This window comes from Candidatus Pacearchaeota archaeon (assembly GCA_035404185.1).
In the GTDB taxonomy this organism is placed as follows: Bacteria; Patescibacteriota; Minisyncoccia; order Minisyncoccales; family Minisyncoccaceae; genus UBA2211.
In genome coordinates this window covers 1-115,343 of record DAONGN010000001.1, presented here as the reverse complement: position 1 = coordinate 115,343, position 115,343 = coordinate 1, and the positions used below count along the sequence as shown (strand labels likewise).

Genomic DNA, 115,343 nt, shown 5'->3' with positions numbered 1-115,343 from the left:
GTTAGACGCGGAGGATTAATTGCTATTAAATTAAAGCCAGATGATGTGTTGTGTAATGTTAAGAAAATTGCTGATGGCGATGAAATAATTTTAGCTACTAAGAATGGCCAATCTATTCGTTTTGCCGAAAAAGAAGTTAGGCAAATGGGAAGGCCAGCCTCGGGCATTAGGGGGATAAGATTAAAGAAGGGAGATGAAGTTATCGGAATGGAGGTTGTTAAAAAAGAAAGATTGAAAGAAAAAGATTATGTTTTGGTTTTAACAGATAATGGATTTGGAAAAAGAACTTTAGTTTCTGAGTACAAGACTCAGGGACGTGGTGGTTCTGGTGTTAAAATAGCTCATATCACAACTAAAACTGGACAATTAGCAAAGATTGAAGTAATTGCTGGACAGGAAGATTTAATAGTTATTTCTCAAAAGGGACAAGTCATTAGAACTAAAATTTCAAGTATTCCTAAGTTAGGAAGAGATACTCAAGGAGTTAAAATAATGAAGATGAAGTTAGGAGATAAAGTAGCTTCAGCAGCCTGCGTGATTGAAGAAGTTGAGGTTGAATAATTTACATTTATTAAATTATCTTATACAATATTCTTATATGAACGAAGGGTTCTTAAATCCACAACAAATTATTAAGAATATTTCTCTTAGAGAGGATATGGTTGCCTGTGACTTTGGTTGCGGATCTGGTGGATGGGTAATACCATTAGCCAAAGAATTAAAATCAGGAATGGTTTATGCAGTAGATATTCTAGATACTGCTATTTCGGCTTTAAATGGAAAGATATCTTCCGAAAAGATTTTCAATATCAAGCCAGTGATTGGAGATATAGAAAAAGGAATAAAGATGCCCGACGAATATTTTGATTTAATTTTAATGACTAATCTTTTATTTCAGATAGGAGATAAAGAAAAAGTTTTAGAAGAAGGAAAAAGGTTATTAAAAAATAATGGAATGATATTGATTGTTGATTGGGAAAAGGATGCCCCCATAGGTTCAAAAGAGGGGAGAGTTTCAATTGAAGAAATTAAAGAATTAGCAAGAGAAGTTGGATTAAGTTCAGAAAAAGAATTTAAAGCTGGTAGCTTTCATTGGGGTTTAATCTTAAGAAAAATATGAAAAAAATACTTTTAATTATTTTTATTTCTTTCTTTATCATTCCTTTATTTGTTTTTGCAACTGATTATTCTTTAACGTGTGCTGATGTCGGTGGAACGAAAGGAACATTCGGTTGGTGTTATTGTTCAGACAATAAAACAATAAATCCATCTGCAGGCATTAAATGTAATGGTGATCCTGTTGGTGGCACAGGTACTGGTACAGACACTGGAGGAACAGGCACAAATACAGGAGGAACTGGTTCCAATACTGGAGGAACAGGCACAAATACAGGAGGAACTGGTAGTTCTACTGGAGGGATAACAAATCCGATTAGTGCAGAAACTTTTGGTGATCTTATTAGTATGGTAGTTAAATGGATTTTAGATATGGCAATGGTTTTAGCTCCATTAGTTATAGTCTATGGAGGTCTTACGTATATGACGGCAGCTGGTGACACAAGTAAGGTTAATCAGGCAAAGCAGATTATACTTTATGCTGCCATAGGATTAATATTGGCACTTTTAGCTTGGTCTCTTATAGATATTTTAAAGGGATTAGTGGTAAAATAATAATAGTGTGTTATCTTTATTGGCAATTTTAAAGATTTAGTGGTAAAATAATTTTAAATTAAAATTAATTAATAAATATGAAAAAACAACACCTTGCTGCCTCCATTGTTTTGATGGGAGCGATGTTTATTCCATTTCTTGCTTCTGCTGATGCAGTAACAGATACTATATCAAATATTACAAATTGGATTATAACCATTTCTGCGGGATTAGCAGTATTAATGTATGTTATAGCGGGATTTTTATGGATGAGTGATGGCGGAAGCGCAGAAAGAGCAAAGATGGCTAAAAGTATTATAGGCTCGACAACAATTGGATTAATTGTTATATTATTGGCTGCTGCAATAGCAAGCGTGGTTAGTGGTTTTGTAAATCCAATAGAAAAGTAAACAATTCAAAGGTCGGATAAAAAATAAAAATACGATTATGAAGAAAAAAATATTAGCCTTAATGATGTGCGCGGTAGTAGCGGTTTCTTTTATGGGAATAAGCTCTGTGTCTGCTGCAGGAACTTTGGATGCTTGCACTATTGAGAATACTAATAGGCTTCCTGTAGACTTAGGATGTACGGAGGTTTGTAATTATAGTAGTAACGGTAATTGCGGAATGTGTTGTTTATTGAATGGAGTATACAGGATTACAGATTGGGTTTTTGTCCTTTTGATGGCCGTATCTTCTTTGATGATTATTTGGGGAGCTGTATTATTCACTACTTCTCAGGGAAATACTGATAGTGTAACAAAAGCAAGACAGCTTATACTTTTTGCTGCAGTTGGTATTGCTGTGGCTCTATTATCAAGAGCTATTCCTTCAGCGGTAAAAATGATTATTGGAGTTTAGTTTTTATGACAACTTATTGACACCCGCCTTGTTTTTGATATACACAGAAGGTGGGTGTTTTATTTGCCGAGGTGGCGGAACTGGCAGACGCGTATGCCTTAGGAGCATATGCCGCAAGGTGTGAGGGTTCAAATCCCTCCCTCGGCACACTTATATATAAAATCCACCTTTGTTAGGTGGTTTTTATTATTCTTCAATTGATATTTTTTTGCTTTTTGCTCTTTCTATTTTTTGCATTCTTACGGTTAGTATTCCTTCTTTTACTTTAGCATCTATTCGGCTCGTATCTATTTCTCTTGGGAGTATTATTTCTTTTGAAAATGGTCCCCAGTAGCATTCCTTGAGGAAGTATCTTTGTCCCTTGTCTTTACTTGGATTATCTCTTTCTCCCTTAATAATTAAAATATCATTTTCAAGAGAAATATCTATTTCTTCTGTTTTAATTCCAGCAATAGCTGATTGAATAATTAATTCTTTTTCTGTTTCATAAACATCAACGACTAATTGTCCATTTGGTCCATCCCAATTCTTTTTTTCTTCTATTTGTTGTTCGTCTTTTTTCTTTGCCATATTTTATATTTTACAAACACCTTTTAATTTTTTAATTTCTTTTAGACAGATTGATAGAATTAAGAAAAGTACATATACAATTGCTAGGGCATAGAGTGAAGATGAGTATCCCATTTCAGACATTGTTTCTTTCATTATAGATGATTCTAAGAAAAAGTTAAAGAAGGCATGGGCACTAATTGCAATTGCAAAACCTAGAGCGATAAGAATATGGCGGAATTTTAAATTATGGAAGGCTAAAACTAAAAATAATCCTATCGTTCCCGAAGCCAAAGCATGAAGAAGTGTTGCACCGATGAATCTGGTAAAAGAAAGAATAAGAGGATCGTTGAGTATTAAGAATTTTTGAGTGCAGAAAAATAATGCATTTTCAGCAGTAGCAAATCCTAAGGCTCCGATAATCATATATAGTGGAATATCAATTGGTTCATCAACATGAGAGCTATTTAATATTGAATATCTAACTGCTACATATTTAAATATTTCTTCAGTTAAACCAACAACAAATAATCCTTTGATAATATAATAAGCTTTATATGATAGATTTAGTGTTGATAATTCATTTAAAAGCCATAACTCAATTAAGGCAATTGGAATAGCGGCAATTGCTCCACAGAAGAAAACTTTTAGAATTTGTTTTTTAGGTTCGGGAAGATTGTCTTTTCTAAGAAAGAAAAGTAACCAGATAATTCCCGGAAGGATAGCGAACGATAAATTTATTAAAATATTATTATCCATTTATTTTTAAATTAGAATTAGGTTTTATTTTTTGCCAAGATGTTTTTTTTGCGTTAGAAGAAAACAGCGCAGTTAAAGCAATCATTGAAGCATTGTCCCCAGAGAATCTAGGCAGGGGAGAGACAAAATTTAATCTTTTTATTTTACATTGCTTTTTAAATTCTTTTACAAGCTCCTTATTGGCGGAAACGCCTCCACCAAGAAGAACGGTTTTTGTTTTTAATTCTTCAGCAGCTTTCATGGTTTTAAAAACCAAGACATCAATTATAGATCTTTCTATTTGATAGCATATTTCCGCAATATAATCTTTTGATTTTTTTTCTTCGTTCGTTTTTTTTTTAAAATCATAAAGAACAGCAGTTTTTAAACCAGAAAAACTAAAGTCAAAATTTTTATCATGTATCATCGGACGGGGTAGATAAATATTGAATTTCTTTTCTTTGAATTTTTTTGCTTCTTTAGCGATACTTGGTCCCCCAGGATATCCTAATCCTAATATTCTGGCGGTTTTATCAAAACATTCTCCAGCAGCATCATCTCTAGTCTCTCCCACAAGTTTATATTTTCCTATATCCTCAACATTAATAATTTGTGTGTTTCCTCCTGAAACGACCAAGGCAGTTGCCGGGAATCCAATTTTTTCAATTGGAGCAAGCCAATTAGCAATAATATGTCCTTCGAGGTGGTTGACTGAGATAAGAGGGGCGTCCCAATAAAAAGATAAAGCTCTTGCAAAATTAATTCCAGTATAGAGACATGGTTCAAGCCCAGGGCCATTAGTAACAGTAATTTTATTTATTTCAGGAATTTCGTATTCTTTTAAAAATTCTTTAATATCATTAAAGATGTCTTGATTTCTTTCGAGAATTTTTTGTACCTTTAATAATTTTTTAGCATTAATTGGTTTTTTAGTCTTTTTTAATAGTCCCGATTTTTTTAAAGATTTGATTAAAAGGGGAGTAAGACTTTTTTGATGTTCTCTTTTGGCAACAGCAGGAAATACTCCTCCGTAAGGAGCGTGAATTTTTGTTTGAGAGGAGACATAATCAGAAAGTATCTCAAAATCATTGAAAACAGGCTGTTTTTTCTTTAGAGCAGAGGCAGTGGTTTTAATGATGCTTATTGCTGTGTCATCACAGCTTGTTTCAATAGCAAGGATAATCATATTTGACATTATTTGGTCTATTGTTTAAATTGTAAACGAAAAAAGACATTTTCGCAAACACGGTTGACGAAAAACATTTTTAAGCTTATATTATAACTATACTTTTAACAATTATGAACAATAAAAACATAGTAATTTCTTTAATTTCGATATTAGCCTTAGCCTTAGTTGCTGGGATTTTTTGTTACCCAAATGGATACAATCAATTAGTTGATAATATTAATTCAAAATATAATTTGAAGATATGGCACTTTCCTCAAACCGAATTTAAATTAGGCTTAGATTTAAAGGGAGGAGTTCATTTAGAATATCAAGCTGATTTAAGTCAGATTGGAGATCAGGATAAATCTGCTGTTATGGAAGGCTTAAGAGATGTGATTGAAAGAAGGGTTAATATTTTTGGAGTGACTGAACCCATTGTTCAGGTTTATGGAACAGACAGGATTGCAGTTGATTTACCAGGAGTAGAATCAGTTGACGATGCTATCGCTTGGATTGGAGAAACTCCTTTGCTAGAATTTTGGGAACAAAGACCTCAGGCAGATATAGACAAAATTAATGCTAAGATAGCAGAAATAAAAGGATTGACCACTCTTGAAGAAATACAGAAAGTTGCTGATTGGCAAGTAGCTTTTGAAAATCCTTATCAAAAAACAGAATTAACAGGAAAATATTTAAAGAAAGCTACTTTAAATTTTGATCAAACAACTTATGCTCCTATTATTCAATTAAAGTTTGATGATGCAGGTGCGAAATTATTTGAAGCTATTACAGAGAGAAATGTTGGTAAAACATTGGCTATAACATTGGATGGAGCATCAATTGTTGACACTAATGGAGATGGAAAGATAGATAGCTCAGATCTATATGCTCCGAGGGTAGAAAACAAGATTAGCGGAGGAGAGGCAATCATTACTGGACAGACAGATATAAAGGCAGCTAAAACGTTAGTTCAGAGATTGAATCAGGGAGCTTTGCCAGTTCCGCTAGGAAGTCCTATTGTTCAGAAAAAGATTGGACCAACATTGGGAGAGATTTCTTTAAATAAATCAGTTCAAGCAGGAATTTATAGTATAATTGGTATTATTATTTTCTTAATATTATTTTACCGTTTACCAGGATTAATCGCTTCGGTTGCTCTAATTGTTTATTGTTTAATAATTTTAGCTTTAATTAAATTAATTCCAGTGACATTAACTTTGGCTGGTATTGGTGGTTTAATTTTGTCTATCGGTATGGCGGTTGATGCTAATATTTTGATTTTTTCAAGAATGAAAGAAGAATTAAAAGCAGGAAAAGATGTTATGAGTAGTATCGTTGAAGGATGTAATCGTGCTTGGCCGTCAATTAGAGATGGGCATTTTACAGCTTTAATTGTTATGATAATTCTTTATTTCTTAGGAACAAGCTTTATTAAAGCTTTTGCTTTTGCATTAATTTTGGGCCTTTTATTGAATCTATTTTCTTCAATGGTTGTTTCAAGAATATTCTTAGAGTTCGTTGCTTTGGGAAAAGTAGGAAAGATTAAATTGTTATGGAAATAAAAATATGAATTTTTTAAAATATTCAAAATTATATTTTACGGTTGCAATAGTTGCTATTATTCTAAGTATTTATGCATTATTTGCTTTTGGTTTAAAGGTGGGTATAGACTTTGAAGGAGGAAGTTTGCTTCAGTTAGATTATAAAAATTCTAGACCAGAAATGTCAGTAATTCAAAACGCTTTAAGTGGAATTGAGGAAACTAAAAATGTTCAAATTCAGCCGATGGGAAACACTGGAATTGCTTTAAAGATTAGTCAAAAGGATGTTTCTCAAAATGTTTACAATAATATCATTTCTAAGATTAAGGAAACAGGGGAGATAGACGATAAGTCAATTAGTAGTGAAACGATCAGTCCTCTTATCGGAAAGGAATTAAAAAATAAAACGATAATAGCTGCTACAGTCGCTTTAATTGCAATGTTATTCTATATCGCAATTGCTTTTAAAAATGTTTCAAAACCAATCACTTCATTTCAATATGGCTTGTCTTCTACTCTTATGCTTTTCCATGATATTATTATTCCTTTAGGAGTTTTAGCATTATTGGGTCATTTTTATGAAGCTCAACTAACCATTCCTGTTATTACAGCCCTATTAACTATTGTTGGAAGTTGTATTAATAATACTGTGGTTGTTTTTGATAGAATTAGAGAAAATCTTACAAAAGACAGAAAATCTTCTTATGAGGATATTGTTAACAAAAGCTTAAATGAGACATTTGCTAGATGTATGAATACATCGTTAGCTATAATGATTGCTTTGTGTGTTTTATATTACTTTTTGGGCAACGAAGAGAGCTTAAAATATTTTACGATATTGATGGGAGTGGGAGTCATAGCAGGTACTTTTTCTTCAACATTTTTGGCAAGCCCAGTCTTAGTTTTTTGGAACAATTTAAAACAAAAGAAGGCAGGTAAGTAGGTTATTGACAGTTTTAATATTAAATGTTATAAGTTAAATACTATGGAATTTGACTATAAAAAAATAGCACAAAATATACTGAAAAACCTTCCAGATAGAACAAGAACTGTTATTTCTCGTAGATTTTCGTTAGGTAAATCTGGAAAACCAGAAACCTTAGAAGCCATTGGTAAAAGTTATAATATCACTAGAGAAAGAGTAAGACAGATTGAAGTTGATGGAATAAAAAGAGCCAAAAAGATTTTAAATAATTCCGAAGTTAAAGACGAATTCAAAAAAATTAAACTTATTTTTGAAAAAAAGATAGATGCTTGTGGGGGAGTTAAAAAAGAAGAAAAGTTATTAGAAGAGATTGGCTCAAATGAGAGCAAGAACTGTATTTTGTTTTTACTTTCTTTGGCTGATAGTCTTATTAAAGAAAAGGAAGATGATAATTTTTATTCTTTTTGGACAACTAATAAAGATTTGATTTTTTCAGCCAAAAAAATTGCATCTGATTTTGTTAATCAATTAAGAGAAGCTGGTGATCCTAAAACAATAAAAGCAGCTTATTTGGATTATAAAGAAAAGGGAGGAAAAGTCAGCGAAGAAGCTTTTTGTTCATATTTAGAAATATCAAAAAATATTTTAAAAACAATAGACGGAAATAAGATTGGATTAAAATCATGGCCAGAAGTAAATCCAAGAACAGTAAAAGACAAGATTAAATTAATTTTAAAGCAGAGCGAAAAACCATTACATTTTAAAGAGATTGCAGATATGATTTTTGGATTAAACGAATCATTAGTTGGTAGATCTAATAGAGCTAAAAAATTACATCCTCAAACAGTGCATAACGAATTGATTAGAAATCAAGATTTTGTTTTGGTTGGGAGGGGATATTACGCTTTGAAAGATTGGGGATATAATCCTGGACAAGTCAAAGATGTTATTTATCAAGTTTTAAATAGTTCAGAACAAGCCCTACCTAAAGAAGCAATAGTTCAATCTGTTTTACAGCAAAGGATGGTAAAAGAATCAACAATTCTTCTTAATTTACAAAATAAAAAATTCTTTACTAGAGACGAAGAAGGAAAATACAAGATTCGCGAAGCATAAGGTTAAAATTAATTAATGCCAGCAGAAATATCGTTTACAATTGAAGCATTTTCCACTTTCTGGAAAATCATTTTTCCTTATCTTTTGGCACTAAAGGCTTTAATATTTCAATTTTGGTGGACGGTTGTTCCATTTTATTTGTTTAATAAATTAAAATTTACCTATAGTTTATATATAAGCGATAGGTGGTTTGGCGATAAAACAAGAAAGCCTGTAGTTTTAGAGATTAGAATACCTCAAGATATTATTAGGCCACTAAGGGCCATGGAAAACGTTTTTACTTCTATTTGGGGTTCTTATGATCCTCCTAAAGATTGGAGAGCTGAACATTTCGAAGGGAAAAGAATATTAGGATTTTCTTTTGAAATAGCAGGAATTGACGGCGTTCCACATATGTATATTAGGCTTCCTTCAAGCAATAGGAAATTAATTGAGTCGTCTATATATGCTCAATATCCAGAGGTGGAAATTGTAGAGGTTCCAGATTATACCAAACAGGTTCCTGCAGATATTCCTAATCAAGACTGGGATATGTGGGGAACAGATTTTGAATTGATAAAATCAGATGTTTATCCGATTAAAACATATGAGCAATTTTTCGAAGAAAAACCAGATGTTAATAAAGAAGAAAAAAGAATTGATCCATTAGCTTCTTTATTTGAAGTGATATCGAGAATGTCAAAGGGGGAACAAATTTGGATACAAATATTTGCTCAACCAAGAGGTCCAAAAGAAACAACTCTTTTTGATAGGGCAAGAAAAGAAGTCGACAAATTAGTTAAGAGGTCAGAAAAACCAGCAAAGAGAACATTATTGGCTGATTTTTTCTACCTTTTAATACACGGAGAAATACCTACAGAAGAAAAAAAAGAAGAAACTGTTTTACCGCCAGAAATGAAATTAACTGCTGGAGAAAGAGATATTGTTACGGCGATTGAAAGAAAGAAATCAAAGAATTGTTTTCTTTGTTTTATTAAATATGTTTACGTTGCTGAAAGAAAAGTTTTCTTTAGTGGAGCAAAAGGATTTGGAGTGAGTTTTTTTGCTCAATTTGGAACTCAGAATTTAAACAATATGAAACCGTGGGGAATGACGACGACTAAAATTCAGTCACCAGACATTTTTACTGCTAGAAGGCTGTACTTAAGAAAAAGAGACTTAATTGAGAATTATAGAACAAGAGATCCAGCTTTTGATCCTTTTAGCGTAGAGGGAGCAACATATTTTTTGAATAGCGAAGAATTGGCCACTCTTTGGCATTTCCCAGGTATTGCTGTGCCGACTACGGCATTAAAGAGAGTAGAAATGAAGAAAGGAGCACCTCCTTCGACATTACCAATAGAATAATATTATGGATAAACAAGAAATTATATTTTTTGGTCAAACGACCTTTAGAGGAGAAAGAAAAAGATTCGGGATTAAAACAGACGATCGAAGGCGTCATATATATGTTGTTGGAAAAACCGGTATGGGTAAGACCGAGCTTTTGAAAAATATGGTCATTCAAGATATTAAAAATGGTAACGGTGTTGGATTTGTTGATCCTCATGGAGAAGCAGCTGAAGAAATTCTTAAGTTTGTTCCTGAAGACAGAATAAAAGATGTAGTTTATTTTAATCCAGCTGATGTTGAAAATCCAGTAGCCTTTAATATCATGGAAGATGTTGATGTCGAATACAGACACCTAATTGCTGGAGGTATGATGGGTGTTTTTAAGAAAATTTGGCCTGATGTTTGGTCTTCGAGAATGGAATACATTTTAAACAACGCTATTCTAGCCTTACTTGAAACTCCTGGTTCAACTTTATTGGGTATTAATAGATTATTGGCTGATCCAGAGTGGAGAAATGAAATATTGGAAAATGTTAAAGATTCAGTGGTTAAAGCTTTCTGGGTTAAGGAATTTGCGCGATATAGTCAGAGATACGAAATAGAAGCGACGGCTGCTATTCAAAATAAAATCGGACAATTTATTTCTTCTCCTTTAATTAGAAATATTATTGGACAAGAAAAATCAACAATAGATATCAGAAAGATAATGGATGAGAAAAAAATCCTAATTATGAATCTTTCTAAGGGAAGAGTAGGGGAGGATTCTTCGAGATTATTGGGAGCTCTTTTAGTAACCAAACTTCAATTGGCTGCAATGTCGAGAGTAGATATTCCAGAGAAAGATAGAAACGATTTCATTTTATACATTGATGAATTCCAAAACTTTTCAACAGATTCTTTTGCTAGTATTTTGTCAGAAGCCAGAAAGTATAGATTATCTTTAGTTTTGGCTCACCAATATATTAATCAAATGGAAGAAAAGGTTAGAGATGCTGTTTTTGGAAACGTAGGAACGATGATTACATTTAGGGTTGGAGCTGAAGATGGAGAATTTTTAGAAAAAGAATTTTCTCCCGAATTTTATACTCACGATTTAGTAAATCTTCCTAAGCAAAACATCTATGTTAAATTAATGATAGATGGATTAACTTCTAGGCCTTTTTCTGCGGAAACTCTTGCTCCGGCCGTTTCTGATTATGATTTTGAAAAAGAGATTATAGAATTTTCAAGAAATAAATATGGAACAGATAGAAAAATAGTTGAGGAGAAAATTTCTAAATATGCTGGTGTAGAGAACATGCCAAAAATGGAAGTTAAAATAACTAATAGAACCTCTACTTCGGAATTGTTTGATGCTGAGTGCGGGAAATGTGGAAAGAAAGTTAAGGTTCCCTTTAAGCCAGATGGAAAACGTCCAGTATATTGTAAATCTTGTTTGGGAAAAAATGGTACTAGCAATACTCATGAAGAAAAACCAAAGAGTAATTTCGAAAAGTTACCATTTATAAGTCTTGAGGAAACCGCTAAGGAATTTATTCCAACTAAGAAAGAAAAAAGGGTAGAGAGAACAGTCAAATCAGAACCAGTTGACATGAATAAGCCAAGAAAGAAGATTGATATTCAAGGATTGCGAGAGGTGATAAAAGAAGCGAAAAAAGAGAAAATTGAAGAGAAAAAAGAATCTAAAGAAACAGGAATTATTAACCCTGGAGAGGTTATCAAATTTTAAATCCAGAAGCTTGTCTTTTTGTCTTCTTTTTGATATATATAATCTATCTTTGGCCCTATCGTCTAACGGTTAGGACACCAGATTTTCAATCTGGTAATCAGGGTTCGATTCCCTGTAGGGTCACAATGGAAGAAAAATACTATCTAAAAATAGGAAGAGCGGCAGACTTGAAAGATAAGAAGGAGAGAAGTTTGTATCGTTTCTTGGAAATGTTCACCGGACTTTTAAGCCTTTCATTATTATTTTTGTCGGTTTTACTTTCTTACAAGCTTCCCGTATTGGTAGCTTTTTTTATCATTCTTTTTGACATTTACTGGCTTTTAAGAACTATCTATTTTGCTTTCTATTTAAAGGCTGGATATTCTCAAATGAAAAAGAATGAAGAAGAAGATTGGATCAAAAAGCTCGAATTATTGGGAATTCCTAAGAATGGAATCAATATTTCATCATGGAAAAATATTTATCATTTAGTAGTTTTACCAATGTATCAAGAGTCGTTTGAAATCGTTGAATCTACTTTTAAATGTCTTTTAAATACAGACTATCCAAAAGAAAGAATTATAATCGTTTTAGCTTGCGAAGAGGCGGATAAAGATAATGCTAGAGAGATTGCTTCAAAGATAAGAGAAAAATATGGTGATATTTTTTATAAATTGTTAATCACTTGTCACCCCATGGGTTTAGCTGGAGAATTGGCGGGTCATGGAGCAAACGATGCTTGGGCAACGCAAAAAGCTAAAGAGTTGATTATTGATCCATTGAGCATTCCTTACGAAAATATTATTGTTTCTTCTTTTGATATTGATGCTTGTGTTTACCCTAAATATTTTAGTTGTTTAACTTATTATTATTTAACGGTTGATAAACCACTAAGAACTAGCTATCAGCCAATTCCACTATATTTAAATAATGTTTGGCAATCTCCTCCGCTATCTAGGGTATTTTCTTTTTCCTCAACTTTTTGGCACACCATGAATCAAGAGAGACCAGAAAAGTTAATTACTTTTTCTTCTCATTCGATGCCCTTCAAGGCTTTAAATGATGTTGGCTTTAAACAAAAAAATGTTGTGTCTGATGATTCAAGAATATTTTGGCAATGTTTTTTTGAATACGATGGAGATTATAAGGTTCAACCAATGTATTATCCTATTTCTATGGATGCCAATTGCGCCGAAACATTTTTAAAAACATTAAAGAATGTTTATAAACAGCAAAAGAGATGGGCTTATGGTGTGGGGGAGGTTCCTTTCTTTATTTTCGCTTCTTTGAAAGATAAAAAGATTTCTTTTAGGAAAAAGTTTGAAATGGGGTTTGAGTTGGTTGAAGGACATGTTTCTTGGGCGATTTCCTCAATTTTAATATTTGCTTTAGGATGGTTGCCGTTGTATTTAGGAGGAAATGAATTTGCTCAATCGTTGGTGTCGTATAATTTACCCAAAATTACTAGTGTGATTTTAACTATAACTATGTCGAGTTTGATTATTAGTATTTGGGTAAGTATGTTATTGCTTCCGCCCAAACCAGTCAATTATGGACGCTTTAAGTATATTTTAATGGCTTTAGAATGGATTTTAATACCTTTCGTGATGATATTTTTTAGTGCATTGCCAGCCCTACATGCTCAGATGCATTGGCTGTTTGGTAGGTATATGGGATTCTGGGTAACACCAAAAGTAAGAAAATAACGTATTGACAATTAATTAAAAATGCAATACAATATAATTATATGATTATTAAAAATAACGAACAGATTCAAGTTCGCATTGATTCTAAGACTAAAAATGAGGCCAAAAAGATTTTAGATAGCCTAGGTATGGATATGAGTTCAGCTATTAAGATTTTTTTCCACCAAGTAATAAACGCGAAAACTTTTCCTTGCGAATTAAGAGGGGAGAACGGATTTACTTTACGAAACGCTGAAGTTTTGCGTGAATCGATTGCGAGTGCAAAAAATAGTAATAAATCTTTTAATAAAGGTTTAGATCTTATCAATGATGCACTAGAAGATTGATTTATGTTTATTTTAAAATATTCCAGTCGATTCAAGAAAGATCTAAAACTTTATAAACACAATAAAGCTGTCCTTGTTGAATTGGAGAAAGTTTTAGACAGCTTAATTAAGGGAGAAGAATTATCACCTAAAAATGCTAATCATCGCTTGACTGGAGAATTTAAAGATTGTTTCGAGTGTCATATAAAGCCGAACATCCTCCTTATCTATAAAATAGAAAAATCAGAAATAACTATTTTATTATTAAGAATTGGTTCACACTCAGAACTTTTTTAACGATAATACAAGAAGAGAGCTAAATGTCTTGGCTTTTTATTTTATTCCAAATGAACCTTTTCCTCAAAAGCCTCTAACCTTCTTTTTAAGAGAGGGTTTTTTTCTATTTGAGGAAATGCTTCTTCCGCTGCTTCTCTCGCTCTCTTTATGCTGTTTAGGTCCTTCAGAGCGGACATAGCGAAGTCAGGCAGTCCCCATTGTCTTACGCCAAAAAAGTCTCCAGGACCTCTTAATTTTAGATCCATTTCTGAAAGTTTAAATCCGTTATCATATTTAATCATTGCTTCTAATCTTTCTCTTGTTTTTTTACTTTTCGAATCAGTAAAAAGTAAGCAATATGATTGTTGATTTCCTCTTCCGACTCGACCCCTGAATTGATGTAATTGAGCTAAGCCAAATCTATCGCTGCCTTCAATCATCATGACGGTAGCATTAGGAATATCAATTCCTACTTCTATTACCGAAGTAGAAACAAGAATATCATATTTTTTACTTCTGAAGTCTTTCATTGTTTTATCCTTTTCTTTACTAGTCATTTTTCCGTGAAGCATGGCTAATTTAGATTCAGGAAAAACATCACGAGAAAGATAATTATATTCTTTTTTAACGGTTTTGATTTCCTCTTCCTCTTTTTCTGATTCTATTCTTGGACAGACAACAAAAACTTGTCCTCCTTTAGATATTTCTTTTTTAATAAATTCGTATTTTTTAATTCTTTGTTTTTCAGAAACAATTTCAGTAATAATTTTTTTTCTATTTTTAGGCATTTCATCGATAATTGATAAATCTAAATCTCCCCAAACAGTCAACGCTAGAGTTCGGGGAATGGGGGTAGCGGTCATAGAAAGTAAGTGGGGAATTTTGTTATCGTATTTTTTAGAAAGAGCCGCTCTTTGTTTGACTCCAAAACGGTGCTGTTCGTCAACAATTACTAATCCCAAATTTTTGAATTTTACCTTTTGTTCTTCTTTTTTCTTTTTGCTGCTAACAATTAAAGCTTGAGTTCCAATCAAAATATCAATATCTCCATTTTCAACTTTTTCTAATAGTTTATTTCTCGATATTTCAATAGTATCAGAGTGGAGCTTTTTTGAATAATATTTATCTTCTTTTCCAGTTAGCAATCCAACGTTTAAATTAAAATTTTTAAGCATTTGGAAAAAAGTTTTAAAGTGTTGTTTCACTAGTATCTCGGTTGGAGCCATTAAAACAACTTGAGTTTTTGCTTTGACGGCATTGATTGAAGCTAAAGCAGCAACGGCAGTTTTTCCTGAGCCAACATCTCCCTGCAACAATCTATTCATTGGGTTTGGATTTTCCATATCTTTCAATATTTCATTCAGGGTTTTCTTTTGGGCCTTAGTTAGTTCAAAAGGAAGAGAGGCTTTAACTCTTTCTATTAGTTCTTTATTTATTGGAATTGCTTGAGATTCTTCCTTTTTTATTTCTAACTTTTTTCTTAAATTAAAAAGAGAAATGAAGAATATTTGTTCAAAAGAAAACCTTTCCTCAGCTTTTTTTGCTAGCTCAAGAGAATCAGGAAAATGAATTTGCTCTAAGGCTTTTTTTAATGGAAGAAGTTCGTATTTTTTTAATATTTCTTCAGGCAAAGTTTCAGGAACTTTGTTTTTAATATTTTCAATAATTGGTTTAAGAATATATCTTAAATATTTTGAAGAAACATTTTGCGATTCAATATAAACAGACATTATTCTTCCCAAATGAACAGTTTCTTTTAAAGATATTTTTTCATAAATAGGGGAGGAGAGCTGGATAGTTCTATTTTGAAAAGAAAGTTTCCCGGCTAGAATAATTTCATCTCCAACCTTTAATATTTTTCCTATATATGGCTGGTTAAACCAGACAGCTTCTATTGCTCCAGTATCATCTTGAATTAAAGCAGTTGTGATAATCATTCTTTTAACCCAAGTTTTGTTTTGCTCAAGAGAAATGATTTTTCCTTGGACGCAAGCTTTTTCATTTATCTTAATATCTTTTATCTTAGATATCTTAGAGAAGTCTTTGTATTCTCGCGGAAAATAGTAAATTAAATCAGCCAAAGTTTTAATGCCCATGGCTTTAAGTCTTTTGCCGTAAACTGTTCCGACGCGAGGAATTTCTTCTATTTTGGTTGAGAAATTCATATACGGGATTATTCAATTATATGCTTAAACATTTTTAATAAAAAATGAACGGTTGGCGCATGAAATGTGGCATATATGATTCTAAACGATCGCATGGGCAAAAGGAAAAGTGGTTAAAGAAGGAATGAATTCTTATTCCTCTTTGCTTTCCGTCACCGAATTTATTATTACCGAAAATGATGCACCACTAAACCTTTGCAACTGTAAAATATTTTCGTCTAACTTTCTCCATCACAATACTGATTCCCATTGAAGCAAGACCAGCAACAAAGAGTGTGATTGGCCAGCCAACTTCGTTTTGGAAATATTCTCCACCGATTGAAAAAATGTAAATTATTAAGAACAATGTCCCAACGAGAAGATATTGTCGTGCAAGTTTTGGAATACTTCCAAAGATAAATCCTAAGCTAGACAATAAAAGCAAAGTTTCGTAAATTGGTTTTTTGCCATCAAGCCCAAGATAAAATATCGCACCAAGAACGAAAAACGGCCCCACGAGATTAAAGAATTCTTTATATTTCGGTGCCTCTTCAAGTTGAATGTTTTTTAACTTTTCAACAATATATGCAAACACAAGATAAATTAAACCGACAACAATATTTGACCAACCTATAATATTATGATCGTTAATTGTCATATTTCCAGTAAAATCTTTTAATAGAGTACCATTAATAGCGAGTCGGAAAAGTGAGAAGAAAACAATTCCTGCTCCAATAAAATACGGGGCTTCGCAATATTTTTTGAAATTGATTTTTTCATAAAAAATACCAAGGAGAAAATATGCCACTCCGAAGAAGAAGAGCAGATAAGCTAGATGTTCCTTGTTATAAGAAAATGTTTCTCCAAATAGTCTAATGAAAGAAAGAACGAGAACTGAAGCCCCAATGGTATAAGAATAATTTCCTTCATCTTTTCTTTCATTTTTATCATAAAATAAACTTAGTAATAAGTATACTGTTCCGGGAATAAGAAATAGCCAAGCTATTGCGGGTTTTTCAAAAAAGTTTTCAATACCAATGAGTCCGAGGAAGAAATAATAAACAAAAAGACCTGCGGCCTGATAAAGAAAGGCCCAGATGGGAAAACGGAAAATAAAACTGGAAACAAGATATAAAATAAAAGACAAAAATGAAATAGTTAGATTGAAGTTATTGCTAAATGGTTTGGGGAATATTTCCAATTCTTTAAAGATAATTGACAGAAAGAAAGGGAAAAGCAATGAACCAACAACCAAAAATACAATACTTTGTTTCTTGTGTTCATTACTAAAGAACATAGGCGAGCCAACTCCATAACAAATTAATATTGGAAGGAGAATTGCAAAAATACGCGCCATCGAACCCCATTGCGACCAATTAATACCGATATAAATTGTCCCTGCAAGAACAACAATTAGTCCACCGAGATACAGTAAAATCTGTGAGGCTGATAAACTTTTTAATTCAATGTTCCATTCAGAATTTTTCGGTGGAGCAGGTGGTACGACTAGCTTGATTGATTTCTGCTGTATAATTTCTTGAGCCTTCAATAACGCCTCGTTTATTTCAGTTTGGTTCCACCCCTGCATAGCAAGAGCCGAGTTTATTTGCTCGACCGAATATCCTCCCTCAAGCGATCTTTGAACATAGTCTATAATTTGTTTATTGACCATATAATTTTGTTTACTATTTTAATTTATTAAATTATCTTAAGAGATACTAAGGGTTTTCGCAATTTTCTCAAAATTTTTGATATAATCGATACCTCTATTGCAGGAGTATGATTAAAGTATGTCTATTTCTATTATGTAGTGGTGCCCTCGAGAGGATTCGAACCTCTATCGCAAGCTCCGCAAGCTGGTATTCTATCCATTGAACTACGGGGGCGTATTTCTATACTATACAAAAAAGAGATTAAAAACAAGCGATAATAAAAAAGAAAACATTACTATTTTAGTAATGTTTATTTTCTTTTAAATAATTTTGGAAGGGAATAAAGAGCGGACTAGGTAATTCATTCCATTTGAACCAACCCCATTTTTCGCATCTTTCAGGTTCCATTATTTTTGGCTCTCCTGAGTTGCAATCGGCCCTAACAAAACAGGTGATATAATGTTTGTTTTCTTCTTTCATTATGTCGTTAGTAAAGGTATCTTTTCTAATATTATTAACAATTAGTCCAGTTTCTTCTATTACTTCTCTTTTAGCACAATCTTCAATCGTTTCATTGAATTCCAAATGTCCACCAGGAAAAGCCCATGAGCCGTTTCCATGAGAGCCTTTTCTCTTGCCTAAAAGAATTTTATTATCTCTTTCAATAATAATGGCAACGCCTACTTTTGGTCTTTGTGTTTCCATTTTAATGATTTTATAACTGGAGGAGGGAGAGGGATTCGAACCCTCGGTAGGTTTCCCCACAATAGTTTTCAAGACTATCCCATTCAACCGCTCTGGCATCCCTCCGTGATAGGGAAATAATATATAAAAAGGAGTTAATTGTCAATTTATTATCCTCTGTGAAAACCTAGATCAGCGGGGTTGCTTCCTCCAGAAATATGTTCTATTTTTCCACCTTCTTTTTCAAAAGCATATCTTAATTTTTTGACTTCATTGCTTAGGGAAATAGTTTCTTCGGGCATTTCTTTTTTGATGTATCCTTTTGACCAATAATCAATTATTAGCTTGCTGTCCCCGAAGACGTTTTTAATGTTTTTCTTTAAGGCTATTTCTAAAGCGTATTTACAAGCTAATAATTCTCCAAAGTTATTGGTGACATTATCAACAATCAAGTGATTGCCTTTTTCATCAATATCCTTCTTTTTCATGACAATATTTAATAAACTATTTCCATTTTCATCGGTAACGCTAGTTTCAACTCCCTTGCCAGCTCCGGTCCCTGCATCAAAATATATTCCTTTTATTGAGGCAGTATTTTTTGTTTTATAGTCAGCGCCTAAATCAAGCCATCTTTCTGCCTGGTCTTTAGTCTCAAATCCTTTGTATTTAGCATTTTCCATTCCCGAAACAATTTTCTGGCATTCCGGCCAATTATCAGTGATGCCATGTTTTCCGTTTAGAGAATAGGCGTAATATTTTTTCTTGCTCATATTATTTTGATTTTTTGATAAACTTAAATGCAACCGGAATTAGAGATATTAAAATGATTAAAATGACGATGATTGAGAAGTTCGCTTTGATCTGGGGGGTATTGCCTAAAAAGTATCCTAATAGGGTAAAAAGCAGAACCCAGGCTAATCCTCCAGTTGCATTGTAAGCGATAAATTTCTTGTAGTCCATTTTTCCTAAGCCAGCGACAAATGGAGCGAAAGTTCTGACGATAGGAACAAAGCGGGCAAGGAAGATAGTTGTGCCTCCGTATTTATTATAAAAGTCTTGAGTTTCAATCAAATATTTTTGATTCATTCTATTGGATATTTTTTCGCCAAAATATTTTCCAATAAAATAATTTGTGGTGTCTCCCAAAAAGGCGGCTAAGAATAGTACTACAATCAAGAAACAGATATTTAATGAGCTAATGGCTGAAATTGCTCCAGCAGCAAAGAGTAAGGAATCGCCAGGCAGGAAAGGCATGAAGACTAATCCGGTTTCAATAAAAATAGTGGCGAATAATAAAATATACGAGAGGGCTCCGTAGACATTAACAATGTCGGTTAAATAAGTGTCTATATGAAGAATGATATTGATTAAATCCATGATCGATTATGTTGCTTATTTTATTAAATTTTTTATTTATTTTCATTAAATGCTTTTCCTAATTCCGGAATAATTTTTTGACAATCTCCTTTCAGCATAAAATCTTCATCTCCTAGATAGGGAGGTTGGCTTAAATTGACCGCAATAATTTTTCCATTCGGATTGTTTTCTTTGTACCAGCCAAGGAAGCCTCTGTCATCATAACTTAAACCAACCGTAATTACTGCATCAATATCTTTTAACCATTCTGGCTGGATATTTTCTTTCAGCCAAGGGCCCGTTAGATGAATCGCTTTTACACCTGTTTTTTCTTGTAAATGGTCAACATTTTCAGTAATAATTTGTGAATTTAATTTTTGAGCAAGCTTGCCAAGTGATTGATGGGTAGGCGTCGGGGGCTTTTCAACAGTGGCTTTTGTAAATTCTTCCCATGATTCAATTACGCTCTGGGGGTTAGTAACAGCTTTTTTAAGTAAGTCGTCTATTTTTTCTGACATTTCAATTCCTAGTGTTTCGTGCAATTGATTCATGCTATGGACCCCGCTTGCCATTGAAATACCTGCACCAGTATAAAATAGGACTTTTTTATTTTTTAAGATATCAACTAGCCTTACTAATTTAATTTCTTTCGGTTCAGGTAGCATTATTTCTCTAATTTCAGATCTAATTTTTTCTATATTTTCTTTTGAGAATTGATCAAAAAGATCGTGAATTGTTTCGTTGTCTTGTTCGCGAAAAGTTTCGAAAGTCTGCTCGACCATTTGTGAAGCTTTTTCGGGTTTAAATTTTAAAATTTTTGTCAAAATATCGCCCATAACTTGTTTATGTTCGTCATTGGAAAAAAAATCATTAATCATGTCTCTTCCAAAATCTCTAGGCAGGGCAACACGATATTTTTTGTTTTTATTTGGGTCGAGCTCTTTCGTTTCTTCTTTTGGCTCCGGTATCTTACCGTATTTCAAAACATAAACCGTTTTTTCATTTTTGCCCCATCCTCTCGTTTCTTTTGTAAATTTTTCTTTTTCTTCGTCGCTTAATTCATCTGGCAATGAATCAAAATACTCAATCCTAAAAAATGGCTGATCGTCTTCGTTGCCAAGATAATATCGTCTGGTGTCAGAAGAAAAAGAGAAACTCATTTCGCCCTCTTGTTTTATTTCTTTTTCAGGTGAAGCTAATTCAGGGCCTTCGAGTAAAAGGTTCTTCGGTTCTTTTTCTTGATATTCTGGATAAAACATTTTTTCACCTTCCATAAGTTTAATTTAATAAGTTATCGTAGAGTTTAATATTGTATGCGTATGAGTGGGGGAGATAGCCCTTTTTAGTTCTGTAGAATGCCGTTTTTATATTTCTAACTCTCTATAAATTTTATCAAATTGCTTAACTAATTGATAATCATCAAGCTTGGTAAAGTTATCGTTGTATTTTTGCGGATTCGCAGTTTTTAATAACTGTCGCGCTTTCTCAAAAAAACTTTTTATTTCATTTTCTGATAGTTTTTGGGGGTCAATCATATACTCATAATTTCTTAACATCGATTGACTGCCTATTATATATTTTAACTCTGCCGCATCTTCTGGTTTTGTTGTTGGCGAAAAATCTATAAACAATTTAGGCAAAACTTCTCTCATGCGTATCCTAAATTTTGGACTGTCTTTTAATAATTTACTAAAACCATTGTCGAGTTTTATTTCTTCAAAAGCCATTCTTTGCAAATCATCGTTTTTAAAAATTAAGGCATCAGCATGATAATTTGAAAGTTGTTTATCTTTTAAATAATTTTTGAAAATATTTATAAAATCTAATTCGGGATTGTTTTGCGAAATTTTATAAATAGTTTCAATCTCTAATTTGTCTGCACTATCAGCGATCCTTAAATATTCTTGTCCGACAGCTTCGACAAGCGGCCTTGGTAATTCTTGTGGCACTCCTTGGAGCGCCATTAATTTTAATGCTCTTGTTGTAAAAAATTGTTTTTCTTCTTCTGGACTTACAAGGCCACCTATATTGCTCGGCTTTTCCATTTTGAGCATATAAAACGACAGAATGTGTTTTAACTGTTCCTCTTTATTAGGCGTGCTTTCTTTAAGTTCTTGTCCGACCGCATTTATGATTGGTTCCATGCGTGTAAGTGTGTAGTCCAATTTTTCGACCTTCTTAGTTTCTAAATTCCGCTTTGCCCAGGTTGCATCAACAATAACTGCGTTTGCCGCTCCTTCTTTTGAAATTGTTACAAACGTATTCCAAGCGTGACTGGTTTTGTTCAAATCAAAGATATTTTTCTTTTCTCGTTTAGGAGCAAAAATTTCTGTACTATTTTCATATGTGCAATAGGTGTTACGAAGCTGGCTAAAGTTTGTTTGATTATTTTTTAGCGCTTCAAAAACAGCCTTTACCGAACTAGCAAAATTTCTGCATACTCCATTACCTTCCCAATCATAATCATTTCTTCTCAATAAGCCCTCTCTTAAAAGTTGTAAAGCAGTGTTTTGGTCGGCTTTTGTTTTTTCAGGTTTTGTGCCTACTTTCTGTTCTTTTATATCACTCCATTTATATTTTGTTAGGTCAATTACAATTTGTGTCGTCAATTCGATTGCTTGTTTTGGAGTGAGACTATCCAAACTTTCGATACTTAATTGTTTGACCATTTCTGCCCCATCCTTTTCAAGATATGAAGAAATAAAAGAGTATAATTTTCTTTCCCAGTCTTTTTCTTTAACTGTTTCTTGGTAGGTCGAAGCTCCGGGTTCTATGCCTGCAAGCTTTTCTTTGCTTAGTAAGTATTTTTCAATTGATTTGGGAATTTTTTGAGTTTTTTCTGAAGGGGCAATTTGCGGATTAAAAGAGTCGAGGTCGGAAAAAGAGATTTTTTCATTTTGGTACGTCTGAATTTCAAGGAGCGGTTTTTGAGTTAATCTTTCCTCATTCTCTCTTTGTTGTAAAAAATAATCTTTGGCTTGTTGCCAGGCTTCGAAATCTTTCTGCGTTGTACCGACGTAATAGCCAGTTTTTGAATCAATAAGTCCGGGAAGTATAACGCGAAATTTTCCGTCTTGCGTCTCGTCAATTTTATAAAAATATTTTGTAAAAGTTTTTTCGAGAGACGCTCTTTCAAAATATAATTTTTCTTTTTCTCGCGCTCGATCTGCGGCTTGCTCAGCTTCTTCTTTAGTTTCAAAACGTTGTTTACTTGTTCCAATTATTACTTCGAGTTTTTTATCAAAAAGCCCAGGTATAGTTACTTCAAAACCACCATCAACCTCATTAACATCATATAAACCCGGCCCTCCCTTTTTTTCATGTTTTGAGGTTTTTTGAATGAATTCTGAAGCAGACGGAGTTTCTTGTTTAGGTTCCGGTGTTTTTGTTTCCTCTGTCGGTATAGGTTGATTAAATTGTTTTTCAAAGCCTTCCATAAAAGTTTACTAATAAATCATCAAATTTAGCTCCCGATTTTATAAAAAATGGAAATTGGCGGAGAGGGAGGGATTCGAACCCTCGAGTCGCTTTCGCAACTAACACCTTAGCAGGGTGCCCCATTCGACCACTCTGGCACCTCTCCAATATGTTGTCATAATATACAAAATAGTAGTATTGGTCAACCCAATTATATTTCCCTTGCAACGCTTAAACCCCAGACCTCTTTAACTCCGTTTTCTTTTAAAACCTTAGCACATTCATTCATTGTTGTGCCTGTAGTATACACATCGTCTAAGAGAAGAATAGTTTTATTTTCAATCTCTTTTTTATTAGTAATGGCGAAACAGTTTTTAATATTTTCAATCCTTTGACTTTTATTTAATTCCATCTGTGGTTTTGTTTCTTTTGTTTTAATAAGACTTGTTGATAGTTTAATCCTAGTTGATTCAGAAATTAGTTTGGCAATTTCTTCTGATTGATTAAAACCTCTTTTTCTTTTCTTTTTAATATGCATAGGGACGGGAATAATGACAAAACTGTTGTCAATTTGACAATCAATAGTTTTAAGGTGGCTTAAAATAAGAAAGGCGAGGGGAATACTTAAATCTTTTATATACCCATACTTTAATTTATGAATAGCATCTTTAACGATTTTATTGTCAAAAGACGTGGCCGACATTATTTTATCAAGATTTTTGTTTTTACAATTTTCGCATTTATTTCTTTTTTCCATTTTTTCACACAAACAATATTCAAAGGGATTGATCGAAATTAAAGAAAGACAATCTTCACAAAGATATTGTCCTTCTCTTCCACAGCTAATACACTTTTTAGGGAAAATTATGTCCCAAATTGCTTTTAGGTATTCCATTGTTTTTTTAAAAATGGTATTATGTGATTATAGCATTTGTCAACTAATTTAAAAATGCTATAATATTTTTAATATGTTTTTTGCAAAAGGAAAAAAGCAGAATAGTTTGGGTATTGATATTGGAACAAAAGTTATTAGAGCGGTTGAAATATCAGAAAATAAGGGAAAAATAACTCTAGAAAATTATGGAGAGGTTAATTTAGATGTTGCTTGCAAGCAATTTTTTAGATCTTTTGACAGGAAAAATTTAAATCCAGCAGTCAATAATATTGCAATAGCTATAGCAGGAATAATAGAGGAGACTGGAATAAAAACCAAGAAAGTTGTCTTTTCTTTGCCAGACTTTGCAACATTTTTTACAACATTTGAATTGCCACCGATGTCTAAAAAAGAAATAACTAATGCTATTGGCTTTGAAGCAAGAAAATATATTCCCTTACCATTATCAGAGTTAGTCTTGGATTGGCAGTTAATGAATAAAGAATCTTTAAAACAAAGAAATAGAGTTTTAGTAATGGCCGTGCCTAAAATTATCGTTGAACAGTATAAAACTATTGCCGAAAAAGCTGGATTAGAGCTGGTTGCTCTTGAAGCCGAAGCCATGGCCTTAAAGAGGGCAGTAATCAAGGAGAGCGATCCCCCTACTTGCTTATTAGAAATGGGATTTCAAAGTACTAATATTAATATAGTTGATGAGGGATTTATGAAAATGAGTTCCAGTTTTGATGTGGCTGGTAAAGATTTAACTTATAGTCTTTCTGAAACTTTAAATATTCCAGCTGGAGAAGCAGAAATGATAAAAAAAGGAGAAGGATTAACTGATTCTGGAGATACAAAAATTTCTCATATTCTAATACCGATTCTATCTATTGTATCTGAAAAAACCAAAACATTGATTAAAGAATTTGAAATAAAAGAAGGGAAAACAGTAGAGAAAGTTATTTTAGCCGGAGGAACTTCAATGTTACCAGGAGTAAAAGATTATTTTGATAAAATTTTTAGACAGAACGAATCTTCAAATTTGGTTGTTGAAATAGCTGAACCGTTTAAAAATATTATTTATCCGTCAGCTTTAGATAAAAAAATTAAAGAAATTAATTCGAATTATGCTATTGCGCTAGGGGAAGCCTTGAGAAAATTTGAATAAGCAAGTATAATATATAAAAGAATTAAAAAATAATTATGGCAATTGAAATAACGCCAGAAAAAAAAGAAGCAGACTTCAAAGAAAACCTTATTTTGGTTTTTTCAATTATTGTTTTTTTGATGTCCTTAAGTGTTTATTTTTATTTTAATAATATTATTCTTAGCCAAAAAAAAGCTGAATTAGTTAAATCTAACAATGAATACACTACTCTTGCTGGAAGTGATATTAGAGCTAAAGAAGAGCAATTAAAGTTGGCTGGTAAATATATTGGAGACTTTAAAACTCTTTTTGAAAATAATCCTAAAATTTCTGGTTTTTTTGCTTCTTTCCAAGGATGGACTCACCCAAAGGTAGTTTTTTCTGGATTTATTTTTGATGTTACTTCTAGAAAAATTACCATGTCTGGTTCAACAGATGGTTTCCAAAACGTTATACAACAGATAGCCATTATGAAGGTAGAACCAACCATTGAAAGTTATCAAATTTCAAATGTTAATTTGGCAGAAAATGGTTTAGTCAAATTTAATTTAGAATTAGTTATAAAGCCTGAGGTTTTAAAATAATATGGATATTAAAAAAAGAAAAAACATAAAAGTACTAATATCAGTTATTATTTTTATTTCAGCTATTGGTATCGCATATTTTTTAGCTTTTTCTAAATGGCAAGAGATTAATAGTGTTGATAGCCAGATAAAACAAATGGAAGCCTTAATCAGTGCGAAGAAAAGTTATTATGCCAATATTGATTCTAAGATAGAGGCTCTTAATAGTGCTGGATGGGATCAAAAGAAAGATAGCATTGCAATTAATTTTGATTCGTCTTTATTTTTTACCCCTAAAATTAATAATTTTTTTAGAACCATAGTTGCATCAAGTGGAATGAGTTTAGACGGAATGACAAGTTCTCTTCCAGAAGGAACAAGTAGTCAGTCACAAGCAAAAACTACGACTGAGAGTGGAGCTAAAACTAGCAAAGTCGTTGGGACCACACAAACATCAGTTCAACAAAATAGCGATGTTTTACAAGGATCAATTAGAAAAACAGCAGTTAATTTAAATGTTTCAGGAACTTATAATAATTTTAAAAATTTATTATCTTTATTTGAAGGTCAGACGAGAATAGTTACTATAAAAAGCATTGCTGTCTCTTCAGCGACTACACAAGAAAAATCAAAAGGCAAAGTTGTAGCTAATAATTATAATTTTAGCATAATATTAGATGTTTATTCTTATTAATTTATAATCATGGAAGAATCAATAAATCAAAAAAATAAAAGTGCTTTAGAAAAAATAGCTCCCTATATTTTAGTAGTTGGAGTAATTATCCTTGGCTATTTTGCTTTTTTAAAATTTAAAGTCGTTTCAACTGATACAAATGTTTTGCCAGTCGCAAACACGGGAAATGTTCAGATTGATGTTGATACAAATTTTTTAACATCAAATGCTTTTACAGAATTAAAATTCATTCCTGATTCAAATGTTTTTAATGAGGTCACAGGAGATATTCCCAAGGGAAGAGATGATCCCTTCGCTCCCATTAAATAAAATTTAATATGATTTATTTACAAAAATTACTAGAAAAGAAAATAATAACCAAAGAGCAAGGAGATGAATTGCAAAATGAATTCAAGAATTTTAAAGGGAGCGAGGAAGAATTCATAATTTCTAAAAAATTGCTCAGGGAAAATGATTTTAATAAAATCAAGGCAGAAACATTTAATATGCCTTTTTTTGAGAACGCCGAAGTGTTAGAAGTTCCTAATAATGTTCTATCAATGATTCCCGAAGAATCAGCCCGATTTTACAAAATAGTTCCATTAACTCTTCAGGGAAATGTTTTAGAAGTTGGAGTGGTAAATCCAGACGATATAAAAGCCAAAGAAGCACTTAATTTTTTAGCTAGGCAAAATAAAATAACTTATAAGACATATCTTATTAGCGCTAATTCTTTTGAAGTTTTTTTAAAACAATATAGAAATATTAGAGAGGAAGTAGGTAAGGCCTTGAGTGCTCTTGAGACAGAACTGGGAGGGGAGGATGATAGTATTGAGCTTTTTTCAGCCGACTCTAAGCCGAAAGCAGAAAGACTTTCTGAAGACGCCCCGATTATTAAAATGGTAGCTGTTATTTTAAGGCATGCTGTTGATGGAAATGCTTCTGATATTCATATTGAGCCGGAAGAAAATCAGCTAAGGATACGTTTTAGAATGGATGGAAGCTTGTATTCTTCTTTATTTTTACCAATTCATACTCATCCTTCAATAGTAGCAAGAATTAAAATAGTTTCTAATTTAAGAATTGATGAAACGAGAGTTCCTCAAGATGGAAGATTTTCAGCGAAAATAGACAATAAAGATATTGATTTCAGAGTTTCAACTTTTCCAACTAAGCTTGGGGAAAAAGTTGTAATTAGGGTCCTTGATTCTTCTGAAGGATTAAAAACTTATGAAGAAATAGGAGTTTTGGGATATAATTTAAAAACATTAAGAGAAGCTATTATTAAACCTTTTGGATTAATATTATCAACTGGACCAACTGGTTCTGGTAAAACAACAACACTATATTCTATCCTTCAAGAATTAAACAAGCCAGAAGTTAATGTGGTTACTCTTGAAGACCCAATTGAGTATTTTGTAAAAGGAGTTAATCAATCACAAATCAGACCAGATATTGGATATGACTTTAGTCAAGGATTGAGATCGGTAGTTAGACAAGATCCAGATATTATTATGGTTGGTGAAATCAGAGATGAAGAGTCAGCTTCTTTGGTTACTCATGCTGCTTTGACTGGTCACGTTGTCTTGTCAACCTTACACACTAATAATGCTGTTGGAGCAATTCCTAGATTGATTGATATGAAAATCAAACCTTTTCTTTTACCAGCAACACTAAACATTGTAATAGGCCAAAGACTAGGACATCGTTTATGTCCATATTGTAAAGAAAAGGTAAGACCGAACAAGGAAGTAGAAAAAATGATAATGAAGGAAATATCCCAAATGCCCGAAACTACTAAAAGTTTTTTTACGGCTCCCAACCCAATATATATTTATAAACCAAAAGGGTGTTCTAAATGTAATAATAAAGGAGAAAAAGGAAGAATTGGTATTTTTGAAGTATTAAAGATGACTCCTGAGTTAGAGAGGGCTATTCTTGAAGATCCGTCTGAGCAAAATATTATAAAAGAGGCTAAAAGACAAGGAATGATAACGATGAGACAGGATGCAATGATTAAAGCTCTTCAAGGATTAATATCTGTTGAAGAAGTATTTAGAACAACAGAAGAACAGCAAGAACCAATTCAAGAACAAATTTAAAATGGAATATCAAACATATCTTAAGCAGCTTTTAGAAGCGACCATAAAGAATAATGCTTCGGACCTTCATATTTCAGAGGGCCATCCTCCTGTATTAAGAATAAATAGAGAATTGATTTGTTTAAAGGGGGATTGCCTAACTGCTGAAGATGCCAAAGGAATTTCTTTTGCCTTAATGAACGAAGAACAAATTGAAAGCTTTGAAAAGAATAAAGAAATAGATTTTTCTTATGATTTTGAAGGAAGAGCAAGATTTAGAGTTAATATATTTTATCAAATAGGAACAGTCAGCGCTGCTTTAAGGCTTGTTCCAGAAAATATTAGAACACTAGAAGAATTAAATCTTCCTACTAGACTTCATCAGTTTTGTGAATATACTCAAGGTTTTATTTTAGTCGTTGGACCATCAAGTCATGGTAAAAGTACAACTCTTGCTGCATTGGTTGATGAGATAAATCATACTCGAGCTAATCATATTATAACCATTGAAGATCCGATTGAATATATTTTTAAGGACGATAAGTCAATAATTAATCAGAGAGAATTACATTTAGATACATTATCTTTTGCTCAAGCATTAAAATCAACATTTAGAGAAGACCCCGATGTTATTATGGTGGGAGAAATGAGAGATCCTGAAACAATGGCAACCGCAATTACCGCGGCTGAAACTGGACATTTAGTTTTTGCGACTCTACATACCAATTCTGCTGCTCAAACTATTCATAGGATAGTAGATAACTTCAATGGAGATCAACAATCGCAAATTAGAGCGCAATTAGCCAGTTCCTTGGTTGGAATAATTTCACAAAGGCTAGTTCCTTCAACTGATGGAAGAGTTGTTCCAGCTTGTGAAATAATGCTGAATACTCCCGCAATTTCTAATTTAATAAGAGACAATAAGATATATGAAATACCGTTGGTCATAGAAACATCTTCTGAGTCGGGAATGGTTTCTATGAACAGATCATTATCTGAATTAATTAGAAAAGGATTGGTGACGGTAGAGAATGCTTCTAAATTTTCAAGCAATCTAAGAGAATTAAGAAAATTAATATGAAATATCTTTATCAAGCAAAAGATATAAAAGGAGTAAATAATTCTGGAGTAATAGAGGCTACCTCAAAAGAGGCAGCTTTAGAGGTTTTAAATAATAATGGCCTTTTTCCCATAGAAATTAAAGGAGAAGATGAAAAAAATAAAGACGTATTAAACAAGAAGATTAGTATTAAATTATTTTCCGGGACTTCAATGAAAGACGTGGCCATGTTTTCAAGACAACTTGCAATTATGATTGATTCAAATGTCCCTCCAGCAGAAGCTATTGATGCTTTGGGTGATCAAACAAGGAATCAAGATTTCAAAGAAAAAATATATATTATTGCTAATGATGTTAGGAGCGGTACTCAAATGTCAAAGGCTTTTGGCAAATTTCCTCAAATCTTTTCTCCTTTTTATATCAACATGATGAAATCAGCAGAAGTTTCTGGAAACCTTCCCAGTATTTTGAATAAAGTAGCTGATCACCTAGAAAGTGAATATGCTATTCGTTCTAAAATGATAGGAGCGGCGACTTACCCAATGGTAGTTATGGTTATTTTTGTTTTGATTTTTATAGTTTTAATGATTTTTGTTATTCCTGGATTAGTTAAGGTTTTAATTGAATCGGGACAAGAGCTTCCCATAGCAACAAAAATAATTATAGCCATTTCTGATTTCTTTGTTAAGTTTTGGTATCTAGCTATAGGAGGAATAATAGGAATAGCAGCTTTCTTTGTCTATTATCCTAAAACAATAAAAGGAAAAGATGTTTTTGATAAAATTGCTATAAAAATTCCTATTTTTGGACCATTTTTAAAGAATCTTTTCTTGACACGTTTTGCAGAAAATTTTTCTACTCTTATTTCTGCTGGTCTTCCTATTAACGAGGCTTTAGAGGTGGTAGCAAATTTAATAGGGAATAATATATACAGAGATACAATTCTTAAAACAAGAGACAGAGTTGTTAAAGGAGAAAGTATAAGTATGGTTTTGGGTCAATATAACGAAGTTATCTCTCCTTTATTCGTACAAATGGTATCAGTTGGAGAAAAAACAGGAAGATTAGACTCTTCTCTCGCTAACGTAGTTAGGTTTTATAAGAGAGAGACAGATATTTTTGTTGATTCTTTATCAAGCATTATTGAGCCGATATTAATTATTGGTTTAGCGTTAATGGTTGGATTTTTAGTTGCTGCTGTCTTGTTGCCGATATACCAGATCAGTACGACTGTTCCAAAATAAACTCATTGACAATAAAGTGATTATTTAATAAAATTAAAATATAAAAAGAAAAAAGGTCGGATATTAACTATTTTTAAAAATATGCAAAAAACAAAAGGTTTTACTTTAATTGAGTTATTGGTCGTTATTGCTATTATTGGTATTTTATCTGGTCTTATTATCGTTTCTATGTCTGGTGCGCAAAACTCTGCTAAAGACGCTAGAATCAAATCAGCTATGGATCAATTTAGATCAACAGCAGAGATTTATAAGATGAACAATAACGGCAGTTATGGTAGTAATGTAGCCGTTAGCATAACAACCGATTCTTGTACCGCAAATCAAGTTGCTACTTCCATTCTTGGAACTGCTAGCAATCCTGATGGTGTTACTCTATGTGACGATATCCAACTTCAAGGATCTGGAACATTATTAGTAAATGCGACCTCAACAGCATGGTGCATGCAAAAGGAGTTATTGGGAGGTGCAATATGGTGTATTGATAGTGCTGGAAATGTTGGATCAACGAATGTTGGATGTTCAACAAGTCAAGATTGTCTGTAATTTAAATATTTTGTGACATCCCCCCTGGGGGATGTTTTCTTTTATTTAAATATGTTAATATTTACTTATGATAGAATTAATTCTAATTTTCATTCTTGGATTAATAATTGGCAGTTTTCTTAATTGTGTTATTTGGAGGCTATACAAAGAAGAAAGCTTTATCGTCGGTAGATCATATTGTCCTCATTGTCATCATGGTTTAGGATTATGGGATTTGTTCCCAGTCTTAAGCTTTGTTTTTTTAAGGGGGAAGTGCAGGTATTGTAAAAGGAAAATCTCTCTTCAATATCCTTTAATTGAATTAATAACAGCTATTATTTTTTCTTTAGTATTTATTTATCTTGGTTCAATATTTTCTCTGCAATTAATTTTTTGGTTGATAATAATGGCTTTTCTAATAGTCATTTTTGTTTTCGATTTAAAGTATTTTATTATCCCCGATGAAGTTGTTTATCCAGCTATTTTTTTATCAATTATCTGGTTATTATATTCATTTTTTAATGGAATGATTAGTAGTCATGAAATAATTTTGACGATAGCTTCATCTCTTGGTGCAGCGTTATTTTTCTTTTTGATATGGTTTTTTTCGAAAGGAATGGCGATGGGGTTTGGAGACGTTAAGTTAGCTTTATTAATAGGTCTTCTTTTAGGTTTTCCTAATACCATTGTTGCACTCTTTTTAGGTTTTCTTTTGGGTGCTATAATAGGTTCAGTGGCAGTATTTTTGAAAAGGAAGGGATTTGGGTCAGAAGTCCCGTTTGCACCATTCCTTGTAGTAGGAACGATAATTAGTTTTTTCTTTGGGAATAACATTATTAATTGGTATTTTTCTTTAATGGTATAATTATGAAAAAAGTTAAAGGTTTTACGTTAATTGAAGTACTAGTTATAATATCGATTATAACTGTGATGACAGTTGCACTTTTTTCAAATTATGGAAAAAATAATGAAATGTTTGCATTAGAAAGATCAGCCCAGAAGCTTGCACAGGACATAAGAAGAGCTCAAGACATGGCAATGGCAGGCTCTATAGGAACAGGAGGGACTTCTACTTACGGATATGGATTATATTTTGATAAATTAAATAGTCCCAATAGTTATATTATTTATGAAGAAAAGGATGATGATGTAAATATGGCTTATGATGGGGAATCAATAGATTACACCAAAGAGTCAATCAGTCTTGAAAATGGAATTAAAATTTGTACACTCGTAGATACAGCGCCTCCTTCTGTAGATGTTCTTAGTGTTTCTTTTGAGCCCCCAAATCCTTTAACTTATATCGATGGAGTTCCTTCTGGCAAGACAGCAATAATTACTCTTTGTATAACAAGCGATGTTTCTAAGACTAGGACTATAACAATTAACAACGCAGGGATGGTTCAGGTTACCAAATAATTACATGAATAATATTTTTAAAAAAGAAAAAGGTTTTACTTTATTAGAAATGCTTATTTCTATTCTGATTGTGACAATAGGAGTTTTGGGCATTTATCAGGCGGTTTATAAATATAATAAAAAAACTCAAATAGAAAGGGAGAGTTTTATTGCTGCTTATCTTTGCCAAGAAGGAATAGAGATTGTAAAGAACATAAGAGATAGTAATTGGGTTGCAGAAGCAGCTTGGAATAGCGGTCTAGAGACATGTATTGATACTGTTGGCTGTGAGGCTGATTATAGTTTAGAAGGCGTAGGAGCTTTAACTCTTTGGTCTTCACCAGGAAGAAGCTTATATATAGATGGTTCTACGGGATTTTATAAATATGGCAATAATACAGGCGATATTGAAACGCCGTACGCAAGGAAAATAGAAATTTTATCACAAGGAACTGATGAATTAGATATTACAGTTACTGTTTATTGGAAAACAAATTCAATGGTAGTAAAAGAAAATTTATATAATTGGAAATGATAAATAATAATCAAAAGACAAAAGGCTTTACTTTAATTGAGATGTTAGTCTCTATCCTTATTTTTGGTTTTATTTCGGTCCTTTTGGTAAATATTTTTACTTCTGTTTTAGATACTCAAACAAGAATTTTACAAAATCAGGGGTTATTAAATCAATCAAGCTATGCCTTGGAGTATATGTCAAAAGCAATAAGAATGGCAGAGAAAGATTCGGATGGAAGTTGTATTGGTGCGGAGAATGCAGGAGAGAACTATGCAACGGGAACAGATTCTATATCTTTTTTAACATATGATACTAAAACATTGACTTATAAATGTCTTAAATTTTTACTTGATAACGGTGCAATAGAAGAAATTAGATCAACGGATGAGAATCCTGGCACAACAGCGGTGCCAATAACATCTTCTTCGGTTAGCGTTGATGATTTAACTTTTAATGTATCAGGAGATGGTAGTGCAGAAGATATGAATCAACCAAGAATAACAATTATGATTAAGATGAAAGCACTTCCTTTAGCGATGTATTCACCAGTTTTAATCGTACAGACAACCATTTCTCAAAGGAAATTAAATATTTAACATGATAAATAATAATCAAAAAGGGGTCTCAGTTTATATAACAGTAATTATAATGTCGGTTCTTTTAACCATTACTTTGGGATTATCTAGTATTATTATTGGAGGGGCAAAGATGGTAGAGGGTTTAGATGGTTCAGTTAAAGCATTTCATGCGGCTGATACAGGAATAGAGGAAGCATTGTATAATATCAGAATTCTCGGCAGTTGTGATAGCTTTACAAATAATTTTGATACCGATTATTATTATACCGTCATCATTAATCCATCAACAAATTGTGTTGCGTCAGGAACCAGTATAAAATCTACAGGAACATACAATACGATAAACAGAAAGATAGAAGCTGCTTTTTAATATGAATAAAGATGAAGCTAAAAAAAGAATAGAAAAACTGAGAGATTTAATTAATCATCACCGCTATCTTTATCACGTTCTAAATAAAGAAGAGATATCGGAATCAGTACTAGATTCCTTGAAAAAGGAACTTTTTGACTTAGAACAAAATTTTCCCGAATTTGTAACTGTCGATTCTCCGACTCAGAGAGTGGGTGGAAAACCAATAGGTGCTTTTAAAAAATTTGAACATCAGGAAATGATGCGGTCATTGAATGACGCCTTTTCAAGAGAAGATATGGATAATTGGGAAAATAGAAATAAAAAACTTCTTCACGGAGAAAAGATTGAATATTATTGCGAACCAAAACTTGATGGATTGGCTATAGAATTGATTTACGACAAAGGAATATTAAAAATTGGTGCAACAAGGGGAGACGGAAAGATTGGAGAGGATGTTACTCAAAACATAAAAACAATTGAAGCAATTCCGCTTAAACTAAGAGAAGAAAAGGATATTGTAGAGGATTTAAAAAAAGAAAAGTTACCATTTAAAAAATTAACTCATATTGTTGTTAGGGGGGAGGCGATAATAACAAAAAAGGAATTTGAAAAAACAAATAAAGAAAGAGGAAAAAATGGCTTGCCTCTTTACGCCAATCCAAGAAATTTAGCAGCTGGTTCTTTACGCCAACTTGATTCAAAAATTACATCTGAGAGAAATCTCGATGCAGATGTTTACGATTTAGTAACTGATTTTGGTCAAAAGACACATGAAGAAGAACATAAAATATTAAAAATATTAGGATTTAAAACAAATAATAAGTACAATAGACTGTGTAAGAATATGAATGAGGTTTTTGATTTCTATGCTTATTGGCAAAAAAATAGAGAAAAGCTTCCATATGAGATAGACGGCCTAGTAATATCAATAAATAATAATGAAGTTTTTGATAAATTAGGGGTGGCTGGCAAGGCTCCTCGTGGAGCAATTGCTTTAAAATTTCCTCTGAAGCAGTCAACAACAATAGTTGAAGATATTAAAATTCAAGTCGGAAGAACCGGAGCAATGACACCAGTTGCGATTTTAAAACCAGTAGAGATTAATGGAGTTACTGTTAGTAGGGCAACACTACACAATGATAAAGAAATAGAAAGATTAGGGCTGAAGATTGGAGATACAGTAGTTGTTGGCAGAGCTGGGGACGTTATTCCAGAAGTAATTAAAGTTTTTCCTGAATTAAGAACAGGAAAAGAAAATAATTTTGAAATGCCTACAAATTGTCCATCATGCGAAACAAAATTAGTTAAGCCTGAAAATGAAATCGTTTGGAGATGTCCTAATCATAATTGTTTTAGTAGAAAGATAGGATGGTTTAAGCATTTTGTTTCTCGTTCGGCATTCAGTATCGATGGTTTGGGGCCAAAAATAATTGAGAAATTTATAGAAGAAGGCTTGTTGTCTGACCCTTCAGATTTATTTGAATTGAAAGAAGGTGACATTCTTCCTCTAGAAAGATTTGCTGATAAATCAGCAAAAAAAATAGTTTTAAATATTCAAAACAAAAAAGAAGTTTCTTTTTCTCGTTTTATTTATTCTTTAGGAATAAGAAATGTAGGACTAAAAACATCTTTTGACTTAGCACTTTCTTTTAAATCAATTGAGAAGATAGAAAATGCTTCAATTAAAGAATTAGAAAGCATTTCTGATGTTGGACCAGTAGTTGCTCAATCGATATATGATTGGTTTCACCTAAAAGAGAACAAAGAATTTTTAAAGAAATTAAAAGATAGGGGAGTTAAATATTTTATTGAAAAAAGAGAGGGAAAATTATTGGCAAAAAAATTTGTTATAACAGGAACTTTAGAAAAAATGAGTAGAGATGTTGCCAAAGAAAAGATAGTTCTTTTAGGAGGAGAGGTTTCTGATTCAATTTCTAAGAATATTGATTATTTAGTTTCTGGAGTTAATCCAGGCTCCAAATACGAAAAAGCAAAAAAGTTAGGGGTTAAAATATTAAAAGAAGAAGAGTTTTTAAAGATGATAATTTGATATGCCTTTTTTGAGCCACATTAAAAGAATGGATTGGACGTTAATTGTTGCCAGTTCTTTATTAGCGATAATAGGGATGGTTTCAATATATAGCTCTTCATCGTCAGGAGATTTTTCTAATTTATACAAGCAAATTGGTTTTTTTGTTTTTAGTTTAGTTTGTATGTTTTTAGTTAGTTTTATAGACAACAGAACAATTAGGGAAAATTCATCAATAATCCTTACCTTATATTTTTTGTGTATATTAGCTTTAATTGGTGTATTCTTTTTTGCTCCAGAGATTAGAGGAATTAAGTCTTGGTACAAGATAGGGATATTCTCTTTTGATCCGATTGAACCGACTAAAATAGTTTTAGTTTTGATTTTGGCTAAATATTTTTCTAAAAGGCACGTTGAATTATATAGAATAAGACACATTATTCTCTCTGGTATTTATGCTTTTATTCCTGCTGTTTTAATATTTTTGCATCCAGAGTTTGGGTCAGTGATGATTGTGATTTCTATTTGGATAGGAATCCTTTTAGTTTCTGGAATAAGAGTGAAAGACTTTCTTCTATTATGTTTAGCTTTTGTATTGATTTTTGCTGGTATTTGGTCTTTTATGCTCAAAGATTATCAAAGAGAAAGAGTTTTTAATTTTATTGCCCCTCAAGATGATCCGCTTGGTGGTGGTTGGAATCAGAATCAAGCGAAGATAAGTATTGGTTCTGGGGGATTGTTTGGAAAGGGAATAGGCAATGGTTCGCAAACTCAATATGGTTTTTTACCTGAGCCGCAGACAGATTTTATTTTTTCTTCAATAGGAGAAGAATTAGGACTTTTGGGAACTACAGTTATTTTTGCTTTATTCGGATTAATGTATTGGAGGATATTAAAAATTGCTCTTGATGCCCGTTCTAATTTTACTAGACTTTTTGCTACTGGTCTTGCTTTATCAATTTTTATTCAAATGGCAATTAATATTGGAATGAATGTAGGATTCTTGCCAGTCATTGGAATTCCTTTACCTATGGTTAGTTATGGGGGTAGTAATTTGTTGTTTACTTTTATCGCTTTGGGTATTTTACAGAACATGAAGATTAATGAGTCTTGAGTATTGATTGGGGAATATATCTAATAAAAAACAACAGCTATTGACAATTATTTCATTTGTGATAGGATATATTTAATTTGCAAAATAATTACTAGGTATTTTGATTTCATCACACATTTTTCAGTAATTAATTGTTTTCTTTAACCCTACAAAAAAATAATAAATCAGGGTATTTTTTGTTTGAATATCGAAATTTTTAGTCTTTAAGTTAAGCACACATAATTAAAATTATGAAAATCAAAACCAAAAGCTTTGCTAAAAGTAAAATATCCTATCCCTTGCCTAGCTTAATCTTTATGCAACAGGAGAGTGGTAGACAATTTTGGGAAGAGGAGTTAAAAGACCTTTTCGCTGAGGTGTCTCCCATTAAAGACTATACTGGCAAAGAATATGAATTACACTTTTTAGACTATAAATTGGGTAAGCCTAATTACGCATCTGGTTTTGATGCAAGAGAAAATAATGATTCATTTGTTGCTCCTTTAAGAGTTATTGTTAAGCTAAACAATTTAAAAACCAAAAGAAGCCAAGAACAAGAGATATTCTTTGGTAATTTTCCTTTATTAACTGAAAAAGGAACCTTTATTTTAAACGGAGTTGAAAGGGTTGTTATTTCTCAATTGATTCGTTCTCCGGGAGTTTTCTTTCCTTTAAATATCAATAAAGGAAGAAGATGTTTTGCCGCAAAAATTATTCCTAATCGTGGAAGCTGGCTTGAATTTGAAACTGAGGCAACAGGAGTTTTATCAGTAAAAATAGACAGAAAGAGAAAAGTTCCCGCAACAACACTATTAAAGGCTTTGGGTGGATTTAATGATGACGACATTAAGGGTATGTTCGTCGGTTTTGATAATGGAGAAACAGCTTTTATTGAAGAAACCTTAAAGAAAGATCCGTCTCACAATCAAGAAGAGGCATTATTGGAAATATACCAAAGACTAAGAAGTGGAGAGATGGTTAATCCAGACGCAGCTAGAGAATTGATATTCAATATGTTCTTTAATTTTGAAAGATACGATTTATCAAAGGTAGGCAGATGGAAGATGTGGTCAAGAATGCCAGGACTAAAGCCAAAGAAAGAAAAAGAAATTACAAAAGAAGACAGAGTTTTATCTGTTAATGATTTAATTGCAGTAATGAAAGAGATTATTAGAATGAATAATGATGAAACAGCTGTGGCTGACATGATTGATCATTTGGGGAATAGAAGAGTAAGAACTATCTCTGAATTATTGTCTAATAAATTAAGAGTTGGCATCTCTAGAATGGCTAGGATTATTAAAGATAGAATGTCGACCTTAGATTTTGAGAATTTAAGTCCGACTCAATTGATAAACCCAAGACCATTCTCAGCGCAAGTAACTCAATTCTTTACTGCGAGTCAATTCTCTCAATTCATGGATAATACCAATCCTCTTTCAGAATTAGAACACAAAAGAAGATTAACTGCTACTGGTCCTGGAGGTTTAACTAGAGAAAGGGCTGGTTTTGATGTTAGAGATGTACAACCTTCTCATTATGGAAGAATCTGTCCGATTCAGACCCCCGAGGGTCCGAATGTAGGTTTGGTTACTCATTTATCTCTATACGCTAGATTAAATCCATATGGCTTCTTGGATACTCCTTATTATAAAGTTACAAATGAAAGAGTTACTAATGAAGTTTATTACATGGATGCTAATGAGGAAGAAAGATATAACATTGCTTCAGCTAGCGTGGCATTAGATGAGAAGGGAAATATCGTGAAAGATAGAGTTGAAGCCAGAATCAAAGGAGAGACTGGAGAGATTGAAAAAGAAAAAATTGACTATATTGATGTTTCTCCGCAGCAATTTATTTCCATGGCTACTGGTTTAATTCCTTTTTTACAGAACGATGATGCCAATAGAGCTCAGATGGGTTCAAACATGCAAAGACAAGCCGTTCCCTTGGTTAATCCAGAGGCTCCTTTAGTTGGAACAGGTTTGGAAGCTATGGCTGCTAGAGATTCGGGACAGTTAATTATGGCTGAAGAAGCTGGAAAAGTTGTTAAAGTTGACGCAACTGTTGTTGAAGTTAAAGGAACAACTTCGGGAAAAGTTAAAACTTATCCAGTTAGGATTTTTGATAGAACAAACCAATATTCATGTTTCCATCAGACTCCTGTAATTAACAAAGGAGACATAGTTAAAAAGGGAGATGTTTTAATCGAAGGAGGTTCAATTAATAAAGAAAGATTAGCTTTGGGAAGAAACTTGTTAGTATCATTTATTTCTTGGAGAGGAAATACATTTGAAGATGCTATTGTTTTATCAGACAGACTAGTAAAAGAAGATGTTTTTACTTCTGTTCATATTGAAGATTTTTTTTGCGATGTCAGAGAAACTAAACTTGGACCTGAATTGACTACTTCCGATATTCCTAACGTTGGAGAAGATAGATTAAAAGATTTAGATGAAGATGGAGTTGTCAGAATTGGAGCCGAAGTTGGACCAAATGATATTTTAGTTGGAAAGATTTCTCCCAAAGGTGAAGCTGATTTATCAGCGGAAGAAAGATTATTGAGAGCCATCTTCGGAGAAAAAGCTAAAGAAGTTAAAGATACTTCAATGAGGCTAGAACATGGAAAGAGGGGAAGAGTAACTGATGTTAAAGTTTTTGACAGAAGCGAGGGTTACACATTAGAACCAGGAGTTATTAAAAGAATCAGGGTAAGAATTTCTGAAGTAAGAAAGATTCAAGTGGGAGATAAGTTAGCCGGAAGACATGGAAACAAAGGTATTATTGCGAAGATTCTTCCTGCCGAAGAAATGCCTTTCTTAGAAGACGGAACGACGGTTGATATTATTTTAAATCCATTATCAGTTGCTTCGAGAATGAACTTGGGACAAATTCTTGAGACCCATCTTGGATTAGCTGTTAAGAAATTAGGATATTTAGCAGAGACGCCAGCATTATCAGGAGCAAATGAAGCTGATATCAAGGCTGAATTAAAAGAAGCTGGATATTCTTCTGATGGAAAATTAAGATTGGTTGATCCTGAAACTGGAGAATTTTTCCCAGAGAAAATTACGGTTGGATATATTTATATGATTAAATTGGCGCACATGGTTGAAGACAAGATTCACATGCGTTCAATTGGACCATACTCATTAATTACTCAACAGCCCTTAGGAGGTAAAGCCCAGTTTGGAGGACAAAGATTTGGTGAGATGGAAGTATGGGCTCTTGAAGGATACGGTGCCGCATATGCTCTTCAAGAAATGTTGACCATTAAATCAGATGACGTTGCTGGTCGTGCCGCCACCTATGAATCAATATTAAAAGGGGAGAAGATTAAGAATCCAAGTATCCCTGCATCATTCAATCTATTATTAGCAGAGTTTAAAGCCCTTTCCTTGAATCCAATCATCAAGGGGAAGACTGAGGAAGAAGACTAAATTAAAAATACAAAAATATGTTTGTCTCTAATTTAGAATCAATAAAAATAAAGTTGGCTTCTCCTCAAGAGATATTGAATTGGTCTCACGGAGAGGTGACTAAGCCAGAAACTATCAATTATAGAACACAAAGACCAGAAAAAGATGGCTTGTTCTGTGAGAAGATTTTTGGACCGACTAAAGACTATGAATGTTATTGCGGAAAGTATAAAAGAGTGAGATATAAGGGAATTATCTGTGACAGATGTGGAGTTGAAGTTACCAAGTCGTCAGTAAGAAGAGAAAGAATGGGTCACATTAAATTGGCTACTCCCGTTTCCCATATCTGGTTTTTAAAAGGAGTTCCTTCAAGAATAGGAATGGTTTTAGGCATTCCTTTGCACAAAGTTGAAGAAGTTGTTTACTTTGTTTCGTATGTTATTACTAAAGTTGATGAAAATTTGAAAGAAGGGGTTTTAGCTGAGATTGAAGATGAGTTCAAAGTAAAAAGCAAAGAGATAAAGAAGAATACGGAAAACGAAAAGCAGCAATCTTTAGCCTTAGAAGAATTAAAGAAAGCTAAAGATAAAGCTAAACAGGAAGTAATGTCAATTAAACCCTTAGAGGTTTTAACTGAGCTTGATTATCACAGATTGTCTTTGAAGTATGGTGAAATATTTGAGGCGGGAACAGGAGCGGAAACATTAAAAGAACTTTTCATGAAAGTTGACATTGATAAATCAATTGAAAAAGTTAAAGAATTGATTGAAGAAAAGAAATCAACCGAAGAAAAGAAAATCATTTTAAGAAGGTTGAAGATGTTTAAAGACATGAAACATGCTGGAGTAAGACCTGAATGGATGTTTATTGATGTTCTTCCAGTTTTGCCTCCAGACTTAAGACCAATGGTTCAATTAGATGGAGGAAGATATGCTTCTTCTGATTTGAACGATTTGTATAGAAGAGTTATCAATAGAAACAATAGATTGAAATATTTATTAGAAATTAACGCTCCCGATGTTATCGTTAGAAATGAAAAAAGAATGCTTCAGGAAGCAGTCGATGCTTTGATTGATAATAAGATGCGTAAGAGTACTACAACTCAAGCTTCAACAGGAGGCAGAAGATTGTTAAAGAGTTTGGCTGACATGCTACAAGGAAAGCAGGGAAGATTCAGACAGAACCTACTTGGAAAAAGAGTTGATTATTCAGGCAGAAGCGTAATTGTTGTCGGTGCTAATTTAAATCTTGATCAATGTGGTGTTCCAAAGAAGATGGCATTGGAATTGTTCAAGCCTTTTGTAATTAAAAAAATATTAGAAAAAGAATTAGCTTTTAATGTTAGAGGTGCCTCAAGATTAATTGAAGAAGAAACTGAAGAAGTATGGGCATCCCTAGAAGAGGTAGTTAAAGAAAAATTAGTCTTATTAAACAGAGCTCCAACCTTACACAGACTTGGTGTCCAGGCTTTCCATCCAATATTAATTGAAGGAGAAGCTATTAGATTGCATCCTTTGGTTTGTACGGCTTTTAATGCTGACTTTGACGGAGATCAAATGGCTATTCACGTTCCATTGTCTGATGAAGCTCAACAAGAAGCTAGAGAAAGAATGCTTTCCAGTGTTAACTTATTAAAGCCTTCAACTGGAGATCCAATCATGATTCCAACTAAGGATATGATTTTAGGTTGTTATTACCTAACTAAGATTGTTCCTGGACTTTCTGGAGAAGGTAAGTTCTTCAGTTCTAAAGATGACGCTTTGATCGCTTACAATCTAAAGATGATTGACTTGAGAGCTTTAGTTAAAGTTAGAATGAACGAAGAGTTTGTTGAAACCAGTGTTGGCAGAATTATTTTTAACGAAGTTTTACCAGAAGGTTTTGAATACCAGAACGATATGATGGATTCAAAGACGGTTAAGAAAATGATTAACAAGATTATTGATATCTACGGCAATGAGGCAGTTAAGACTTTGGATAAAATTAAAGCTTTGGGATTTAAGTTTGCAACCAGATCAGGTATTACTTGGGGAATGGATGATTTGACAGTTCCAGTAGAAAAACCTGCCTTAATTGTTGAAGCAGAAAAGAAAATTAAAGAGGTTGAAAAGTATTATGAAAAAGGTTTATTGTCACGTGACGAGAAATCAAACCAGGTTATTGAAATTTGGAAAAAGGTAAAAAACGAAATTGAAAAATTGGTTCCTAAGGCTATTTCTTCAAGTAGTCCAGTATTCAACATCGTTGATTCAGGTTCTAGAGGTTCTTGGTCTCAACCAGTGCAAATGGCTGGTATGAAAGGTTTGGTTGCTAACCCAGCTGGAAAGATTATTGAGTTGGCGATTAAAAATTCTTTCAAAGAAGGTTTCGATGTTTTGGAATACTTTATTTCTACTCACGGTGCCAGAAAAGGTACTGCTGACACTGCTCTTAGAACCTCGACTTCAGGATATTTAACCAGAAGACTTGTTGATGTTGCCCATGATGTAATTATTAACGAAGAAGATTGTGGAGATAAAGAGGGAATAATAGCCTACAAAAAAGATGCTAATGAAATTAACCAAGATTTTGTTCATAAAATATTTGGCAGAATTTCTTTAGAAAAAATTGAAGATCCTGAAACAAAAGAAGTTATTCTTAAATCTGGACAAGCAATTGATTTAAAAACTGCTCAAAAGATTAAAGAAATGAAAAATATTGAAAGCTTGAAAGTTAGATCTCCCTTATCTTGTAAATGTGTTCGCGGAATTTGTCAGAAATGTTATGGACTCGATTTAGGCTGGAAAGGATTGATTAAAATGGGCGAGGCAGTGGGAGTAGTTGCTGCTCAAGCTATTGGTGAGCCAGGAACTCAATTAACAATGAGAACTTTCCATACTGGAGGTGTGGCTGGTGAAGCAGATATTACTCGTGGTTTACCGAGAATTGAAGAAATATTTGAGAAGAGGCCACCCAAAGGAGAAGCTGAGATGATTATTAAGGATGGAAAAGTTACTGAGGTTGATGACAAAAAAGGAATCATTAAGGTTATGGTTTTAAAGGATGAAAAGAAAAAAGAGGAAGAAGAAATAGAATATAGGATTTCTCCCAATATAGAAATATTAGTAAAAGCCGGAGATGACGTTAAGAAAGGAGACGCAATATGTGCTGGTTCTCTTGATTTAAAGAAGTTATTAAAACTTCTTGGAGTTAAGGTTGTTCAAGATTATATCATTAAAGAAATTCAGAAAGTATATGTTTCTCAGGGTGTATCAATTAACGACAAGCACGTTGAATTAATTGTTAGACAAATGTTCTCAAGGGTAAAAATTAAAGATTCTGGAGATAGTCGTTTTAGTTCAGATGAAATTATTTCTAGGGCAAGAATGATTGAGGAGAATGAAGCCTTAGAAAAAGAAGGCAAAAAACCGATTAAAGCAGATGATTTACTTTTGGGAATTTCAAAGGTTGCGTTAAACACAGATAGTTTCTTATCAGCCGCTTCTTTTCAGGAAACTTCAAGAGTCTTGATTGAATCAGCATTAAGAGGAGAAGAAGATAAACTAAAAGGATTAAAAGAAAATGTTATCATTGGTAAGCTTGTTCCAATTGGAACTGGTTTAAGGTATAATAAAGAGGATAAGTAATAATACTTTTCTCATACCATGAAAAAGAAAAAGGGAAGAGCTCGAAATAAAGTAATTAATTCTAAAAAAAGAATCGAAGAAAAAAGAGAAATTAAATCAATACCTCGTTTTTCTTTACCAGAAAAAACAAAAAGATATTTATTTTCATCTTTATCTTTTCTTCTGGCTGTTATCTTCCTATTTTCTTTTTCAGGAAAAGCAGGAGCTATTGGAAATTCATTAAAAAACATCTTTGATACCTTGATTGGAAATGTAATTTACATTATTCCAATTATTTCTATTATTTTCGGAATAGTTTTATTGAAAGATGATGAATCTTTTAAAGAAAATAAAAACTCTTTAATTGTTTCAACTGTTTTGCTTATTTTAAGTTTGAGCGGAATTTTTTCTTTATTAGAACTTAAAAATAACCCTGATATAGTTAAGGAATTTATTTGGGATCACGTCGGACAAGGAGGTTGGATTGGCTATGCGGTTTCTTGGCCATTACTAAGGGGCTTTGACTATATTGTTACTTTTGCTTTATTTATTATTGTTTTAATTGTTTCTTTGTGGATCATTATTCAGCCGTTTAGAAGAGCGATTGAGGAGTACGAAGATGAAGAAGATGATGAAGAAATTAAAGTTGAAATTAAAAAAGATAAAAAATTACCAACTGTTTTAGAAAGAATTATTCAAAAGAAACCAGAAGAAGCAAAACCACCGGTTGAAAAGAAAGAAGAAAAGAATTTAAAGACATTTGAACAGAAAAAGCAAGAAAATAAAGAATATAAATATCCTCCGCTTGATTTGTTATCTAAAAAAGGAGGCGCTCCTGAGGGCGGGGACATTACCTATAATTCGTCGGTCATCAAAAGAACTTTACAGACATTCGGTATTCCTGTTGAGATGTCAGAAATTAATATTGGACCAACTGTTACTCAATACACATTAAAACCAGCCGAGGGAATCAAGCTTTCTAAGATCACAACCTTACAGAATGATTTAGCTTTGGCTTTAGCTAGTCCAACGATTCGTATCGAGGCTCCTATTCCAGGAAGATCTTTAGTCGGAATCGAAATAGGAAACAAAAAGAGGGCAGTTGTGGGCTTGCGTGAAATATTAGACACAGACGAGTTTAAAGCTTCTGCTGCACCCCTTTTAATGGCTTTGGGAAAGGATGTAAAGGGCATACCATCATTTGCTGACTTAGCGGAAATGCCTCATTTATTAGTTGGAGGAACTACTGGTTCTGGTAAAACTATTTGTTTGAATTCTATTATTTTAAGCTTATTATATAGAAACAGTCCTGAGGAAATGAAATTAGTTTTAGTTGACCCAAAGAGAGTAGAATTTCCAGTTTATGCTAATCTTGAGCATTTATTGTGTCCCGTTATTTATGATGCCACTCAAACTCTAGTTGCCCTAAAATGGTTAGTCGGTGAAATGGAAAGAAGATTTACTGTTTTAGCCGCGGGACACAGTAGAGATATTGGTTCATATAATGAGAAACAGGAAAAGAAAGGAGAACCTAAACTTCCTTACATTGTGTTGGTTATTGATGAGTTAGCTGATTTGATGAGCGTTAAGGGAAAAGAGATAGAATCATATGTGGTGAGATTGGCTCAAATGTCTCGTGCCACAGGAATACATTTAATTTTAGCCACTCAAAGACCGTCCGTCGAAGTTATTACTGGTTTAATTAAGGCTAATATTACTTCAAGAATTGCTTTAAAAGTTGGTTCTTTGATTGATTCAAGAACTATTCTTGATGCTTCAGGAGCGGAAAAACTTCTAGGAAGGGGAGATATGTTATTGTTATCTAAAGAATATTCAAAACCGAAAAGAGTTCAGAGTCCATATATTTCCGAGTTGGAAATTAAAAAAGTTGTTAATTGGATAACAGATTCTAATGTAGAGGTTAAGGAAAAAACAGAAGAGGAGGGAGAGTCTGGATTTATCGAAACAGAAGTTGAGAAAGAGGAGAATTCATTAATGGGAGAATTAACTAGAGTAGCCGAGACTCCCGAGGCCCAAATGGATTCATTTTATTCAAAAGAAGATCCAATGTATGAAGAAGCGAAAAGAACAGTTATTCAAGCTCGCAAAGCTTCTACCTCATTATTGCAAAGAAGGTTAGGGGTTGGATATGCTAGAGCAGCAAGACTAATGGACATCTTAGAAGAACGAGGAATAGTTGGACCGCAAGAAGGAGCTAAGCCGAGAGATGTTTACGTCGCTGATGAATCTGTTGACACTAATAATGAGCAAGAACTTTGATTCTTGCTTTTTATTTGATACAATATATTTACGAAAAATAATTTAAATATATGGCAAGAAAAAAAATAGAAGAAAAAGAAAAAATAAATTTAGCTGAAGCGATATCAGAAATTAAAGAGAAATTTGGAGAAGGAGCGATAATGAAATTGAAAGATGCGCAAAAAGCCAATGTTGATGTTGTGCCAACCGGTTCTCTTTCAATTGACTTAGCTTTAGGTGTGATGGGTGTTCCTCGAGGAAGAATTATTGAGATATATGGAGGGGAAAGTACTGGCAAAACAACATTGTCTTTAAGTATTTTAGCTGAAGCTCAGAAGCTGGGCGGAGTATGTGCCTTTATAGACGCTGAGCATGCTTTAGACCCCGATTACGCTAAAAGAATAGGAGTTAATACTGACGATCTTTTAATCTCTCAGCCAGACTCAGCAGAACAGGGATTACAGATTGTCGAGAGCCTAGTTAGGTCTGGAGAGGTGGATGTAATAGTTATTGATTCCGTAGCAGCTTTGGTTCCCAAGGCAGAAGTAGCTGGGGAGATGGGAGAAATGCAGATTGGGTTACAAGCTAGATTAATGTCTCAAGCTTTAAGAAAATTGTCGGGAATTGTTTCTAAAACAAAAACAATAATTGTTTTCCTAAATCAAACTAGAATGAAGATTGGAATTTTATTTGGTAATCCAGAAACCACTCCCGGTGGTTTGGCTTTAAAGTTTTACAGTTCGGTTAGAATTGAATTAAGAAGAATAGCTCAAATCAAAGTGGGGGAGAACATTGTTGGTAATAGGGTGAAAGCCAAAATTGTTAAAAATAAAGTAGCAGCTCCATTCAAGACAGCCGAATTCGATATTTATTACAATGAAGGAATTTCTAGGATGTCTGAAGCAATAAATTTGGGAGTAAAGGAAGAGCTGATTAAGAAATCGGGAGCAAGTTTACAATATGGAGAAATAAAGCTAGGAGTAGGATTAGAAAAAGCTAAAGAGTTCTTAAAAGAAAATCCAAAGATTTTAAAAGATCTTCAAAAAGAAATTATTGCTAAGAGTAATTAAAAACAGCCCCTAGTTAGGGCTGTTTTTTATTTTGCTACAAAGGGCATCAATGCCATTATTCTTGCTCTCTTAATGGCGGTAGTTAATTCCCTTTGATGTTTAGCGCAAGCGCCAGTTTTATCTTTAGGTTTAATCTTTCCTGACTTAGAAACATATCTTGAAAGAGTTTCTGTATCGTGGAAATTGATTTCTTGTAAGTTTTTTTTGCAGAAATAACAATACATATCTTTTCTTAATTTAGTATATTAAAAGGGGATATCCTTGACGTCGATTTCGTCTCCGTCTTCAATTATTGGAATATCTTCATCTTCAGTTTGTTTTTTGGGAGCAGAGAAGCTTTTAGCTGGATCGCTACTACCTCCTTGCATTCTTGGACCCATTTGCATCCCTTCGCCGATAATTTCAGTGGTGTATCTTTTGACTCCATTTTTATCTTCCCAGCTTCTATTTTGTATTCTTCCTTCAATTAAAACAAGAGATCCTTTAGTTAGAAACTGTGAAGCGATTTCAGCTAGTTTTTGCCAGAGAACAATACGGTGAAATTGTGATTCTTCCTGTTTTTGTCCATCTTTACCTTTCCAAGTTCTATTGGTAGCGAGAGAGAAAGTGCAAACGCTTTGCCCAGAAGAAGTAGTTTTCATTTCAATGTCTGTAGCTATTCTTCCTATTAGAAACACTTTATTTAGATTCATATTTTTGCTAATTTATTATATTTAGCTTTAAGTGTTTATTCTCCTAGCATTTCATTCAGCTTTTTATCGATTTCTTCAAGCTGAACTTTTTGCTTTTTAGGTTTTTCTTCTACCCCAGTTTCTTCTGTCGGAACAATCTCTTCAATTTTTTCTTCTTTATGAGGTCTTGTCCTTTGAGGTTTGGCCGGAGCTTCTGTTTTTTTAGTATCTTTCTTGATGATTAAGAAACGGATAATTTCTTTTTCTTCTTTCAATAGTTTTTCTATTGAATCAAGCATTTCTTTTTTGTTTTGAATCTCAGGACGAAGCTGTAAAAAGTAGAACCATGCCTCTATTTGTTTTTCTACGGAGTAGGCCAGTTTCTTTCTCTCAGCCTTCTTATCGCTGACGATTTTTCCGTATTTTTGCAGATCCGCTTCCATCTTAGCAATGAAAGTGGAGATTTCATCCTCGGTAAAATTGGGAGAAATCAGCAAATTTATTTCGTAAAATAGCATTTGTTTGTATTAATTATTATTCCTTATATTACTTAGCGAAGGCAATTTAAGGTATTAATAATATAGCAATTTAAAGGGTTTTGGTCAAGGTTGTTTACTTCTCATTATTTTTTATATATAATTAATATAATATTATTTTTTAAATTAAAATATGTCGCAACAAAAAGCTTTTACTTTGATTGAGTTACTAATAGTAATAGTTGTTATTTCTATTCTTTCTGGTTTTATAGCTGTTCAATTAAATAATTCTGTTAATGCTGGAAAAGATGTTAAAAGGAAATCAGACATTGAATTGTTAGCCAATGCCGTTACTACTTATTCTTCTGAAAATTATGCCCTCAAGCCTATTACAGGCGAAAATGGATGTACAATTGGAGGAGGAGACGTGGCTACTCGTTGCTCTTCTGTTGTTGAAGATTTTTTAAAAAAATATTTAACAAATCTTCCAACAGATCCTAATCCCGAAACCTATTATTATTATATTTCAACAGATGGAAAGAGTTGCCAAATTTACGCCAAACTCTCTACTCCTGCTCCTAATGATATATATGCATACAATTGTGATACTGATAATTATACTATCGGTACTATTGTTAACGGAGCTTGCGGTGATTTTTCTGAATATACTTCTACAAATGGATATAACAATTCTAGCGCTACTGATTGGCCTACTATTACCGCTACAAGTTTTTGTTCGGCAGGAACGCTTGATGGTACAACTCCTGTTTTTCCAGAAGAAGGAGCCTCAGTCTCTTGGACTTGTGACGGAGATCGTGGAGATAGAGCTTTTTGTTCTGCCTACAGAGCCTTAAATGGTGTCTGTGGTTCAGCTGATGGCACCAATTCATATACTACTCCGACAACAGATCTCTGTTCTGCTGGAATTGCTTCTTCTGTTTCTGGTTCCGGTCCCTGGACTTGGACTTGTGAAGGAAAATATGTTGGGGATATTCCTACCTGTACCGTTAACAAAACTGAAGATGGTGTCTGTGGTTCAGCTGATGGCACCAATTCATATACTACTCCGACAACAGATCTCTGTTCTGCTGGAATTGCTTCTTCTGTTTCTGGTTCCGGTCCCTGGACTTGGACTTGTGCTGGAGTGAACGATGGAACGACTAGTGAGACTTGTACTGCTAATAAATCTGTAGATGGTGTCTGTGGTTCAGCTGATGGTTCGTATTATTCTTCTGTTCCGACAACAGATCTCTGTTCTGCTGGAATTGCTTCTTCTGTTTCTGGTTCCGGTCCCTGGACTTGGACTTGTGCTGGAGTGAACGATGGAACGACTAGTGAGACTTGTACTGCCTTAAAGTTAAGTCCGCCTATTATATGCAATAATGTCCATACTCTTAATGAATGTACTAGTGCTGGCGGAACGTTAACTTGGGTTAGTTCGTGTTATGTTTGTAAGTTCAGTTGGTCGGTTACTACTGATATTGGTACTCAGGTTGATGGTCTTTACCCAGATTGTCCTTCTGGATGGACACAATATCAAAATTGGACTACAACTGCTGATCGATCAATATATGGTGGTTATTGTGGTTCTACTACTCATAATTCGCATGCTGGGTATAGTATTCCATATACTGCTGGATCTCATAGTTGGAGTAATCATGCTATTGAGTCTATGCCTTATATGACGGGTGATAATTATAATTGGGCTTGTTGTACTGGATGTGGTAGTACTGCATGTGATAATTGTGGCAGTCTGATATATGAAGGTTGTATGGATTATCCGAATCATAATTGTCACGCGTACATAACTGCAAGAGGTTGTTATTAGAATTATTTTTCCCTACCCGAGGTTTTATTCTCGGGTTTTTGTTTTATTGCAGCAATTCCAATTTTAATGTAAAATTAATATGTAATTTACATGTTAAATCAAAAAATATTTAAAGCATACGATATTAGGGGTATCTATCCTGAAGAAATTAATGAAGAAACGGCTTATAAAATAGGGGCTGCTTTTGCGGTATTTATTAAAAAAGTTTCGAATAAGGATAATCCACAGATAGTAGTAGGGCGTGATAATAGAAAATCTTCAGATTCTCTTTTTAATGAATTAAAAAAAGGAATAATCGGCCAAGGAGCTAATGTTATTGATATCGGTTTGTCGGCCACGCCAACGCTTTATTTTTCAGTTGCTAACTATAAATATGATGGAGGGATTAACATTACCTCCAGTCATAATCCCAAACAATACAACGGATTTAAAATGGTAAGAGAAGAAGCTATTCCTTTAAGCGGGGATTCTGGGATAGGAGAAATAAAAGAATTAGTTCTTTCTAATAATTTTATCGAGGTTGAAAAGATTGGAAAAATTATTAGAAAAGATGTTTCAGACGATTATATCTCTATCAATAAAGAAAAAGATAGTTTTGATATAAAAATGATTGTCGACACAGCTAACAGTGTTTCAGGTGTTCTTGTTCCTAAAATGTTTAATCAAGTTAATCTTACGCATATTTTTAGTGAACTTGACGGTGATTTTCCTAATCATGAGCCTGATCCGCATAAAAAAGAAAATATAGAAAAGCTCCAAAAAAAAGTTATTGAAGACAAGGCTGACTTTGGGGTAGCTCTTGATGGAGATGGAGATAGGGTTTTCTTTATTAATGAAAAAGGAAATGTTATTCCTTCGGATATGATTTTATCTTTAATGTCTTCATTAATTCTTAAAGATAATCCAAACAATAAAATCCTTTACGATATTCGTTGCAGTAATGTTGTCAGAGAAACAATTAATAGTCTGAAAGGCGAAGCGATAATAAGTAAAGTGGGACATTCCTTTATTAAAGCTTTAATGAAGGAAAAGGATATCATTTTTGGAGGAGAATATGCCGGTCATTACTATTTAAGACAAAGTGGTAGTTATTACGAAGCTCCTTATTTTGTAATTTTTACAATACTTAAAGAAATTAAAAAGACAGGAAAGAAATTATCAGAATTAATAGAGCCATTTGAGAAATATTATCACTCTGGAGAAATTAACTTTAAGGCTGACAATAAAGAAGAGATTATCAATAAAGTAAAAGAAAAATATATTGATGGAAAATTATTAACAATTGATGGGGTCAGAATAGATTTTGATGATTGGTGGTTTTCTATTAGAGCTTCTAATACTGAACCAATACTGAGATTAATTGTTGAAGGGAAGACTAAAGAAATAATGGAAGAAAAATTAAAAGAAATAGAAGAGATAATTCAAGCCCAGTAGGGCTTGATTTTTTATCTTATTTATAATATACAAGAGTTGTTCGTCCTTAGGAGGTCTGGACATATGAAATTGGATTTTATCGAATTCGAAGAAGATTTCATGGGTCTGGATTTAATCCCTGAGGGAATTGAAGATAGCCTTGAGGGAATTGAAGATAGACGTTTTTGCAGGGAAATCAATAGGGCTTTTAAGGCCGGAGACCTGCATATATGTACCGAAAAATCGTATTTGATCATCGAATACGATGGAGAAAAACGCTCTTTTCCAATTAAAACAAAAGAGTGTGAGGCGATTGAAAAAAGTCTTAACGCAGTTTTCAATGGAACTGCACGCTTTTTAGTTGGTTCTATATCTGCCTATGATGATTTTTCTAAAAAATATTATTGCATTTGCATCTTAAGATTTTTTGGAAAAATAAAAGAGGGAGTAAATATTTTTCAGCAAAAACTGATAAAATCATATATTCCTCCGATGGAAAATAATAATAAATCCAACGGCAGAAGATTAAAATTGTCTATCCAAAGAAAGTTGACAAATGAGGCATTTTTTATCGCCAACAATAGACCCTTGTTTAAGGTGGTTGGTAGAAAATCAAAACAAGAGGTATTCAAATAAAAAAGGACACAATGTTAAATATGTCCTCTTTTTTATACACAATATTAAATTATTTCAATCCCATATTCTTTCTAATTTTCTCCATTGTTTCTTCAGCGATTTTTCTAGCCTTTTTCGCTCCTTTTTCTAGAACTCTATTAATATATTCAGGATTATTTTCTAGTTCTTTTCTTTTTTGTCTTATCGGTTCTAATTTCTCAATTAGTAAATCAGCTAGAGATTTTTTGAAGTCACCGTATCCTTTTCCTTTAAATTCATTTTCTATTTCTTTGAATGTTTTATCAGAGAATAGGGAATAGATGGTCATTAAATTAGAAATTCCTTTTTTGTTTTTTGTGTCGTATTTAATTTCTTTTCCCGAATCAGTGGTTGCTGACATTATCTTTTCTTTTATTTCTTTTGGCGTATCGAATAAACCAATACATCCTTTTACGTCATCAGTTTTTGACATCTTCTTTTCAGGAAATTGAAGAGACATAATCGTTGCTCCTTGTTCTGGAACGAAAGCTTTTGGTAATTTAAAGACTTTGCCATATTTCTTATTGAATTTTTCAGCAATATTTCTAGTTAATTCAACGTGTTGAGTTTGATCTTTTCCAATTGGAACAATATCAGTGTCGTAAAGAAGGATATCAGCAGCCATTAAAACAGGGTAATTGAATAATCCAGCATTAATATATTCAGGATGTTTTTTTGATTTATCTTTGAATTGGGTCATGCGACTTAATTCTCCGAAGGGAGTAATAGTTCCTAATAGCCATTGCAATTCAACAACCTCCTTAACGTCTGATTGAATAAAGAGATTACATTTGTCAGGATTTAAGCCAACCGCTAAATATGTGGTAGTCAAATCAAACATCTTCTTTTGAAGAGTTTTTTCATCATAGGGAGTAGTAATAGCGTGCCAATCAACAATACAGAAAAGGCAGTCTTCTTTATCTTGAAGACTAATCCATTGTTTGATTGCTCCTAAATAATTTCCTAAATGTATTTCGCCCGTAGGCCTAATTCCCGAAAATACTTTCATATTTTTATATTTCTTTTAATATTTTTAAAAAGAATTCTTTATCTTTTGGATGCGTTAATGTTTCACTAACTTTGTTTTTATCGACCCATATTGCTTCTGGGTTTTCAGGATCAATTGGGCATAATTTTTGTTTCAAAGTTTTGAAAAGGAAAAAGGTTCTTAATTTCATTTCTGATTGATTGTCCATACTGTATCTTTCGTATTGTCCGAGATTTTTTATTAATTTCAAACCTTTAACTCCCGATTCTTCATAAATCTCTCTTATCGCCGCTTCTAATTCTGTTTCATTATTTTCAATATGTCCTTTAGGTAGCGACCAGCTATTTCCTTTTTGGCTAACGACAATAACTTCATCGTATTCGTTGATAACGACTCCTCCAGCAATTATTGATTTTTTAACTTTCATATTATCCCACTTCGATTATTACTGGTAGAACCATCGGTCTTCTTTTTGTTTTTTGGAAAAGGAAATCTCCTAAAGTATTTCTGACGTTGTCTTTTATGTATGTCCAATTAACAACCTGTCCTGAGTCAGTTGCTTTTTCAATCGTCTGAACAATTTTCTTTCTTGTTTGATAGAGAAGATCTTTTGATTCTCTTAAGTAAACAAAACCACGGGAAATAATATCAGGAGAGTCTTGAACTTTTCCTGTTTTCCTATTTACTACTGCTATTATAACAAAGATACCGTCTTTTGCTAGCATTTGTCTGTCTCTTAAAACAATCTCTCCAACATCTCCAACTCCAAGACCATCAACCATAATATATTCTGATGGAACAACTCTTTTTTCAATGTAAGCTTTTTCTGGAGTAATATTTATTATTTGTCCATTATCAGCAAGAATAATATTTTCTTCTTTCATTCCGCATTCGTCTTGAGCTAATCTTGAGTTGGCGAAAAGCATAGAGAATTGTCCGTGAACCGGCATAAAGAATTTAGGGTTCATCAATTTTATCATTTGCTTTAATTCATCTCTTTTGGCATGGCCTCCAGCGTGAATATCCATCATCTTATAGTGGAACACATTAGCCTTTTGTCTCATTAGATCATCTTTAAGCATTTGAACAGTCCTTTCGTTTCCAGGAATAACTGAAGATGAGAAGATGATTGTATCTCCCGGCTTAATGCAAATTGAAGGATGTTCTCCGGTTACTATTTTCATTAGTCCAGCATTTTCTTCGCCTTGAGCTCCAGTACAAAGAATAACAACATTTTTGTCTGGCAATGTGTTTGCATCTGCTACCTTTTTTAAAATAGTTCCTTTTTGAGATTTTAAGTATCCTAGCTTTTTACATATTTCTACGTTGCTTTTCATGCTGTGTCCGATAAAACCAACCTTGCGTCCATGCTTTTCAGCAATGGTAATAGCTTGCTGGACTCTATTAACAAGAGAAGAGAAGGTGGCCATAATTATTCTTCCTTTGGCAGATTCAAAAATCTTATTCATGTTTTCAAAGATTTCTTTTTCTGATAAAGAGTGCCCTTCTTCTTCGGCTCCAGTTGAATCAGACATTAAAAGAGTGATTCCTCTTCTTCCCATTTCTTCTAATTTTTTAAAATCAGTTGGTTCTTCATTAACAGGGAAGTTGTCAAATTTGAAATCAGAAGTGTGGACAAAATTTCCGACGGGAGTCTTGATAAATAATCCCATATTGTCAGGAATGTTGTGGTTCTGTCTAAAGAATTCTACTTCAAATTCTCCTAGTTTTACAATAGAACCATTTTTGATTTCATTAATGTCTAGCTTAGGATGGTCAGTAAATTCTTCCTGTCTTTTCATAATAATTCCACGAGCTAGAGGAGCGGCATAAATGGGAGGATTGCCAATTCTGTGGGCAACATATGGAATTGCTCCAATGTGATCGTAGTGACCGTGGGTTATTACTATTCCTTCAACTTTTTTATATCTATTATTTTCTAAAAGATATGAAATATCTGGAATAATATAATCGATTCCTGGCATGTCTTCTTCAGGCATACGGAAACCAGCATCAATAATTAATATAGATTCTTTATATTCTAAAACCATCATGTTCCTACCAACCTCTCCTAATCCTCCTAGAGGAATAATTCTTACTGATTCATCGTTAGGCTGTGGTTGTTTAATGTAGTTCTTTTTTACAGTCGGTCTTTTATGGTGGTATTGTTTTCTTCCATCATTATGCCGAGCGTGTTGTGTGTGTTTTTTTGTTTCTGTTTGTGTTTCGTTTATCATATTTATTTTACTATCGGATAATTTTGAGGGAAAACACCCGATTTAATAATGGATTTTTTATTTTCATTAATCCAATTATATAGTTTTTCCACTCCCTCTTGTGGTGAGACCTTGGGTGACCAATTAAAGTCACTTTTTGCTTTGCTTATTTCGGAAATGTAGGCTTTTTGGTCTCCTGGCCTCCACTCTCCGAATGAATATTTAAATTTATTTTTATCTAGTTTTTCTATAATCTCGAATAATTCCCAGATTGATAATGAATAATCTAATCCTCCCCCAATGTTATATGCTTTTCCTCTGGTAGTGTTAATATTTGTTAATGCTGCATCATAGGCTTCTAAAACATCATCGATATATAAGACATCTCTAACTTGTTTTCCATCGCCATATATCGTTACAGGCCTTTTAAAGAGTAGGGAATTGATAAACCAAGCTAGCCAGCCTTGCTCTTCGATTCCGAACTGATGAGGACCATATATGCCTGATTGTCTAAAGACAATAGTTTTTAAACCATATATCCTTGCCCAATCAAGAGTATATTGATCACCGGTTCCTTTCGAACAGCCGTATGGCCCATGGAAATCAAGATTTCTATTTTCAGAAATTCCATTAAAATTTTTGTATTCGTATCTTTTTTCTTTTTCTATTGTTTCTAAATCATTCATCTCTCCATATACCTTATTAGTACTAGTATAAAGTAGTGAAGCATTAGGAGTTTCTTTTCTTAAAGCTTCTAAGACGTTAAAGGTTCCTAGGGCATTAATTTCAAAATCTTCTCTTGGTTTTTTGACCGAAGTAACCATCGTTACTTGAGCAGCTAAATGTAAAACTAATTCAGGTTTGTATTTTCTAAAAGTTTCTTCTAATTTTTTATTATTTCTAATATCTCCCTTAATAATAATGATATTTTTGTCTTTTTTTAACCATTTAAGATTTTCTTTTGAGCCAACTCTTGAAAGATTATCATAGACGATAACCCGATATCCTTTTTTAGAATAGTAATTAGAAGCATTTGAACCAATAAATCCGCAGCCTCCAGTTATGAGAATAGTTTTTTCTTGCATATTATTTTAAAAAATCGAGATTTTTTGGAACCTCTTTTAATGGTTCTTCAAATCTTATTTCTGGAACATCTTTGTAATTATTATTTTTAATCCAACCTTTTATAGTATAGAAATAGGCGGCACCTTTTTTGTTTTCAAAGGGTGCATAGTCTGAACAACATTTATCACTTACCCAATTAGCCATTTTAAGAGTTTCTTTAGCCGAAGGATTAATTGTTATGTGTCCATATTCTTTGTTTATAATAACAACATCACCAACTGTAGCCTTGATTGCGTAAACATCTTCTACTTCATCAGCACCTTTTTGCATTAAAAAGATGGCCTCTCCCTCAAGAACAATATATAATTCAGAATTTCCCGAACTGTGATAATGTCCTTTAGTTTTAACAAATTCATCGCCCATTAAAAATGGAGGGATAACGGTGATATCATATCTTAATCCTTTTTCTTCTTTGACTCCACGGTACATGTAATATAATTCTTGCTCAGGAATAGCCTTGGCAGTTCTTTCGTCAAAGAGAACGCTTTCAATATCTTTTATTTTTCTAATATCAGGATTTTTTAATTCTATTTCCATACTCTTTTTTCTTTAATATACCAATTTGAAATATCAACAAATCTTTTTGATGATTCAATAATTTTTTGAGTTAAAAATCCTTTCACGTTCTTATTTATCAAATACAAGTAATTAGTTGTGAAAAGGGGAATAGCTGGAGCATCATCGATTATAATATTTTGTAAGTCTTCTAATGTCTTTTTTCTATTATTATCCTCAAAGTTAGAATATTTTCTAGCTTTCTCCATTAATTGATCAGCTTTAGTGTTTTGATATAAAGAAAGATTTAGTCCTGGGTCAACTCTTTGTGAAGAGTGCCAGAAGGGAATTGGATCAGGGATGCCTCCTAATTTTTCTCCAAAAAGAAGAATATCAAAGTTTCTTTCTCTAATAACTTTTTTAATATCGTTTTCATTCATTGTTTGTATTTCTATCTTTATTCCTTGTTTTTCCCATTGTTCTTTTATTAAATTAGCGGTTGCAATCAATATTGGATTGTCCGTAGTTTTTAAAACGAACGATAATGGTATTTCTTCATTAGGGACAACGAAGCAAACTTCATTTAATTTTTTAATTGTTGCTCCGGCAACCTTGCCAGTTCCTTCAGTTAAATTATTAGGAGTAAGAATATCGTCTTTGTATTTTTCTTGAAATTTAATGACTGCTGTTTTAGTTTCTTGTCCGAATTTTCCAGAAATCGTTCCCGATGGGTATATTTCTGAATCACTAGCCAAGCATTCTTGAAGTTTTTTGACTTCAGCATTGTTGCTTCCAATCTGTAGGGTTTGACTGAATTTGAAGCCGCTAGATTTTTCTATAACTTTTTTTCTCAATCCATCTTTTAATGTATATCCATTTTTATCTAAAAGATTTTGTCCTTTAGCTTCATCGTAAGATAATACACTGGTGGGATCGCTTAATCCATAGAAAGAAGGAAGAAGGAAAGAATCAATTATTTCTCCTTTACCATCCAAAATTTTGTCTGCTATTTCCTGCTTGTTAGTTATGTATGATAAGGCTTGTCTTATTTCCTTTGAATCAAAAGGTTTCTTTTCGTTATTTAAAAATATAGCAAAGTAGTTAGGAGTATCTAATGAATACAAATTGTATTTTTTGAAATTTTTGTCTGTGTAATTACTGATTTCAATATTTCCTGAATCAAGATTTCCTTTTTTTAGATTATTCAATAAATCTTTTTCGTTGTTATAGAAATAAAAATCAATTCTTTGAATGTGAGGAACTTTACCGTAATAATCTTTATTTACATTAAGTATCATTGACTTTATACTTTTATCGTTTCTTTGAAGTGTTTTACTAACCATATATGGTCCACTTCCAATGGGGGATAAAACATTCAATTGAGTATTTGATGTTATTGATTGAACACTTACATCTTTCCAAATATGCTTGGGTAATATCTTTAAGTTAACTAAAGATTCTTCAAATCCACTGTAAACTTGTTTTAATTTAAAAAGTGCTTTGTAATCAGAAATTTTTTCAATTTCAACTCCTTGCCAATTAGTTCTTAATGGGGATAAGTATTCAGGATCTTGAACTAAATCAATAGTAAAAATAACGTCATCAATTGTTAAGGGAACTCCATCGTGCCATTTAGCATTTTCTTTAATGGAAAAATTAATAGTTTTTCCATCGTCTTCAATAGAATAATCATTAATTAAGTCGGGAACAATGTTTCCATTATTATCGAAAGTCATTAAAGAAGAGAAGATTAGCTCAGTTAAATCTTTATCAATATCTGATAAGGGAGCGTAAAGGGGATTAATAAACTGAGGCTGTCCTAATACCCCCTCTCTTATCCTTCCGTAGTCTGCGGGAACTACATTAGTATTTTTAATGTAGAATGATGAGACAAGAAAGATAAGAGAAGAGATAAATAACGTTAAAAGAATGCCAAAGGCAATTTTTTCTTTCTTTTCTAGAACCTTAAAGAAGTGCAGCCATTGCTTTTTCGACGGCCACTTGCCGACGGAAAGAGTATTGTTATTTTTTAAATTCATTAAATTAGTATACCAAGTTTAGCACGGTAAGAGCTAGAAAAGCGATGGTCAAGACTATAGTTGCCCATAAAAGATTTTTTTGGATGCCTCTTCTTGTGCTGTAAACTTCTCCACCTCCTCCAAAAGCAGAACCTAAAGCGGTTCCTCTCTGCTGAAGAAGAATAGCGATAACAATTAAAATCGAAACTACTGATTGTGCGATAAGTAAATTATTGTTCATTTTATTTAAAAGCCATTGAGGATATTTGTTCAGTTCCCCAGATGATTAGGGTTGTAAAAAAGATATTATTAATTCCGAATATTTCGAACATATCGGCAGGGAATAAACAATCAACTAGCCAGACCAGAAACATCATTATAATAATTGAGAAAAGATTCAATGTTATTATCCTTAAGGGCAGGGTGACTAGTGAAAGAATTGGTCTGACAAAATACATTAGTAATCCGATAACTAGGCCAACAAGTATTATGGTCTTAAAATTACCATCATAGGTTACGCCAGGAAGAAAATATGCTGATATTCCTATCCCTATTATTCCCGAGATTAGTTTGGCTATCAAACTATTCATATATAGCAATATTATCAGATTTGCGTTAAAAGTCAACAGCGTGATATGATATTTATACAGATTATAAATATCTAGTTTTATGAATAAAAGACAAATTTTAAACATAATTACGGTTCTATTAGCTTTTGCCATTGCTATATATTTTCAACCCATAATGCCAACAAAAATGGCTTCGCATTGGAATTGGCAGGGGAATGTCGATGGATATATGAATAAAAATTTAGCTCTTTTCTTTTTTCCTTTTTTAATGATTTTTGTAAATATTCTTTTCTATTTTATTCCCAAAATAGATCCACAAAAGAAAAATATCGAGAAATTTTATGATTCTTACGATAACTTTATTCTCGCTTTTAATATTTTCTTTCTTTATCTTTATTCTATAACTATTGCTTGGAATAGGGGTTTTAATATGAATATGAATGTAGTTTTGATGCCCGGATTTGCATTTCTTTTCTATTTTTGTGGAGATTTGCTTAAAAATGCTAAAATGAATTATACGATTGGAATTAAGTTACCTTGGACGTTAGCTAGCGAAACAGTATGGGATAAAACGCATAAACTAGGAGAAAAGTTGTTTAAACTAACCGCTTTGAGTACACTTTTAGGAGTTTTTTTTAGTCAATACGCAATATGGTTTATGTTTGTTCCCTTAATCATTTCGATTGTTTATCTATTTATTTACTCATATCTTGAATATCAGAAAATAAAATAATCACAAAATTCTTTCATTTTATTTACTTCTTTTTTTCTTAGAGTTTTGAGATGGTTCGAATCCCACCGCCCCTGCAAAATTAAGCCGACACTTCTGTCGGTTTTTGTTTTGTGATATGATAACTCTGTAAAACTTTTTAAAAGAATATGGACGAAAAAAAACTACAAATATATCAGGTAGGAATAAAAGGAGTTATAGTTAATCCCAAAAATAAAGCTCTGGTTATGCTCAAAACTGTTAATGGAAAAACGTTTTGGGACGTTCCTGGAGGAAGAATGGAAAAGGGGGAAACAATAAAACAAACCATGGATAGGGAATTAAGAGAAGAGATTCCTAATATTAAAGAATTTCGAGTTAAAAATATTCTTAATGTTGATGCTGTACATAGATTAGATACGGTTGAGGATATAGACCTTCTTCTAGTTTTTTATAAAGTAGAATCTAATTTAGAAAAAATTGAGTTAAGTAAAGAACATCAATTATACAGATGGGTATCTCTTGAAGAAATAAAACTTTTAGAAAAAGACGCTCCCATCAGAGATGGAATAAAAGAAGCCTTAATGTCGTCCCTAAAAAGAAACACTTAGCTTCAAAAAGGTTCCAAGTTCGTCCCATTATTACTTAACTGTGATACATTTTCTTATTTTTTTGTACAAAATTTAACACAACTTAGGTTCGCTATTTGGATGATTTTTTGATATAATCAAAACAAAAATATGAAGATAAAACCGTTATCAAGCAATATTGTCATCGAACAATTAAAAGCAGAAGAAAAAAATAAAGGAAAAATATTACTTCTTCAATCAACCGAAAAGGATGGTCCACAGCAGGGAAAAGTGATTGCTGTTGGTCCTGGTAAAAGAAATTCTCAAGGAAAGGCAATACCAATGGAGATAAAGAAAGGGGATATAATCTTGTTTAGTAAATATACTTCTCATGAAATTAAAATAGGAGATAAAAATTGTTTGGTTTTAAAAGAAGAAGATGTTTTGGGAATAATTGAAGAATAGTTGACAGATTCGATATCCTGTAATACAATTGTATTATAAAATAAAAATATAAAACTATGCGCAAAGTTTTAAGTATTTCAACAACAGAAGCAATGGAAAAAAAGGCAAAACGTAATGCTAAAAAAAATGGTTTTAGTAATGTTAGTCAGTATGTCAACTATTTATTTTCCATGAATGACGATATGATTTCAGAAGAAGAATTATTGGAATGTTCAAAAAGGGCAAGAGAAGATTATAAGAAGGGTAAAATTATTAGAGCTAAATCTATTGCTGATCTTGTTAAAAATGCTGATAAATATAGAGCTCAATTAAATGACAATTAAGAGCATTATCTACGCTTCTGATTTTTTAAACAATATAGAGGATCTTCCTCGGGAAATCGTTGATTTGGCGGTTAAAAAAGAAAAAATATTAAAAGAAAGTCCATTTCATCCTTCTTTAAGGTTGCATCCGCTTAAGGGGAGGCTTAGGGGCTTATGGTCAATAAGTGTAAATATGCAATACCGTATTATTTTTCAATTGGAAGATAATAACGCGGTTTTTATTTCTATCGGCAAGCACGATATATATAAGAACCTTTAATTTGTTTCTTTTTCTGATATAATATAAATATGCAAACCCTATACGTTTTATTAATAATAATTATTCTTTTCTTTTTATTCATTTTAGGAAATTTTTTGTTTTTAATAAGAGTTAAAAAACAGACAGTTAAGGCTTTTAAAGAAGTAGATAATTATTTAAAAAGAAAAATTGAACTAGCTAATCAGGTTCTTTCAGAAATATCAAAATATGTTTCTTATGAAAAAGATTTTGTGAAGAACATTTCTGAAGCGAAAAGAAGGGCAGAAGAAGCAACAACAGTTAAAGAAAAAAAAGAAGCTGGTAGTGTTTTATCAATTGTTTTGAGAGCTGCTTTTGCTGCCTCGGAAAAGTATCCAGAGTTAAAAGTTTCTCAAAAATTAAAACAACTTAAGGGAGAAATTGATGAAATAGAGGAGGGAGTAGATTCATTAAAGAGTTTATTTCAAGAATTAATTGAAGCAGTAAAGAAGCTCTTGAAAACCAAGCCATTTGGTGTAATATATGATTTATTCAAGAAGGAGACTAAGATTGTTAATGAAAAAGTCAAAAAAGTTAAAAAAAGAATAATTAAAAATAAAAAAAAATAATATGTCAACAATTGTTATCATCTTAGCCGCTATATTTGTTGTTTTATTATATGTCATGGTGGCATATAACGGACTAATTACTTTAAGAAACAGGGTAAAAGAAGCCTGGTCAGATATTGACGTTCAATTAAAGAGAAGATATGATCTGATTCCTAATCTTATTGAAACAGTAAAAGGATATGCTTCTCACGAAAAGGAAACTTTTGATAGGGTTATTGAAGCAAGAAACAAAGCTATGTCCGCAACTGGTTTAAAAGAAAAAGGAGAGGCGGAAAATGCTTTATCAGGAACATTAAAGAGTTTATTCGCTTTATCAGAAAGTTATCCTGACTTGAAAGCTTCAGTTAATTTTCTTGAGTTACAAAAGGAATTAACAGATACTGAAGACAAGATTCAGGCAGCTAGAAGATTTTACAATGGCAATGTTATGGATTTCAACACTAAACTGGAAATGTTCCCCAGTAATATGATTGCACAGATGTTCGGATTCAAGGCTTCTGAATTTTTTGTAGCTGAAGAGGGGGAGAAAATAACACCAAAGGTCAGTTTTTAATAAGTTAAATTTTAAAGTTATGAAAAATATTTCTAAGTGTATTTTAAAGCAGAAAAAAAGACTAAGAAGAAAATTCAATAAGCTCACCGAAAGGGATACGAAGAGGAGGGGGCTCGATAAAAAGAAATAGTATGCCAACGCTATATAATATAGCTGATTCTAATGTTAGGAAAACATGGTTTTTGATAACCTTTTTTCTTGTTTTTGTAATTCTTTTAGGCTGGCTCTTCAGTTATATCATGAATAGCTCGGCAATATTATACATTGCAGTTATTTTTAGTGTTTTAACTAGTATTTCTTCTTATTGGTATTCAGATAAGATTGTTTTGATGTCTACAGGAGCAAAGCCGATTGAAAAAAGCGATAATCCAGAACTATATAGAATTGTTGAAAATCTTTGTATTACGGTTGGTATTCCTATGCCTAAAATATATATTCTAAATGAAGCTCAGCCTAATGCTTTTGCTACAGGTAGGGACGAAAAACATGCAGTAGTTGCAGTAACTAAGGGTCTTTTAGGAAAATTAGAAAAGAAAGAAATCGAAGGAGTTATTGCTCACGAATTGTCTCACATTAAAAACAAAGACATGCTTTTGCAAACGGTGGTCGTTGTTTTGGTGGGAGTGATTTCTATTATTACAGATTTTTTCTTGAGAATAAGTTTCTGGGGAGGGAACAGGGATAATGATGATAACTCTAATTCTAATGCCATTATGATGGTTGTTGGAATTGCTGTGGCGATATTAGCTCCAATTGCCGCAACTTTAATTCAATTATCAATTTCTAGAAAAAGAGAATTTTTAGCCGATGCTTCAGGAGCATTATTAACTAGATATCCAGAAGGACTAGCAAGTGCTTTAGAAAAGATTGCCTCAGACGATAGTCGATTAAGAACAGCTAATAGTTCCAATGCCCATCTTTTTATTTCTTCTCCTTTTAGAGGAAAAGAAAGCAAGAGCTGGTTTAATAAGTTATTTTTAACTCATCCGCCAGTAGAAGAAAGGGTGGCTAATTTGAGGGGGATGAAGATTTAGTTAGGAGAGGTACAAAAGTGGCTTAATTGGCAGTCCTGGAAAGACTGTGTGCGGAAACGTACCGAGGGTTCGAATCCCTCCCTCTCCGCTAAGACAATTTATTATCGGAGTCAACCCATTTATCTATGCCTACTTGACAATAATGTTATGTTTTTCTAACATATAAATAGTTAGAAATAATTAACAAATAATATGACATTAAAAACATACAACAAAATAAAGTTGGGAATAGTTGTTATCACGACTTTTATATTTAGTCAGTTTTTGGTTCTTCGTAATTTTTTCATTCCGATCATGGTTTTGGGTTTATCATCCTTTACACTCTTTTATTTAAGGAAAAAAGTAATCGAAGTTGTAGCGGATGAGAGAGATTACCAAATTGGGGGAAAATCGGCACTGCTTGCTATCCAACTGACATCATGGATTGGAGTAATTATTATGTTCATCTTGTACGCCCTTAGTAACGCAAACCCTTTTTATCAACCTATTGCTATGACTTTGGCTTTTTCAGTTTGTATCCTGATGATTACCTACTCATTCATTTTTAAATATTACAGTAAACATAACCCTAAAGATGAAAAACGAGATTAAAAAAAATAGAATTAAATTCGGTATTACTCAGGAGGAGCTGGCAGAGAAAGTTGGAGTAAGACGAGAGACTATCGTTTTTCTTGAACAAGGAAAATATAATCCCTCTCTTAAATTAGCGCTTAATATTGCGAAGGAGTTAAAAACTCCAATTGACAAATTATTTTCTCTATCATAAGAGCGTTTTCTTGATGTAATATTAATAGCTTATGATTTTTGAACATTATTCAAAAAATAAAAAGATATTATTACTTGTCTCTGCAATTATTTTGATTGTTGGGGTTTTTCTATCTTTATATTCCTCAGTAATTTTCCAAGAAGGTAATCCTTGGCCACAAATTAAAGGCATTACCCAACTAACTTTTGATAAGTCGGATATTGTAAAATTGTCTGGCTCGGATAATAAATATCTAACAAAAAGCCAAGGTGGACCAATGGCTGTTGAGGTGTTTATGAAAGATCGTGGATATGAATATACGGATCAAATGGGATCAGGATATTTTTATAAATCATCCGACAAGACAGTTGTTTTAATCAGACGCCAATACAGTCGTTTTTATACAATTTGGACTATTACCGAAAATGTTACAGAGCCACATACATTGAAGTGAGACCTAAATTCATGCTAAAATACCCTTATAACACTTGTAACCTCGGGTACTTAACCCGACTACACCGCTCAGAATTAGTTATATTTTGAAGGTTCGAATCCTTTCTCCCCTGCAAATTACTAAATAAAAAAGTCGTCTTAATTTTACTTAAGACGATCCATAATATTTTTCCGAAGAATAATAAAGTCATCAGGGGCCAATTCTTCTTTAGCTAATAGTAGCTCTTCGAAGATGGCTTCGACATGAGCTGCCGGATGATAATTATTTACCATTGCTTCGACAGCTTTTTTTATTTCTTCAGAAACGAACTCTGGAGAGGGAGCATCTAGGGCTTCTCTTATTAACCGTATTTTGGAAAATACAGTTTCAAAGATCTGCTCATTACTCTTTTTCTCTCTGAGTAATTTTCCTTCCCAATATTCATGGAAGATAGTATATCTCCAAAACTTATCTGGACCAGTAATGAATATCATTAAGGGTCCATCAAGTTTGTGAAGCCACACCGATCCTCTTGAATACTTTGAATGGAATAGCTTTTTCCTTAAAAGGAACGGCGATACCTTTAGGTAGGGAATTGATACCCCCCTAATTGTCTCATAGCTTTTAGGTCTTATTTCCCAAAGATATATGAGAATTCTTAGCCTAAACTCTGTGAAACTAAATTCATCTAGAAATTCTCTGCAGTTCAACTTCAAGCCCCCACTAATATCTTTCCATAGAATAACATATTTATTATAAAAGTCAAATATTATGTATAGCTACCCTCAAAAAGGTTCCGAGTTCGTCCCATCGCCCCTGTCAGTATAAGAATCCTTATTTTGTAAGGCTTTTTAAGTAACCATGATATGATTTTGGAGCTTTTTATTGGTACTTTCTAATTTTATAAGTATAATAAAAGTATGTCTAATGAGACAATAAAAATGAAATTTGAAGATTTAGGCTATAATGATTTTTTCGAATCGAAAAGAAATTTTTTAAAATTGGAAAAATATTCAATTGCTAGGGTTATTTCTGAATATAAAGGAGCATACAAAGTAAAGGATATAAATGGTGAGTATTTGGCAAGAGTAACCGGAAAAAAGATATTTAATGCTACAAAAAGAGAAGATTATCCGGCGGTTGGGGATTGGGTAGCTGTAACTATGCCTGATAAAGAAATGGCAATTATTCATGAAATCCTACCAAGACAAACCATACTTTATAAAAAATATAGCAATAAGCAAGATATTCAAATCATTGCTACTAATATTGACACAGCTTTCATTGTTGAATCTGTTGATAGGGATTATAATCTTAATCGCTTTGAGAGATATCTTGTTTTGGCAAATGAGGGCAAAATTAAACCGATGATTATACTAAATAAAATTGATTTAATTTTAGAAACAGAATTAAATCAAAAAATAGATAAAATAAAAAACAGATTTAATAATATAGATATTATTTCAACCAGTACGATTTCTGAGCAAGGATTAGATGAATTAATGTATTACATAGAAAAAGGAAAGACGTATTGTTTTTTGGGTTCATCTGGTATAGGAAAATCATCTTTAATAAATAAGTTGATCGGAAAAAATAAAATTAAAACAAACGAAATAAGTTCTTCAACCCATAAGGGCAAGCATACAACCACAACTAGAGAAATGTATTTTCTAGAAAATGGCGGGATTGTCATTGATAATCCGGGAACAAGAGAGGTGGGAGTCGCGGGAGCAAATACCGGAATAGATAATATTTTTGACAAAATCGTTGCTTTGGCCAAAGATTGTAAATACGCCGACTGTACTCACACACAAGAATCCGGCTGTGCTGTTTTAGAAGCTGTCAGAACAAAAAAAATAGACGAAGAAAAATATCTAAATTATATTAAATTAAAAAAAGAAGCTGAGCATTACGAAATGACCGATATTGAAAAAAGAAGAAAAGATCGTAAATTTGGAAAATTCATAAAAAATTCATTAGATCAATTAAAGAAAATTAAGCCTTAATTTATAAAAATATTCTTTAAAAAGGTTTAGAGTTTGTCTCATTATTTCTTGTCATTGACTTAATATTGTAATATGTTATTATTTTGTTAATCCCTAATCAGGATTAACAAAAAAGAGGCGTTTGTTTTGATGACCCCAGAAGAAGCTCTTCCGATTATTGAAGAGAAATATATTGAGATTTTGGCGAAATGCTCGAATCTTGAGAAACGATTTGAGAAATTAATGGAGCTCTTTCCAGAAAGTATATTTTGGAGTCCATTACCTGCAAGGTGGCTGGTTTACCAGTTGTACCTTAACCATGGCCTAGACTTCGGGATATGCAAATTCTACTCCTTTGAGAAGGGAGACCAGTACTGCTCGGCCAACGGAGCAAAGTGTATGTGCACTTGCGTCATTCCTCAAAAACAATGTGTTGTTCGGGACCGTTATGGCGAGTTGAACAGACCAGAACTTCAACAGTTTTAAAACCCTACCAATGTGTAGGTCTTTTTTTATACATAATTTAACTTCAATTAAGTTTTAATATTTTTTAATAATCACCCTGTAACTTCAAAATTAATAAACTATTTTTTAGAGAAATCTTTTAAGATTTTAATTATTTTTTGGGAAACATTTTCACAATCTACTAAATTTTTAAGATTTTTTACCTTTGAAGATTCTAATTTTTTACCACAAAAATTAATGGTTTTGTTGGCCACCAATTCTAAATCATCAAAATCTACAACCATTTCTTCTAATCCTGCCCGATAAAATACTTCCGAGCAGCCCATATTTTTATTTACCAATACGGGGGTTCCCGTACAAGCTGTTTCAACTGGAACATTGCCAAATGTTTCAAAATGGGATGGGCTTATTACTAACCCTTGTTTTTGATAAAAAGAACTCATTTCTCCATTAGACATCATTGGGACTATCTTTATATCGCTAGGCATATTTTTAATGGCTTTATATTCTTTTCCATTTACTATCGTAGCCTCATGCTTCCATCCTTTTCGTTTTAATAATAAATGAAGAGAAATGAAGGCTTCTATATTTTTAATAGGAGCATCTCTACCAATAAAAACTATTTTATTTGTTCGTGATTTGCTTTGTTTTTTTTCTTTAGTAAAAACGGGCGATATTGGATTAGGAATAACGCATCCATCCTTTACTTTTTTAAAATTCGATATTTCGTTTAAAACCAGGTCTTTACATATTTGAGAAGGAAAAATTATTGAAGAAGAATTTTTAATAATATTTTTTTCCATTTCCAAGAAAATATTTCTTTGGTTTTGCTTAAAATGAGCAGTCTCTTTTGCAAGAACTCCTGCGTACCACAAAATAATCGGAATTCCTTCTTTGCGAGCCGCTATTGATAGTATCCATGGAATATAATACGTTCCATTTATTAAAAAAATATCAGGTTTTTCTTTTCTTAAAATATCTCTTACTATTTCTATTATTGATTTAAATTTTTCTTCAACATCTTTAAGAGAATTGGCGTTTTTTGTTATTTCATTTATTGAAAAATCGCAAATACTAATAATTTGATGGTCGAACCAATTAGGAGATAAATGCCTATATACTTTCGGTGATTTAAATTTTCTGAAAGCATTTAACTCTATACCCAAGAAAGATATATTTGATCCGTGGAGATAGTTTAAAAGATTTAAATTAACAGAAGTTATTCCGCCCAATGGCTCTCTAGTAATATTTATAGCAACTTTCATTAGTATTTTAAAAAGACCAAATGGTCATTATTTTTCTATATTCTAACACAAATTAACGATCTTGACAATGGTAAATTCGTCAAGTATGTTTAATTTAACCTCAAACAAATTCTAGTGTCGTTCCATCACTCCTAGTCTTTTCTTTTTTCTTTTTGTTTGTTAAAATATATTAAATAAAAATAATAAATTAAAACAATGAACAAAAAAGGTTTTACTTTGATTGAAGTGTTAGTCGTCATTGCTATCATTGGAATTCTTTCTGGCATAATTATCGTTAGTGTAAATGGAGCAATTAATTCTGCTAATGATGCTAGGAGAAGAACGGATATTGATACGATAAGAAGAGCAGTTATCTATTACAAAATTCAAAGTGTAGACGGATTATATCCAGTCGAGGAAGATGTGTGTACTATTGGTGGAGGAACTACTCCTTGCACTGTTATTACTTCAATCATTCCTAATTTTCCAGTTGATCCTGTCTCTGGCTACTATACTTACGCCTCAGACGGAACTGATTTTACCATTAGTTCTACTTTATCCGATTCAACGATTTATTCTTATAATTCTACAACTGGGTTTGCGAGTGAAACAGGAGGAGGAAGTGAAATTTTAATCAATGGAGGATTTGAGTTGGGAAATGTTGGATGGACAACATATAGCGATGCAGGTATTTATTCTGACTCTGAGTATGCTCGTTCTGGTTCATATTTTGCATATGTATATACTGATGGGACAGCAACAACATATATTGAACAGACTATTGACTTTACTAATGTAAACACTTTAACATTCTGGGAACTTGCTCCTTTTGGATTTAGATCAATTTTGATTGGAGGAACGGAAGCATGGTCGTCTTCTTATGAAGTTTTAGAATATTCTCGGATAGATATAGACACTTCTTCTTTTGATGGTTTGCAAACATTAAGATTTTCATCGGATTCTGATGCCGAAACTGCTTGGTACATAGATGATGTTAGTGTTTCTGATCAACAAGTATGGTGATGTCCAAATATCTTTAATGTTTTCGATGTAATTTATTAAAAATTATATCATCTTGTAGAATTAAACCGAAATTTTCTAGCTTTTTATCCTCAATTAATATATAATATTATTAATGAATAAACTAAATCCAAAAACAGAGGAAGGGGTCTTGGTGATAACCGCCCTTTTTGTTCTTGTTTCTTCAATGTTTAATGCAATAATTTCAATCATCCTAGCTTCATCTTGTTTGTTTATATTTTTTGCATATAATTTAGTGACCAAAAAATAATGATTTTCGTAACTGGTAATCATCAAAAACTTAAAGAGTTTGAGTCGATTTTAGAAATCAAACTAAGCCATTCAGATTTAGATTTGGACGAGATTCAGTCGGTTGATGTTGAAGAGGTGGCGATTCACAAAGTAAAGCAAGCTTATGAATTATTAAAAGAACCAGTATTTGTTGAAGATACTGGATTATATTTTGAAGAACTGAATGGTTTGCCTGGAGCATTAGTTAAATTTTTTTTAAAAAAATTAACATTAAAACAAATTTGTTCTTTAATTAAAGAAAACAGAAAAGCAATAGCCATTACTTGTATTGCATATTTTAATGGGGCAGAATTAAAAATATTTAAAGGGGAAACAAGAGGGGAAATAGCCAAAGAGCCAAAAGGAACAAATGGATTTGGTTGGGATCCTATTTTTATGCCCGAAGGATACAGTCAAACCTTTGCTGAAATAACTTCTGAAGAAAAAGAAGGGAATTTTATGCGAAGAGAGGCAATTAATAAATTCAAAGTTTTTGTTGACAAAATCAATTAAATATTATATAAAATATAAAAGATTTGGACATTAACAATTTAAGATTGATTAACAGCTTAACTTAAGACGATTTAGTCTTTTTAAGTTAGGCTGTTTATCAGTCTAAAGGATGATTTGATGGTTATTAAGCAAGCTCTTAAGCAAATTCTTAATGATTTAGTAGGGGTAATTAAAAATCCCCAAAACATCATTAATGAGAAGAATAAGGAGATAGGATATATGAATTTCATGCATCAATTATTCATGCATGAAATTATAAATTGCCAGTTGGTAATTAATTCTTACACCCATCTTCTTAAGGAGACGAAAGATGAACAAAAGAGGTTGGACATGCTTGAGAAGATGTCTGCTTCTTTAGATGAAATGACTAACTTATTGAATGAATGGTCTAGCCTCCAAAGGGCTGGTTACCAAATGCAAGAGCAGACTTTGTCGGAAATTTTTGAAAGATGTATTTTTCATTCAAAAATAAAAATTAATATCATCAACGATAACATATCCATCATCAGCATCCCTGCCTTCAAATTAGTCATGTACAGCATGATCAACAATACAGTTGCACATGGAGGAGAAGAAGTAACTGAAATCAATATTGACTGGCAAAAAACTTCCACCGGTATCACCATTATCTATGAAGATAATGGCGTGGGTATCCCTGATTCTCAAAAATCTTTAATTTTTAAAAAAGGGTTTGGGAAGCATACTGGTATGGGTTTATTTTTAGCGAAGCAAATTTTAAAAATGACAGGATTCGAAATCGCTGAAAAGGGGATATATGGAAAAGGAGCAAGATTTGAAATCTGTATTCCTAATGGTGCATACAGGCTATATTAACAAAATATAGCCTGTTTTTATTTTGTTTGACAAAATATATAGATGTTGTATAATATAATTATGGAAACTGTGTTAGTTAGGAAAAGCTTAAGGCCAGCAAAGGCCCTAAGCAGAGCAGCAACTACCATTAAGCATGACTTCATTATAGGAGTCAAAGAAAGGGAACTGATAAAAGAAGGCAGAAATATTTCTCAAGGCGTTCTTCGGATCCATCTCTTTGGAAAGGGAGATACCATCAAGAAATTTCTGTTCATTGTGAACAGTTGTTCAGATACTGTTCTTTCAGTTTCATAACCCATCTTTTTGAGAAAAATTCAAGATAGGTGGGTTTTTATTTACTGTTGATTAATTATTGACAAAATACACAACAGTTGTAAGATTTATGGAGGCATTTTTATGTTCACATGTGATTCTAAATATACATATCTTAAGAAGGCAAAAGAGGACGTGGCAAGAATTTTACTCCAAACCTTCGTAAGAGAGCATAATGTACAGATCGCCAACTTAGTTCATGAAAAATTAAACAAGGACGAAGAGGTGGAACAAATTTTGGTTAAAGCTTCGGTTGAGATAGGAGATTATTCTTATCAAGAAGCTTTAGTCGAAGTTGAAAAGATAGGCATCTTCCGTAGGATTTATCTTGCATTTAAAGAAGTTGATCATAGGGATATTTTTATCAACGAGACAGTCTGTGGATTAGCGCTTATCATCACCATTAAAGCAATCACTTTAAAGTAAATCCGCATTCTTTTAAACAAAAGATTTTGCGGGTTTTATTATTGCATTTTTATCACTTTCGGGGTAAGATTGATATATAAAGTTTATCATTTTTAAAAAATATGGAAGGAATAAATTTTACAAATAAAGCTCAAAAAATAGTAATGCAAGCACAAAATTTGGCCCGAGATATGGGGCAACAGCATATTGATGCCTTGCACTTACTTTTTGCTATATTATCGGACAATGACAATATTGTTTTTACCCTTTTAAACAAGCTAAATGTTGATATTGAAGATTTACAGAAAAAGATAAGAAGTGCTTTAGGCCAAATTCCGACTATAACAAACAATAAAATAGTAGGGCAGTTTTATCTTACTCAAGATATGGACAGAGTTTTAAATGGAGCAAAAGATGAAGCGATAAACATGGGAGATGATTTTGTTTCATTGGAGCATCTATTTTTATCACTTTTAAATACAAGTAGTCTTGCTGGAGACATTTTGAAAAGAGTTACATATTTGAGGACATTGGGCAGCGAAGAGCAAAAAGAAAAGTTAGACTATTTTTCTGCTCAAAAAGTATTTGGACAAATAAGGGGAGGCGAAAAAATTACTACTCCCAATCCTGAAGCTAGATATAAGATATTAGAAAATTATACCAGAAATTTAACTACTTTAGCTAAAAAGGGAAAACTTGATCCTGTGGTTGGAAGAGATGACGAAATTAGAAGACTAATGCAGATTTTATCTCGTCGAACCAAAAATAATCCAGCTTTAATTGGAGAGCCAGGAGTTGGAAAGACTGCTATAGTTGAGGGTCTAGCTCAAAGAATAGTTAGAGGAGATGTTCCTGAAAGTTTAAAAGATAAGGAATTAGTTAGTCTTGATTTAGGAGCAATGATTGCTGGAACAAGATTTAGAGGTGAATTTGAAGAGAGAATCAAAATGCTTTTGAAAGAAATCAAGAAAGGAGAAGGAAAATATTTATTATTTATAGACGAATTACATACTTTAGTTGGAGCTGGTTCAGCTGAAGGTGCGGTTGATGCTTCTAATCTTTTAAAGCCTGCGTTATCAAGAGGAGAATTGAGAGCTATTGGAGCGACAACAATTAAAGAATATCATAAATATATTGAGAGTGATGCAGCATTGGAAAGAAGATTCCAACCAATTTTTGTTACCGAGCCGAGCATTGAAGACACAATCTCCATATTAAGAGGAATCAAAGAGAAGTACGAACTACATCATGGATTAAAAATTAAAGATTCAGCTTTGATTGCTGCCGCCGAATTATCAGCCAGATACATTACTGATAGATTTTTACCAGACAAGGCAGTTGATTTAATGGATGAGGCTGCTTCAGCCTTAAGATTAGAAATAGAATCTAACCCGATTGAATTAGAAGATTTAAGAAAAGAAATTCAGAAATTAGAAATTGAAAGAGAAGCTTTAAAGAAAGAAATTTTAAATGCTAACAATAAAGAAAAAGAACATATAGAGAGAAGAGAAAAAGTTATTAGTCGTGAATTAGCCGAACTTTCGGAAAAAGCTAATACTTTCTCAGTTAGATGGAAAACCGAAAAAGAAACCATGTCTAATATTAAAAGTTTAAAAGAGAATATTGATAGGGAAAAATATCAACTAGAGAAACTATTAAAAGAAGGTGATTTGCAAAAAGTTGCGGAAATAAAATATGGGACCTTGCCTGATTTATTTGCTAAATTAAAAAAACAGGAGAATAAACTAATTAGATTGCAAAAACAGAATCCTATTTTAAAACAAGAGATTGGGCCAGAAGAAATAAGTCGAGTTGTTTCGCGTTGGACAGGAATTCCCGTAACTAGACTGATGGAATCAGAAGCTTTTAAATTGGAGAATATGGAGAAAGAGTTGGGCAAAAGAATTATTGACCAAGAAGAGGCAATTAAGGCTGTTTCTAATGCTATTAGGCGTTCTAGGGCTGGTATATCTGAAGAATCAAGGCCTCTAGGTTCCTTTATGTTTCTAGGCCCAACAGGAGTTGGAAAAACAGAGACTGCTAAAGCTCTAGCTGAGTTCTTGTTTAATGATGAGAATGCCATGATTAGAGTTGATATGTCTGAATATATGGAAAAGTTTGATGTATCAAAAATGATTGGTAGTCCTCCAGGATACGTTGGTTATGATGAGGGGGGTCAATTAACCGAAAAAGTAAGAAGAAGGCCATATAGTGTTATTCTTTTAGACGAAATTGAAAAAGCTCATCCCGAAGTTTTTAATATTTTACTTCAGGTTTTAGAAGATGGACGATTGAGCGATTCTAAGGGAAGAGTAGTTTCTTTCAAGAACACTATCTTAATTATGACTTCGAATATAGGTTCTGATATTATTGCCAAAGAAGCTCCTTTGGGTTTTATTGATAATGGAAAATTAAGCCAGAAAGAAGGGCTAAAAGAAAAAATTCAAGGAGCATTGAAGGAAAAATTCAAGCCCGAATTCATTAACAGGGTCGATGAAATTGTTATCTTCGACTATTTAGGAGCAGAAGAAATCAAACAAATTGTTGATTTAGAGTTAAATAAGGTTCAAAAGAGATTAGGGAAAAAGGATATTAGAATTATTGTTTCTGAAAAAGCTAAGCAATCATTAGCGAGACAAGGATTTGATCCTAATTTAGGAGCTCGTCCCCTAAAAAGAATAATCCAGAAATTGATTTTAAATCCCATGGCTTTAAAGATTGTAACCGATGAGATAAAAGATGGAGATACCATCTCAATAGATGCTGATAAAGATGATATTTTTTTAAAAACAATATCTAATAAGAAAACTAAAAAACCTTTAGCGAAAGTTAATGCAAATAAATAATTTTTTAAAAGTAATAATAGTTATTCTTTTGGGAACACTAGGTGGAACGATCGCCTGGCTTTTTGTTTTTAAAAATCAATCAGCCTTTGTTCAACTAGTTAATAAGGAGGAAAGGGTATATATTGAGGAAAACACAGCCTTAACAAGCGCTATCAAAAATGTAAAAGATTCGGTCGTTAATTTAAAGACTGAATATAATAAAAAAGAAATTCAAGGTTTTGGTTTAGTTTTAACTGTCGATGGATTAATTATTACTCTTGCTGAAAATGTACCCCAAGGATCTAAAGTAAATATTACAATTAACGGAGGGAGCAGTATTTCTTATCAGGTTTTAAAAAGAGACCTAAATGAAAACTTAGCTTTAATTAAGCTTGATAAAAATAATCTTCAAGCTAAAGGATTTTTTGATTTATCTAAATTGGAAATAGGAACGAGAGTTTTTATTTTATCAAATAGCGTAAACGAAGGAATTGTTAAAACTTTTGATGAAAATTTAATTAAAACTAATATTATCGAAAATGAAAAAATTAATGGTGCTCCTGTTTTCGATATTAAGGGGGAAGTTTTGGGAATAGGATATAGGGATATTAATGATTTTATAAACATTATTCCTGTCTCAAAGATTAAATCTTTTTCCGGTTTGTAACTTTATATAGTTTGACAAACTTTATATAGTTTGTTATTATTATATAAAGTTATGACAATATCGGAGAAATTAAAAATTATTCAAAAAGTATCTGGTTTAAAACAGACAGAAATGGCCCAAAAGTTTGGAGTTTCTTTTGCTACACTAAATGCTTGGTATAATGGAAAATCAAAACCAAGGATTGATAAGCAAAATTTAATAGGAAGCTTTTATTTAGAATTAACAGGACAAAAACAGATAACAGAGGAATATTTAAAAAATAAAAAAGAACAAATAAAAGAAAGAAGCAAGAAGCATAGCAATATTTTAAAAGAAATTATTTCAAGTCCGGACATTAAACAAGAATTTATTCTTAAACTAACTTACCATTCAAACAAAATAGAGGGAAGCACCTTAAGCGAAAAAGAAACAGCTTCGATTATATTTGATAATATTTCTTTTTCTAAAAAAACACTATCTGAACAACTTGAAGCAAAAAATCATCAGACTGCCCTTAATTATCTTTTTGATTTCATTCTTAATAAAGGAGAAATTGATGAATCTTTAGTTTTAAAATTACATAGCATTTTAATGAATGGAATAATAAATGACGCAGGAAGATATAGGGTTCATCCAGTAAGAATATTGGGTACAAGCGTTCCGACAGCTAATTATTTAAAAATTCCCGAATTAATATCCGATTTATTTAATAAAAAGAAGAATAACGATGTGATAGCTTTTGCTTCAGAAGTGCATAGTTCTTTTGAAAAGATACATCCTTTTTCTGATGGTAACGGAAGAGTGGGTAGGCTTCTCTTAACCGCAATACTTCTAAGAGAAAATTTAGTTCCAGCAGTTATTAAACAGGGAACAAAATATCTTTATTATGTTTATTTAGAAAAGTCTCAGTTGAGTGATGACTTTACTCAACTTCAAAACTTTATTTGTGATGCAATTAATAACGGTTTAGATATTTTAGAAAGAAAATATTAAATTATTGTTTGACAAGTATTTTGGGCAATGTTAATATTTAAACATGAAAAAGAAAATTCTTCAATATAATATTATTTTAAGACCTGAGCCAGAAGGTGGTTTTACTGTTGTTGTTCCTGCCCTTCCTGGATGTATAACTTATGGAAAGAACTTAAAAGAAGCTAAAGAAATGGCTTATGATGCAATTGGTGCTTATCTGGCAAGCGTGAAGAAGCATGGAGGACACATACTTAGCGATAAAGATAATTTATTTGCTACACTAGAGATTATTTATGCCTAAGATTCCCCGTTTTACCTCAAAAGAATTAATAAAATTATTACAGAGTAATAATTTTTATATAGATCATACAACGGGCAGTCATTACGTTTTTTATAACAATAAGACAAAAAAGAGAGCAGTGGTCCCGTATCATTCTAAAAATTTACCATTAGGAACAATAAAAAGCATTTTAAATTCTGCGGGAATCGAAATTAAAAAAGACATATAATCTATCAAATTAAAAATATTCTATGGAATTTACTATCAGACAATTTCTTGCGTCGGTTTTAATAACTGCAGGGTTATTTGTAGTTTTTTGGGATATTACTACGTCCTATTATTATTTTTCTGCTCAGAAGGAATTTCCACAGGTATTTGTTAATAATCAGACGACCACGACAGGCAACGGTGCTACAACAGGAACAGACATTCAGAATCAAATAGGAAATATCGTAAAAGATCAAATTAGCCAAATGATTCCAGAAAATACAGTAACGCAATTATTGAACATGACATCTTGGATTATCTTTGCATCATTCATGTTGTGGGCGGGTGGTAAATTATTTGGAATGGGTAGTGATTTGTTAAAAAAGAGACAGGAATAGTCTCTTTTAAATTTTTAAATAGTTAGCGATAAGTTCTTTAAATAGTTCTTTTTAAAAGATACAGTTCTTTTTGTTAGATTAATAAGATGAATTAATAATTGAATAAAATGAATAAAATTAGCAAAATAATAATTCTGTCAGTTTTAACTTTGATTTTAATTACTACTGGATATTTTTTATATAATAAATGGCAGGAATCAAAAATGGGCCTTGTTTCTTTCGAAAAAGTTTTAGAGCAGGAAATTGATGGCAAAAAGTATATAGAGAATAAGGAGGTTGGGTTAACATTTGCTGTTCCTGATGGGTGGGAAATAAAAAAAGATAGCATAGGATTATCTATACATAGCTCCGACTTTATTCCTCTTGAAAAAGACTCATTTTTTATTCCCCAAAAGGGATGTTGGATTGAAGTTTATGCTGAATTACAAAAAGAAGGAAGCAATTACGACATAGATTATAGTTATTTGAAAGATAAGATAGCTAGTAATTATTGCTCTCGATATCAGAACGATGAGCAAAAAATATGTGAAACTAGAGAAGTTTCCGGATTAAACGGTCTTGAAGAAAATGATTTTAAAAATGAAGGAGAAAATCAGGGCATTTTTACTAGTTTTAGCATTCCGTACAATAATATAATCTATAGCTTCCATTCCTATCTTTTTGGACAGGATAAAGAGGTATGCCTTCAAGAATTTAATAATTTCTTAACAACAGTTAATATTAAAAAATGAAACTTTACAATTTATTAGACAGTGCGGTATTAACATTATTGTTTGTATGTTTTTTAGCCGTACCACAAAAAGTTTTTGCTATAGATTTTAATTTTTTTAATTTCGTTGAAGAAGACAACTATCAGGTTCTTTCTGAATTTGAAAGTAAAAGAATATTACAAAATTTTCCAGATTTGTTATATAGCCAATGGATATTATCAAAATCTGATGGTTATTCTAATCCAATGGAAACAACCGTTGTATCATTACTTAAGCATATTTATATGTTGAGTATGTGGAATTATTTTTTCAAAGATCTTCCATTAGACGCTTCTTTTAATGTCGTCAAGGAATCATTAGATATAGCTAGACTTATTGGAACAGAAGATACTTCTGGAATGATAGGAAAATTAGAAAAAGGAACAGTTAGCATGGCAGTTAATTATCTCAAGGAGTATTTTTTTAAAGATCAAATTAAAGTTTCTTTTGGAGCGATGGAAATGAAGTATAAGACTGAATCCGGAGAGGTTGATAGTCCACTACAATACATAATCATGTATAAGCGGATTGACGATAATAGAAGTAAGGTTGTTGCTCGAATATATTCCCCGAAGGAAATTGTTCCTCCTGCAAGTAGAGGTTCTATTGGTGGAGTCAGGGGTTTTTCAAATAGCCTTGAATATGGTCAGAATATCTCTCCCTTTATTGTTGAAATTAATGGGATAATGGAAGATGGATTATTTGGATCGTATTTTTGGGATAAAAAAAATACAACAATTAAAACTATTTTTCCAGAGGTGGTTCCTGATTTTGGACTAAAACCTAAGACTTGGCAGGAAAAATATATTATTAATCCTATAAAAAATACGATTAATAACTTTTCTGATGTTTTTAACTTTTTAACTGGAAATAATACAGGAGATTTAACAGAATATATTTTTAAAGATACGACTAATAAGGAAGCTATAAACAAAGAAGTCGAGTCGATGAGTGAAAACGATACACTAGAAAAAGACTATCCTGTGAAGGAAATCAAGAAAGATGTTGTTGAAAAAGAAAAAATAAACGAAAAGGATAGCAAAATAAACAAAGAGAAAGAAGCAATCAAGGAAGTTGAAAAGAAAACCGAAGAAAAAGTAATTCCCGTAGTCTGTTCAAATGCATCTCAATATGTTTCTTCTCGTGATATTATTATCAATGAAGTAGCCTGGATGGGAAGTGAAAACAGTGCAAATGACGAATGGATTGAATTAAAGAATATTTCTGCTTCGGATATTAATTTAAAGGGATGGACATTGCGAGACAAGGAAGACCAGATAAACATTATTTTTGAAGATATTACCGTGCCGAAGGACGGTTTTTTATTATTAGAAAGAACTGATGATGATTCTGTCCCTTTTAAAGTTGCAGATTTAATTTATAAGGGTTCATTGTCTAATTCTGAAGAAGAACTATATCTTTTTGATGGCCTTTGTCAATTAAAAGATTTTGTTTCTGGTAATCCTAAATGGCTGGCTGGAGATAGTTCTACTAGAAAAACAATGGAAAGGAATGACGATTTAAACGGATGGCACACCTATTCTGGAAGTGAAAATAATAATATTTGGGGAACACCAAAGGAAACTAATAGTAGCTTAAAGCAAGAAGCCACGGCTTCAGTTGCTGTTTCGACAAATAGTTTATCCTCAACCGTAAATTATGGAGGAAGCTCGAGCGTTCCCGTAATTACTTATTGTTCTCAATTAAATCTATCTGCTCCTGACAATAGCAAGGTTATTATCAATGAAGTAGCCTGGATGGGAAGTGAAAACAGTGCAAATGACGAATGGATTGAATTAAAGAATATTTCTGATGAAACAGTTAATTTAGCCGATTGGCAACTATTAGACGCAGATAATATTAAAATTGTTTTTGACAATTCTGCTATTATTAGTCCTCAAGGATTTTATCTTCTTGAGAGAACCGATGATGATTCTGTCTCTAATATTCAGATGGATAAAGAATACTCTGGGGGATTATCAAATAATAACGAATCATTAAGATTATTTAATTCAAATTGTCAATTAATGGACGAAGTTTTAGCTAATCCTGATTGGCCAGCTGGAGATAACGAGCAGAGGAAAACAATGGAGAGAAATAATGACTTAAACGGTTGGCATACTTATTTTTCAGAATCAGTTGATAATTTAAGTGGATTATGGGGAACACCAAAAGCTGATAATACCATTGAAACAGCTGTTGAAGACCCAGAAGAAGAAAAACAACCCGAAGAAGATGAGCAATTAATTGATAATAGCAATCATCTTTTAATAACCGAAGTTCAAACAGGAGAGAGTGGAGGAGTAGAATATATAGAAATGTATAATCAAACAGAAAATCCAATAGATTTGTGCCCAAGCGAAGAAAACTGTTTTTATCTTTCTTATTATTCTCCAGCGTCTGAATGGTATAATCCTTATCGTAATTGGAAATTTCCAGAGGGAGCTATTATAAATTCAAATTCTTACTATATTATAGATATATTTGGAGATAGCGGTGATGCAATGATGGGAAATGGGGCTGATTGGAAGGTTAAATCTATGGAAGACAAATATTACGAAACAGGACAAATAGGAAATTCGTCCGGATCTATTTCTATATTTTCTAATAATCCTAAATACGTAAAGACTGAATTTAAAGAAGGAGAAGAAGTGGTTGAACCAACCAATGAAGAAAAGACAGTCAACACGATTGCTCTTAAAATAGATACGGTTTCTTGGAGAAGCGATGATATCAGCCCAATTGTTAAAGAAAGTGAATCGTTTCTTATCTCTGAATCAGACAAGGTCATAGGAAGAAAATGGTCTAATGGAAAATATAGAGATACAGATAATAATTTAAATGATTTTCAATCTGAAAATTCGAGCCCGAGAAATCATGTCCCCAAGATTCCTGAGAAAATACAAGATTTAGTTGCTTTAATAGACGAAGAACAAAAAAATTCAGTAGTATTGTCGTGGACAGCTCCTTTTGATGAAGATACTGCTGCTGAAAATCTTGATTATGAGATATATTATTCTCGCAATAATCAAATAGATGATAATAATCTTGTTAATATTAAAGAATATACCGATATAGATATTATTTTAGGAGAAAGTAATAAAAGAAGCGTTGTTATTAAAGATCTTTTCTATGATTCAGAATATCATTTTAAGATAATAGCTAAAGATCCAGAAAATAATATTTCTCCATTGTCAGAAGGAGTTTCTTTTTCAATAGCCGAAGCTAATCATCAAAAAAGAGCTCCTTATTATGACTTTAGAAGAAGTGGTCATAGCCAATTTGATGGACCGATAGGAACATCTTTTGTTCCTGATATTTTAATTGAAGGAAATCAGCAATTTACTTTTAATAATGATTTTACTTCAAGCTTAGTGATCGATGAAAACGGAACATTATATTTCTGGGGAAGTAATAACAAATCATATGATTTTTACGCTTACAATCATCTTCAAAAGAAGTGGAGTATCCATTGCTCTGATGCTTGTGGTTTTTATCCTTCGCTGGGTAAAGATGGAACAATATATCTTTCGAGCGAGCATTCTATCTATGCCTTAAGTCCTTCAGGTAAGATTGTATGGAAAAAAGACTACACAAGAGTGTTTACTAGGTCAATAATAATTGATTCTAAAGAAAAAATATACTTTTTAGCTACCAAAGAAGCAACTGGACCGAGTTTAATCTCAATTGATAAAAATGGATTGGAAATAGAGCTATATAATGATCAGGAGATATTAAAAGGTCTCAATCCAGCTTCATTTACGGAGTTAGTTATTGACGATTCAGACAATATATATTTTTCAATCAATGATTTTGTAATAAAGTACAGCAACGGGGAAATAATAAAGCAACAGTTTTTTCCTAAATACGAAAAAACATATTCTGGTCCGATTGATACCATTGCTATAATCGATCGGGTAAGTATTTCTTTTGAAGGAATATTATTATTAAGTTTAAGTAATGGAAGAAATGTAAAATTGGGAGAAACTTATCCAGTTCTATATGCCGTAGATAGCAATCTTTCTCAAATATTGTGGTTTAAAGATGATTATCATGGTCCACTAGGTTTTAATGAGGACGAATTTTATTATTCGAAAATATTAGCAGGTTCTTATCCAATGATTTGGTATTTAGGCGCGGCCAACATATCTAATGGAGAAACAAAATGGGAAAGAACTTTTAGTGGTGTTAATTTTGTAGTTTCCGATTCATTAAATAGAATTTATTTTACTAAGATTGGTGGTATCTTTGGATATGATTCTAATAATATGCCTGAAAAGATGGAAGATAGAATGTTTTATGTTTCCCCAGGTAGTTATTATGGTGACTCTATCTCTATCGGTGATAATGAAACTTTTTTCTCTGATACACAGCGGGTGTATAAAATAGATGTATTTCAGTAGTTTATTGTGGGGGTGCACAGTCTCTTAAGTGCACTCCCTTGACTTACACATTGATAGTGTGTATCATGAAAATATGAAAATAAACACATCTACAAAATATAAAAGGATAAATATTACTTTGCCTAATAAAACTATTCAACTTCTTGATAATATTGCTCAAAAGGGAACCAGAAGTTCATTTGTTGATCAGGCAGTGCGTTTCTATGTTGAAGGGGTTGGACAAGCTAATTTAAAAAAACAACTTCGCGAAGGGGCTATTATTCGTTCTAAGAGAGATTTATCGGTTGCTGAAGATTGGTTTTTGATTGACGAAGCATGTTAACACCTAAGAGAGGAGAAATATATATTGTTAATTTTGATCCAACTGTTGGTTCAGAAATTAGTAAAACTAGACCAGCTCTTATTTTACAAAATAATATTGGTAATCATTATAGTCCAGTAACGATTGTTGCAGCTATTGGTTCTCACTTTGATGATACTATTTATCCAACAGAAGTTTTAATTATCCCCCCTGAAGGAGGTTTATCCGAGAAATCAGTTATTATTTTAAATCAAGTAAGAACAATAGATAAGAAAAGGCTTGTTAAAAAAATTGGAGAGTTAAATTTAAAATCGATGCAAAAAGTTGATAGAGCATTAGAGATAAGTTTTGGGTTGATATAATTTTTAGATATTGAATATCTTAATAATATTTAAGAAAAATTATCAATAAAGATATTTAAAACGGCTTAGGCCGTTTTCTTTTACAGCTTGACAAATTTTTATTTATATATACAATGTATATATAAAGTATATATAAAGCGTATGACCACAATAGTTAATTTTAAGACAGATAAAAAGGTAAAGGGCGAAGCTCAAAAAATAGCTAATCGGATGGGTCTTAATTTAAGTGATGTTTTAAATGTTTATTTAAGGAAATTTATAATAGAAAAAGAAATACATATTTCTTTAGAAGAACCATCAGATTGGCTAATTAATGAGCTCAAGGAGGCTGATAAAGAAGCTAAGGAGGGAAATATTTCCCCATCTTTTAATAATGCTAAAGATGCTATAAAATGGCTGAATGACAAAAACAGGAAGTATGGAAATCAAATTTAATAAAAATTTTATTAAACGTTTTAATTCTTCGCCATTATTAATTAAAAGAAATTTCGAAGACAAATTTAATCTTTTTTTGGTTAATAAATTCAATCCTTTGCTTAATAATCATTCTTTAAGGGGAAAGTATTCTCAACTCAGAAGTATAAATATAACAGGTGATTGGCGTGCTATTTTTAGAGACGACGGAAATGTTGTTGTTTTTTTAACGTTAGGGAATCATAATAATTTATATAAATAGTATTTTTGTTTAAATTTTTTGAGTTATTTTATTGACAACCTATAATTTTGTTATATACTCACGATTGCAATTTATTCTTATTAAAAACAAGGAGGATTGTGTTTGAACTTTGACAAAAAACAACATTTTGGAGTGATTATGGATGTATATTGACATACCCGTAAAAGAAAGACTCACAAGAATTTTTGAAGGAGAGAGTTCTTCTTTTCTTCATACTAAATTTGTTGAGGTTGGTGGGATTGGGGTTATTGTTGAATACGACAAAAAAAGGAATTTGATTCTAGAAAAAATCAAAACTGATTCTTGTCCTATTGTCGACACAAACCTTGTCTTAGGGGTTAATTCTTTAGAAGAAGCGATAACGATGTTTCTTCAAAAGAAAGAAGCCAGAGGAGAACATCCTGCTATCTGGATTGACGAAAAAAGAATTATCGTGAAATATCCTTTTTGTAAATTTCTTAATCGGAGCAGCCAAGGAAGATTTATCTGCGGACCAGAAATTTCTGGCGGTGGAGGAGCTAGGGGAATGTGTGTTTTAGAAAAGGGCAATGGTATTCCTCTGGCCGGCTATTGTCCTGTTGGTAAAATCGACAAAACCAAGGTCGAAAAAATTACTATTGGCGGGAAGGAATATTTCTTCGTTGATGTCAGCAAAAAATAACGACTTTTTTAAATAATTAGGCCGTTTTTTATTTGGTTTGACTTTTCTTTTTCATTACCATATAATATGGACTATGACAGAGGAAAACATCATTAAATTGACAAACGCCTTATACAAGGTGACCGACCTCTTTCCTAAAGAGGAGCCCCTTAAGTTTGCGATTCGTAAAGAGGGCCTTGATGTAATGTTTTTCTCGAACCTTGTAAAGGGTAAATCTCTCTCATCAACTCCAAAAGAAAAGGAGCAGTATTTGGATAAAGTATTATCAAAAATAGAACTGATTAAGACCTATTTTAGCATTGCTAAAGAACAGGAATGGGTAGCTGAAAGAAACTTTGAAGTTTTGGAGAGGGAATACGAAGTTTTGAAAGATTCTCTTGGTCTAAGTGTAATAAAGGACAAGGAAGTAAAAAAACCTATCGCTGTTGAGATACAAAAAGAAGAATCGGTTGCTGTTTTTGCTAACATGGGGAATATAAAGGAAGAAAAGGCAAAAGAAGATAAAAAAGTAGAAATGGTAAAAAGGGAAGTCAAACATCTTAATTATGAAGAGCTTTCATCAGTTCAATTAAAGGTTTTAGAGATTCTTCAAAGTAAGGGTCAATTAAAGGCCAATCAAATTAGTGAATGTTTCCCAGAAATGAATCCCCGAACCATCAGAAGAGAACTGAAAGGATTAAAGGAAATGAAAATTATTTCTTGTATGGGTGGAGGCAAGATGACGGCCTATAAAATTAGCGAGTCCTGATAGAAAGTTATTCTGGACATTCTGGACACGGTTCTGGACAATGTGGACATTATTCTGGACATTCTGGACACGGTTCTGGACAATGTGGACAACTTCTGGACAATCGTGGACAATTGTGGACAATCAATCAGGACAGTTTAGGACACGAACGATAAGGTTCTGGACATTAATAGTTTAAAAAGAACAATGCAATCGACTGAATTTAAAGAACAATTTTTTTCACAGATATATGACGAGCATATAGATAAAGTCTATCGCTTTGTTTTTTTTAAGGTTAGCAATGAAGCATTAGCTCAAGACATCACTTCGGAAACTTTTACCAGGCTCTGGAAAGAGATTTCTTTTGATAAAGAAGTGAAGAGTCCATCAGGCTTTTTGTTTCGCGTCGCTAAGAACCTGATTATTGATCATTATAGGACCAAAGACCAGAATCCAGTTATTCTGGACAATCCTGAAAACATTCTGGACAAAAGCCAAGACCTTGCTGGACAAGCTGTCCAGAACGATGACATGAGAATGGTTACTGCTGCTTTGGGACAATTGAGCGAAGATTGCCGAATTGCTGTTTCCATGTATTACATTGAGCAACAGCCATATTCTGAAGTGGCTAAAGCACTGAATAAATCCCAAGGAGCAACTAGAGTATTAGTTTCCAGAGGAATGAAGCAATTAAAGAAAATACTAGAAGCATAAAAGACAAGGAAAAGAATCCTTGTTTTTTATATCTTAAAAATGTAACAAAAGTTTAGTTTTTACGTCTAAACTAAATAGGAAGTTTTAATTGATTTATTGACTTTTAGCAGTATTTTTAGTATAATCTACCTACAAATATGAAATACAAAAACACATTAAATAAAGGCTCTGTAAGATATATAATCTTTAAGGAGGACAGTGTTTGGTATGGAGTAGCATTAGAATTTAATATTGTGGAAGAAGGGGATAATCCTGTAGAGGTAATGGCTTCTTTGTTTCAAGCGATAGAAGGATATGTTGAGACTGCTCAAAGATTAAAAATGCGTCCCATGCCTTTGAATCAAAAGCCTGATAAGGAATATGAGGAAATGTGGAAAGGATTAGAAAAAGATAAGACGGAAAAGGATTCAAAGTTAAAACAGGTTTATAGCTTTGGGCACGCTCCGTTTAATACTCCAGTATTTGCCTAGAATTATGACAAAAGGAATATTTAACTGGACATTTTCAGAAGTAAAGGACTTTTTAAAGGAAAACGGTTTTATCTATTCTTACACCAAAGGAAGTCATTATTTCTATACTGGTAACCGTAATCATGAGCCAAGAATCGTCCAGGTTCCCTTTCATGGATCTAAAACCTTAAAACCTAGAACATTCAAGGCAATAGTCAAACAATCTGGAATATCTTTAGGGGAATGGCTTAAATAGCTCAAACTGTAACAAAACTCTTGTTTTTACGTCTACATTAGTAAGAGACACTATGGAGGAAATAAAGATTATAAAAAACTTAGAAGCATTGAAAGCAGTGAAACCCAATTCAGAGTGGGTTTCTTTTAGTAAGAGAAATATTCTTTCTAAGCAGTTTGAAGAGAATTCAACAGCTACAATCTTTGCTTCATTTTTTAATACTATTGGAACAGTCTTTGAAACTCCTAAAGTATTGATGCCAGTGTTATCAAGTTTAATTGTTGCTGTTTTTGGATTCGCCATGATTACTGCCCAAGGAACTTTACCAGGAGACAGATTATACAGTTTGAAACAAGCATATGAATCAGTGAGGATTTCCTTGTTATCACCCGAGGCTCAGGCTATTGCTAAAGTTGAACAAGCAGATCAAAGATTAAGTGAACTTGACAGGATTTCTAAAGTAAGCGAAAATCAGGGAAAGAAATTAGCTGCCGGAATAGTTGAAGTGCAAAAAGCTTTGTCAGTTGCGTCTAGTCAACTATCAAAACTTCCGGAGAGTCAGAAAGCAGAATTGGTTCAAAGTATTGTTTCTAAAATTTCAAAGATCGAAGAAACAACTAATGCATCAATCATGAGTAATGAGAGTGAAGATTATCAAACTTTCTATAAGATTCTTGCCGAAAGTGAAATTAAAGAATTTGAAGCTAACATCAACAATTTAACAATAGACCAGAAGAGTCTCCTACAACAAGCAAAGGAGAATTTTGACGTTTCGAAGTACAGTGAAGCAATAGAAATATTGTATCAGATCCAACCAACTGAATAATTCGCTTTTATTCTTTGTTCATTTTTTTAGTGAATAAAGAATAGATACGAAAGAGGTGAATAAATAAGAATCTTCTGCGGATCCATTCTTTAAGAGGTTCATCTTCAGAGCTAATGCTTTGAGGATGAGCCTTAGGAAAGGGGTTCGCAAAGAAAATAGTCGTTTGTTCCATATTATCTCACTGTCATTCCGCTTTGCCCAACAAAGCAAAGCGGAGTGACAAAGGGTAATATCGGACATAACGGTCGACAAACGACAGTTATAATAAATAAACAATACAAAAATGAGTACAAAAAAATTCGGTATTGTTGCTGGTATAGTCTTGACTCTATCAGTAGTAGTAAGTCCAGCTTTTGCTGCTTGCTCTTTAACTACATTAAGTGAATGTGATTCTACAGGTCTTATGGCCTTGATCGTCCAATTACTTGGTAGTTCACAGACAGGCACACAAACAGGAACTGGAACAATAACTGGCATTCCTGCTGGTTTTACATTTACTACTAACTTAGCGCAAGGTTCTACAGGTAGCAACGTAAAATACCTACAGATTCTATTAAATTCAGACACAGCAACTTCTGTCGGAAACAAAGGAAGTGAAACAACTTACTTTGGTGCCATGACAAAAGCTGCAGTAGTAAAATTCCAAAATAAGTATGCTTCTGAAGTTCTAACTCCTTACGGCTTAGCCGCAGGAACAGGATTCTTCGGAACAGCTTCAAGAGCAAAGGCTAATGCTATGATTGCTAGTGGTTCAACAACTACTACAACCACAACTCCTGCTACAGGAGCCTACACTGTATCTTTAGCTGCTAGTCAGCCTTCTGGTACATTAGGTGAAGCTTCAGCTTACAACCCAGTATTAAAGATTAATGTTTCAGCCGGAGCTACAGCTCAAACTGTTACAAGTTTAACAGTCCAGAAAACAGGTCTTTCAATAGACACAAATGTTGCTGGAGTAGTAGTTGCTGATGAAAACGGTGTAAGGCATGGAAATATTGTAACTTTCGCTAATGGCGTAGCTACAGTAACTTTCGCTAATGACCCAATTACAGTTCCTGCCGGAACAACAAAAGTAATTCAGGTTCAGTTCAACATGGTAAGTGGTGTTAACGGATTAGCAGGAACAGTTGGTGCTAACTTGACAGCAATGTCAGGAACACCTACTGGATTACCTCTAATCGGTAATACTTTCTCTATGGTTGACACAACCGCAACCTTGGGAACATTAACAGCCGATGTCAAATCTTTGACAACAGCTACTGTTTCTAAGGACATTGGAACAACTGGATACGAAATTCAGAGATTCAGTTTCGTTGCTGGTGCCAATGAAGACATGTATTTAAAATCTTTAAAGATTTATCAGAACGGAACAGTTGCTGATGCAGATATTACAAACATTAAATTAGTTGCTCCAGATGGAACAGTATTATCTACTGTTGCTTCTGCAACTAATAAATATGTAACATTTGATCTAACAGCTGCTCCTTATAAGATTGCAAAAGGTTTAACAAAAGATCTATCAGTTAAAGTAGATGTTGTTAACGGTTCTTCAAGAACCGCTCAATTCATCATCCAGAACGACTACGATGTTGTAGCCACTGGAGCTTCTACAGGATTAAATGTTATTCCTACTGCTGGAGCTTCTGTCGATTCTAGCTTCCCAATCGGTGATATCGCTACTGGTAATGCTGGATTCAACCACATGACTATTGCTTCTGGAAGTTTGTATGTTTCAAAAGCTACAACATCTCCTTCTGGAACAATCAGCATTGGTGCATCTACTGCAACCATTGCAACATTTAATTTTGAGTCTAGAGGCGAGGCTCTCGAAATTCAGAAATTATTTATTAATATCAATGGTTCAGGATTAGCAAATGATGAGCTTGCTGGAACAGTAAGATTAGTAACTGAAGACGGTCAGACATTGTGGTCTGCTTCTCCTACATCTACTGGTTTAGTTGCTAATACAGCCGCTGGTACAGCTGCAAATATTTACACATTGAGCACTTACTACACAATTCCTGCTGGTACAACAAAGAAGATCAGCCTTGTCGTAGACACAGGTAGCGCAATGGATGCAACTGATACTATTTATGGAAGAATTTCAGATATTTATTACAAGAAATTAACTAGCAATGCATACGCTACATATTCAGCCTCTGCATATATTACAGGTAATGAATTGAGCGCTTCTGCTGGTACATTGACTGTAGTAAAGAATGGTTCTTTAGGTAGCAGTACAAAAGTAGAAGGTCAATCAGAAGTTAAGATCGGTTCATACTTATTACAAACAAACTCAACAGAGGGTGTTAACGTATCAAGTATTGGTATCGCTATAACTGGTACTGACGCTGCTGATGTAGATGCAAGTTTCAAGAATTTGAAACTAAAGAAAGCTGATGGCACACAAATTGGATCAGCTGTAACATCTCCAGTAATTGACGGAGCTACTGCAAATGCATTTACAGTATCTGGAGAATTGAACATTGCAGCAAATACAACTGCACAAATTGATGTATACATTGATATAACAACAGCTGCTGCCGATGGTGGTTCTGCTGACACACTAGTAACGAAGATTCTTCAAAATGGTGTTTCAGGAACAGGAGCAACTTCAAGCGCTACTGCTGCTGGACCTTCAGCTGCTGCTGGTATCACAGGTCAAACTATTGCTATAGTTGAAGGTGGTACATTGACTGTTGCTATGGAAACATCTGGTGCAGCTTCAGCTCAATTCTTAACAACTGGCTTAGCTGGTGTTGAATTAGCTAAAGTAAAGTTAGCTGCTACAGTTGAAGACATGAAAATAGATCGTTTAGAAATAAGATCAATTAAGGGTGATGGTAACATTGCTCAAGTCAAACTTTTAGGAACAGGTTTAGCTTCAGATCCAACTGCTGCAGTAACTGCTGGAACAGCAGTATTCACATTTGCTTCTGGTAGTGAAATAATCGTTCCTGCTTATGGTTCTAAGGTATTAACTGTCGCTGCTGATACAACAAATATTGGTACATTAACAGCTGGTACGCTAGGAACAATCGGATTCGGAACATTGAATGCTATCGGTTCTGGTTCTGGTGCTATAGTTCAAGACACTGTTACAGGTACATCTTATACAGCGTCTGCCGATGATGGCTCAGAAGCTATCGCAGTTGGTAATATTATTTACTTCACAACCACAGCTGCTTCTGGTACAAACACAACACCTGGCTACTACATGGTTACAACACAACCCGGTGGTGGTGGTCAAGGCTTAACAGATAATGGTTTGGGATTAAATGGTGGAGCTACTATTACAAAATGGACAGCTGGACAAATTGTAACAATGTTAACACCTACATCTGTTGAAATCGATGCTGATACAGATTCAAACAATGCCTTAGCTGTTGGTGATGTTGTATACTTCTACGGTGACGTAGATGGTACAGATAATTCAGCTTCAACAGGATGGCACGTAGTAACAACTGCTTACACTGCTAATAGTGGAGCCGTTATAGTATTAGACGGAGCTAATGTTACTATCGATGCTGATGATGGTATTGCTAAATTTGCTAACGCAAGTATTGCTAACGCTTTAGTTGGTAACATTATGAGGTTCGAAGAAGTTGAACCAACTATTACTTTAGCTGCAGACAGCAAAGTTAGCCCTGGCAGTACTAATTCATATGAAGAAGTTGCTAAGTTCGACATTAAGGCTGCTGGAAGTAGAGATATGACTTTTGACAGCTTGACTGTTGAGAAGGGTGGAGATAACTCTCCTTTCAGATACGTCACAAAGATGTCTATTTGGAATGGTAGCAATATGTTAGCTGAGGTTGCTAACACATCTGCTGCTGGTACAACCGATGATGGTGCTGGCGGTGCCACAACCATTAGTGGTGTAACAGTAACAGTATGTTCTGGTGCTAATAATACACAAGCTAATGAGTTAGCTGCTATTTCTCAAGACGAATTTGACAAATGGGCAGTTGGTGATACTCTAACATTCTATGATGGTTCAGCTGTAACAGCTACAGCTACAATCTTAAGCATTACTGGTGACACAATTAGTGCTTGCGCCGGTGATGACGATCCTTCAATAGTATTTAGTACTTCTCCCGCTATTGGTCAGGACAAGACTGTAACTATCTGGAACAACAGAGTACACTTCAATTCTACACAGGGTGATACTGGCGACACTGCTTTATCAGTTGCTCCAAGCATTACTGCTGGTCAAACAATGACCATTACAGTAAAGGCTGACACAACAGCTGTTAAGACAGGTGTAACTAGTGGAAACGTAAGATTTAGCGCCTCTATTCCTGGTGCAAAGGGTCCTTTAACATCAACTGTTGGTGGATTAGACTGGAATTACACACCTCTTGCATCTGGCGGTTTAGCCTCTTACAAGACTCAGGCAGATTCTTATCCTGTTAACGGAAATACTCTAACCTACTAATATTCCTTGTGATTAGTAATTAGACTGAAAGCCTCCCTTCGGGGAGGTTTTTCAGTTCTTGCTTTCATTAATTTTTGTGCTAAGATATAAAACATATGTTTAATATCAAAAAAATGAATAAAAAATACATTTTCTCTATATTGGCGTTGTTAATAGTTTTAGCAATAATTTTCGTTTTTTATTTTAATAAAAATAAAGGAGGCGAAGAACCGAACAAGAATCAAAATCAAGAACAGAACCAAAATATTAATCCAGAAAACAATACAGAAACTGAGGCTGATAAAAAAATAAAAGAAAAAATATTAGAATTAGTCGAAAAAGCTAATCAGGGTAAGGTCCAGGAGGCCTTGGATGGATACTTAATTTTATTAAAAGATAATCCTGATAATTTATTACTTTTAAACAATACGGCTGATGCTTATTCTGATTTAAGTAATTGGGCTAAGGCTGAGGAGTATTATAAAAAATTATTAGTTGCTCATCCCGATTTTATTCAAGGATATAGGATGCTTGCCTATTTGTATGAATATAGGTTTAATGATGATGAAGCAAAGATTAAAATATTAATCGATGATGGTTTGGCCAAAACTAATAATAATCCAGATCTTCTTTCATGGATAATTGATTATTATCAGCAGAAAGGAGAGGGAGACAAAGCGGTTCCTTATTCAGAAATTTTAGCTAATAAGTTAAACAAGCAGTAATGCTTGTTTTTAATTGAAAGAAATTCTTGACAATAATTGTAATAAGGCTAAAATATAAATATATAATTTATTTTGTTGTTATTTATCCTGATATTATTTGTTAGTAAAATGATAACAAAAGTTATAAACATAAATAGACCGTTAAAGAACTTGTCGGGTCGACAGGCTGTTTCTTTAGCGGTTTTTTGTTATTAAAATAATAAAATAAAAATTAAATATGAATTCAAAATTTAAAATATTCGGACTGATAATTGCTATAACAATGGTGATTACAGGATTGTCTACAGTATTCGCTGCTGGAGAGCCGACTCTTAATACTATTGTTTGGAACGATATTGACGGCAGTGGTACTTATAATACAGGGGACACGATAGCTTTCACTTTTAGTGAAGCTATGGCTACAGCAACCGTGCGCTTGGCTCAATTAGATAGTGATTTAGGTCTAAGTGCTCATACCTTCGGTACGTCAGCTGCAGGATTAGCCATTGCTTGGAATGGACCAACTAATACTATTTTAACGGTTACATTGGGTACTGACGCAACTGTCGCCGCGGCTGATACCTGCGATCCAGATGATACTGTTACCGATGCTGGGGGAGCAGGAGATTTAACTCTCGCGCCAGTAGCTATTCCTGCTGCCGATACTGTTGCTCCTACTCTTAATACTGTTGTTTGGACTGATACAAATAGCAGTACAAAGATTGATGCTACAGATACTTTAGTTTTAACTTTTAGTGAAAAAATAGATCCAGCAACAGTAAGGACTGATTCAGTTGCTAATTTAAATACAGATATTGGATTAAGCGGTGGACATACAATTGGTGGAGCAGCGGTTGTTGCTTCTTGGGATGCTACAGGCAAAATTTTAACAATAACTTTAGGAACAGGAACAACTGTTGCTAGTGGAGATACTTTAAATCCTGCCGCAACAGTAACTGATATCGCAGGTGTTGCAGATGCTTCATCAGCCAAAACTATTACTGATAATGTTGGTCCGAAAGTATTAACCGTTACTTGGACCGATAGCAACAGTAATACAACTATTGATGGTACTGATAAATTAGTTTTGACTTTTAGTGAACCAATAGCTACAGCCACAGTTAGGGTTGATTCTAAGGCTCATTTAGATTCCGACTTAGGGTTAAGTGGTAGTCATACTTTTGATAGCGTAACCGTAGGTTGGACTGTTAGCAATACAGTTTTAACAGTTACATTGGGTGCAAGTACAACTGTTGCTAGTGGAGATACTTTAAATCCTGCCGCAACAGTAACTGATGTTCCCACCAATGCAGATGCTTCGACAGCTAAAACCATTACTGACAATCTTGCCCCTGTTTTAGCTCAGGTTACTGCAGTTGGAACAGCAAATACGCTAACCCCGAGCTATGTATTTAGCGCTACTGAAGCTGGTACAATCGCTTATAGCGGAGCATGTAGTAGTGCAACAACATCAGCGACAGCCGGAAACAATACCATTACTTTTGTTTCTATGAGTCCAGCAAGATACAGCAATTGCAGCATTATCGTTACTGATGTTTATTCAAATGCTAGCACATCTCTTGCAATTTCTCCTTTTGAAATTTCTTATGGCGGAGGAAGTGGTTCAGGTTCTAGTGGAGGATCTACTACAACCACCCCAACGACTACAACTACTCCAACTACCACTACTACAACCACCCCAACGACTACAACTACTCCAACTACCACTACTACAACCACCCCAACGACTACAACTACTCAACAGCTTGGACCGATAACTATAAGTAAACCGTTAAATGAAATGACTAAAGATGAGCTTATTAATACAGTATTAAGATTAATTTTAACTTTAATAGTACAAGGAAAATTAACTCATCTATAGAAAGAAAATTTAAAAGCCTCCCTTTTGGGAGGTTTTTGATTTTTCAAAAGCATAAGACATAACATGATAAAAATCGTATCTAGTTGTTTTTTTATTTCCATGTGTTAGAATAAAAAATAATGAAATTAACTAATTTTAAATTATATATTTTTATTTTATCAATATTTTTTGTTATGCCATTTTTTGTAATGGCTGATAATACCGGGGATAAGACTAATTTTTATGTCGAACAGGGATTTACTCCCAATAACAAAAGTCAGGTCTCAGCTACCCTAATTAAATCTCCAGACAGATTGTATTTTTATGTCGAAACTGATTGGTGGAATTCAAAAACTCAGACAGAAAAAGACCAAATCGGTGTTGTTATGGAAAGCTTGGGAAGTGAATTTAATTTAAATATCTACCCTAAGCTGACTTCAACTTTTGGAACTGAAGCTATTCCTGGAGTAGATAAAGACAGAAGAATAACGGTTTTATTCTATCAAACCAATAGTAATGTTAAAGGGTATGTTAGGAATATTGATGAATACGAAAAAACAGTTAATCCTTTATCTAATCAAAGGGAAATGGCTTACATTAATGTCAGTTTGCTTACTGGACAATTTCTTAAAGAAACGTTAGCTCATGAATTTACCCATTTAATAACCCTAAATCAAAAAGAATTAAAAAATGGAACCAGTGAGGCTGTATGGCTTAATGAGGCTAGGGCTGAGTATACTATTACTTTAATGGGTTATAATGACGGTGAAAATAGTTATCTTAAATCAAGATTGAATAGTTTTTTAGAAAAACCATATGATTCCTTAACCGAATGGAATAATTCTTCATATGATTACGGAGTAATTAATTCTTTTATTCATTACTTGGTGGATCAATATGGATTAGTGATATTAACAGATTCTTTAAAATCAGATAAAAATGGAATCGAAAGTATCAATGAGGCATTGTTAAAAAATGGACACAAAGAAACATTTTCTGATGTTTTTTCTGATTGGACAATAGCCACATATCTTAATGATTGTTCAATGGGAGCAAGATATTGTTTTAAAGATAAGAACTTAATAAATTTACATGTTATTCCTTTTAGTAACTTCCTTCCTTTTTCAGGAGACAGTACTTTGTATTTAGGTCAATTTTTAAATAATTATTCATCTCATTGGCAAAAGTTTACTGGTGGAAGTGGAGATTTAAAGATTAAAATTTCTAATCCTTCGGGGACAATTAAGCAAATACCACATATTATTAAAAGTATTTCTGGAGAAATGAGCATTGGTTTTACGAGATTAGATAAAAATTTTGAATCAGAATTAGTTATTTCTAATATAGGGAAAGACATATATTCAGTTACTGTAATTCCATCAGTTAGTGATAATAATAAAGAATCAGACAGTCAGACCTATTTTTATTCTATGACTGCTAATACCTATGCCAAAGAAAATCAAGTAGAAACCGACAATAATACAATCAAGCTTCCTTTTACGATTGAAAAGCCATTAAACCAAATGAATAAGGAGGAACTTTTAATAGTTTTATTAAGAGTAATTATTTATCTTGTCTCTCAAGGCAAATTAAAATTTTAATTAAAATAACATGGCATTTTACATTTCTATCTTAATCGCCGGATTCGGAGGAGGAGTAGTAAGGGGTCTAATTGGATTTTTAAAACATCAATATGATTATAAGAATACTGGATTCAATCTCCCGTATTTTTTCGTAATGATGTTTTTGTCAGGAATAGTCGGATTATTAGTTGCGTTAGCGATAAACAACTCATTCATTTCGTTTGAAGGAGTTAAATATATTTCTTCAGCCACTGCCTTTATCATCGGATATGCCGGAGGAGACTTCCTTGATGGGGTTTATAAGATATTATTAAAGAAGGGGAAATAAGGAATGTTAGCAATCCTAAAATTGAATGTAATCATAGGATTGTAATCTTAAAATTAAATTAAATGATAATAAGGTTTTTATAAAAGAAAAAGGGAAGCCTTGACATAAAACCTACTCGTGAGTATACTTATCTAAAGTAGGTAAATATATGAAATTTATAAATCGTCAATCAGAATTAGATGAATTAAACAAAAGATGGAAAGAAGATTCTTCTGAGTTTTTTATAATCTATGGAAAAAGAAGGGTTGGAAAGACAGAATTAATTAAGCAGTTTATTAAAAACAAGCCTTCTATTTATTTTGTAGCCGATAAAAGATCTGATAGGGATCAACTAAAGGAACTTGGAATGCTTTTTGGGAATTATTTTAACGATAAGCTATTAGTTAAAAATGGTTTTAACGAATGGCTTGATCTTTTTCAATATTTGAAAGAAAAGACTAAAGATAGATTTGTTTTTGCTGTAGATGAATATCCTTATATTGTTGAAACAAATAAATCTATTAGTTCTTTATTTCAAAAAGGGTGGGAAGAGTATTTAAAAGGAAGTAAAATATTTTTAATTTTGTCTGGATCAAGTATTTCTATGATGGAGTCTGAAGTATTATCTTACAAATCTCCTCTTTTTGGAAGAAGAACTGGACAGGCTCAGATAAATCCTTTAACTTTTAAGCAGGCATGGCAGTTTTTTCCTGAAAAAAGTTTTGATGATTTTTTAAGTATTTACACTATTTGCGGGGGAATGCCTGCTTATCTCCTAGAGATTAAAAAAGAAATATCTCTTGATGAAAATATTAAAACCAATATTTTTAAAAAAACATCTTTTTTATATAACGAGGTAGAATTTATTTTAAAAGAAGAATTAAGGGAGCCTAAAAGCTATTTATCTATTTTAAGGGCTATTTCTTGGAGCAAAACAAAATTTGGAGAAATATCTAATGATACTGGACTTGAAAAAAATATTCTTACCAAATATATCGATGTACTTGTTAAATTGCAATTAATGGAAAAAGAAGTGCCTGTTACAGAAGAAAATTTACAAAAATCAAAACAGGGGATATATAAAATATCAGATAATTTTTTAAGATTTTGGTTTCAGTACGTTTTCCCCTATAAGAGTGATTTAGAAATAGAAAGATATGATGAGGTCTCAAGAAAGATAGAAGAAACATTTGGAGCGATAAAAGCTAATACTTACGAAAAAGTTTGTAGAGAATTATTATCTGATTTTAGAAATAAAATATTTTCTTTTGAAAGAATAGGTAGATGGTGGAAAAAAGAAGAAGAAATAGATATTGTTGGGGTCAACAAAAAAACAAAAGAAATTATTTTTGGTGAATGTAAATGGTCAAATAATCTTGTTGATAAATCGATTTTTTACGATTTAAAAAGAAAATCAGTTGAAGTAAAATGGAACAACGAACGAAGGAAAGAGTATTTTATAATATTTAGTAAAAGTGGATTTACCAAAGAAATGATTGCTTTGGCAAAAAAAGAGAAGGTATTTTTAGTGAAAGAAGGAGATCCTGTTAATTTTTGATAATATTTATGAAGTAGTTGTATGTTTACTGTTTACTATTGAGAGTAAACAGTAAAAGAGAGTTTTAATTGATATATAGTGCGGTATTTATTACCAATAGTATACAATTATTGTATACTATGAGAAACAATAACCCTAATAAGGCATTTTATTAATTCTAATTTTTTGATATAATACAAACATGGAAAAAGAAAAGACAATAGAAGACTTGAATAAAAGAATCCTCGCCCTAGAGGACCGTCTTTGACTTATCAAAAATTCAAAAAAGAATAGCTGAATTAGAGAAAGAAGTAGAGAAACCAGACTTTTGGAATAATCAGGAAAAAGCAAAAAAGCTTTCTCAAGAATTATCAGACAACAAGGAGATAATTGATTCAATTGAAGAATTAAAAGAAAGCATTAATGATCTTCCTGATTTGATAGAAATATTAGATGAAGAAGAATTGTATAAAGAGATAGAAAAGATAGACAAGAAATTAAAAGAAAAAGAAAACGAAACTTTCTTCAGCGGAAAATACGACAAGGGAAATGCAATCCTGTCGGTATATTCCGGAGCGGGAGGACAAGACGCCCAGGATTGGGCGGCGATGCTTTTAAGAATGTTTGAAAGATATTGCGAAAGAAAAAGATTCAAAGTTGAAGTATTGGATGAATCATTTGGCGAAGGAGGAGGAAGCGAAGGAAAAGAAGGAATTAAATCAGCCACCTTATCTATTTCTGGAAAGTATGCTTACGGATTATTAAAAAAAGAAAACGGAGTGCACAGATTAGTAAGAATATCGCCTTTTTCCGCTCAGAAATTAAGACACACTTCCTTTGCTTTAATTGAAGTCTTGCCAGAAATAGAAGAAGGAGAAGTGGAAATAAAGCCAGATGATATAAGGGTTGATTATTATAAAGCTTCAGGGCCAGGAGGACAATATGTAAACAAAAGAGAATCAGCGGTTAGAATAACCCACAATCCTTCAAACATAGTTGTTACCTGCCAATCAGAAAGGTTGCAAGGAAAGAACAAAGAACGAGCCATGAAGATGTTAATGTCAAAGCTATACCAGTATAATTTAGAAAAGCAAGATAAGGAAATGTCGAAGATAAAAGGAGAGCATATTTCAGCTAGTTGGGGGAATCAAATTCGTTCATATGTCTTACATCCATATAAGATGGTTAAAGACCTAAGAACTGAAGTTGAATCAACCCAGCCAGACAAGGTATTAGATGGAGAATTAGATGAATTCATAGAAGCAGAAATTAAAATATGATAGAATTTAAAAACGTTTCAAAAGAATACCCCCCTAATTTAGTAAAAGAATCAAAGGTTGCTTTGCAGGGCATTTCTTTTAGTATAAAACCAGGTGAATTCGTTACTATCTGTGGAAGATCAGGAGCAGGGAAAACCACAATCTTAAAAATGATCTCTTGTGAAGAAAAACCTACGAGCGGAGTAGTAATGTTTAATGACATTAATACTTTGGATGTTAAAAAAAGTGATGCTCATTTAATTAGGCAAAAAATCGGCTTCATTTTTCAAGACTACAAACTTTTAGCTTACAAGACTGTTTACGAAAATGTTGCTTACGCCTTAGAAGCTTTTGATTTTAATGATAAACTAGTTAGAGACGAAGTAATGCAGGTGTTGGAATTGGTAGGATTGGAGAATAAAATTAATTGTCTTCCTCGCGAATTGTCAGGTGGAGAAAAACAGAGAGTTTCAATCGCCCGAGCCTTAATTCATAGGCCAGAGGTAATTTTAGCTGATGAACCAACGGGGAACCTTGATCCGTATCACACTAGAGAAATTGTTAAAATACTTTTAAAGATTAATGAATCAGGTTCAACCGTCATTTTATCAACTCACGATAAAGACACCGTTAATTCTTTAGAGAAAAGAGTAATAACAATAGAAAATGGAAGAATAATTAGAGATGAAGAAAAGGGAGTCTTCTCCTTGTAATACATATGGTAAACTTTTTTAAAAAAACATTTAAAAATGGGTGGGATAATTTCTGGAGACAAGGATTTTTAACCTTTGCCACTTCTCTAGTTATTTTTATTGCAGTTATTTTAGGAACAGCATTATTCTTTTTTCAAGGAGCTGTTTCTTATTTAACTCAGCAACTGGAAGATAAAATAGACATATCAGTTACTTTTAAGGCAGGCGTAGAAAGAGATGCTATCCTTCAAATTAAGGATAGCTTACTAACCTTAGAACAAGTTAAGAAAGTTGACTATATTTCTTCAGAAGATGCATATAATACTTTTGTTACTGCCCATGCGGGAGATCAATACATGGAAGCTTTGAGTTTATTAGGAACTAATCCATTTTTACCAGCGCTAAGAATACAAACCAAAGAACCATCACAATACAAAGAAGTTTCAGAATATTTGACTAAAGATGAATATAAAGATTTGATTAGTGAAGTTAATGATAGTAAAAGGGGAGTGATGATAGAAAAATTAAGTGAGCTGACTAAAAGCGTTCAGGTTCTAGGATTATTTTTCACTGCCATACTTTCTTTAATTGCTATTATTATTACTTTTAATACATTAAGACTAAGTATTTATTCCCAAAAGGAAGAAATTGAAATAATGAGACTGGTCGGTGCCAAGAATAGTTTCATTAGAGGCCCATTTTTGGTTCAGGGAGGGCTTTGTGGATTCTTTGCCTCTATTATATCATTCATGCTTTTAACCATCGTTCTCTTCCTCTTTAATTCCCAACTAACCACTCTCTTTATGGGATTTGATTGTTTGGTTTTCTTTAAATCAAATCTTCTGATTATTATATTATTAGAATTAATAGTTGGTCTTGGTCTAGGATTACTTTCTTCATATTTTGCAGTAAGAAAATATTTAAGAGATTAATAATACAATATCTCTTAGTTCTATTGAATATTATTTAAAAATTAAGGAATCTCTTCTATTGATTTCTAGTCCTTTTAATGGTAAAAAGTAATCACATTCGGAGGTCGTCTAATGGTAGGACACCAGGTTCTGGCCCTGGTAATTGGGGTTCGAGTCCCTACTTCCGAACATAATAATTAAAAAATATATATGACAATAAGCAAAAGGGTTCAGCAAGTTTATATATCATTTTTAATCAGTGTGATATTGGCTATTATTAACGGTTTGTTAACTTTTATTTCGGGTAAGCAAGAATGGATTTCTTTAGTTTTATTGGGATTGTTTATAGTGATTTCTATAATTGTTTTGATTTACGCAACAATGGAGTTTATAATCACCAAAGAACCAACTGACTTATGGAAGGTAGGATTTTGGGGATTGTTGGGATTAATTGGACTAATTCCAGGATTTAGTGGCTTCTTAGGATTTTTTGGATTATTTGCTTTCTTTGGAACTAGGGAATATTTTTAAATTATAAATAAATGTTTTTTGCGGAGAATTAGTAAATTAATTTAAAAAATATGGAAAATTGTATTTTTTGTAAAATTATTAATAACGAAATTCCAAGCTATAAGATATATGAAGACGATTTGGTTTTAGCTTTTTTGGACATTAACCCAGCTAGCAAGGGGCATGTTTTAATTATTCCTAAAAAACACGTTAAAGATGTTTTTGAAATTGAAGAGAAGTATTTAGAAAGAATAATTTCGGTTTCCAAGAAGATTGCTCAGAAGATGAAAGATGTTTTTGGTGCTGATGGAGTTAATCTATATCATGCTTCAGGAATTAGCGCTGAGCAGTCAGTTTTTCATTTTCATTTACATGTTATTCCCAGAAGAAAAGATGATAATCTCCATTTTAATGTTACTAGTAAGGCAAGTGTTTCTGCGGAAGAATTTAAGGAAATAGCTATCAAATTGAAAATAGAAGAATAAGGAGGTATAATATAAAAATGAAGAAAATTAAACCAAAAATTAAAAAAGTTCAAAAACCAGCAGTTTTGAATAAAGAAAATGAAGTAGAATCTGTAGGAAAGAAGGTCAAAATTAAAGTTATTGGAGTTGGGGGTGGAGGAGGTAATATTATTGCCGAGCTTTTAAAGAAATTAAAAGATTTTTCTGCTCAGAAAGTAGAATTCATCGCTTTAAATACCGATAATCAAGCTTTAAAATCTTTGCCTAAAGCGCTGAAAACAATTTCTTTTGGGAATAAATTAACGAGGGGATTAGGAACAGGCAGAGATGTAGAGGTGGGGGAGAAGGCAGCTAAGGAAGATATTGAAAAATTAAAAAGTTTATTCTCTGATGATAAAGATTTATATATTTTTATTTCTTCTTTAGGGGGAGGGACAGGAACGGGCGCTACTCCGATTTTGACTAAAATTGCTGAAGAATTAGGATTGAATACCTTAGGCATATTCACAACACCTTTTTCTTTTGAAGGGAAAAAGAAAATGGATATGTCAGTAAAAGCATTAGAAAAGATAAAAGACAATCTTAATGCCTTTATGGTTCTTCCTAATGAAAAGATATTTTCATTGACCAAAGAAGAGGTTTCTTTTGCCGATTCCTTGAATCTTTTAAATGATAAATTAGCTGAATCTTTAGAGGGATTATTGCGAACAATATATTCTCCTGGATTGATAAATATTGATTGGGCTGATATTAGAACAATACTAGAAGGAAAGAGAAAAATTGCTTATCTTAATTTTACCAAAGGAAAATCAAATCAAACAGCCGAAGATATTACTAAAATTTTATTAAAGAACCCTATCCTTGAATATCGTTTTGAGAATGCTGATAATGTCATGTTTAATATTGAAGCTTCTAAAGATTTATCTCTTCAATTATTATCTCAAATTAGCGAGAAGATAAGCGAATTGGCTCCTAGCGCCAAAATTATTTTTGGTCTTTCGCAAAATCCAAAATTAAGAAATGAAATCAAAGTAACTATCTTGGCTACATCAACCGAAGCAGAAAAGAAAGCAAAAAGAAAAAAGATAATTAAAAAAGAAGAAAAAGAAATCCCTAAGAAAACAAAAAAAACAAAACCGAAGGTAGAAAAAGTAGAAAAAGACGTGGAAGTAAGAAGATCAGCCTTAGAAATAAAAGAAGCGGAGAAGAAGGAAGAGGAAAAGGAAGAGGAAGAAGAAAAGATATTTGAAATTCCAGCCTTTTTAAGAAAATCAAAAAAGAATTAATAATATATGAAAAAAACAGTTAAAAAAGCTATTTTTCCTATTGCAGGAATGGGAACTAGATTTTTACCTTTATCTAAGGTAGTTTCAAAGGAATTAATTCCTTTAGTTGATAAGCCATTAATTCATTATTCTGTTGAGGAGGCTCTTTTGTCAGGAATAAAAGAGATACAGTTAGTAACAAGAAAAAGCCAAAAAGATGTAACAGCGTATTTTAATTCCAATCCTGAATTAGAGGCTCTTTTACGAGAAAGAAATAAGAAAGAAGAATTAGAAATGGTGAAAGGGTTAAATGAGGTTTCAAAGCAAATAAAATTTTCTTTTTCTATTCAAAAAAAAGCTTCTGGAAATGTAGATGCCATATATCAGGCCAGGAATTTTGCTGGCAATGAGCCTGTAGGTGTTTTTTTCTGTGATGATATAATTTACTCAAAAGAACTTCCTGGTTTTCAGCAATTAAAAGAAATTTATGAAACATGCCAGAGACCGGTAATTGGCCTTAAAAGAATGCCAAGAGATAAACTGTCACAATATGGAGTAGTGGAAGTAGAAAAAATAGCAAATAATGTTTTTAAGATAAAAAAGGTCGTTGAAAAACCAAAAGGGGAACCACCATCTGATTTAGTTATTCTGGGAAGATATATTATTACTCCTGAAGTTTTTGAGAGGATTGAAAATGATAAATCAATGAGGATGAATGATTATTCTATTAGTCAGGTTTTAGGACAAATGGCCGAAGAGGGCAAGGTTATTTATGGTTACGAGATAAAGGGAGATTGGCTTGAATGTGGAGACAAAAATACTTGGTTTAAATCATTTTTGACCTTATTATTAGATCATCCTGATTTCGGACAAAAAGCTAAAGAATTTTTAAAGGGAAAAATATAATGGATTACGATTTAATTATTATCGGAGGAGGTCCAGCCGGAATGACCGCAGGGATATATTCTGCTAGGCAGAAATTAAAAACTTTAGTCATAACTAAAGAATTTGGCGGACAAATGGGACATAAAGCAGTTGATATTGAAAATTATCCAGGATTTGAAAAAATATCTGGTTTTGAATTAATTGCTAAATTTGAAGATCAATTAAAACACAAAGGAATTGAAGTTTTGAGCGACGAAGTTTCTGAATTAAAAAAAGAAAATGGTTTTTTTTCTGTTTTAACCAAAGAAGGAAAAACAATCCAATCAAAAACAGTAATCATAGCGACCGGTTCAGAACCAAGAAGACTAGAGGTAAAAGGCGAAGAAGAATTTTTAGGACGCGGAGTGAGTTATTGCACTACTTGCGATGGCCCTTTGTTTAATAATAAAGACGTGGCAATTATTGGAGGGGGAGAGGCTGGATTTGAGGCTGCTTTATTTTTGAATAATTATGCCAATAAGATATATATTTTAGAATATGGAGACGTTGTTAAATGCGGAAAAGAAAATCAGGATAAGGCTTCTTTAATTACGAAGATAAAAGTTATTACATCTTCTGAATTGCAGGAAATAAAAGGAGAAGACTTTGTTAATCAAATTGTTTTTAAAGATAGAAAAACAGGAGAAGAGAAGGTGCTAAATGTTCAAGGTGTTTTTGTTCAGGCAGGATACCAGCCAGCTACATCTTTTTTAAAAGACTTAGTAGAATTAAATGAAAAAAAAGAGATTGTTGTTAACTTTGAAACTTTTGAAACTAAAACATCAGGATTATTTGCCGTAGGAGATGTTACTTCGCAAAAAGTAAAACAAATTGTTGTTGCTTGCGGGCAAGGAGCAGTAGCGGTGATTAACGCATATAAATATATTAATATATGAAGATTAAAAACATTAAAGCTAGGGAAATACTTGACTCAAGAGGTAATCCAACGATTGAAGTTGATTGTATAACCGAAGAAGGAGTTTTTACAGCTTCAGTTCCTTCGGGTGCCTCAACAGGAGCAAGGGAGGCGTATGAGTTGAGGGATCATAATCATAGATATGGAGGAAGGGGAGTTTTGAAAGCAATTAAAAATGTTAATGAAATAATTGCTCCGAGATTAATAGGAATGGATTGTACTAATCAGAAAGAGATTGATGAGACAATGATTAAATTAGACGGAACAAGTGGAAAATATAATTTAGGGAGTAATGGAATTGTCGGAATTTCAATGGCAGTTTGTCGAGCTGGAGCAAAAGCTAAAAATCTTGAATTATATGAATACATCGCTGAATTATTTGGTAATGAAGATTTGAAAATGCCTAATCCAGCTTTTAACGTTATTAATGGCGGAGCTCATGCTGATAATGGTCTTGATTTTCAAGAATTCATGATTACTACTACTGGAGAAAGTTTTAGAGAATCATTGCAAATGGGCTCAGAAATATATTATAAATTAAAGAAATTTTTAAAAAATAGTTATCCAGGTTTTGCAATTAATGTTGGAGATGAAGGTGGTTTTGTTCCTCCAATAGAAGTTCCTGAAGTTGCCTTAGGTTTAATGGTTAAGGCAATTGATGATTCAGAATATACAGGCAAGGCAAATATAATATTAGACATTGCTTCCAGTCAGTTTTACAAAAAAGAAAAAGAGGTGTCTGAGGGATATTATGGATTAAGAATGGGAGTGTTTTCTGTCGCCGATATGCTTAATTATTATTCTGACTTAGTAAAATGTTATCCGATTATCGGTCTTGAAGATCCTTTCTCTGAAGAAGATTGGAAAGGATTTGAAAAGCTTACCAATAGATTGGGTGATAAAATTATGATTATCGGAGACGATTTATTGGTTAGCAATTCAAGCATTATTAAAGAAGCTCAAGCAAAGAAGGCGTGCAATGGAGCAATATTGAAAATTAACCAAGTGGGAACAGTTACAGAAATTTTGGAAGCAGCTAAAGTCTGCAAGGAAAGCAAAATTAAAACAATAGTTTCTCATCGTTCTGGAGAAACCTGTGATAGTTTTATTGCTGATCTAGCGGTTGGCATTTCTTCTGACTACATTAAATCAGGAGCACCATGTCGAGGAGAAAGATTGGCAAAATACAATAGGTTATGTAGAATAGAAGAAAAGATAAATAATACTTTAAAAAAATGACCAAAGTAAGAATATTTTCAACCCCCACTTGCCCATATTGTTTTGCTTTGAAAAGATTTTTAGAAGAAAAGGGAATAGAAGTAGAATCAATAGATGTTTCAGCTGATTTAACGGCTCAAAAAGAAATGATTGATAAAACAAAACAAACAACAGTTCCCGTTATAGATATTAACGGTGAATTCGTAGTTGGTTTTGATAGAAAAAAGATTTGTGAGTTATTAAAAATAGAAGATTAAAAAATATATGGCAACAAAAATTGCAATCAATGGCTTCGGGAGAATAGGAAGATGTTCTTTAAGAGCAGCAATTAAGGAAAATTTAGATATTGAGATTGTCGCTATTAATGATTTAGCAGACAACAAGACATTGGCTCATTTATTTAAATACGATACTTCATATGGAGTTTTTGATGGCGAAGTCAAACTCGAAGGAGATTATATGGTTGTTAATGGAAAAAAAATATTAATGTTAGCCGAAAAAGATCCAGAAAAGCTTCCTTGGAAAGATTTAAAAATCGATGTTGTTTTAGAATGTACGGGAGTATTTAGAGATAGAATTGGTTTAACTAAGCATATTACTGCTGGAGCTAAAAAAGTTATAATTTCTGCTCCTGCTAAAGATGATGACATTCCTTCTTATCTGTTAGGAATTAATGCTGATGAATACAAGAATGAAAGCATAATAGACATGGGTTCTTGCACGACTAATTGTTTGGCGCCAGTAGTTAAAATACTTGAAGCTGAATTCGGAATCGTCAAGGGTTTTATGACTACCATCCATTCATACACTAATGATCAAAATCTTTTAGATCTGCCACACAAAGATTTAAGAAGGGCTAGGGCCGCTGCTGAGAATATTGTTCCTACGACAACCGGAGCAGCTAAAGCGATAGGGAAAGTAGTTCCAGGAGTTAAAGGAAAAATGGACGGGATCGCGGTGAGAGTTCCAACACCAGTCGTTTCTTTAGTTGATTTAGTTTGTGAGATTAAAAAAGAAACCACAGTCGAAGAAGTGAATGCAGCTTTTGATAAATATTCAAACAAAGGGGAAATGAAAGGAGTTTTCTTTGTTGAAAAAGAACCTTTGGTTTCTTCTGATTTTAAAGGCAATTCTTTTTCTTCAATTTTTGACCCAGAATATACTAAAGTTAATGGAAATATGGTTAAGCTTATGGCTTGGTATGATAATGAGTGGGCCTATTCTTGCAGATTAGTTGAATTAGCGAAGAAAATTGGAAAGTAATTTAGTCTTAATAGAAGACCTGGTGCAATGTTGCATTGGGTCTTTTTCTATGTAGGAGTCAGTAGAATATTCTATTGAGTTTAATGAGGCGCAGTGTAAATAATATTGTCAATAATTAAAATAACTTGACAAGCGTCAAGCAATTGATATAATTACAATAATATAACCTTATTTTAAAGTATGCACATTATTCAAGAAAAATTAATAAAATTAGCCGATAGTTATAATCTATCAGATTTAACCTTAAGGAAGATAGGCGAACTTGTGCATGAACCTAATAGTCCACAAAAAATAAAACACCACATTAATCAATTAATTGGTAAGGGATTGTTAGTTGTGACTCCTGATGGTAAGAAAACAAAAAAAATGAAAGGAGGGCTTGGTAAATCAGGGTTATTATCTTTACCTATATTAGGATCAGCTAATTGTGGACAAGCTTTAATATTTGCAGATGAAAAAATAGAAGGATATTTAAAATTATCTCGTAATTTATTAGAAAAAAATTTAATTAATAAGATTAAAGAACTTTTTGTTTTAAAAGCTGTCGGTAATTCTATGAATAGGGCGGTGATTAATAATAAAAATATTGAAGATGGAGATTTTGTAATTATTAGTAAGGGTTCCACCGCTAAAAACGGAGATTGTGTTGTTTCTATTATTGATGGAGTTGTGAATATTAAAAAGTTTTATATTGATAAGCCTAATAATCAAATAATTCTTTTATCTGAATCAAGTCAAGATTTTCCTCCTATATATATAAGCAAAAAAGATCAAGATAGTTATTTGATTTGTGGGAAAGTTGTTAGGGTGATGAAAAAACCTGACGAGATGGCCTTAATGAGAGACGCCTCCTCTGTGGATATTCTTGATGACCTAGGGGATATATCAAGAGAAGAAGTTGAATATTATGAAAATTTATGATAATTGAGCCAGAAATTAAATGCGGAGAATTATTTTTAGTTGATTTTAATCCTAGTTCTGGACACGAGTATCAGGGTAAAAGGCCAGCATTAGTGATTGAATCGGATGGACAAATTATGAGAAGCAATTTAGTTACAATTTTACCATTAACTTCTAATTTAGATAATAAAACCGATGACGATATTTTTATTGAAGCCGATAAAGATAATCGTCTCAAATTTGATTCAATAATAAAAGTTTATAATATTGTTTCTTTTGATCGTTTAAGATTTGTTAATAAAATAGGCAAGATAAATCAAGAAACTTTTAAAATAGTAAAAGATTACTTATTAAAACATTTTGATATTTAATTGATTAAAAGTTTAATTTAGTAAATATTTGACAATTTTTAATCGAAGAATATAATAAAAATATGAAAAAAAACATCACAATTGATAATTTAGCAATAATGGTTCATAAGGAATTTGAAGAATCTACTAAAAATGTTAATAAACGTTTTGAAGGGGTAGATAAACGTTTAGATAAAATGGAAAAGAAACTAGATAAAATTGTTGTTAACCACGGAGAAAGAATAGAGAAGCTTGAAGGAGACGTAAAGGAATTAAAATCATTATTAGTTTAACAAAAAAACCGCATCAAGCGGTTTTTAAATACCTTAACAAACCCGTAAGCCGAATTCTGTTTTAAACAGTCATCTATCTGGGACAAAGATTACTCTTTGCCTCGAGCGAACTACTTTTTTCCCTTGCGGGATTTGTTCTTGCTTCCAAGTAAGGATTTAGCCGTTTCACCTTTAAGATTACTCTTAAAGCTCACCCCGAGGGGTGCTTCTTTCTTTCGATTGAAGCGTCTCTGTTCGCACCTCTTTCTCACGAATGACGGGGATTACCCGCTACTCTTTTAGACCCGACGAATCGGGAATGGAAGTTCGGACTTTCCTCCTAATTAAAGGCGACTGTCCGATTTGTTAAGGCACCTTATTCTAAAACAATATTTATTTATGGTCAATAGTTTACCGAATTCTTGTTTTAAGCTATTATATATTCATATTATGTCTTTCAGAAAAGCTTTGCATTCAAGTCAAAATACGGTTACAGGGGCAGCAGTTATTTTAACAATAGCTGTTTTGTTGAGCCGAATCTTAGGTTTGGTTAGGGACAGACTTTTAGCAGGGACTTTTGGAGCTTCACCTGATTTGGACATATATTTTGCTGCTTTTAGGATCCCCGACTTAGTTTATAGTATTTTGTTCGCCGGGGGAGTAATAGTTTCTCTTTTGCCTTTGTTTGCCGAGAATTTTATTAAAGACAAAGAGAAGAGTTGGGATGTCATTAATAATATTTTAAATATATTTTTTATTTCTTATATTATTTCAGCTATTCTTTTTATTATTTATACTCCGCAGATAATATCTTCAATGGTTGCTGGTTTTGACGAAGCTTCAATTCAGAAAACTATTGCTTTAACGAGATTGATTTTTGCTAGCGTTTTCTTTTTCGGAGTTTCTTCTATTTTTTCAACGATTCTGAATTATTTTAATAGGTTTGTTTCTTATTCCCTGGCTCCGATTGTATATAATTTAGGAATTATTTTAGGAATTGTTTTTCTTTCTCCATCTCTTGGAGTCTTTGGGGTAGGATTAGGAGTAATAATCGGTTCTTTTCTTCATTTTTTAATCCAAGTTCCTTCAGCCCTTAAATGCGGATACAAATACAAATTCATTATTGATTTTAAAAGCCCAGCTCTTAGAGATTTTTTTGGATTAATTATTCCTCGAACAATTGCTTCTTCATCATCACAAATCAATTTCATCTTTATTACTCTTATTGCTTCAGGAATAGGCGTCGGAGCTATTTCTATCTTCAATCTTTCTAATAATTTAAGGTATTTGCCGATTGGAATAATTGGAGTTTCTTTTGCGACAGCAATTTTTCCTTTGCTTTCTAAATTGTGGGCGGAGAATAAAAAAGAAGAATACTTTAAAGAGTTTAGAAAAATATTCAATGAAGTATTGTATATTTCTTTTCCTATTGGTGTTTTAATTTTTATCCTAAGGAATGAAATTGTTGATATTATTCTGAGAACAGGAAATTTTGGTTCAACTGCGGTTACTATTACTGCGGCTGCTCTTGGATTATATTTTGTGAGCACGGCAACTCAATGCTTGGTCCCTGTGCTTTTAAGGGGATATTTTAGTCTTAAAGATACTATTACGCCAACAATTATTGCAATTGTTTCGGTTGTGGCAAATATATGCCTTTCATTTTTATTTGTGAGTGTGTTTAATGGAAATAATTTTTTAGTTAATTTTACAAAAAATATTTTAGAGCTTGATGGAACAGCTAATTTTTCTGTTTTAGGACTGGTAGTTGCTTTTAACATTGGAATGCTTTTCGAGTTCATACTTCTTTTTTATTTCTTTTATAAAACAGTTGGAGATTTTGGAATTAAAAAAATAGGAATTACTTTATTGAAGATATTATTTTCTTCGGTTGTTATGGGAATTGCGGCTTGGTATTTATTACCATATTTAAAAACAATTTTTGGAAATTCTTTTGTTGGGGTCTCAATTGAATTTACCGTCATTTGTTTAATATCTTTTATTATTTATTGTGTATTAACTATGATTTTAAAGATGTCTGAAATTGGAAGAGTTAAGAATATAATATTAAGAAATGAAGATTAGAAATTTTGTCATTATTTCCCATATTGACCACGGCAAGTCAACTTTAGCTGACCGTCTTTTGGAAATAACCGGAACGATTGAAAAAGGCAAAATGAGACCCCAGTATTTAGATGCCATGGATTTAGAGCGAGAAAAGGGGATTACGATTAAAATGACTCCAGTTAAGATGATGTATAAAGATAGGAATGGCGAAGAAGTAATGCTTAATTTAATTGATACTCCTGGACATATTGATTTTAATTATGAGGTTAGTAGAAGTTTGGCTGCAGTTGAAGGAGCCATTCTTTTGGTTGACGCAACCAAAGGAATACAAGCTCAGACAATTACTAATTTAGAACTAGCAAAGAAAGAAGGATTGACTATTATTGCAGCAGTGAATAAAATTGATTCTCCTCAAGCCAGAACCGAAGAAGTCAAAAAAGAAATTGCTGAATTTTTAGGAGTTTCGGAAGATGAAATAATTTCTATTTCGGCGAAGACTGGAGAAAATGTTGAAGAGTTGCTTCAAACAGTAATAGAAAAAGTGGAAGGTCCAGAAGTTAATGAAGAAAAACCATTTCGTGCTTTAATTTTCGATTCTCAATACGACACTTTTTTAGGAGTTGTTTCATATATCCGTGTTATTGATGGGAAAATTAAAGTTAACGACAAAATATTTCTTTTAAACACTAGAGCCGAAGGAGTAGCTAAAGAAATGGGAGTTTTTAAGCCTGACATGACTCCAATTAAAGAACTAAAATCTGGGGAAATTGGTTTTATCGCTACTGGCATCAAAGATCCAGAAAAGATTAGAATTGGTGATACAGTTACTTTAATTCAGGACAAAGAATTAAAATTGGAACCATTACCAGGGTATAAGGATCCTGAACCGAAAATATTTGTTTCTATGTATCCGCAAGAGCAGGACGATTTTGAAACATTAAAATTAGCTTTATCTAAATTAAAACTTAATGATTCAGCCCTGTTTTATCAGCATCAAAACTTTCAGGCTTTTGGTAGAGGCTTTCTTTGTGGATTTTTAGGAACTCTACATACAGAAATAACAATAGAAAGATTAAAAAGAGAATTTGGATTAGAATTAGTTATCGGTGCTCCGCAGGTTTGCTATAAAGCTACGGATGGAAAAGGTAACGAAGTGATGATCTATAATCCGAATAATTGGTCAGACAACTTTAAAGAACATTATGAACCATGGACAGAGGTAACCTTAATTATTGGGGCTGCATATTTAGGAAGAGTATTCGAGTTGTTGGGTGGGCTAGATGGGAAACATGTTGATTCTCGTCCCTTTGGAAAAGACAGATATTTATTGGTATATGAACTACCTTTACGAGAAATTATTGGAGTTTTTTACGAGAATCTTTTAAATGTTACCCAAGGTTATGCTTCAATGACATATAAAGAAACTGGATACAGGATAGCCGATTTAGTAAAATTAGAGATTTTAATTGCGGGGCAAGAAGAAGAGATATTTTCAAGAATTTTGCCCAAAACTAAGGTTCAAGGCGAAGCCAAAAGAATTGTTGAAAAATTAAAAGAAGTTTTACCAGTTCAAATGTTTGCGGTAGCAATACAGGCAGCAGTGGGAGGTAAAATTATAGCGCGTGAAACAATCAGTGCACGTCGAAAAGATGTTCTTGCTCCTTTATATGGAGGAGATTATACTAGAAAGAGGAAGCTTTTAGAAAAACAGAAAAAAGGAAAAAAAGGAATGAAAGAAAGAGGGAAATTAAAGATTCCCTCGGAAGTATTCTTGAAAGTTTTTGGTTCTTAATTATCTGGAAAATAGAGCTGGTCCAACCAATGAAATTATCATTGAGAGAGTGATTAATGAAACAAGGACAATCCAAATAATTCTGAATTTTTTAGAATTTTTATTTATCATATATTTATATGTTAGCAAAAAAATACAAAAAAGTGAAGTGGGGAATCCATTTTAACAAAAGAAAGATTTCGATCGTTTTTTGGTCAATTTTTGGCTTTTGGTTTATCTTCTTTTTATTGTATTCAAATATTAAAATATTTCAGAAAAGAACAGAACTAAATAAGAATTTAGAAACCCTTGATTCTACTGTTGAATCATTAACGAAAGAGAAAGATTCCCTCAATTTTAGTTTAGGAGAAACTAATAGTAGCGAATATTTAGAAAAAGTAGCTAGAGAAGATTTAGGAATGCAAAAACCAGGAGAACAGGTAGTGATAATTAAGAAAGATAGCAATGTTTCGAAAAACAACAACAGTGATAATAACGTATTGCAAATTTTTACAGGATTTGTAAACTGGATTAAAGGTTTATTTAAGCCAGAGTAGCTTAACGGTAAAGCAATTCTTTCGTAAAGAAGAGACTGCGAGTTCAATTCTCGCCTCTGGCTCATTGCATTATTTTTTATTATTTATTATAATATATTTAATATTATTTTAATTAAAAAATATGTCTCAACAAAAAGCTTTTACTTTGATTGAGCTATTAGTAATAATAGTCGTCATTTCTATTCTTACTGGTTTTGTGATTGTGCAAACAAATAATTCTATTAATGCTGGAAAAGACGTTAAAAGAAAAGCAGATATTGAATTATTAGCCAATGCCGTTACTACTTATTCTTCTGAAAATTATGCTCCCAAACCTATTGTTGCAGATGGATGTAATATTGGAGCGGCAGTGGAGGACGGTGGTTGCAACACGGATGTTATTACTTTTTTAGAAGCATATTTACCGAATCTTCCAATAGACCCTGATTCTGGAAATTATTATACTTATGCTTCAACAGATGGAAAGAGTTGCCAAATTTATGCCAAACTCTCTACTCCTGCTCCTAATGATATATATGCATACAATTGTGATACTAATGATTATAGTATTGGTACTGTTATTGTCGGGGCTTGTGGAGATTTTTCTACTGAATATACTTCTACAAATGGATATAACAATCCTAGTGCTACTGATTGGCCTACTATTACCGATACAAGTTTTTGTTCGACAGGAACGCTTGATGGTACAACTCCTGTTTTCCCAGAAGAAGGAGCTTCAGTTTCTTGGTATTGCAAAGGAGATTATAGTGGAGGTAGAGCTTCTTGTTCTGCCTACAGAGCCTTGAATGGTGTCTGTGGATCTGCTAATGGTACGAATTCATACACTTCTCCAACAACTAACCTCTGCAACCCTGGAAACGCTTCCCTTGTCTCTGGCTCTGGTCCCTGGACTTGGACTTGTGCATCAACAAACGGAGGAGCAACCAGTGGAACCTGTACCGCCAGCAAGTCTGTAGATGGTGTCTGTGGATCTGCTAATGGCTCGTATTACCCCTCTGCTCCGACAACTAACCTCTGCAACCCTGGAAACGCTTCCCTTGTCTCTGGCTCTGGTCCCTGGACTTGGACTTGTGCATCAACAAACGGAGGAGCAACCAGTGGAACCTGTACCGCCAGCAAGTCTGTAGATGGTGTCTGTGGATCTGCTAATGGCTCGTATTACCCCTCTGCTCCGACAACTAACCTCTGTAACCCTGGAAACGCTTCCTCTGTCTCTGGCTCTGGTCCCTGGACTTGGACTTGTGCATCAACAAACGGAGGAGCAACCAGTGGAACCTGTACCGCCAGCAAGTCTGTAGATGGTGTCTGTGGATCTGCTAATGGTACGAATTCATACACTTCTCCAACAACTAA

General features: G+C 32.8%; 119 protein-coding genes and 7 tRNA genes (1 of these 126 running past the window's edge). 98 read left to right on the top strand and 28 right to left on the bottom strand.

The window, feature by feature from the left end; all coding sequences use genetic code 11:
- The 6 genes from gyrA to PLD14_00605 form a co-directional block, all read left to right on the top strand.
- Nucleotides 1–561 carry the 3' portion of a DNA gyrase subunit A gene (gene gyrA, locus PLD14_00630; GenBank protein ID HPR79716.1) on the top strand. Its footprint begins 1,926 nt before the window's first position, so 561 of the gene's 2,487 nt are visible here — the last part of the coding sequence; its start codon lies off the left edge, out of view; the stop codon is at nt 559–561.
- A 37-nt stretch (nt 562–598) separates the two neighbouring features.
- Complete coding sequence (locus tag PLD14_00625) at nt 599–1,120, top strand: class I SAM-dependent methyltransferase (GenBank protein ID HPR79715.1); 522 nt, start codon at nt 599–601, stop codon at nt 1,118–1,120.
- Nucleotides 1,117–1,671, top strand: a complete 555-nt coding sequence (locus tag PLD14_00620; protein HPR79714.1) for a pilin — start codon at nt 1,117–1,119, stop codon at nt 1,669–1,671. The genes PLD14_00625 and PLD14_00620 overlap by 4 nt, the downstream gene beginning before the upstream one ends.
- Before the next feature lie 77 nt (nt 1,672–1,748).
- Nucleotides 1,749–2,060, top strand: coding sequence for a pilin (locus PLD14_00615; protein ID HPR79713.1), 312 nt, complete (start codon nt 1,749–1,751; stop codon nt 2,058–2,060).
- 37 nt (nt 2,061–2,097) lie between these two features.
- A complete protein-coding gene (locus tag PLD14_00610; GenBank protein ID HPR79712.1) occupies nt 2,098–2,511 on the top strand; it encodes a hypothetical protein in 414 nt (137 codons plus the stop codon).
- A 65-nt stretch (nt 2,512–2,576) separates the two neighbouring features.
- Nucleotides 2,577–2,658 (top strand) — tRNA-Leu (locus tag PLD14_00605).
- A 39-nt stretch (nt 2,659–2,697) separates the two neighbouring features.
- Here PLD14_00605 and PLD14_00600 read toward each other — a convergent pair.
- The 3 genes from PLD14_00600 to tsaD are packed head-to-tail and all read right to left on the bottom strand — an operon-like array spanning nt 2,698 to nt 4,984.
- Entirely contained in the window at nt 2,698–3,081 is a 384-nt protein-coding gene (locus tag PLD14_00600; GenBank protein ID HPR79711.1) for an Hsp20/alpha crystallin family protein, read from the bottom strand.
- A gap of 3 nt (nt 3,082–3,084) precedes the next feature.
- Nucleotides 3,085–3,819, bottom strand: a complete 735-nt coding sequence (locus PLD14_00595) for a PrsW family glutamic-type intramembrane protease (protein HPR79710.1) — start codon at nt 3,817–3,819, stop codon at nt 3,085–3,087.
- Nucleotides 3,812–4,984 (bottom strand): tRNA (adenosine(37)-N6)-threonylcarbamoyltransferase complex transferase subunit TsaD, encoded by a 1,173-nt coding sequence (gene tsaD / locus PLD14_00590; protein ID HPR79709.1) that lies wholly within the window; start codon nt 4,982–4,984, stop codon nt 3,812–3,814. The genes PLD14_00595 and tsaD overlap by 8 nt, the downstream gene beginning before the upstream one ends.
- A 113-nt stretch (nt 4,985–5,097) precedes the next feature.
- Between tsaD and secD the strand changes: the two genes are divergently transcribed.
- The 9 genes from secD (at nt 5,098) to PLD14_00545 (ending at nt 13,896) form a co-directional block, all read left to right on the top strand.
- Entirely contained in the window at nt 5,098–6,528 is a 1,431-nt protein-coding gene (gene secD, locus PLD14_00585; protein ID HPR79708.1) for a protein translocase subunit SecD, read from the top strand.
- Nucleotides 6,529–6,532: 4 nt separating this feature from the next.
- Nucleotides 6,533–7,450: a protein translocase subunit SecF gene (gene secF, locus PLD14_00580; protein ID HPR79707.1), complete on the top strand. Its 918-nt coding sequence runs from the start codon at nt 6,533–6,535 to the stop codon at nt 7,448–7,450.
- Between the two features lie 42 nt (nt 7,451–7,492).
- Complete coding sequence (locus tag PLD14_00575; GenBank protein ID HPR79706.1) at nt 7,493–8,548, top strand: sigma factor-like helix-turn-helix DNA-binding protein; 1,056 nt, start codon at nt 7,493–7,495, stop codon at nt 8,546–8,548.
- Nucleotides 8,549–8,563: 15 nt separating this feature from the next.
- Complete coding sequence (locus PLD14_00570; GenBank protein ID HPR79705.1) at nt 8,564–9,895, top strand: hypothetical protein; 1,332 nt, start codon at nt 8,564–8,566, stop codon at nt 9,893–9,895.
- Nucleotides 9,896–9,899: 4 nt separating this feature from the next.
- A complete protein-coding gene (locus PLD14_00565; GenBank protein HPR79704.1) occupies nt 9,900–11,609 on the top strand; it encodes a type IV secretion system DNA-binding domain-containing protein in 1,710 nt (569 codons plus the stop codon).
- Nucleotides 11,610–11,660: 51 nt separating this feature from the next.
- A tRNA-Glu gene (locus tag PLD14_00560) sits at nt 11,661–11,732 on the top strand.
- A 2-nt stretch (nt 11,733–11,734) separates the two neighbouring features.
- Nucleotides 11,735–13,294 carry a glycosyltransferase family 2 protein gene (locus PLD14_00555; GenBank protein HPR79703.1) on the top strand — a complete coding sequence of 520 codons (1,560 nt, stop codon included), beginning with the start codon at nt 11,735–11,737 and terminating at the stop codon, nt 13,292–13,294.
- Between the two features lie 41 nt (nt 13,295–13,335).
- The gene (locus PLD14_00550) at nt 13,336–13,620 is read left to right on the top strand and encodes a type II toxin-antitoxin system RelB/DinJ family antitoxin (protein HPR79702.1); all 285 of its coding nucleotides are present in this window, start codon (nt 13,336–13,338) and stop codon (nt 13,618–13,620) included.
- A 3-nt stretch (nt 13,621–13,623) separates the two neighbouring features.
- Nucleotides 13,624–13,896: a type II toxin-antitoxin system YafQ family toxin gene (locus PLD14_00545; protein HPR79701.1), complete on the top strand. Its 273-nt coding sequence runs from the start codon at nt 13,624–13,626 to the stop codon at nt 13,894–13,896.
- 41 nt (nt 13,897–13,937) lie between these two features.
- Here the strand turns inward: PLD14_00545 and recG are convergent, their stop codons facing one another.
- The 11 genes from recG to PLD14_00490 form a co-directional block, all read right to left on the bottom strand.
- The gene (recG, locus tag PLD14_00540) at nt 13,938–16,040 is read right to left on the bottom strand and encodes an ATP-dependent DNA helicase RecG (protein HPR79700.1); all 2,103 of its coding nucleotides are present in this window, start codon (nt 16,038–16,040) and stop codon (nt 13,938–13,940) included.
- A gap of 187 nt (nt 16,041–16,227) precedes the next feature.
- A complete protein-coding gene (locus tag PLD14_00535) occupies nt 16,228–17,691 on the bottom strand; it encodes a hypothetical protein (protein HPR79699.1) in 1,464 nt (487 codons plus the stop codon).
- Between the two features lie 139 nt (nt 17,692–17,830).
- A tRNA-Arg gene (locus PLD14_00530) sits at nt 17,831–17,905 on the bottom strand.
- Nucleotides 17,906–17,971: 66 nt separating this feature from the next.
- Entirely contained in the window at nt 17,972–18,376 is a 405-nt protein-coding gene (locus tag PLD14_00525; GenBank protein ID HPR79698.1) for an NUDIX hydrolase, read from the bottom strand.
- 17 nt (nt 18,377–18,393) lie between these two features.
- Nucleotides 18,394–18,481, bottom strand: a tRNA-Ser gene (locus tag PLD14_00520).
- 44 nt (nt 18,482–18,525) lie between these two features.
- A complete protein-coding gene (locus PLD14_00515; protein ID HPR79697.1) occupies nt 18,526–19,125 on the bottom strand; it encodes a ribonuclease H family protein in 600 nt (199 codons plus the stop codon).
- Between the two features lies 1 nt (nt 19,126).
- Nucleotides 19,127–19,732 carry a VTT domain-containing protein gene (locus PLD14_00510; protein ID HPR79696.1) on the bottom strand — a complete coding sequence of 202 codons (606 nt, stop codon included), beginning with the start codon at nt 19,730–19,732 and terminating at the stop codon, nt 19,127–19,129.
- A 32-nt stretch (nt 19,733–19,764) separates the two neighbouring features.
- The gene (locus PLD14_00505; GenBank protein HPR79695.1) at nt 19,765–20,985 is read right to left on the bottom strand and encodes a Sir2 family NAD-dependent protein deacetylase; all 1,221 of its coding nucleotides are present in this window, start codon (nt 20,983–20,985) and stop codon (nt 19,765–19,767) included.
- 90 nt (nt 20,986–21,075) lie between these two features.
- On the bottom strand, nt 21,076–23,148 hold the full coding sequence (locus PLD14_00500; protein HPR79694.1) for a hypothetical protein: 2,073 nt from the start codon (nt 23,146–23,148) through the stop codon (nt 21,076–21,078).
- A gap of 56 nt (nt 23,149–23,204) precedes the next feature.
- Nucleotides 23,205–23,294 (bottom strand) — tRNA-Ser (locus PLD14_00495).
- A 45-nt stretch (nt 23,295–23,339) separates the two neighbouring features.
- Nucleotides 23,340–24,023, bottom strand: a complete 684-nt coding sequence (locus PLD14_00490; GenBank protein HPR79693.1) for a ComF family protein — start codon at nt 24,021–24,023, stop codon at nt 23,340–23,342.
- 73 nt (nt 24,024–24,096) lie between these two features.
- Between PLD14_00490 and pilM the strand changes: the two genes are divergently transcribed.
- From pilM to recA, 19 genes are all read left to right on the top strand, one after another.
- A complete protein-coding gene (gene pilM, locus PLD14_00485) occupies nt 24,097–25,170 on the top strand; it encodes a type IV pilus assembly protein PilM (GenBank protein HPR79692.1) in 1,074 nt (357 codons plus the stop codon).
- Nucleotides 25,171–25,205: 35 nt separating this feature from the next.
- On the top strand, nt 25,206–25,733 hold the full coding sequence (locus PLD14_00480; GenBank protein ID HPR79691.1) for a hypothetical protein: 528 nt from the start codon (nt 25,206–25,208) through the stop codon (nt 25,731–25,733).
- A 1-nt stretch (nt 25,734) separates the two neighbouring features.
- On the top strand, nt 25,735–26,406 hold the full coding sequence (gene pilO / locus PLD14_00475; GenBank protein HPR79690.1) for a type 4a pilus biogenesis protein PilO: 672 nt from the start codon (nt 25,735–25,737) through the stop codon (nt 26,404–26,406).
- Between the two features lie 9 nt (nt 26,407–26,415).
- The gene (locus PLD14_00470) at nt 26,416–26,715 is read left to right on the top strand and encodes a hypothetical protein (GenBank protein HPR79689.1); all 300 of its coding nucleotides are present in this window, start codon (nt 26,416–26,418) and stop codon (nt 26,713–26,715) included.
- A gap of 8 nt (nt 26,716–26,723) precedes the next feature.
- The gene (locus tag PLD14_00465) at nt 26,724–28,487 is read left to right on the top strand and encodes a GspE/PulE family protein (protein ID HPR79688.1); all 1,764 of its coding nucleotides are present in this window, start codon (nt 26,724–26,726) and stop codon (nt 28,485–28,487) included.
- Nucleotide 28,488: 1 nt separating this feature from the next.
- Nucleotides 28,489–29,547: a type IV pilus twitching motility protein PilT gene (locus PLD14_00460; protein ID HPR79687.1), complete on the top strand. Its 1,059-nt coding sequence runs from the start codon at nt 28,489–28,491 to the stop codon at nt 29,545–29,547.
- Nucleotides 29,544–30,770: a type II secretion system F family protein gene (locus PLD14_00455; protein ID HPR79686.1), complete on the top strand. Its 1,227-nt coding sequence runs from the start codon at nt 29,544–29,546 to the stop codon at nt 30,768–30,770. The genes PLD14_00460 and PLD14_00455 overlap by 4 nt, the downstream gene beginning before the upstream one ends.
- Before the next feature lie 81 nt (nt 30,771–30,851).
- Complete coding sequence (locus PLD14_00450; protein ID HPR79685.1) at nt 30,852–31,313, top strand: type II secretion system protein; 462 nt, start codon at nt 30,852–30,854, stop codon at nt 31,311–31,313.
- Nucleotides 31,314–31,380: 67 nt separating this feature from the next.
- A complete protein-coding gene (locus tag PLD14_00445) occupies nt 31,381–32,157 on the top strand; it encodes a prepilin peptidase (protein HPR79684.1) in 777 nt (258 codons plus the stop codon).
- 2 nt (nt 32,158–32,159) lie between these two features.
- On the top strand, nt 32,160–32,711 hold the full coding sequence (locus tag PLD14_00440) for a type II secretion system protein (GenBank protein ID HPR79683.1): 552 nt from the start codon (nt 32,160–32,162) through the stop codon (nt 32,709–32,711).
- 4 nt (nt 32,712–32,715) lie between these two features.
- Nucleotides 32,716–33,225, top strand: a complete 510-nt coding sequence (locus PLD14_00435; GenBank protein ID HPR79682.1) for a prepilin-type N-terminal cleavage/methylation domain-containing protein — start codon at nt 32,716–32,718, stop codon at nt 33,223–33,225.
- The gene (locus tag PLD14_00430; protein ID HPR79681.1) at nt 33,222–33,803 is read left to right on the top strand and encodes a type II secretion system protein; all 582 of its coding nucleotides are present in this window, start codon (nt 33,222–33,224) and stop codon (nt 33,801–33,803) included. The genes PLD14_00435 and PLD14_00430 overlap by 4 nt, the downstream gene beginning before the upstream one ends.
- A gap of 1 nt (nt 33,804) precedes the next feature.
- Complete coding sequence (locus PLD14_00425) at nt 33,805–34,155, top strand: hypothetical protein (GenBank protein HPR79680.1); 351 nt, start codon at nt 33,805–33,807, stop codon at nt 34,153–34,155.
- Nucleotide 34,156: 1 nt separating this feature from the next.
- The gene (gene ligA, locus PLD14_00420; GenBank protein ID HPR79679.1) at nt 34,157–36,187 is read left to right on the top strand and encodes an NAD-dependent DNA ligase LigA; all 2,031 of its coding nucleotides are present in this window, start codon (nt 34,157–34,159) and stop codon (nt 36,185–36,187) included.
- A gap of 28 nt (nt 36,188–36,215) precedes the next feature.
- Nucleotides 36,216–37,280, top strand: a complete 1,065-nt coding sequence (gene rodA, locus PLD14_00415; GenBank protein ID HPR79678.1) for a rod shape-determining protein RodA — start codon at nt 36,216–36,218, stop codon at nt 37,278–37,280.
- Between the two features lie 230 nt (nt 37,281–37,510).
- Nucleotides 37,511–40,699, top strand: a complete 3,189-nt coding sequence (gene rpoB, locus PLD14_00410) for a DNA-directed RNA polymerase subunit beta (protein ID HPR79677.1) — start codon at nt 37,511–37,513, stop codon at nt 40,697–40,699.
- Between the two features lie 17 nt (nt 40,700–40,716).
- On the top strand, nt 40,717–44,304 hold the full coding sequence (rpoC, locus tag PLD14_00405; GenBank protein HPR79676.1) for a DNA-directed RNA polymerase subunit beta': 3,588 nt from the start codon (nt 40,717–40,719) through the stop codon (nt 44,302–44,304).
- A gap of 18 nt (nt 44,305–44,322) precedes the next feature.
- Entirely contained in the window at nt 44,323–46,563 is a 2,241-nt protein-coding gene (locus PLD14_00400) for a DNA translocase FtsK (protein HPR79675.1), read from the top strand.
- 65 nt (nt 46,564–46,628) lie between these two features.
- Nucleotides 46,629–47,612, top strand: coding sequence for a recombinase RecA (gene recA / locus PLD14_00395; protein HPR79674.1), 984 nt, complete (start codon nt 46,629–46,631; stop codon nt 47,610–47,612).
- Between the two features lie 26 nt (nt 47,613–47,638).
- Here recA and rpsR read toward each other — a convergent pair whose 3' ends face one another.
- The 3 genes from rpsR to PLD14_00380 are packed head-to-tail and all read right to left on the bottom strand — an operon-like array spanning nt 47,639 to nt 48,801.
- Nucleotides 47,639–47,836 carry a 30S ribosomal protein S18 gene (gene rpsR / locus PLD14_00390; protein ID HPR79673.1) on the bottom strand — a complete coding sequence of 66 codons (198 nt, stop codon included), beginning with the start codon at nt 47,834–47,836 and terminating at the stop codon, nt 47,639–47,641.
- A gap of 21 nt (nt 47,837–47,857) precedes the next feature.
- A complete protein-coding gene (locus tag PLD14_00385; GenBank protein ID HPR79672.1) occupies nt 47,858–48,304 on the bottom strand; it encodes a single-stranded DNA-binding protein in 447 nt (148 codons plus the stop codon).
- A gap of 35 nt (nt 48,305–48,339) precedes the next feature.
- Nucleotides 48,340–48,801, bottom strand: coding sequence for a 30S ribosomal protein S6 (locus PLD14_00380; GenBank protein ID HPR79671.1), 462 nt, complete (start codon nt 48,799–48,801; stop codon nt 48,340–48,342).
- A gap of 151 nt (nt 48,802–48,952) precedes the next feature.
- Between PLD14_00380 and PLD14_00375 the strand changes: the two genes are divergently transcribed.
- The 3 genes from PLD14_00375 (at nt 48,953) to PLD14_00365 (ending at nt 52,636) form a co-directional block, all read left to right on the top strand.
- The gene (locus PLD14_00375; GenBank protein ID HPR79670.1) at nt 48,953–50,587 is read left to right on the top strand and encodes a type II secretion system protein; all 1,635 of its coding nucleotides are present in this window, start codon (nt 48,953–48,955) and stop codon (nt 50,585–50,587) included.
- Nucleotides 50,588–50,677: 90 nt separating this feature from the next.
- Nucleotides 50,678–52,021 carry a phosphomannomutase/phosphoglucomutase gene (locus PLD14_00370; GenBank protein HPR79669.1) on the top strand — a complete coding sequence of 448 codons (1,344 nt, stop codon included), beginning with the start codon at nt 50,678–50,680 and terminating at the stop codon, nt 52,019–52,021.
- Nucleotides 52,022–52,084: 63 nt separating this feature from the next.
- Nucleotides 52,085–52,636: a hypothetical protein gene (locus tag PLD14_00365; GenBank protein HPR79668.1), complete on the top strand. Its 552-nt coding sequence runs from the start codon at nt 52,085–52,087 to the stop codon at nt 52,634–52,636.
- A gap of 49 nt (nt 52,637–52,685) precedes the next feature.
- On the opposite strand, the gene trpS is transcribed toward PLD14_00365, so the two are convergent.
- From trpS to PLD14_00325, 8 genes are read right to left on the bottom strand one after another with little or no spacing between them, the layout of a single operon-like run.
- Nucleotides 52,686–53,663: a tryptophan--tRNA ligase gene (gene trpS / locus PLD14_00360; GenBank protein ID HPR79667.1), complete on the bottom strand. Its 978-nt coding sequence runs from the start codon at nt 53,661–53,663 to the stop codon at nt 52,686–52,688.
- Nucleotides 53,664–53,667: 4 nt separating this feature from the next.
- Nucleotides 53,668–54,069 (bottom strand): NUDIX domain-containing protein, encoded by a 402-nt coding sequence (locus PLD14_00355; protein ID HPR79666.1) that lies wholly within the window; start codon nt 54,067–54,069, stop codon nt 53,668–53,670.
- Between the two features lies 1 nt (nt 54,070).
- Nucleotides 54,071–55,879 (bottom strand): ribonuclease J, encoded by a 1,809-nt coding sequence (locus PLD14_00350; protein HPR79665.1) that lies wholly within the window; start codon nt 55,877–55,879, stop codon nt 54,071–54,073.
- 2 nt (nt 55,880–55,881) lie between these two features.
- A complete protein-coding gene (locus PLD14_00345; GenBank protein HPR79664.1) occupies nt 55,882–56,943 on the bottom strand; it encodes an SDR family NAD(P)-dependent oxidoreductase in 1,062 nt (353 codons plus the stop codon).
- A gap of 1 nt (nt 56,944) precedes the next feature.
- Nucleotides 56,945–57,520, bottom strand: a complete 576-nt coding sequence (locus PLD14_00340; protein ID HPR79663.1) for a glucose-6-phosphate isomerase family protein — start codon at nt 57,518–57,520, stop codon at nt 56,945–56,947.
- Nucleotides 57,511–59,517 carry an ABC transporter substrate-binding protein gene (locus PLD14_00335; GenBank protein HPR79662.1) on the bottom strand — a complete coding sequence of 669 codons (2,007 nt, stop codon included), beginning with the start codon at nt 59,515–59,517 and terminating at the stop codon, nt 57,511–57,513. Before PLD14_00335 ends, PLD14_00340 begins: the two co-directional genes overlap by 10 nt.
- A gap of 4 nt (nt 59,518–59,521) precedes the next feature.
- Nucleotides 59,522–59,737 carry a preprotein translocase subunit SecG gene (gene secG, locus PLD14_00330; GenBank protein HPR79661.1) on the bottom strand — a complete coding sequence of 72 codons (216 nt, stop codon included), beginning with the start codon at nt 59,735–59,737 and terminating at the stop codon, nt 59,522–59,524.
- 1 nt (nt 59,738) lies between these two features.
- Nucleotides 59,739–60,086 carry a phage holin family protein gene (locus PLD14_00325; GenBank protein HPR79660.1) on the bottom strand — a complete coding sequence of 116 codons (348 nt, stop codon included), beginning with the start codon at nt 60,084–60,086 and terminating at the stop codon, nt 59,739–59,741.
- Between the two features lie 79 nt (nt 60,087–60,165).
- Between PLD14_00325 and PLD14_00320 the strand changes: the two genes are divergently transcribed.
- The 11 genes from PLD14_00320 to PLD14_00270 all read left to right on the top strand — a co-directional run bounded on the left by PLD14_00320 (nt 60,166) and on the right by PLD14_00270 (nt 65,763).
- On the top strand, nt 60,166–60,798 hold the full coding sequence (locus PLD14_00320) for an SdpI family protein (protein ID HPR79659.1): 633 nt from the start codon (nt 60,166–60,168) through the stop codon (nt 60,796–60,798).
- A 146-nt stretch (nt 60,799–60,944) separates the two neighbouring features.
- Nucleotides 60,945–61,385, top strand: coding sequence for an NUDIX domain-containing protein (locus PLD14_00315; GenBank protein HPR79658.1), 441 nt, complete (start codon nt 60,945–60,947; stop codon nt 61,383–61,385).
- A 129-nt stretch (nt 61,386–61,514) separates the two neighbouring features.
- On the top strand, nt 61,515–61,808 hold the full coding sequence (locus tag PLD14_00310) for a co-chaperone GroES (GenBank protein ID HPR79657.1): 294 nt from the start codon (nt 61,515–61,517) through the stop codon (nt 61,806–61,808).
- Nucleotides 61,809–61,864: 56 nt separating this feature from the next.
- On the top strand, nt 61,865–62,131 hold the full coding sequence (locus tag PLD14_00305; GenBank protein HPR79656.1) for a hypothetical protein: 267 nt from the start codon (nt 61,865–61,867) through the stop codon (nt 62,129–62,131).
- Nucleotides 62,121–62,390: a type II toxin-antitoxin system mRNA interferase toxin, RelE/StbE family gene (locus tag PLD14_00300; GenBank protein HPR79655.1), complete on the top strand. Its 270-nt coding sequence runs from the start codon at nt 62,121–62,123 to the stop codon at nt 62,388–62,390. The genes PLD14_00305 and PLD14_00300 overlap by 11 nt, the downstream gene beginning before the upstream one ends.
- Before the next feature lie 29 nt (nt 62,391–62,419).
- Nucleotides 62,420–62,977 carry a LemA family protein gene (locus tag PLD14_00295; GenBank protein HPR79654.1) on the top strand — a complete coding sequence of 186 codons (558 nt, stop codon included), beginning with the start codon at nt 62,420–62,422 and terminating at the stop codon, nt 62,975–62,977.
- Nucleotide 62,978: 1 nt separating this feature from the next.
- The gene (locus tag PLD14_00290; GenBank protein ID HPR79653.1) at nt 62,979–63,530 is read left to right on the top strand and encodes a LemA family protein; all 552 of its coding nucleotides are present in this window, start codon (nt 62,979–62,981) and stop codon (nt 63,528–63,530) included.
- Between the two features lie 131 nt (nt 63,531–63,661).
- Nucleotides 63,662–64,564: a M48 family metallopeptidase gene (locus PLD14_00285; GenBank protein ID HPR79652.1), complete on the top strand. Its 903-nt coding sequence runs from the start codon at nt 63,662–63,664 to the stop codon at nt 64,562–64,564.
- 192 nt (nt 64,565–64,756) lie between these two features.
- A complete protein-coding gene (locus PLD14_00280) occupies nt 64,757–65,155 on the top strand; it encodes a DUF2178 domain-containing protein (GenBank protein ID HPR79651.1) in 399 nt (132 codons plus the stop codon).
- Entirely contained in the window at nt 65,139–65,330 is a 192-nt protein-coding gene (locus PLD14_00275; GenBank protein HPR79650.1) for a helix-turn-helix transcriptional regulator, read from the top strand. The genes PLD14_00280 and PLD14_00275 overlap by 17 nt, the downstream gene beginning before the upstream one ends.
- A 31-nt stretch (nt 65,331–65,361) precedes the next feature.
- Nucleotides 65,362–65,763 carry a hypothetical protein gene (locus tag PLD14_00270; GenBank protein ID HPR79649.1) on the top strand — a complete coding sequence of 134 codons (402 nt, stop codon included), beginning with the start codon at nt 65,362–65,364 and terminating at the stop codon, nt 65,761–65,763.
- Nucleotides 65,764–65,906: 143 nt separating this feature from the next.
- Here the strand turns inward: PLD14_00270 and PLD14_00265 are convergent, their stop codons facing one another.
- Nucleotides 65,907–66,236: a hypothetical protein gene (locus tag PLD14_00265; protein ID HPR79648.1), complete on the bottom strand. Its 330-nt coding sequence runs from the start codon at nt 66,234–66,236 to the stop codon at nt 65,907–65,909.
- Nucleotides 66,237–66,662: 426 nt separating this feature from the next.
- Between PLD14_00265 and rsgA the strand changes: the two genes are divergently transcribed.
- On the top strand, nt 66,663–67,748 hold the full coding sequence (gene rsgA, locus PLD14_00260) for a ribosome small subunit-dependent GTPase A (protein HPR79647.1): 1,086 nt from the start codon (nt 66,663–66,665) through the stop codon (nt 67,746–67,748).
- 563 nt (nt 67,749–68,311) lie between these two features.
- On the opposite strand, the gene PLD14_00255 is transcribed toward rsgA, so the two are convergent.
- Nucleotides 68,312–69,457, bottom strand: a complete 1,146-nt coding sequence (locus PLD14_00255; protein ID HPR79646.1) for a glycosyltransferase — start codon at nt 69,455–69,457, stop codon at nt 68,312–68,314.
- A gap of 195 nt (nt 69,458–69,652) precedes the next feature.
- On the opposite strand from PLD14_00255, the gene PLD14_00250 reads away from it, so the two are divergent.
- The 23 genes from PLD14_00250 to PLD14_00140 all read left to right on the top strand — a co-directional run bounded on the left by PLD14_00250 (nt 69,653) and on the right by PLD14_00140 (nt 88,242).
- Nucleotides 69,653–70,459 (top strand): prepilin-type N-terminal cleavage/methylation domain-containing protein, encoded by an 807-nt coding sequence (locus tag PLD14_00250; GenBank protein ID HPR79645.1) that lies wholly within the window; start codon nt 69,653–69,655, stop codon nt 70,457–70,459.
- Between the two features lie 267 nt (nt 70,460–70,726).
- Nucleotides 70,727–71,260 carry an RdgB/HAM1 family non-canonical purine NTP pyrophosphatase gene (gene rdgB / locus PLD14_00245; GenBank protein ID HPR79644.1) on the top strand — a complete coding sequence of 178 codons (534 nt, stop codon included), beginning with the start codon at nt 70,727–70,729 and terminating at the stop codon, nt 71,258–71,260.
- 117 nt (nt 71,261–71,377) lie between these two features.
- The gene (locus PLD14_00240; GenBank protein HPR79643.1) at nt 71,378–72,094 is read left to right on the top strand and encodes a HAMP domain-containing sensor histidine kinase; all 717 of its coding nucleotides are present in this window, start codon (nt 71,378–71,380) and stop codon (nt 72,092–72,094) included.
- 60 nt (nt 72,095–72,154) lie between these two features.
- Nucleotides 72,155–72,388, top strand: coding sequence for a hypothetical protein (locus PLD14_00235; GenBank protein ID HPR79642.1), 234 nt, complete (start codon nt 72,155–72,157; stop codon nt 72,386–72,388).
- Nucleotides 72,389–72,490: 102 nt separating this feature from the next.
- Entirely contained in the window at nt 72,491–72,832 is a 342-nt protein-coding gene (locus PLD14_00230) for a hypothetical protein (protein HPR79641.1), read from the top strand.
- Between the two features lie 101 nt (nt 72,833–72,933).
- On the top strand, nt 72,934–75,657 hold the full coding sequence (locus tag PLD14_00225; protein ID HPR79640.1) for an AAA family ATPase: 2,724 nt from the start codon (nt 72,934–72,936) through the stop codon (nt 75,655–75,657).
- Nucleotides 75,644–76,303, top strand: a complete 660-nt coding sequence (locus PLD14_00220; protein HPR79639.1) for a S1C family serine protease — start codon at nt 75,644–75,646, stop codon at nt 76,301–76,303. The genes PLD14_00225 and PLD14_00220 overlap by 14 nt, the downstream gene beginning before the upstream one ends.
- A 51-nt stretch (nt 76,304–76,354) precedes the next feature.
- Entirely contained in the window at nt 76,355–77,275 is a 921-nt protein-coding gene (locus tag PLD14_00215) for a Fic family protein (GenBank protein HPR79638.1), read from the top strand.
- Nucleotides 77,276–77,318: 43 nt separating this feature from the next.
- The gene (locus PLD14_00210) at nt 77,319–77,555 is read left to right on the top strand and encodes a type II toxin-antitoxin system HicB family antitoxin (protein HPR79637.1); all 237 of its coding nucleotides are present in this window, start codon (nt 77,319–77,321) and stop codon (nt 77,553–77,555) included.
- A complete protein-coding gene (locus tag PLD14_00205) occupies nt 77,548–77,763 on the top strand; it encodes a type II toxin-antitoxin system HicA family toxin (protein ID HPR79636.1) in 216 nt (71 codons plus the stop codon). The genes PLD14_00210 and PLD14_00205 overlap by 8 nt, the downstream gene beginning before the upstream one ends.
- A gap of 22 nt (nt 77,764–77,785) precedes the next feature.
- Complete coding sequence (locus PLD14_00200; GenBank protein HPR79635.1) at nt 77,786–78,139, top strand: hypothetical protein; 354 nt, start codon at nt 77,786–77,788, stop codon at nt 78,137–78,139.
- 107 nt (nt 78,140–78,246) lie between these two features.
- A complete protein-coding gene (locus tag PLD14_00195; GenBank protein ID HPR79634.1) occupies nt 78,247–78,870 on the top strand; it encodes a hypothetical protein in 624 nt (207 codons plus the stop codon).
- Nucleotides 78,867–83,291 (top strand): lamin tail domain-containing protein, encoded by a 4,425-nt coding sequence (locus tag PLD14_00190; GenBank protein ID HPR79633.1) that lies wholly within the window; start codon nt 78,867–78,869, stop codon nt 83,289–83,291. The genes PLD14_00195 and PLD14_00190 overlap by 4 nt, the downstream gene beginning before the upstream one ends.
- Before the next feature lie 73 nt (nt 83,292–83,364).
- Entirely contained in the window at nt 83,365–83,613 is a 249-nt protein-coding gene (locus PLD14_00185; protein ID HPR79632.1) for a ribbon-helix-helix domain-containing protein, read from the top strand.
- On the top strand, nt 83,607–83,954 hold the full coding sequence (locus PLD14_00180) for a type II toxin-antitoxin system PemK/MazF family toxin (protein HPR79631.1): 348 nt from the start codon (nt 83,607–83,609) through the stop codon (nt 83,952–83,954). Before PLD14_00185 ends, PLD14_00180 begins: the two co-directional genes overlap by 7 nt.
- A gap of 141 nt (nt 83,955–84,095) precedes the next feature.
- The gene (locus tag PLD14_00175) at nt 84,096–84,389 is read left to right on the top strand and encodes a type II toxin-antitoxin system RelB/DinJ family antitoxin (protein ID HPR79630.1); all 294 of its coding nucleotides are present in this window, start codon (nt 84,096–84,098) and stop codon (nt 84,387–84,389) included.
- Entirely contained in the window at nt 84,373–84,630 is a 258-nt protein-coding gene (locus PLD14_00170; protein HPR79629.1) for a type II toxin-antitoxin system YafQ family toxin, read from the top strand. Before PLD14_00175 ends, PLD14_00170 begins: the two co-directional genes overlap by 17 nt.
- A 142-nt stretch (nt 84,631–84,772) precedes the next feature.
- Complete coding sequence (locus PLD14_00165; protein ID HPR79628.1) at nt 84,773–85,291, top strand: hypothetical protein; 519 nt, start codon at nt 84,773–84,775, stop codon at nt 85,289–85,291.
- Between the two features lie 73 nt (nt 85,292–85,364).
- Nucleotides 85,365–86,039, top strand: a complete 675-nt coding sequence (locus PLD14_00160) for a hypothetical protein (GenBank protein ID HPR79627.1) — start codon at nt 85,365–85,367, stop codon at nt 86,037–86,039.
- 186 nt (nt 86,040–86,225) lie between these two features.
- Nucleotides 86,226–86,732: an RNA polymerase sigma factor gene (locus PLD14_00155; GenBank protein HPR79626.1), complete on the top strand. Its 507-nt coding sequence runs from the start codon at nt 86,226–86,228 to the stop codon at nt 86,730–86,732.
- A 137-nt stretch (nt 86,733–86,869) separates the two neighbouring features.
- A complete protein-coding gene (locus tag PLD14_00150; GenBank protein ID HPR79625.1) occupies nt 86,870–87,202 on the top strand; it encodes a hypothetical protein in 333 nt (110 codons plus the stop codon).
- A gap of 4 nt (nt 87,203–87,206) precedes the next feature.
- Nucleotides 87,207–87,437, top strand: a complete 231-nt coding sequence (locus PLD14_00145; GenBank protein HPR79624.1) for a type II toxin-antitoxin system HicA family toxin — start codon at nt 87,207–87,209, stop codon at nt 87,435–87,437.
- A gap of 52 nt (nt 87,438–87,489) precedes the next feature.
- Nucleotides 87,490–88,242 (top strand): DUF5667 domain-containing protein, encoded by a 753-nt coding sequence (locus PLD14_00140; GenBank protein ID HPR79623.1) that lies wholly within the window; start codon nt 87,490–87,492, stop codon nt 88,240–88,242.
- A gap of 7 nt (nt 88,243–88,249) precedes the next feature.
- On the opposite strand, the gene PLD14_00135 is transcribed toward PLD14_00140, so the two are convergent.
- Complete coding sequence (locus PLD14_00135) at nt 88,250–88,414, bottom strand: hypothetical protein (GenBank protein ID HPR79622.1); 165 nt, start codon at nt 88,412–88,414, stop codon at nt 88,250–88,252.
- Nucleotides 88,415–88,525: 111 nt separating this feature from the next.
- On the opposite strand from PLD14_00135, the gene PLD14_00130 reads away from it, so the two are divergent.
- From PLD14_00130 to PLD14_00005, 26 genes are all read left to right on the top strand, one after another.
- Nucleotides 88,526–92,680: a hypothetical protein gene (locus tag PLD14_00130; protein HPR79621.1), complete on the top strand. Its 4,155-nt coding sequence runs from the start codon at nt 88,526–88,528 to the stop codon at nt 92,678–92,680.
- Nucleotides 92,681–92,775: 95 nt separating this feature from the next.
- Nucleotides 92,776–93,384, top strand: coding sequence for a hypothetical protein (locus PLD14_00125; GenBank protein HPR79620.1), 609 nt, complete (start codon nt 92,776–92,778; stop codon nt 93,382–93,384).
- Between the two features lie 217 nt (nt 93,385–93,601).
- On the top strand, nt 93,602–95,245 hold the full coding sequence (locus PLD14_00120; protein HPR79619.1) for a hypothetical protein: 1,644 nt from the start codon (nt 93,602–93,604) through the stop codon (nt 95,243–95,245).
- A gap of 119 nt (nt 95,246–95,364) precedes the next feature.
- The gene (locus PLD14_00115; GenBank protein HPR79618.1) at nt 95,365–96,825 is read left to right on the top strand and encodes a hypothetical protein; all 1,461 of its coding nucleotides are present in this window, start codon (nt 95,365–95,367) and stop codon (nt 96,823–96,825) included.
- A gap of 10 nt (nt 96,826–96,835) precedes the next feature.
- The gene (locus PLD14_00110; protein ID HPR79617.1) at nt 96,836–97,135 is read left to right on the top strand and encodes a hypothetical protein; all 300 of its coding nucleotides are present in this window, start codon (nt 96,836–96,838) and stop codon (nt 97,133–97,135) included.
- A 148-nt stretch (nt 97,136–97,283) separates the two neighbouring features.
- Nucleotides 97,284–98,672: an ATP-binding protein gene (locus PLD14_00105; protein HPR79616.1), complete on the top strand. Its 1,389-nt coding sequence runs from the start codon at nt 97,284–97,286 to the stop codon at nt 98,670–98,672.
- Between the two features lie 181 nt (nt 98,673–98,853).
- A protein-coding gene (gene prfB / locus PLD14_00100) for a peptide chain release factor 2 (GenBank protein ID HPR79615.1) occupies nt 98,854–99,931 on the top strand; the annotation gives its coding sequence in 2 pieces (ribosomal slippage) (nt 98,854–98,916 and nt 98,918–99,931; 1,077 coding nt in all).
- On the top strand, nt 99,928–100,623 hold the full coding sequence (locus PLD14_00095; protein HPR79614.1) for an ATP-binding cassette domain-containing protein: 696 nt from the start codon (nt 99,928–99,930) through the stop codon (nt 100,621–100,623). Before prfB ends, PLD14_00095 begins: the two co-directional genes overlap by 4 nt.
- 5 nt (nt 100,624–100,628) lie before the next feature.
- Nucleotides 100,629–101,534 (top strand): ABC transporter permease, encoded by a 906-nt coding sequence (locus tag PLD14_00090; GenBank protein HPR79613.1) that lies wholly within the window; start codon nt 100,629–100,631, stop codon nt 101,532–101,534.
- 97 nt (nt 101,535–101,631) lie between these two features.
- Nucleotides 101,632–101,702 (top strand) — tRNA-Gln (locus PLD14_00085).
- Between the two features lie 21 nt (nt 101,703–101,723).
- The gene (locus tag PLD14_00080; GenBank protein HPR79612.1) at nt 101,724–102,044 is read left to right on the top strand and encodes a hypothetical protein; all 321 of its coding nucleotides are present in this window, start codon (nt 101,724–101,726) and stop codon (nt 102,042–102,044) included.
- A gap of 50 nt (nt 102,045–102,094) precedes the next feature.
- The gene (locus PLD14_00075) at nt 102,095–102,508 is read left to right on the top strand and encodes an HIT family protein (protein ID HPR79611.1); all 414 of its coding nucleotides are present in this window, start codon (nt 102,095–102,097) and stop codon (nt 102,506–102,508) included.
- A 17-nt stretch (nt 102,509–102,525) separates the two neighbouring features.
- A complete protein-coding gene (locus PLD14_00070; GenBank protein ID HPR79610.1) occupies nt 102,526–103,773 on the top strand; it encodes a cell division protein FtsZ in 1,248 nt (415 codons plus the stop codon).
- 6 nt (nt 103,774–103,779) lie between these two features.
- Nucleotides 103,780–104,658 carry a UTP--glucose-1-phosphate uridylyltransferase gene (locus tag PLD14_00065; protein HPR79609.1) on the top strand — a complete coding sequence of 293 codons (879 nt, stop codon included), beginning with the start codon at nt 103,780–103,782 and terminating at the stop codon, nt 104,656–104,658.
- Nucleotides 104,658–105,572 (top strand): FAD-dependent oxidoreductase, encoded by a 915-nt coding sequence (locus PLD14_00060; protein HPR79608.1) that lies wholly within the window; start codon nt 104,658–104,660, stop codon nt 105,570–105,572. Before PLD14_00065 ends, PLD14_00060 begins: the two co-directional genes overlap by 1 nt.
- Nucleotides 105,569–106,831 carry a phosphopyruvate hydratase gene (eno, locus tag PLD14_00055; GenBank protein HPR79607.1) on the top strand — a complete coding sequence of 421 codons (1,263 nt, stop codon included), beginning with the start codon at nt 105,569–105,571 and terminating at the stop codon, nt 106,829–106,831. Before PLD14_00060 ends, eno begins: the two co-directional genes overlap by 4 nt.
- On the top strand, nt 106,828–107,067 hold the full coding sequence (locus PLD14_00050; protein HPR79606.1) for a glutaredoxin domain-containing protein: 240 nt from the start codon (nt 106,828–106,830) through the stop codon (nt 107,065–107,067). The genes eno and PLD14_00050 overlap by 4 nt, the downstream gene beginning before the upstream one ends.
- A 7-nt stretch (nt 107,068–107,074) precedes the next feature.
- Nucleotides 107,075–108,073, top strand: coding sequence for a type I glyceraldehyde-3-phosphate dehydrogenase (gene gap, locus PLD14_00045; protein HPR79605.1), 999 nt, complete (start codon nt 107,075–107,077; stop codon nt 108,071–108,073).
- Nucleotides 108,074–108,253: 180 nt separating this feature from the next.
- Nucleotides 108,254–108,994 carry a S24 family peptidase gene (locus PLD14_00040; GenBank protein ID HPR79604.1) on the top strand — a complete coding sequence of 247 codons (741 nt, stop codon included), beginning with the start codon at nt 108,254–108,256 and terminating at the stop codon, nt 108,992–108,994.
- Entirely contained in the window at nt 108,991–109,344 is a 354-nt protein-coding gene (locus tag PLD14_00035; protein ID HPR79603.1) for a type II toxin-antitoxin system PemK/MazF family toxin, read from the top strand. Before PLD14_00040 ends, PLD14_00035 begins: the two co-directional genes overlap by 4 nt.
- A 62-nt stretch (nt 109,345–109,406) precedes the next feature.
- Nucleotides 109,407–109,616, top strand: coding sequence for a hypothetical protein (locus tag PLD14_00030; GenBank protein ID HPR79602.1), 210 nt, complete (start codon nt 109,407–109,409; stop codon nt 109,614–109,616).
- A gap of 429 nt (nt 109,617–110,045) precedes the next feature.
- A complete protein-coding gene (gene murJ, locus PLD14_00025) occupies nt 110,046–111,680 on the top strand; it encodes a murein biosynthesis integral membrane protein MurJ (protein ID HPR79601.1) in 1,635 nt (544 codons plus the stop codon).
- Entirely contained in the window at nt 111,670–113,454 is a 1,785-nt protein-coding gene (gene lepA / locus PLD14_00020; GenBank protein ID HPR79600.1) for a translation elongation factor 4, read from the top strand. Before murJ ends, lepA begins: the two co-directional genes overlap by 11 nt.
- Nucleotides 113,455–113,573: 119 nt before the next feature.
- The gene (locus PLD14_00015; protein HPR79599.1) at nt 113,574–113,990 is read left to right on the top strand and encodes a septum formation initiator family protein; all 417 of its coding nucleotides are present in this window, start codon (nt 113,574–113,576) and stop codon (nt 113,988–113,990) included.
- Nucleotides 113,981–114,052 (top strand) — tRNA-Thr (locus PLD14_00010). Before PLD14_00015 ends, PLD14_00010 begins: the two co-directional genes overlap by 10 nt.
- A 59-nt stretch (nt 114,053–114,111) precedes the next feature.
- Nucleotides 114,112–115,343, top strand: a 1,232-nt coding sequence (locus PLD14_00005) for a type II secretion system protein (GenBank protein ID HPR79598.1), incomplete at its 3' end; no start/stop codon positions are given.

Excerpts from the sequence above, each read along its gene's own strand:
- lepA (HPR79600.1), top strand. The coding sequence starts at position 111,670 with ATGAAGATTAGAAATTTTGTCATTATTTCCCATATTGACCACGGCAAG.
- PLD14_00470 (HPR79689.1), top strand. The coding sequence starts at position 26,416 with ATGGAAGAATCAATAAATCAAAAAAATAAAAGTGCTTTAGAAAAAATA.
- PLD14_00565 (HPR79704.1), top strand. The coding sequence starts at position 9,900 with ATGGATAAACAAGAAATTATATTTTTTGGTCAAACGACCTTTAGAGGA.
- PLD14_00090 (HPR79613.1), top strand. The coding sequence starts at position 100,629 with ATGGTAAACTTTTTTAAAAAAACATTTAAAAATGGGTGGGATAATTTC.
- PLD14_00140 (HPR79623.1), top strand. The coding sequence starts at position 87,490 with ATGGAGGAAATAAAGATTATAAAAAACTTAGAAGCATTGAAAGCAGTG.
- PLD14_00040 (HPR79604.1), top strand. The coding sequence starts at position 108,254 with ATGCACATTATTCAAGAAAAATTAATAAAATTAGCCGATAGTTATAAT.
- PLD14_00340 (HPR79663.1), bottom strand. The coding sequence starts at position 57,520 with ATGGAAATAGAATTAAAAAATCCTGATATTAGAAAAATAAAAGATATT.
- PLD14_00305 (HPR79656.1), top strand. The coding sequence starts at position 61,865 with ATGCGCAAAGTTTTAAGTATTTCAACAACAGAAGCAATGGAAAAAAAG.
- PLD14_00430 (HPR79681.1), top strand. The coding sequence starts at position 33,222 with ATGATAAATAATAATCAAAAGACAAAAGGCTTTACTTTAATTGAGATG.
- PLD14_00115 (HPR79618.1), top strand. The coding sequence starts at position 95,365 with ATGAAATTAACTAATTTTAAATTATATATTTTTATTTTATCAATATTT.
- PLD14_00230 (HPR79641.1), top strand. The coding sequence starts at position 72,491 with ATGTTCACATGTGATTCTAAATATACATATCTTAAGAAGGCAAAAGAG.
- PLD14_00130 (HPR79621.1), top strand. The coding sequence starts at position 88,526 with ATGAGTACAAAAAAATTCGGTATTGTTGCTGGTATAGTCTTGACTCTA.
- PLD14_00335 (HPR79662.1), bottom strand. The coding sequence starts at position 59,517 with ATGAATTTAAAAAATAACAATACTCTTTCCGTCGGCAAGTGGCCGTCG.
- PLD14_00015 (HPR79599.1), top strand. The coding sequence starts at position 113,574 with ATGTTAGCAAAAAAATACAAAAAAGTGAAGTGGGGAATCCATTTTAAC.
- PLD14_00350 (HPR79665.1), bottom strand. The coding sequence starts at position 55,879 with ATGATAAACGAAACACAAACAGAAACAAAAAAACACACACAACACGCT.
- recG (HPR79700.1), bottom strand. The coding sequence starts at position 16,040 with ATGAATTTCTCAACCAAAATAGAAGAAATTCCTCGCGTCGGAACAGTT.
- PLD14_00310 (HPR79657.1), top strand. The coding sequence starts at position 61,515 with ATGAAGATAAAACCGTTATCAAGCAATATTGTCATCGAACAATTAAAA.
- PLD14_00600 (HPR79711.1), bottom strand. The coding sequence starts at position 3,081 with ATGGCAAAGAAAAAAGACGAACAACAAATAGAAGAAAAAAAGAATTGG.
- PLD14_00505 (HPR79695.1), bottom strand. The coding sequence starts at position 20,985 with ATGGAAGGTGAAAAAATGTTTTATCCAGAATATCAAGAAAAAGAACCG.
- PLD14_00060 (HPR79608.1), top strand. The coding sequence starts at position 104,658 with ATGGATTACGATTTAATTATTATCGGAGGAGGTCCAGCCGGAATGACC.
- PLD14_00265 (HPR79648.1), bottom strand. The coding sequence starts at position 66,236 with ATGATATTCATTACTGGTCCAGATAAGTTTTGGAGATATACTATCTTC.
- rsgA (HPR79647.1), top strand. The coding sequence starts at position 66,663 with ATGTCTAATGAGACAATAAAAATGAAATTTGAAGATTTAGGCTATAAT.
- PLD14_00110 (HPR79617.1), top strand. The coding sequence starts at position 96,836 with ATGGCATTTTACATTTCTATCTTAATCGCCGGATTCGGAGGAGGAGTA.
- PLD14_00120 (HPR79619.1), top strand. The coding sequence starts at position 93,602 with ATGAATTCAAAATTTAAAATATTCGGACTGATAATTGCTATAACAATG.
- PLD14_00175 (HPR79630.1), top strand. The coding sequence starts at position 84,096 with ATGACCACAATAGTTAATTTTAAGACAGATAAAAAGGTAAAGGGCGAA.
- PLD14_00220 (HPR79639.1), top strand. The coding sequence starts at position 75,644 with ATGCAAATAAATAATTTTTTAAAAGTAATAATAGTTATTCTTTTGGGA.
- PLD14_00270 (HPR79649.1), top strand. The coding sequence starts at position 65,362 with ATGATTTTTGAACATTATTCAAAAAATAAAAAGATATTATTACTTGTC.
- PLD14_00125 (HPR79620.1), top strand. The coding sequence starts at position 92,776 with ATGTTTAATATCAAAAAAATGAATAAAAAATACATTTTCTCTATATTG.
- PLD14_00345 (HPR79664.1), bottom strand. The coding sequence starts at position 56,943 with ATGCAAGAAAAAACTATTCTCATAACTGGAGGCTGCGGATTTATTGGT.
- PLD14_00300 (HPR79655.1), top strand. The coding sequence starts at position 62,121 with ATGACAATTAAGAGCATTATCTACGCTTCTGATTTTTTAAACAATATA.
- murJ (HPR79601.1), top strand. The coding sequence starts at position 110,046 with ATGTCTTTCAGAAAAGCTTTGCATTCAAGTCAAAATACGGTTACAGGG.
- PLD14_00240 (HPR79643.1), top strand. The coding sequence starts at position 71,378 with ATGGTTATTAAGCAAGCTCTTAAGCAAATTCTTAATGATTTAGTAGGG.
- PLD14_00170 (HPR79629.1), top strand. The coding sequence starts at position 84,373 with ATGGAAATCAAATTTAATAAAAATTTTATTAAACGTTTTAATTCTTCG.
- trpS (HPR79667.1), bottom strand. The coding sequence starts at position 53,663 with ATGAAAGTATTTTCGGGAATTAGGCCTACGGGCGAAATACATTTAGGA.
- PLD14_00610 (HPR79712.1), top strand. The coding sequence starts at position 2,098 with ATGAAGAAAAAAATATTAGCCTTAATGATGTGCGCGGTAGTAGCGGTT.
- PLD14_00440 (HPR79683.1), top strand. The coding sequence starts at position 32,160 with ATGAAAAAAGTTAAAGGTTTTACGTTAATTGAAGTACTAGTTATAATA.
- PLD14_00465 (HPR79688.1), top strand. The coding sequence starts at position 26,724 with ATGATTTATTTACAAAAATTACTAGAAAAGAAAATAATAACCAAAGAG.
- PLD14_00070 (HPR79610.1), top strand. The coding sequence starts at position 102,526 with ATGAAGAAAATTAAACCAAAAATTAAAAAAGTTCAAAAACCAGCAGTT.
- PLD14_00450 (HPR79685.1), top strand. The coding sequence starts at position 30,852 with ATGCAAAAAACAAAAGGTTTTACTTTAATTGAGTTATTGGTCGTTATT.
- PLD14_00285 (HPR79652.1), top strand. The coding sequence starts at position 63,662 with ATGCCAACGCTATATAATATAGCTGATTCTAATGTTAGGAAAACATGG.
- PLD14_00295 (HPR79654.1), top strand. The coding sequence starts at position 62,420 with ATGCAAACCCTATACGTTTTATTAATAATAATTATTCTTTTCTTTTTA.
- PLD14_00490 (HPR79693.1), bottom strand. The coding sequence starts at position 24,023 with ATGGAATACCTAAAAGCAATTTGGGACATAATTTTCCCTAAAAAGTGT.
- PLD14_00315 (HPR79658.1), top strand. The coding sequence starts at position 60,945 with ATGGACGAAAAAAAACTACAAATATATCAGGTAGGAATAAAAGGAGTT.
- PLD14_00620 (HPR79714.1), top strand. The coding sequence starts at position 1,117 with ATGAAAAAAATACTTTTAATTATTTTTATTTCTTTCTTTATCATTCCT.
- PLD14_00445 (HPR79684.1), top strand. The coding sequence starts at position 31,381 with ATGATAGAATTAATTCTAATTTTCATTCTTGGATTAATAATTGGCAGT.
- secD (HPR79708.1), top strand. The coding sequence starts at position 5,098 with ATGAACAATAAAAACATAGTAATTTCTTTAATTTCGATATTAGCCTTA.
- rdgB (HPR79644.1), top strand. The coding sequence starts at position 70,727 with ATGATTTTCGTAACTGGTAATCATCAAAAACTTAAAGAGTTTGAGTCG.
- PLD14_00625 (HPR79715.1), top strand. The coding sequence starts at position 599 with ATGAACGAAGGGTTCTTAAATCCACAACAAATTATTAAGAATATTTCT.
- PLD14_00380 (HPR79671.1), bottom strand. The coding sequence starts at position 48,801 with ATGCTATTTTACGAAATAAATTTGCTGATTTCTCCCAATTTTACCGAG.
- PLD14_00105 (HPR79616.1), top strand. The coding sequence starts at position 97,284 with ATGAAATTTATAAATCGTCAATCAGAATTAGATGAATTAAACAAAAGA.
- secF (HPR79707.1), top strand. The coding sequence starts at position 6,533 with ATGAATTTTTTAAAATATTCAAAATTATATTTTACGGTTGCAATAGTT.
- PLD14_00525 (HPR79698.1), bottom strand. The coding sequence starts at position 18,376 with ATGGAAACACAAAGACCAAAAGTAGGCGTTGCCATTATTATTGAAAGA.
- PLD14_00195 (HPR79634.1), top strand. The coding sequence starts at position 78,247 with ATGAATAAAATTAGCAAAATAATAATTCTGTCAGTTTTAACTTTGATT.
- PLD14_00215 (HPR79638.1), top strand. The coding sequence starts at position 76,355 with ATGACAATATCGGAGAAATTAAAAATTATTCAAAAAGTATCTGGTTTA.
- PLD14_00210 (HPR79637.1), top strand. The coding sequence starts at position 77,319 with ATGAAAAAGAAAATTCTTCAATATAATATTATTTTAAGACCTGAGCCA.
- PLD14_00205 (HPR79636.1), top strand. The coding sequence starts at position 77,548 with ATGCCTAAGATTCCCCGTTTTACCTCAAAAGAATTAATAAAATTATTA.
- PLD14_00155 (HPR79626.1), top strand. The coding sequence starts at position 86,226 with ATGCAATCGACTGAATTTAAAGAACAATTTTTTTCACAGATATATGAC.
- PLD14_00145 (HPR79624.1), top strand. The coding sequence starts at position 87,207 with ATGACAAAAGGAATATTTAACTGGACATTTTCAGAAGTAAAGGACTTT.
- PLD14_00455 (HPR79686.1), top strand. The coding sequence starts at position 29,544 with ATGAAATATCTTTATCAAGCAAAAGATATAAAAGGAGTAAATAATTCT.
- PLD14_00065 (HPR79609.1), top strand. The coding sequence starts at position 103,780 with ATGAAAAAAACAGTTAAAAAAGCTATTTTTCCTATTGCAGGAATGGGA.
- PLD14_00555 (HPR79703.1), top strand. The coding sequence starts at position 11,735 with ATGGAAGAAAAATACTATCTAAAAATAGGAAGAGCGGCAGACTTGAAA.
- PLD14_00480 (HPR79691.1), top strand. The coding sequence starts at position 25,206 with ATGGCAATTGAAATAACGCCAGAAAAAAAAGAAGCAGACTTCAAAGAA.
- PLD14_00460 (HPR79687.1), top strand. The coding sequence starts at position 28,489 with ATGGAATATCAAACATATCTTAAGCAGCTTTTAGAAGCGACCATAAAG.
- PLD14_00435 (HPR79682.1), top strand. The coding sequence starts at position 32,716 with ATGAATAATATTTTTAAAAAAGAAAAAGGTTTTACTTTATTAGAAATG.
- PLD14_00535 (HPR79699.1), bottom strand. The coding sequence starts at position 17,691 with ATGGTCAATAAACAAATTATAGACTATGTTCAAAGATCGCTTGAGGGA.
- PLD14_00510 (HPR79696.1), bottom strand. The coding sequence starts at position 19,732 with ATGGATTTAATCAATATCATTCTTCATATAGACACTTATTTAACCGAC.
- PLD14_00135 (HPR79622.1), bottom strand. The coding sequence starts at position 88,414 with ATGGAACAAACGACTATTTTCTTTGCGAACCCCTTTCCTAAGGCTCAT.
- rpsR (HPR79673.1), bottom strand. The coding sequence starts at position 47,836 with ATGTATTGTTATTTCTGCAAAAAAAACTTACAAGAAATCAATTTCCAC.
- PLD14_00615 (HPR79713.1), top strand. The coding sequence starts at position 1,749 with ATGAAAAAACAACACCTTGCTGCCTCCATTGTTTTGATGGGAGCGATG.
- PLD14_00180 (HPR79631.1), top strand. The coding sequence starts at position 83,607 with ATGTTAACACCTAAGAGAGGAGAAATATATATTGTTAATTTTGATCCA.
- PLD14_00515 (HPR79697.1), bottom strand. The coding sequence starts at position 19,125 with ATGAGCAAGAAAAAATATTACGCCTATTCTCTAAACGGAAAACATGGC.
- PLD14_00370 (HPR79669.1), top strand. The coding sequence starts at position 50,678 with ATGTTAAATCAAAAAATATTTAAAGCATACGATATTAGGGGTATCTAT.
- PLD14_00255 (HPR79646.1), bottom strand. The coding sequence starts at position 69,457 with ATGAAAGTTGCTATAAATATTACTAGAGAGCCATTGGGCGGAATAACT.
- PLD14_00375 (HPR79670.1), top strand. The coding sequence starts at position 48,953 with ATGTCGCAACAAAAAGCTTTTACTTTGATTGAGTTACTAATAGTAATA.
- PLD14_00075 (HPR79611.1), top strand. The coding sequence starts at position 102,095 with ATGGAAAATTGTATTTTTTGTAAAATTATTAATAACGAAATTCCAAGC.
- PLD14_00235 (HPR79642.1), top strand. The coding sequence starts at position 72,155 with ATGGAAACTGTGTTAGTTAGGAAAAGCTTAAGGCCAGCAAAGGCCCTA.
- PLD14_00290 (HPR79653.1), top strand. The coding sequence starts at position 62,979 with ATGTCAACAATTGTTATCATCTTAGCCGCTATATTTGTTGTTTTATTA.
- pilM (HPR79692.1), top strand. The coding sequence starts at position 24,097 with ATGTTTTTTGCAAAAGGAAAAAAGCAGAATAGTTTGGGTATTGATATT.
- PLD14_00365 (HPR79668.1), top strand. The coding sequence starts at position 52,085 with ATGAAATTGGATTTTATCGAATTCGAAGAAGATTTCATGGGTCTGGAT.
- PLD14_00250 (HPR79645.1), top strand. The coding sequence starts at position 69,653 with ATGAACAAAAAAGGTTTTACTTTGATTGAAGTGTTAGTCGTCATTGCT.
- PLD14_00200 (HPR79635.1), top strand. The coding sequence starts at position 77,786 with ATGGAATTTACTATCAGACAATTTCTTGCGTCGGTTTTAATAACTGCA.
- PLD14_00595 (HPR79710.1), bottom strand. The coding sequence starts at position 3,819 with ATGGATAATAATATTTTAATAAATTTATCGTTCGCTATCCTTCCGGGA.
- PLD14_00190 (HPR79633.1), top strand. The coding sequence starts at position 78,867 with ATGAAACTTTACAATTTATTAGACAGTGCGGTATTAACATTATTGTTT.
- gap (HPR79605.1), top strand. The coding sequence starts at position 107,075 with ATGGCAACAAAAATTGCAATCAATGGCTTCGGGAGAATAGGAAGATGT.
- rodA (HPR79678.1), top strand. The coding sequence starts at position 36,216 with ATGGATTGGACGTTAATTGTTGCCAGTTCTTTATTAGCGATAATAGGG.
- PLD14_00095 (HPR79614.1), top strand. The coding sequence starts at position 99,928 with ATGATAGAATTTAAAAACGTTTCAAAAGAATACCCCCCTAATTTAGTA.
- tsaD (HPR79709.1), bottom strand. The coding sequence starts at position 4,984 with ATGATTATCCTTGCTATTGAAACAAGCTGTGATGACACAGCAATAAGC.
- PLD14_00425 (HPR79680.1), top strand. The coding sequence starts at position 33,805 with ATGATAAATAATAATCAAAAAGGGGTCTCAGTTTATATAACAGTAATT.
- PLD14_00030 (HPR79602.1), top strand. The coding sequence starts at position 109,407 with ATGAAAAAAAACATCACAATTGATAATTTAGCAATAATGGTTCATAAG.
- PLD14_00325 (HPR79660.1), bottom strand. The coding sequence starts at position 60,086 with ATGAATAGTTTGATAGCCAAACTAATCTCGGGAATAATAGGGATAGGA.
- PLD14_00570 (HPR79705.1), top strand. The coding sequence starts at position 8,564 with ATGCCAGCAGAAATATCGTTTACAATTGAAGCATTTTCCACTTTCTGG.
- PLD14_00280 (HPR79651.1), top strand. The coding sequence starts at position 64,757 with ATGACATTAAAAACATACAACAAAATAAAGTTGGGAATAGTTGTTATC.
- eno (HPR79607.1), top strand. The coding sequence starts at position 105,569 with ATGAAGATTAAAAACATTAAAGCTAGGGAAATACTTGACTCAAGAGGT.
- PLD14_00545 (HPR79701.1), top strand. The coding sequence starts at position 13,624 with ATGTTTATTTTAAAATATTCCAGTCGATTCAAGAAAGATCTAAAACTT.
- secG (HPR79661.1), bottom strand. The coding sequence starts at position 59,737 with ATGAACAATAATTTACTTATCGCACAATCAGTAGTTTCGATTTTAATT.
- pilO (HPR79690.1), top strand. The coding sequence starts at position 25,735 with ATGGATATTAAAAAAAGAAAAAACATAAAAGTACTAATATCAGTTATT.
- ligA (HPR79679.1), top strand. The coding sequence starts at position 34,157 with ATGAATAAAGATGAAGCTAAAAAAAGAATAGAAAAACTGAGAGATTTA.
- PLD14_00165 (HPR79628.1), top strand. The coding sequence starts at position 84,773 with ATGTATATTGACATACCCGTAAAAGAAAGACTCACAAGAATTTTTGAA.
- PLD14_00035 (HPR79603.1), top strand. The coding sequence starts at position 108,991 with ATGATAATTGAGCCAGAAATTAAATGCGGAGAATTATTTTTAGTTGAT.
- PLD14_00385 (HPR79672.1), bottom strand. The coding sequence starts at position 48,304 with ATGAATCTAAATAAAGTGTTTCTAATAGGAAGAATAGCTACAGACATT.
- PLD14_00355 (HPR79666.1), bottom strand. The coding sequence starts at position 54,069 with ATGAAAGTTAAAAAATCAATAATTGCTGGAGGAGTCGTTATCAACGAA.
- rpoC (HPR79676.1), top strand. The coding sequence starts at position 40,717 with ATGTTTGTCTCTAATTTAGAATCAATAAAAATAAAGTTGGCTTCTCCT.
- rpoB (HPR79677.1), top strand. The coding sequence starts at position 37,511 with ATGAAAATCAAAACCAAAAGCTTTGCTAAAAGTAAAATATCCTATCCC.
- PLD14_00225 (HPR79640.1), top strand. The coding sequence starts at position 72,934 with ATGGAAGGAATAAATTTTACAAATAAAGCTCAAAAAATAGTAATGCAA.
- PLD14_00400 (HPR79675.1), top strand. The coding sequence starts at position 44,323 with ATGAAAAAGAAAAAGGGAAGAGCTCGAAATAAAGTAATTAATTCTAAA.
- PLD14_00160 (HPR79627.1), top strand. The coding sequence starts at position 85,365 with ATGACAGAGGAAAACATCATTAAATTGACAAACGCCTTATACAAGGTG.
- PLD14_00550 (HPR79702.1), top strand. The coding sequence starts at position 13,336 with ATGATTATTAAAAATAACGAACAGATTCAAGTTCGCATTGATTCTAAG.
- PLD14_00185 (HPR79632.1), top strand. The coding sequence starts at position 83,365 with ATGAAAATAAACACATCTACAAAATATAAAAGGATAAATATTACTTTG.
- PLD14_00320 (HPR79659.1), top strand. The coding sequence starts at position 60,166 with ATGAATAAAAGACAAATTTTAAACATAATTACGGTTCTATTAGCTTTT.
- PLD14_00500 (HPR79694.1), bottom strand. The coding sequence starts at position 23,148 with ATGGAAGGCTTTGAAAAACAATTTAATCAACCTATACCGACAGAGGAA.
- PLD14_00575 (HPR79706.1), top strand. The coding sequence starts at position 7,493 with ATGGAATTTGACTATAAAAAAATAGCACAAAATATACTGAAAAACCTT.
- PLD14_00080 (HPR79612.1), top strand. The coding sequence starts at position 101,724 with ATGACAATAAGCAAAAGGGTTCAGCAAGTTTATATATCATTTTTAATC.
- PLD14_00150 (HPR79625.1), top strand. The coding sequence starts at position 86,870 with ATGAAATACAAAAACACATTAAATAAAGGCTCTGTAAGATATATAATC.
- PLD14_00050 (HPR79606.1), top strand. The coding sequence starts at position 106,828 with ATGACCAAAGTAAGAATATTTTCAACCCCCACTTGCCCATATTGTTTT.
- PLD14_00275 (HPR79650.1), top strand. The coding sequence starts at position 65,139 with ATGAAAAACGAGATTAAAAAAAATAGAATTAAATTCGGTATTACTCAG.